106 protein-coding genes and 18 pseudogenes (2 of these 124 running past the window's edge) are annotated in these 115343 nt (G+C 53.3%); 63 read left to right on the plus strand and 61 right to left on the minus strand.

Annotation, left to right across the window (positions count from 1 at the left end):
* The 3 genes and pseudogenes from JMJ16_RS10515 to JMJ16_RS10525 form a co-directional block, all read left to right on the plus strand.
* Positions 1-382, plus strand: partial view of a PAS domain S-box protein gene (locus JMJ16_RS10515; protein WP_201381016.1) — the 3' portion only. The gene continues 2180 nt to the left of window position 1, outside the view; only the last 382 of its 2562 coding nucleotides appear in the window; the start codon falls outside the window, past its left edge; its stop codon occupies positions 380-382.
* A gap of 99 nt (positions 383-481) precedes the next feature.
* Positions 482-1192 (plus strand): annotated as a pseudogene (locus tag JMJ16_RS10520) (IS6 family transposase).
* Between the two features lie 367 nt (positions 1193-1559).
* Complete coding sequence (locus JMJ16_RS10525) at positions 1560-1901, plus strand: hypothetical protein (protein WP_201381018.1); 342 nt, start codon at positions 1560-1562, stop codon at positions 1899-1901.
* A gap of 382 nt (positions 1902-2283) precedes the next feature.
* On the opposite strand, the gene JMJ16_RS10530 is transcribed toward JMJ16_RS10525, so the two are convergent.
* Complete coding sequence (locus tag JMJ16_RS10530; protein ID WP_201381020.1) at positions 2284-2598, minus strand: hypothetical protein; 315 nt, start codon at positions 2596-2598, stop codon at positions 2284-2286.
* A 214-nt stretch (positions 2599-2812) separates the two neighbouring features.
* Positions 2813-3799, minus strand: a complete 987-nt coding sequence (locus JMJ16_RS10535) for a DUF1259 domain-containing protein (RefSeq protein WP_201381022.1) — start codon at positions 3797-3799, stop codon at positions 2813-2815.
* A 201-nt stretch (positions 3800-4000) separates the two neighbouring features.
* On the opposite strand from JMJ16_RS10535, the pseudogene JMJ16_RS10545 reads away from it, so the two are divergent.
* The 11 genes and pseudogenes from JMJ16_RS10545 to JMJ16_RS10595 all read left to right on the plus strand — a co-directional run bounded on the left by JMJ16_RS10545 (position 4001) and on the right by JMJ16_RS10595 (position 13663).
* Positions 4001-5203 (plus strand): annotated as a pseudogene (locus tag JMJ16_RS10545) (chromate transporter).
* Between the two features lie 11 nt (positions 5204-5214).
* Positions 5215-5664, plus strand: a complete 450-nt coding sequence (locus tag JMJ16_RS10550) for a Chromate resistance protein ChrB (RefSeq protein ID WP_201381027.1) — start codon at positions 5215-5217, stop codon at positions 5662-5664.
* On the plus strand, positions 5661-6080 hold the full coding sequence (locus JMJ16_RS10555) for a chromate resistance protein ChrB domain-containing protein (RefSeq protein ID WP_201381029.1): 420 nt from the start codon (positions 5661-5663) through the stop codon (positions 6078-6080). The genes JMJ16_RS10550 and JMJ16_RS10555 overlap by 4 nt, the downstream gene beginning before the upstream one ends.
* A gap of 44 nt (positions 6081-6124) precedes the next feature.
* Positions 6125-6490 carry a hypothetical protein gene (locus JMJ16_RS10560; RefSeq protein ID WP_201381031.1) on the plus strand — a complete coding sequence of 122 codons (366 nt, stop codon included), beginning with the start codon at positions 6125-6127 and terminating at the stop codon, positions 6488-6490.
* Between the two features lie 28 nt (positions 6491-6518).
* Positions 6519-6734, plus strand: coding sequence for a hypothetical protein (locus JMJ16_RS10565; RefSeq protein WP_201381033.1), 216 nt, complete (start codon positions 6519-6521; stop codon positions 6732-6734).
* On the plus strand, positions 6731-7813 hold the full coding sequence (locus JMJ16_RS10570) for a YncE family protein (protein ID WP_201381035.1): 1083 nt from the start codon (positions 6731-6733) through the stop codon (positions 7811-7813). Before JMJ16_RS10565 ends, JMJ16_RS10570 begins: the two co-directional genes overlap by 4 nt.
* A gap of 169 nt (positions 7814-7982) precedes the next feature.
* Positions 7983-8678, plus strand: a complete 696-nt coding sequence (locus JMJ16_RS10575) for a hypothetical protein (protein ID WP_201381037.1) — start codon at positions 7983-7985, stop codon at positions 8676-8678.
* Between the two features lie 130 nt (positions 8679-8808).
* On the plus strand, positions 8809-9735 hold the full coding sequence (locus JMJ16_RS10580) for a phosphotransferase family protein (RefSeq protein ID WP_201381039.1): 927 nt from the start codon (positions 8809-8811) through the stop codon (positions 9733-9735).
* 128 nt (positions 9736-9863) lie between these two features.
* Entirely contained in the window at positions 9864-10922 is a 1059-nt protein-coding gene (locus tag JMJ16_RS10585) for a Cj0069 family protein (RefSeq protein WP_201381041.1), read from the plus strand.
* A gap of 30 nt (positions 10923-10952) precedes the next feature.
* Positions 10953-11621 (plus strand): annotated as a pseudogene (locus JMJ16_RS10590) (IS6 family transposase).
* 578 nt (positions 11622-12199) lie between these two features.
* On the plus strand, positions 12200-13663 hold the full coding sequence (locus tag JMJ16_RS10595) for a hypothetical protein (protein WP_201381043.1): 1464 nt from the start codon (positions 12200-12202) through the stop codon (positions 13661-13663).
* Positions 13664-14095: 432 nt separating this feature from the next.
* On the opposite strand, the gene JMJ16_RS10600 is transcribed toward JMJ16_RS10595, so the two are convergent.
* The 7 genes from JMJ16_RS10600 to JMJ16_RS53975 all read right to left on the minus strand — a co-directional run bounded on the left by JMJ16_RS10600 (position 14096) and on the right by JMJ16_RS53975 (position 21027).
* Entirely contained in the window at positions 14096-15280 is a 1185-nt protein-coding gene (locus JMJ16_RS10600) for an IS256 family transposase (RefSeq protein WP_201377957.1), read from the minus strand.
* A 1002-nt stretch (positions 15281-16282) separates the two neighbouring features.
* The gene (locus tag JMJ16_RS10605; protein WP_201381045.1) at positions 16283-16669 is read right to left on the minus strand and encodes a hypothetical protein; all 387 of its coding nucleotides are present in this window, start codon (positions 16667-16669) and stop codon (positions 16283-16285) included.
* 642 nt (positions 16670-17311) lie between these two features.
* Positions 17312-17803 (minus strand): hypothetical protein, encoded by a 492-nt coding sequence (locus JMJ16_RS10610; protein ID WP_201381047.1) that lies wholly within the window; start codon positions 17801-17803, stop codon positions 17312-17314.
* Between the two features lie 888 nt (positions 17804-18691).
* Positions 18692-19441, minus strand: a complete 750-nt coding sequence (locus JMJ16_RS10615; protein WP_201381049.1) for a hypothetical protein — start codon at positions 19439-19441, stop codon at positions 18692-18694.
* Positions 19441-19980 (minus strand): RNA polymerase sigma factor, encoded by a 540-nt coding sequence (locus tag JMJ16_RS10620; protein WP_201381051.1) that lies wholly within the window; start codon positions 19978-19980, stop codon positions 19441-19443. Before JMJ16_RS10620 ends, JMJ16_RS10615 begins: the two co-directional genes overlap by 1 nt.
* 206 nt (positions 19981-20186) lie before the next feature.
* Positions 20187-20621, minus strand: a complete 435-nt coding sequence (locus JMJ16_RS10625) for a transposase (RefSeq protein WP_236601559.1) — start codon at positions 20619-20621, stop codon at positions 20187-20189.
* Positions 20566-21027 (minus strand): hypothetical protein, encoded by a 462-nt coding sequence (locus tag JMJ16_RS53975; protein WP_236601587.1) that lies wholly within the window; start codon positions 21025-21027, stop codon positions 20566-20568. Before JMJ16_RS53975 ends, JMJ16_RS10625 begins: the two co-directional genes overlap by 56 nt.
* 303 nt (positions 21028-21330) lie before the next feature.
* Here JMJ16_RS53975 and JMJ16_RS10630 point away from each other — a divergent pair, with 303 nt between their 5' ends.
* Positions 21331-21723 carry a hypothetical protein gene (locus JMJ16_RS10630; protein WP_201381054.1) on the plus strand — a complete coding sequence of 131 codons (393 nt, stop codon included), beginning with the start codon at positions 21331-21333 and terminating at the stop codon, positions 21721-21723.
* 246 nt (positions 21724-21969) lie between these two features.
* Here the strand turns inward: JMJ16_RS10630 and JMJ16_RS10635 are convergent, their stop codons facing one another.
* Positions 21970-22635: an ABATE domain-containing protein gene (locus JMJ16_RS10635; RefSeq protein ID WP_201381061.1), complete on the minus strand. Its 666-nt coding sequence runs from the start codon at positions 22633-22635 to the stop codon at positions 21970-21972.
* Positions 22636-22897: 262 nt separating this feature from the next.
* Here JMJ16_RS10635 and JMJ16_RS10640 point away from each other — a divergent pair, with 262 nt between their 5' ends.
* Positions 22898-25243: an MFS transporter gene (locus tag JMJ16_RS10640; RefSeq protein ID WP_201381063.1), complete on the plus strand. Its 2346-nt coding sequence runs from the start codon at positions 22898-22900 to the stop codon at positions 25241-25243.
* 277 nt (positions 25244-25520) lie between these two features.
* On the opposite strand, the pseudogene JMJ16_RS10645 reads toward JMJ16_RS10640, so the two are convergent.
* From JMJ16_RS10645 to JMJ16_RS10665, 6 genes and pseudogenes are all read right to left on the minus strand, one after another.
* A pseudogene (locus JMJ16_RS10645) lies at positions 25521-26146 on the minus strand (IS6 family transposase); the annotation flags it as partial.
* Positions 26147-26183: 37 nt separating this feature from the next.
* Positions 26184-27191, minus strand: coding sequence for a transposase (locus JMJ16_RS10650; protein WP_255553175.1), 1008 nt, complete (start codon positions 27189-27191; stop codon positions 26184-26186).
* Positions 27192-27237: 46 nt separating this feature from the next.
* Positions 27238-27540 (minus strand): annotated as a pseudogene (locus JMJ16_RS55940) (transposase); the annotation flags it as partial.
* A gap of 36 nt (positions 27541-27576) precedes the next feature.
* On the minus strand, positions 27577-27747 hold the full coding sequence (locus JMJ16_RS10655) for a hypothetical protein (protein WP_201381065.1): 171 nt from the start codon (positions 27745-27747) through the stop codon (positions 27577-27579).
* A gap of 65 nt (positions 27748-27812) precedes the next feature.
* Positions 27813-28527 (minus strand): annotated as a pseudogene (locus JMJ16_RS10660) (IS6 family transposase).
* A gap of 91 nt (positions 28528-28618) precedes the next feature.
* A complete protein-coding gene (locus JMJ16_RS10665) occupies positions 28619-29752 on the minus strand; it encodes an AI-2E family transporter (protein WP_201381067.1) in 1134 nt (377 codons plus the stop codon).
* A 288-nt stretch (positions 29753-30040) separates the two neighbouring features.
* Here JMJ16_RS10665 and JMJ16_RS10670 point away from each other — a divergent pair.
* Positions 30041-30818 (plus strand): annotated as a pseudogene (locus tag JMJ16_RS10670) (IS6 family transposase).
* 300 nt (positions 30819-31118) lie between these two features.
* On the opposite strand, the gene JMJ16_RS10675 reads toward JMJ16_RS10670, so the two are convergent.
* Complete coding sequence (locus tag JMJ16_RS10675) at positions 31119-31304, minus strand: zinc-binding dehydrogenase (protein ID WP_236601382.1); 186 nt, start codon at positions 31302-31304, stop codon at positions 31119-31121.
* A gap of 959 nt (positions 31305-32263) precedes the next feature.
* A pseudogene (locus tag JMJ16_RS10680) lies at positions 32264-33082 on the minus strand (IS6 family transposase).
* Positions 33083-33701: 619 nt separating this feature from the next.
* Here JMJ16_RS10680 and JMJ16_RS10685 point away from each other — a divergent pair.
* From JMJ16_RS10685 to JMJ16_RS10775, 18 genes and pseudogenes are all read left to right on the plus strand, one after another.
* Positions 33702-34487 (plus strand): DUF4386 domain-containing protein, encoded by a 786-nt coding sequence (locus JMJ16_RS10685; protein WP_236601383.1) that lies wholly within the window; start codon positions 33702-33704, stop codon positions 34485-34487.
* Between the two features lie 316 nt (positions 34488-34803).
* Positions 34804-35426 (plus strand): annotated as a pseudogene (locus JMJ16_RS10690) (DUF4386 domain-containing protein).
* A gap of 261 nt (positions 35427-35687) precedes the next feature.
* Positions 35688-36446, plus strand: a complete 759-nt coding sequence (locus JMJ16_RS10700) for a DUF4386 domain-containing protein (protein WP_201381070.1) — start codon at positions 35688-35690, stop codon at positions 36444-36446.
* A gap of 167 nt (positions 36447-36613) precedes the next feature.
* Positions 36614-37363 carry a DUF4386 domain-containing protein gene (locus tag JMJ16_RS10705; RefSeq protein ID WP_201381072.1) on the plus strand — a complete coding sequence of 250 codons (750 nt, stop codon included), beginning with the start codon at positions 36614-36616 and terminating at the stop codon, positions 37361-37363.
* A gap of 218 nt (positions 37364-37581) precedes the next feature.
* Positions 37582-37696: pseudogene (locus JMJ16_RS56905) on the plus strand (NAD(P)-dependent alcohol dehydrogenase); the annotation flags it as partial.
* A gap of 104 nt (positions 37697-37800) precedes the next feature.
* Positions 37801-38466 (plus strand): annotated as a pseudogene (locus JMJ16_RS10710) (IS6 family transposase).
* Between the two features lie 249 nt (positions 38467-38715).
* Complete coding sequence (locus tag JMJ16_RS10715) at positions 38716-39609, plus strand: hypothetical protein (RefSeq protein WP_201381073.1); 894 nt, start codon at positions 38716-38718, stop codon at positions 39607-39609.
* Between the two features lie 14 nt (positions 39610-39623).
* The gene (locus JMJ16_RS10720) at positions 39624-40259 is read left to right on the plus strand and encodes a hypothetical protein (RefSeq protein WP_201381075.1); all 636 of its coding nucleotides are present in this window, start codon (positions 39624-39626) and stop codon (positions 40257-40259) included.
* 859 nt (positions 40260-41118) lie between these two features.
* Complete coding sequence (locus tag JMJ16_RS10725) at positions 41119-41478, plus strand: hypothetical protein (RefSeq protein ID WP_201381077.1); 360 nt, start codon at positions 41119-41121, stop codon at positions 41476-41478.
* Positions 41479-41778: 300 nt separating this feature from the next.
* Entirely contained in the window at positions 41779-43305 is a 1527-nt protein-coding gene (locus tag JMJ16_RS10730; protein ID WP_236601384.1) for an integrase core domain-containing protein, read from the plus strand.
* Between the two features lie 318 nt (positions 43306-43623).
* The gene (locus tag JMJ16_RS10735) at positions 43624-43773 is read left to right on the plus strand and encodes a hypothetical protein (protein ID WP_201381079.1); all 150 of its coding nucleotides are present in this window, start codon (positions 43624-43626) and stop codon (positions 43771-43773) included.
* 87 nt (positions 43774-43860) lie between these two features.
* Positions 43861-44057: pseudogene (locus tag JMJ16_RS56910) on the plus strand (epoxide hydrolase); the annotation flags it as partial.
* Between the two features lie 198 nt (positions 44058-44255).
* Positions 44256-45011: pseudogene (locus tag JMJ16_RS53985) on the plus strand (SDR family NAD(P)-dependent oxidoreductase).
* 439 nt (positions 45012-45450) lie between these two features.
* Positions 45451-46293, plus strand: a complete 843-nt coding sequence (locus JMJ16_RS10755; protein WP_201381084.1) for an alpha/beta fold hydrolase — start codon at positions 45451-45453, stop codon at positions 46291-46293.
* Positions 46294-46552: 259 nt separating this feature from the next.
* The gene (locus tag JMJ16_RS10760; protein WP_201381086.1) at positions 46553-47068 is read left to right on the plus strand and encodes an MFS transporter; all 516 of its coding nucleotides are present in this window, start codon (positions 46553-46555) and stop codon (positions 47066-47068) included.
* Positions 47069-47273: 205 nt separating this feature from the next.
* Positions 47274-48503 (plus strand): ISAs1 family transposase, encoded by a 1230-nt coding sequence (locus tag JMJ16_RS10765; RefSeq protein WP_201377602.1) that lies wholly within the window; start codon positions 47274-47276, stop codon positions 48501-48503.
* A 211-nt stretch (positions 48504-48714) separates the two neighbouring features.
* Positions 48715-49176 carry a GNAT family N-acetyltransferase gene (locus JMJ16_RS10770; protein ID WP_255553209.1) on the plus strand — a complete coding sequence of 154 codons (462 nt, stop codon included), beginning with the start codon at positions 48715-48717 and terminating at the stop codon, positions 49174-49176.
* Between the two features lie 250 nt (positions 49177-49426).
* Positions 49427-50377, plus strand: coding sequence for a phosphotransferase family protein (locus tag JMJ16_RS10775; protein ID WP_201381089.1), 951 nt, complete (start codon positions 49427-49429; stop codon positions 50375-50377).
* Positions 50378-50775: 398 nt separating this feature from the next.
* On the opposite strand, the gene JMJ16_RS10780 is transcribed toward JMJ16_RS10775, so the two are convergent.
* Positions 50776-51666: a sigma-70 family RNA polymerase sigma factor gene (locus JMJ16_RS10780; RefSeq protein ID WP_236601385.1), complete on the minus strand. Its 891-nt coding sequence runs from the start codon at positions 51664-51666 to the stop codon at positions 50776-50778.
* Positions 51667-51992: 326 nt separating this feature from the next.
* On the opposite strand from JMJ16_RS10780, the gene JMJ16_RS10785 reads away from it, so the two are divergent.
* Entirely contained in the window at positions 51993-52349 is a 357-nt protein-coding gene (locus JMJ16_RS10785) for a YciI family protein (RefSeq protein WP_201381093.1), read from the plus strand.
* A gap of 116 nt (positions 52350-52465) precedes the next feature.
* Here JMJ16_RS10785 and JMJ16_RS10790 read toward each other — a convergent pair.
* The 3 genes and pseudogenes from JMJ16_RS10790 to JMJ16_RS10800 form a co-directional block, all read right to left on the minus strand.
* Positions 52466-52657 (minus strand): annotated as a pseudogene (locus JMJ16_RS10790) (hypothetical protein); the annotation flags it as partial.
* A gap of 216 nt (positions 52658-52873) precedes the next feature.
* Positions 52874-53992 (minus strand): integrase core domain-containing protein, encoded by a 1119-nt coding sequence (locus JMJ16_RS10795; protein WP_201381097.1) that lies wholly within the window; start codon positions 53990-53992, stop codon positions 52874-52876.
* 556 nt (positions 53993-54548) lie between these two features.
* A complete protein-coding gene (locus JMJ16_RS10800; RefSeq protein ID WP_201381098.1) occupies positions 54549-55319 on the minus strand; it encodes an IS6 family transposase in 771 nt (256 codons plus the stop codon).
* A gap of 546 nt (positions 55320-55865) precedes the next feature.
* On the opposite strand from JMJ16_RS10800, the gene JMJ16_RS10805 reads away from it, so the two are divergent.
* The 3 genes and pseudogenes from JMJ16_RS10805 (at position 55866) to JMJ16_RS10815 (ending at position 58684) form a co-directional block, all read left to right on the plus strand.
* Positions 55866-56459 (plus strand): hypothetical protein, encoded by a 594-nt coding sequence (locus tag JMJ16_RS10805; RefSeq protein WP_201381100.1) that lies wholly within the window; start codon positions 55866-55868, stop codon positions 56457-56459.
* 211 nt (positions 56460-56670) lie between these two features.
* Positions 56671-56901: pseudogene (locus tag JMJ16_RS10810) on the plus strand (DDE-type integrase/transposase/recombinase); the annotation flags it as partial.
* Positions 56902-57940: 1039 nt separating this feature from the next.
* Entirely contained in the window at positions 57941-58684 is a 744-nt protein-coding gene (locus JMJ16_RS10815; RefSeq protein ID WP_236601386.1) for a hypothetical protein, read from the plus strand.
* On the opposite strand, the gene JMJ16_RS10820 is transcribed toward JMJ16_RS10815, so the two are convergent.
* A complete protein-coding gene (locus JMJ16_RS10820) occupies positions 58681-59817 on the minus strand; it encodes an ISAs1 family transposase (protein ID WP_201380589.1) in 1137 nt (378 codons plus the stop codon). The two genes, JMJ16_RS10815 and JMJ16_RS10820, sit on opposite strands and share 4 nt — an antisense overlap.
* A gap of 75 nt (positions 59818-59892) precedes the next feature.
* Here JMJ16_RS10820 and JMJ16_RS10825 point away from each other — a divergent pair, with 75 nt between their 5' ends.
* Positions 59893-60516, plus strand: a complete 624-nt coding sequence (locus tag JMJ16_RS10825) for a transposase (RefSeq protein WP_236601387.1) — start codon at positions 59893-59895, stop codon at positions 60514-60516.
* A gap of 733 nt (positions 60517-61249) precedes the next feature.
* Here JMJ16_RS10825 and JMJ16_RS10830 read toward each other — a convergent pair.
* Positions 61250-61651: a response regulator gene (locus tag JMJ16_RS10830; RefSeq protein ID WP_201381102.1), complete on the minus strand. Its 402-nt coding sequence runs from the start codon at positions 61649-61651 to the stop codon at positions 61250-61252.
* A 744-nt stretch (positions 61652-62395) separates the two neighbouring features.
* On the opposite strand from JMJ16_RS10830, the gene JMJ16_RS10835 reads away from it, so the two are divergent.
* Entirely contained in the window at positions 62396-62539 is a 144-nt protein-coding gene (locus JMJ16_RS10835) for a hypothetical protein (protein ID WP_201381104.1), read from the plus strand.
* A gap of 82 nt (positions 62540-62621) precedes the next feature.
* On the opposite strand, the gene JMJ16_RS10840 is transcribed toward JMJ16_RS10835, so the two are convergent.
* The 4 genes from JMJ16_RS10840 to JMJ16_RS10850 all read right to left on the minus strand — a co-directional run bounded on the left by JMJ16_RS10840 (position 62622) and on the right by JMJ16_RS10850 (position 69130).
* Positions 62622-62837, minus strand: coding sequence for a hypothetical protein (locus JMJ16_RS10840; RefSeq protein ID WP_201381106.1), 216 nt, complete (start codon positions 62835-62837; stop codon positions 62622-62624).
* 1283 nt (positions 62838-64120) lie between these two features.
* The gene (locus JMJ16_RS53990) at positions 64121-64639 is read right to left on the minus strand and encodes a transposase (RefSeq protein ID WP_236601388.1); all 519 of its coding nucleotides are present in this window, start codon (positions 64637-64639) and stop codon (positions 64121-64123) included.
* A gap of 113 nt (positions 64640-64752) precedes the next feature.
* Positions 64753-65085, minus strand: a complete 333-nt coding sequence (locus JMJ16_RS53995; protein WP_236601389.1) for a helix-turn-helix domain-containing protein — start codon at positions 65083-65085, stop codon at positions 64753-64755.
* 367 nt (positions 65086-65452) lie between these two features.
* Positions 65453-69130 (minus strand): NB-ARC domain-containing protein, encoded by a 3678-nt coding sequence (locus JMJ16_RS10850; RefSeq protein ID WP_201381108.1) that lies wholly within the window; start codon positions 69128-69130, stop codon positions 65453-65455.
* A 177-nt stretch (positions 69131-69307) separates the two neighbouring features.
* Between JMJ16_RS10850 and JMJ16_RS10855 the strand changes: the two genes are divergently transcribed.
* From JMJ16_RS10855 to JMJ16_RS10900, 9 genes and pseudogenes are all read left to right on the plus strand, one after another.
* Positions 69308-69496, plus strand: a complete 189-nt coding sequence (locus JMJ16_RS10855; protein WP_201381110.1) for a hypothetical protein — start codon at positions 69308-69310, stop codon at positions 69494-69496.
* Positions 69493-69642: a hypothetical protein gene (locus JMJ16_RS10860; protein WP_201381112.1), complete on the plus strand. Its 150-nt coding sequence runs from the start codon at positions 69493-69495 to the stop codon at positions 69640-69642. Before JMJ16_RS10855 ends, JMJ16_RS10860 begins: the two co-directional genes overlap by 4 nt.
* A 170-nt stretch (positions 69643-69812) precedes the next feature.
* Positions 69813-70568: an SDR family oxidoreductase gene (locus tag JMJ16_RS10865; protein WP_201381114.1), complete on the plus strand. Its 756-nt coding sequence runs from the start codon at positions 69813-69815 to the stop codon at positions 70566-70568.
* Between the two features lie 495 nt (positions 70569-71063).
* A complete protein-coding gene (locus JMJ16_RS10870) occupies positions 71064-72620 on the plus strand; it encodes an ATP-binding protein (RefSeq protein ID WP_374228945.1) in 1557 nt (518 codons plus the stop codon).
* 9 nt (positions 72621-72629) lie between these two features.
* Positions 72630-73025, plus strand: a complete 396-nt coding sequence (locus JMJ16_RS10875) for a response regulator (RefSeq protein WP_201381116.1) — start codon at positions 72630-72632, stop codon at positions 73023-73025.
* 99 nt (positions 73026-73124) lie between these two features.
* Positions 73125-73358, plus strand: coding sequence for a hypothetical protein (locus tag JMJ16_RS10880; RefSeq protein WP_201381118.1), 234 nt, complete (start codon positions 73125-73127; stop codon positions 73356-73358).
* Between the two features lie 88 nt (positions 73359-73446).
* Positions 73447-74221 (plus strand): annotated as a pseudogene (locus JMJ16_RS56915) (SDR family NAD(P)-dependent oxidoreductase).
* A gap of 105 nt (positions 74222-74326) precedes the next feature.
* Positions 74327-74509 carry a transposase gene (locus JMJ16_RS56920; protein WP_201381129.1) on the plus strand — a complete coding sequence of 61 codons (183 nt, stop codon included), beginning with the start codon at positions 74327-74329 and terminating at the stop codon, positions 74507-74509.
* A gap of 214 nt (positions 74510-74723) precedes the next feature.
* The gene (locus tag JMJ16_RS10900; protein WP_201381131.1) at positions 74724-77291 is read left to right on the plus strand and encodes a PAS domain-containing sensor histidine kinase; all 2568 of its coding nucleotides are present in this window, start codon (positions 74724-74726) and stop codon (positions 77289-77291) included.
* A gap of 114 nt (positions 77292-77405) precedes the next feature.
* Here JMJ16_RS10900 and JMJ16_RS10905 read toward each other — a convergent pair whose 3' ends face one another.
* The 3 genes and pseudogenes from JMJ16_RS10905 to JMJ16_RS10915 all read right to left on the minus strand — a co-directional run bounded on the left by JMJ16_RS10905 (position 77406) and on the right by JMJ16_RS10915 (position 80130).
* Positions 77406-78356: an IS630 family transposase gene (locus JMJ16_RS10905; RefSeq protein ID WP_305068085.1), complete on the minus strand. Its 951-nt coding sequence runs from the start codon at positions 78354-78356 to the stop codon at positions 77406-77408.
* A 438-nt stretch (positions 78357-78794) separates the two neighbouring features.
* Positions 78795-79118, minus strand: a pseudogene (locus JMJ16_RS10910) (transposase); the annotation flags it as partial.
* A 121-nt stretch (positions 79119-79239) separates the two neighbouring features.
* Positions 79240-80130 (minus strand): SDR family oxidoreductase, encoded by an 891-nt coding sequence (locus JMJ16_RS10915; RefSeq protein ID WP_201381133.1) that lies wholly within the window; start codon positions 80128-80130, stop codon positions 79240-79242.
* Positions 80131-80276: 146 nt separating this feature from the next.
* Between JMJ16_RS10915 and JMJ16_RS10920 the strand changes: the two genes are divergently transcribed.
* The 3 genes from JMJ16_RS10920 to JMJ16_RS10925 all read left to right on the plus strand — a co-directional run bounded on the left by JMJ16_RS10920 (position 80277) and on the right by JMJ16_RS10925 (position 82398).
* Positions 80277-80729 (plus strand): MerR family transcriptional regulator, encoded by a 453-nt coding sequence (locus tag JMJ16_RS10920; protein ID WP_201381135.1) that lies wholly within the window; start codon positions 80277-80279, stop codon positions 80727-80729.
* A 668-nt stretch (positions 80730-81397) separates the two neighbouring features.
* Positions 81398-81550 carry a hypothetical protein gene (locus JMJ16_RS54005; RefSeq protein ID WP_236601391.1) on the plus strand — a complete coding sequence of 51 codons (153 nt, stop codon included), beginning with the start codon at positions 81398-81400 and terminating at the stop codon, positions 81548-81550.
* 8 nt (positions 81551-81558) lie between these two features.
* Entirely contained in the window at positions 81559-82398 is an 840-nt protein-coding gene (locus JMJ16_RS10925; RefSeq protein ID WP_236601392.1) for an IS3 family transposase, read from the plus strand.
* Positions 82399-82491: 93 nt separating this feature from the next.
* Here JMJ16_RS10925 and JMJ16_RS10930 read toward each other — a convergent pair whose 3' ends face one another.
* From JMJ16_RS10930 to JMJ16_RS10940, 3 genes are all read right to left on the minus strand, one after another.
* Positions 82492-83298 (minus strand): sensor histidine kinase KdpD, encoded by an 807-nt coding sequence (locus tag JMJ16_RS10930; protein WP_201381139.1) that lies wholly within the window; start codon positions 83296-83298, stop codon positions 82492-82494.
* On the minus strand, positions 83268-84722 hold the full coding sequence (locus JMJ16_RS10935) for a PAS domain S-box protein (RefSeq protein ID WP_201381140.1): 1455 nt from the start codon (positions 84720-84722) through the stop codon (positions 83268-83270). Before JMJ16_RS10935 ends, JMJ16_RS10930 begins: the two co-directional genes overlap by 31 nt.
* Positions 84723-84924: 202 nt before the next feature.
* Complete coding sequence (locus JMJ16_RS10940) at positions 84925-85221, minus strand: hypothetical protein (protein ID WP_201381142.1); 297 nt, start codon at positions 85219-85221, stop codon at positions 84925-84927.
* A 245-nt stretch (positions 85222-85466) separates the two neighbouring features.
* On the opposite strand from JMJ16_RS10940, the gene JMJ16_RS10945 reads away from it, so the two are divergent.
* Positions 85467-85991: a hypothetical protein gene (locus tag JMJ16_RS10945; protein WP_201381144.1), complete on the plus strand. Its 525-nt coding sequence runs from the start codon at positions 85467-85469 to the stop codon at positions 85989-85991.
* A gap of 460 nt (positions 85992-86451) precedes the next feature.
* Here JMJ16_RS10945 and JMJ16_RS10950 read toward each other — a convergent pair whose 3' ends face one another.
* Positions 86452-86625 (minus strand): diguanylate cyclase, encoded by a 174-nt coding sequence (locus JMJ16_RS10950; RefSeq protein WP_201381152.1) that lies wholly within the window; start codon positions 86623-86625, stop codon positions 86452-86454.
* 183 nt (positions 86626-86808) lie between these two features.
* Positions 86809-87657: an FRG domain-containing protein gene (locus JMJ16_RS10955; protein ID WP_201381153.1), complete on the minus strand. Its 849-nt coding sequence runs from the start codon at positions 87655-87657 to the stop codon at positions 86809-86811.
* Positions 87658-87898: 241 nt separating this feature from the next.
* Between JMJ16_RS10955 and JMJ16_RS10960 the strand changes: the two genes are divergently transcribed.
* Together JMJ16_RS10960 and JMJ16_RS10965 are read left to right on the plus strand one after the other, a co-directional pair.
* Positions 87899-88105: a hypothetical protein gene (locus JMJ16_RS10960; protein ID WP_201381155.1), complete on the plus strand. Its 207-nt coding sequence runs from the start codon at positions 87899-87901 to the stop codon at positions 88103-88105.
* Between the two features lie 365 nt (positions 88106-88470).
* The gene (locus JMJ16_RS10965) at positions 88471-88920 is read left to right on the plus strand and encodes a hypothetical protein (RefSeq protein WP_236601393.1); all 450 of its coding nucleotides are present in this window, start codon (positions 88471-88473) and stop codon (positions 88918-88920) included.
* A gap of 134 nt (positions 88921-89054) precedes the next feature.
* On the opposite strand, the gene JMJ16_RS10970 is transcribed toward JMJ16_RS10965, so the two are convergent.
* The 6 genes from JMJ16_RS10970 to JMJ16_RS10990 form a co-directional block, all read right to left on the minus strand.
* The gene (locus JMJ16_RS10970) at positions 89055-90014 is read right to left on the minus strand and encodes an IS4 family transposase (RefSeq protein WP_236601394.1); all 960 of its coding nucleotides are present in this window, start codon (positions 90012-90014) and stop codon (positions 89055-89057) included.
* Positions 89935-90372, minus strand: coding sequence for a transposase DNA-binding-containing protein (locus tag JMJ16_RS54010; RefSeq protein WP_236601395.1), 438 nt, complete (start codon positions 90370-90372; stop codon positions 89935-89937). The genes JMJ16_RS10970 and JMJ16_RS54010 overlap by 80 nt, the downstream gene beginning before the upstream one ends.
* A 208-nt stretch (positions 90373-90580) precedes the next feature.
* Positions 90581-91447: an alpha/beta hydrolase gene (locus JMJ16_RS10975; RefSeq protein ID WP_201381157.1), complete on the minus strand. Its 867-nt coding sequence runs from the start codon at positions 91445-91447 to the stop codon at positions 90581-90583.
* A gap of 417 nt (positions 91448-91864) precedes the next feature.
* Entirely contained in the window at positions 91865-93100 is a 1236-nt protein-coding gene (locus JMJ16_RS10980; protein ID WP_236601396.1) for an oxalate decarboxylase family bicupin, read from the minus strand.
* A gap of 67 nt (positions 93101-93167) precedes the next feature.
* Positions 93168-93590, minus strand: a complete 423-nt coding sequence (locus JMJ16_RS10985) for an ester cyclase (RefSeq protein WP_201381159.1) — start codon at positions 93588-93590, stop codon at positions 93168-93170.
* 225 nt (positions 93591-93815) lie between these two features.
* Complete coding sequence (locus tag JMJ16_RS10990; RefSeq protein WP_201381161.1) at positions 93816-96695, minus strand: LuxR C-terminal-related transcriptional regulator; 2880 nt, start codon at positions 96693-96695, stop codon at positions 93816-93818.
* Positions 96696-96929: 234 nt separating this feature from the next.
* Here JMJ16_RS10990 and JMJ16_RS10995 point away from each other — a divergent pair, with 234 nt between their 5' ends.
* Together JMJ16_RS10995 and JMJ16_RS11000 are read left to right on the plus strand one after the other, a co-directional pair.
* A complete protein-coding gene (locus JMJ16_RS10995) occupies positions 96930-97349 on the plus strand; it encodes a hypothetical protein (protein WP_201381163.1) in 420 nt (139 codons plus the stop codon).
* A gap of 38 nt (positions 97350-97387) precedes the next feature.
* Positions 97388-98155 carry an IS6 family transposase gene (locus JMJ16_RS11000; RefSeq protein WP_201381165.1) on the plus strand — a complete coding sequence of 256 codons (768 nt, stop codon included), beginning with the start codon at positions 97388-97390 and terminating at the stop codon, positions 98153-98155.
* 216 nt (positions 98156-98371) lie between these two features.
* On the opposite strand, the gene JMJ16_RS11005 is transcribed toward JMJ16_RS11000, so the two are convergent.
* The 8 genes from JMJ16_RS11005 to JMJ16_RS11035 form a co-directional block, all read right to left on the minus strand.
* Complete coding sequence (locus JMJ16_RS11005; RefSeq protein WP_201381167.1) at positions 98372-99055, minus strand: recombinase family protein; 684 nt, start codon at positions 99053-99055, stop codon at positions 98372-98374.
* Between the two features lie 126 nt (positions 99056-99181).
* Positions 99182-99478 carry a recombinase family protein gene (locus JMJ16_RS11010; protein WP_201382817.1) on the minus strand — a complete coding sequence of 99 codons (297 nt, stop codon included), beginning with the start codon at positions 99476-99478 and terminating at the stop codon, positions 99182-99184.
* A 131-nt stretch (positions 99479-99609) separates the two neighbouring features.
* Positions 99610-99915 carry a DUF5372 family protein gene (locus JMJ16_RS56925; protein ID WP_201382819.1) on the minus strand — a complete coding sequence of 102 codons (306 nt, stop codon included), beginning with the start codon at positions 99913-99915 and terminating at the stop codon, positions 99610-99612.
* Positions 99916-100383: 468 nt separating this feature from the next.
* Positions 100384-100827 (minus strand): VOC family protein, encoded by a 444-nt coding sequence (locus JMJ16_RS11020; protein ID WP_201381169.1) that lies wholly within the window; start codon positions 100825-100827, stop codon positions 100384-100386.
* Between the two features lie 129 nt (positions 100828-100956).
* A complete protein-coding gene (locus JMJ16_RS11025; protein ID WP_236601397.1) occupies positions 100957-101619 on the minus strand; it encodes a helix-turn-helix domain-containing protein in 663 nt (220 codons plus the stop codon).
* Positions 101620-102186: 567 nt separating this feature from the next.
* The gene (locus JMJ16_RS54015) at positions 102187-102441 is read right to left on the minus strand and encodes a hypothetical protein (protein ID WP_236601398.1); all 255 of its coding nucleotides are present in this window, start codon (positions 102439-102441) and stop codon (positions 102187-102189) included.
* Complete coding sequence (locus JMJ16_RS54020; protein WP_236601399.1) at positions 102438-102971, minus strand: transposase; 534 nt, start codon at positions 102969-102971, stop codon at positions 102438-102440. The genes JMJ16_RS54015 and JMJ16_RS54020 overlap by 4 nt, the downstream gene beginning before the upstream one ends.
* A gap of 145 nt (positions 102972-103116) precedes the next feature.
* Positions 103117-103524 carry a helix-turn-helix domain-containing protein gene (locus tag JMJ16_RS11035; RefSeq protein ID WP_201381173.1) on the minus strand — a complete coding sequence of 136 codons (408 nt, stop codon included), beginning with the start codon at positions 103522-103524 and terminating at the stop codon, positions 103117-103119.
* A gap of 170 nt (positions 103525-103694) precedes the next feature.
* Between JMJ16_RS11035 and JMJ16_RS11040 the strand changes: the two genes are divergently transcribed.
* Together JMJ16_RS11040 and JMJ16_RS11045 are read left to right on the plus strand one after the other, a co-directional pair.
* On the plus strand, positions 103695-104093 hold the full coding sequence (locus tag JMJ16_RS11040; RefSeq protein WP_201381175.1) for a hypothetical protein: 399 nt from the start codon (positions 103695-103697) through the stop codon (positions 104091-104093).
* A gap of 310 nt (positions 104094-104403) precedes the next feature.
* Positions 104404-104955 carry a hypothetical protein gene (locus tag JMJ16_RS11045; RefSeq protein ID WP_201381176.1) on the plus strand — a complete coding sequence of 184 codons (552 nt, stop codon included), beginning with the start codon at positions 104404-104406 and terminating at the stop codon, positions 104953-104955.
* 40 nt (positions 104956-104995) lie between these two features.
* On the opposite strand, the gene JMJ16_RS11050 is transcribed toward JMJ16_RS11045, so the two are convergent.
* Positions 104996-105706 carry an IS6 family transposase gene (locus JMJ16_RS11050; protein ID WP_201382821.1) on the minus strand — a complete coding sequence of 237 codons (711 nt, stop codon included), beginning with the start codon at positions 105704-105706 and terminating at the stop codon, positions 104996-104998.
* Positions 105707-105795: 89 nt separating this feature from the next.
* Here JMJ16_RS11050 and JMJ16_RS11055 point away from each other — a divergent pair, with 89 nt between their 5' ends.
* Positions 105796-106359, plus strand: coding sequence for an aminoglycoside phosphotransferase family protein (locus tag JMJ16_RS11055; protein WP_201381178.1), 564 nt, complete (start codon positions 105796-105798; stop codon positions 106357-106359).
* 933 nt (positions 106360-107292) lie between these two features.
* The gene (locus tag JMJ16_RS11060; protein ID WP_201381180.1) at positions 107293-107451 is read left to right on the plus strand and encodes a DUF4113 domain-containing protein; all 159 of its coding nucleotides are present in this window, start codon (positions 107293-107295) and stop codon (positions 107449-107451) included.
* Between the two features lie 38 nt (positions 107452-107489).
* On the opposite strand, the gene JMJ16_RS11065 is transcribed toward JMJ16_RS11060, so the two are convergent.
* From JMJ16_RS11065 to JMJ16_RS11110, 10 genes are all read right to left on the minus strand, one after another.
* Complete coding sequence (locus JMJ16_RS11065) at positions 107490-107723, minus strand: hypothetical protein (protein WP_201381182.1); 234 nt, start codon at positions 107721-107723, stop codon at positions 107490-107492.
* Positions 107724-107811: 88 nt separating this feature from the next.
* Entirely contained in the window at positions 107812-108708 is an 897-nt protein-coding gene (locus JMJ16_RS11070; protein WP_201381183.1) for an ABC transporter ATP-binding protein, read from the minus strand.
* 28 nt (positions 108709-108736) lie between these two features.
* Positions 108737-109588 (minus strand): hypothetical protein, encoded by an 852-nt coding sequence (locus JMJ16_RS11075; protein WP_201381185.1) that lies wholly within the window; start codon positions 109586-109588, stop codon positions 108737-108739.
* Positions 109589-109640: 52 nt separating this feature from the next.
* The gene (locus JMJ16_RS11080) at positions 109641-110474 is read right to left on the minus strand and encodes a hypothetical protein (RefSeq protein WP_201381187.1); all 834 of its coding nucleotides are present in this window, start codon (positions 110472-110474) and stop codon (positions 109641-109643) included.
* A complete protein-coding gene (locus JMJ16_RS11085; protein WP_201381189.1) occupies positions 110467-111048 on the minus strand; it encodes an RNA polymerase sigma factor in 582 nt (193 codons plus the stop codon). The genes JMJ16_RS11080 and JMJ16_RS11085 overlap by 8 nt, the downstream gene beginning before the upstream one ends.
* A gap of 428 nt (positions 111049-111476) precedes the next feature.
* Positions 111477-112085: a hypothetical protein gene (locus JMJ16_RS11090; protein WP_236601400.1), complete on the minus strand. Its 609-nt coding sequence runs from the start codon at positions 112083-112085 to the stop codon at positions 111477-111479.
* Positions 111995-112507 carry an IS1 family transposase gene (locus JMJ16_RS11095; RefSeq protein ID WP_201381191.1) on the minus strand — a complete coding sequence of 171 codons (513 nt, stop codon included), beginning with the start codon at positions 112505-112507 and terminating at the stop codon, positions 111995-111997. The genes JMJ16_RS11090 and JMJ16_RS11095 overlap by 91 nt, the downstream gene beginning before the upstream one ends.
* Before the next feature lie 311 nt (positions 112508-112818).
* Complete coding sequence (locus JMJ16_RS11100) at positions 112819-113556, minus strand: SDR family NAD(P)-dependent oxidoreductase (RefSeq protein ID WP_201381192.1); 738 nt, start codon at positions 113554-113556, stop codon at positions 112819-112821.
* 307 nt (positions 113557-113863) lie between these two features.
* Positions 113864-114472 (minus strand): SDR family NAD(P)-dependent oxidoreductase, encoded by a 609-nt coding sequence (locus tag JMJ16_RS11105; RefSeq protein ID WP_201381193.1) that lies wholly within the window; start codon positions 114470-114472, stop codon positions 113864-113866.
* Positions 114469-114918 carry a MerR family transcriptional regulator gene (locus JMJ16_RS11110; RefSeq protein ID WP_236601401.1) on the minus strand — a complete coding sequence of 150 codons (450 nt, stop codon included), beginning with the start codon at positions 114916-114918 and terminating at the stop codon, positions 114469-114471. Before JMJ16_RS11110 ends, JMJ16_RS11105 begins: the two co-directional genes overlap by 4 nt.
* A gap of 153 nt (positions 114919-115071) precedes the next feature.
* On the opposite strand from JMJ16_RS11110, the pseudogene JMJ16_RS11115 reads away from it, so the two are divergent.
* A pseudogene (locus tag JMJ16_RS11115) lies at positions 115072-115343 on the plus strand (IS6 family transposase); its annotated part runs 49 nt beyond the window's last position; the annotation flags it as partial.

Below are 115343 nucleotides of genomic sequence, written 5' to 3' on the forward strand. Positions count from 1 at the left end.
TGTGGTGCGAGGTGCCGTCCCACGCTCACTGGTCGGGGACAAAGACCGGCTCGGGCAGATCTTCACCAACCTGCTCAGCAATGCCATCAAGTATTCTCCCGGCGCAGAGACGGTCGAGATGGACCTGAGTACCTCCGAAGAGACGGTCACGGTCCGTGTCCGTGATCATGGCCTGGGCCTCCCACGAGAGCAGCGCGACAAAATCTTTGAACGGTTCTATCGGGCCACTGGTCCCAGGCAGAAAGCGATTCCCGGCCTGGGCATGGGACTCTACATTGTGCAGGAGATCGTCAAACGCCATGGGGGAACCATTACCGTGGACAGTGAGGTCGGAAAAGGATCGACCTTTACGGTGACCCTTCCCAGGAAGAGGGATGCCTGAGCAGTGAAAGAACACGACGCGCGTCATCGGGGTGGCTGTGTTGCAAAAAGAAAGCTGATCTGTCAGAATGATGGGAAAAAGAACACAAGAGCGTCTACCATGGCAGAACAGCAGCCCTTCAAATGGCGTCACTTTGAGGCGGAGATTATTTTGCTTTGCGTCCGCTGGTATTTACGATACGCGTTAAGCTATCGGGATCTGGAGGAGATGATGCGAGAGCGGGGCCTCCAAGTGGACCACACCACGATCTATCGGTGGGTGCAGCGCTACGCTCCCGAACTGGAGAAGCGCTGTCGGCCTCATCTCAAACCCAGCAATGATTCCTGGCGGGTAGATGAGACGTAGGTGAAGGTCAAAGGTATTTGGATGTACCTGTACCGCGCGGTGGATTCTCAGGGAAAGACGCTGGAGTTCCATCTGAGTGTTACCCGCGATGCACCAGCCGCCAAGAGCTTTTTCGCGAAAGCGCTCGGAGCCTCCCATACGGGAACTCCCCGCGTCATCACCGTTGACAAGAACGCGGCCTCTCCCAAAGCCTTCAACGAATTGAAAGCAGCGGGGATCCTTGCAGGTCCTTGTGAACTGCGGCAGAGCAAGTATCTCAACAACCTGATTGAACAAGATCACCGGTTCATCAAACGGCTGGTGAAACCGGGATTGGGCTTCTTTTCTTTTGAAACGGCGTGGCATACCTTACAGGGATACGAGAGTATGCATATGATTCGCAAGGGACAGATGCATGGGGTGGAAAAAGGGAACATTCCTGGACAGATTTCCTTCATTGCCAGCTTGTTTGGACTGGTTGCCTAAGCGCAACAAGAAATGAGACTCACGCCCATCGTCTTCCCTCGTAAATCTTTGCAACACAGCCGGAGCCTATGTACCATCCCTTCCGATCTCATGAGGCAGTTTCTGCTGAGAGCCGATACACAGGAAGCATGGTTTCGTGAGAACCGTGCTCGCATCAATATCGCTTTTCTCAAGCAGCGGCACTAACACACCGAATCTGACAACACGGAGCAGATGTGACGTCTTCTCTCTAGCCGATCAGCACAGGCGCAATCATCGGAGGCTTTTCGCCACACATCAGAGGCAGAGGTCTTCGCCAGCGCCTGCCAGGTTTGATGACCAGAGCAGAAGAGAGGCGGATGCTGAGTCTCGCAAGAGCGTGGCGAGCATGCCTGCCGAGGGCGTTGCAACGCTGGAGGAGGAAGCATATCGGCTGCAGCTGGAGGAACGTCGCATCGAGGGGTTGTGGAGCGAACTTGACCTTCAGCGGCAATCATTGGCCTATAAGCAGGCGGTTGCGTGTCAGGTGCTTCAGTGGATCTATCCTGATCTTGACGAGGAAATGGTGCTGGCCATGACACAACAGATCCCACTCAAGGGGGAAGAGCAGGAGCAAAGACGTCCGCGGCGAGTGATGGAGGCTCGTGCTCGGCCACGTGATGGCGCAGCGGAGCTTCCTGCCGAGAATATTGTGCCGTTGTTTCGGGGGAGAGGAGCAGGAGGAGCGTGATTGGTCCCAGGGAGCTAGACCAGGGCAGAAGCGTGGTTCTCTACTACTGATGTTACCCCGCGATACACGAACCCCAATCCCAAACGTGGTCAATTCGCACCAAATGAACCAACATTTGTCGGTTTGCAGTCCTACTCGAATTACGCCTTTACAACGGCTTTTCGCAAGATTCGTGTTACTGTGTTGAACTAAGCTATTTTTGCTATTAACCAGACAATCCTCCGTCAAGTTAGGTGATAGATGAGCTTTTTCATTGATCTTCCGAGCGCACATTTAAAACAGAATCAGCCAAGTAAGCTCATCTATCACCTAACTTGACAGAGAACCAACCAGACGACCCTTTTGTCCTGTCGGCAAAGGTATAGTCCAGATTCACGGTCTGTCAGTGCGCGATATTTTCCACTTTTGCCAGAGCCATCGTATCCATATCGCCCATCGACATGCCAGGCATCGCTCCCTCAGACTTCGGCAGAATCATGAATTCATGCGCGGTGTGTCCATGGTTCGTCACGACAAAGTGATAGGGTGTGCCAGGAGTGAAACGTGTGATCGATGATGCAATCGTAAAGTCGGTCTCTGTGATCTGGACGCGTTGCGGTTCCGAAGAAGATGAGGTGCTTCCAACACGCCCGACGTACACGGCCAGGATAAGTACGAACAAGAAAGCACCACCAAGAAAGAGTATGCGCTGTTTCATTTTTTCCTTCCTTTCCTTTCATGCACCAGATCATGAGCCATTTCCTCCTCTGGCATCTTGGCGTCACCAGCGTCTGTCAGGAACAGCAGACACCAAGCAATCGCGCCTGGAGTCCTATCTGATTGACCCACCGCAAGCCGTCTTAAGCGGGCTCCACGATGCGTGGAAAAAAGCGCTGGGGGCGCGTGGAGGGCGTGCCCCACGCGCCCGATCCCTAGCGAGCTTGTGCACTCCTGGTCTGATCAAGAGCTGCCCGCAACCCCTGGGCGAGTTTGGAAGCATCATCGTTGCCCCAGAAATGCAGGTAGAATAGGCGCGGATTTTCGGTGAGCATATGATTATGAAGTGCCGTGACCTCGATTCCATATTCCCGTAGGGCCTTTATGACAGGATTGACCTCCCGCGCGAGCAAGACAAAATCGCCCGTAATGGCTGCCTTTCCCGCCCCTGTCGGCTGGAAGTTGATCGCTGTCGCTGTACCCATCGCAGGTGGAATGTCCATGCCGTCGGCGGTAATCTTTTCTGCACGTGGGATACTATACTGATAGACGCCACTCGTGGCCTTCCCGTGGGACTTCAGTGTGGCATCGAGCTGCTTGGTATCGAGATCGATTGGTTGCGGTTGACCCGAGGAGGCCGCAGTGGTCAAGGGGGTTTTGGTCTGCGCCAGTGCCCCATGGATACCTCTCGCGAGCTTGACCGGGTCTCCTTGCCCGCCAATGTGCAGATACATGATGCGCGGCGTTTCCCCGAACAGGTGATTGTGCAAGGCCGTCTGCTCGATCCCCTCCTGCTGGAGCTTGGTAATGACCCCATTCACCTCATCTTCTGTGAGCACCAGGTCTCCCATCACCATCGCGCGTGATCCCATGGGAAGAAACTCCACATGCGTTCCCAGGGCAAAGGGCGCTTTCAGCGAGACATCGCTGAGTATGACGTCAAGGTCCGTCCGTGGGAAACTATACTTATAGACGCCACCCGGCTGCTTTGCGCCAGCCTTGCCCATCGCCTGGTCAACCTGTTTCCAATCGATCTGCGGAGATGGTCCGCCTGAGGCACTAACGAGAGGTACCTGACTCGTTGCTCCTGTACAAGCATTCAGGAGCAACAGAACAACGATACTACTGATGGTCAGTATGGTCGGTATAGTCAGCATGCTGGTCATTGACCGAGGTCGTTGATGTGTTCGTTGTGTGACCATGATTCACTCTTCCTCTCTTCGACATCAAAAATCCCTTCCAGGTGAACCCGTGGGCGAGAGAGCTGCTTCCATCCTTGCCTTTTCGACTTTCCCGCCATATAATGTAACCGTGGTTATTATACACCCTAACGAAAGTTATGTGTCACCATCTTTGGCTCCTTCTTGAGCGGAAAGAGCACGAAGCATGCAGGGAGAGACTCCATGAGGACACCGCAGGTGCGCGCTCAGTCGCAAGAGCTCGTCCCATATTCGCTCGGGCACTTGGTTCGCTATTTTTTGACGTTGGGAACCCTTGGCTTTGGGGGTCCTGTCGCTCTGGTTGGGTATATGCATCGAGACCTGGTCGAACAACGCAGGTGGATCACGGAAGCTGATTACAAGGAAGGCCTGGCGTTGGCTCAGCTTGCTCCTGGTCCCCTGGCTGCCCAACTCGCGATCTATCTTGGCTATGCCCATTACCGCCTGGTGGGAGCGACCCTGGCCGGACTGGCGTTTGTGTTCCCTTCCTTTGTCATGGTTGTGACCCTGGGGTGAGCCTACACGCTCTATGGCGGCCTCCCCTGGATGCAAGCCGTCTTCTATGGGGTGGGAGCAAGCGTGATCGGGATTATTGCCCTGTCCGCCTACAAACTGAGCACTAAAACCATTGGACGTGACTGGCTCTTGTGGACGATCTTTCTGATCACTGCGCTCGTGACAATCATCACGCAGACCGAGCAGGTCCTCCTCTTTCTGGCAGCAGGCGTGGTGGCCTGGTTGGTGAAAGCGCCTCCCAAGCACTGGTGGAGAAAGCATCGAGACGTGACACCGGTCGCGAGTGTTACCTCCGTTCCGCTTGCCGCGCTCATAGCGGTCGTAGGTACCACTGGAGGAACGCTCTGGACGCTCTTTACCTATTTTGCTGCGGCTGGTGCCTTTGTCTTTGGCAGTGGGCTGGCGATTATTCCTTTCCTGTATGGAGGCGTGGTCCAGGGCCATCGTTGGCTGACGGATCGCCAATTTGTGGATGCGGTTGCGGTCGCTATGATCACGCCAGGGCCAGTGGTGATTACCGTGGCCTTCATTGGCTATCTGGTTGCCGGGTTCCCAGGAGCGAGTGTTGCCGCGCTCGGGACGTTTTTGCCCTGCTATCTGCTCACGATTGTTCCGATCCGTTTATTCAGGAAATATGGGAAACGACCCGATGTTGCGGCGTTCATCACTGGGGTGACGGCGGCGGCAGTTGGAGCCATTACCGGTGCCGTCGTGGTGTTGGGACGGCGTACCATCATTGACCTGCCCACCATCTTGCTTGCGCTGATCACCCTGGGCCTGCTTTGGAAATGGAAAAAGGTCCCTGAACCGGTGATTGTGCTCTGCGCTGGCATCGTTGGATTGATCCTGTACACCGTTCTTCATCGCTAGGAGGCACGTTCATGGAGTCACCGCACACACGGACATGGGTACTACTTGTCTACAAGGTTCCACGTGAACCAACCTCTAATCGTGCCTATGTCTGGCGGAAACTGAAACGGCTGGGAGCCTTGCTCGTGCATGATGCCGTGTGGGTCTTGCCCGCCACCCCGTGGACGCAGGAGCAGATGCAATGGCTAGCGGTGGAGATTCTTGAAATGGGAGGGGATGCGCACGTGTGGGTATCACATGAGTTGCTGATAGGACAAGAGGACGCCTTGATCCAGCAGTTTCAGCAACGAGTGGATACGGTGTACCAGGAGATCTTGGAAGCGCTCAAGCAAGAAGGCGCCGATTTGATTGCCCTGTCACGTAAATATCAGCAAGTGAAGCAGCAAGACTACTTTCAGTCGGAACAAGGAGTGTTGGTTCGCACACAACTCCTTGCTGCACGAGGAGGACGAGACGTATGAAGTGGGTAACTTGGGAACAGGTGGGTGTTGACCGTATGGCCTGTGCCTGGCTGATCCAAAATTACATCGATGTGCAAGCCGAGTTTGTGTTTGTGCCTGTGGGGAAAACGCCGCTTCCCGAAGGAGCGGAACCGTTCGATATTCCAGGTGTGCGTCTATCGCATCATCGGGGGCATTGTACATTTTACACCATGCTCAGAGAATATGAGCTTGCTGATCCTGTACTGCACCGCATTGCGCGCATCATCGATGAGGCTGATGTAGTCCAGGAGGTGATGGTAGAGCCTGTTGCTCCGGGGCTGGATCTCATTACACGTGGGATCCGCCTGATCAGCCCCGATGATCACGTTGCCCTGGAACGAGGAAGGCTCATTTACGATGCGCTCTACGCCCAACTTGCAACAGAGCTGGCATAGCGGGGACGCTTGCTAAAAAAAACATATAGAGGAGGAATGTGCCAATGTCGCTTGTCTTTCCTCTCTCACAGATTGCCCTCACCGCAGCCATCACGGCAGTGGCCTCGCTGCTGCTGCTGTTTGGAGCACGTCAGTACTTCAAGGTGAGATCACCCGGTGAGATGCTGCTCATTGCCCTGGTGGCTGGTTTCTCTGTCCTGGCATGGCGCTCGGCTGGTAACACCCCGGCCTTGAATGCTGATCCCATTCCAGCTGTCAGCCCCAATGATGTGCTATGTCCCATGATCACATATATCTTTCTTGGCCTGTACGCAGCATTTCGTCATCCAGGAGAGCATGACGTTCGTTTTGAGCAGGTGCGAGCGGTGCTTACCCTGGTGTCCTTTGCCGTGAATGTGATCACGATCTAACCTGCATGGGAGAGGGGAGAACGCGATCATGAAATGGATGACGCGCCAACACGAACTGGATGCGCTATCCTGGCCCATCAAAAAGCTGGCGGATCAGGAGAACGTATGGATGATGTTACTCCTCTGTGCGATGTTTCGGCAGATCCAAGAGGAGGAGGCGTCCGCTGTCTCTCATACCACGAAGAGTGGCTCTCCTGACGGTATAGGATACGCACCGCAGAGAGCAAGGGAAGGCAAGGCATGACATCACACAATATACTTCCCCTCCACAAGCCAAACAGAGGATCCTGGCGACCTGGCCGTGTCCTCATAGGAGTCATTGGACTGATTGTCCTCCTCCTGACGCTTGGTCTTGTGGGGTGGTATGTCCTGGCTCCCCAACGTGCTGCTGATCTCGCGGGAAGATTGCAGACGCTTACAGATATCCCACTGAGTGGAGGGGCCTCTCGTTTTGACTACCAGACGCTGGACCCCAAAACAGGCTTGCTGTTCATCTCCCACCCGGGAGCAAGTCGCGTGAGCGTTTTCAAGGTGCCATCCAACACATGGGTCACGGATATTCCCGCCCTTGCCGGAGTACATGGGGTGCTCGCCATTCCAGCACTAGGGCGCGTCTACGCCTCAGTGACGGATGATAATCAGGTTGCGGTGATCGATGAGCAGACGCTTCGGGTGATCACCAGAATTCCCGGCGGGGACTACCCAGATGGCATGGCATATGATCCCATCCAGCAGCGCCTTTTCGTCTCAGATGAGGCGGGCCAGACGGAGACCGTGATTGACACACGCACAGAGCAACGGATCGCGACCATCCCCCTGGGGGGAGAGGCAGGCAATACACAGTACGATGCCAGCACCCAACGAATCTTCGTGGCAGTGCAGACGCTGAATCAACTCATTGCCATCTATCCTACCACCGAACAGGTGGTTGCCCAGTATACACTCCCGGGGTGTCAGCATAGTCACAGTCTGCTCCTCGATGAGGCTGCGCGTCTCGCCTTCGTCACCTGTGATGGCAATAACGTCCTGCTTGTGCTCGATATGCTGCACCATATGCAGGTGCTCTCAATGCAAGCCGTGGGGGAGACTCCGGATGTGCTGGCGTTCGAGCAGGACCGACGGCTGCTCTATGTCGCTTGTGAGAGTGGCGTCTTGTCTCTTTTTCAAGAACAAGGGCGAGGGGTGCACAAGTGGGGAGATCAGTTTATTGCCCCCGAGGCCCACAGCATCGCTGTTGACCAGCACACCCATCGCCTCTATTTCCCTTTGGAAGATCTGGGAGGCAGACCGGTGCTACGAGTGGCATTGTTCACCCAACGATGAGGAGCATGGATAAAGGTGATGGATGATGACCATTCTGGAACGTGTGCATGTTCTCATCTGGCTGCTTGGAGAAGGTCGGTTGTCAGACGGCCCTGAGCAACACTCCTCCCCGAAGGCAATACCCCAATGAGTGGGAACGAATGAGACACTCGAAAGTGAGAAAACGTTCATGTTTGTAGCGGTTCTGGTAGAAAGTCTGCTTGATCCTGTCTTTCTGATACTAGGAGGTCTTCTTGTTCTGGCCACATTGGCCCTCATGCTTGTCGTGCGCACGTTGGAGATTCGCTACACAGGAGGAAAGCACCGGCGAGCAACGTACATCGTCTTGATCATAGGGCTCTGCAGCCTGGTGCTTGTGTGGGGAGGCGTGAGGCTTGTTCATAGCACCATGCCACCTGCTTCAGTGCAGACAGTGTCCCATCTGACTGATGGGGCGACTCCAGATCTGACGTCCACTGATGTGGCGACTCCACTCCCGTACCAGGCGCCGACTCCGTTTCCGACTCTGACGGCGCCAGCACTTGACGTATTAAACACGTTGTGTGGGGCCATCAATCGCCAGGATACCACAGCCATCTTACAGCACTATGCCCCCTCGTTGCAGCAAAAAGTGCTCACGAACAGAACGGCCCTCCCAAAGGGGCAACAAATGAAGTTTCTCCACTGTCAGTTGGGAGATGCGGCAGACCAACTCCCTGTGGGGATTTTGCTCTTACAAACGGAGGATGGGAATGGCTATGCCGATGGGTATGAACGACCGTATCGGTTTGTCATGAGCCTCTCGGAGGGAGCGTGGAAGGTCACCACCATCCAGTTTTGCATGTCTGACGGGTGCATCCCTTTTGTCGGACGAATTACCCAATAGAGGGCAACATACATAGGTATGCTGCTCTAGCAGAGTACGGCAATCCGTACATCTTCGCCATTCGTATTGCCAGGACCGGGAAGGCCCTGGCGTCTCACCTCTCTCTATTTTGAAGAAAGAAGGCGTTCGTATGTTGAAAGACGTGTATCTACAACCTGACGCACCCGACCCTGTCCTCTCCCAGGAGGTGGTCCTCTCTCTGGTGCGTCGTCATCTTCCACAAGTCCAGGCGGTGACCGGCGTGGATGAATCGGGCGGCGAAGCGCGCACCTATGCTCTTGATGAGACAGTCATCGTGAAAGTGCAGCGCCCGCAGCAACTTCGCCCGAGCACGAGCCTTGCGAAAGAGGTCTTTTTTTTGCGCCACATGGAAGCCTTTTCGGATATCTCGGTCCCGCGTGTCCTCGGCTATGGGCGCGAGAGCGCGTTCCTGGAATATACCGTGATGACCCGTATGCCTGGCGTGGCCATGAGGCATGTCCCATTCACCGAAGATGAGCACGCGGCCGTCCTCTTTCAACTGGGAATGACCTTGCGGCGAATTCATGCCTTGCCTCAGGCACCATTCGCCGAGAGCACGCTCTTTCCCGGTGATCGGGCGTTTTCGACTGTCCAGCAACGCTTCCGCGAGTATTTCATTGAGGTGGCGGAGCATCTTCAGTCCAGGGGTTCCTCCTGGCCCTTAAGGGTATCCTTGCCTGAGATCAGTGAACGTATCATTGCTTCGTTGCCTGAGAACGAGGAGCGTGTCGCCTTGCATTCCAATCCCTACAGCGAGCACACCTTTGTAGATCCCCAGACGCATACCTATACGGGACTGATTGATTTTGGTGACGCCTACCTCAGTCATCCTGCTTTTGATCTCCGCCGCTGGAATCGTCCAACCGAACGCGAGGCCTTGTTGCGTGGCTATACAGCAGAAGCTCCAGTCAGTGAGGCGTTCATGGCGACCTGGAAAGCGGTGATGATGCTGGGAGATGTCATCGTTATGGCCTACTCTCCGGAGCGAGCAGTGCAAGCCGCAGATGATCTTCAGCAGTTGCTTGCAACCCTCTAGCTGATGGGCCGCATGCATACTCTCTGTGACAGAGGCACAATCTGGCGTCACATCGCTGCAATCGTCATGTCTCACATGAGCGTTAGCAACAGTATTGTTTTCATTATTAAGAAAGAGAAGGAATTATTATGACCTTGAAGAGAAATAATCCACGCGTCGCGATTCTTTGGCACGGCGACCACGAAGCGCGCGATACTGCGACAACTGAAAATAATAGGTTCCAAAAGATGTTTGCAGAATTTGAACGCCACCATGTTTCCGCTGAGCCTGCCGTGTACAATGATGCATTTGTTGATGAGGTATGGCGTCAACTCCGTGACGTCGATGGCGTTCTTGTATGGGTGAACCCCATTCAAGACGAAACGAATCGGACGATGCTTGATGCTATGCTCAGAGAGGTTGCCTCACGTGGCGTCTTTGTCAGTACACATCCCGATATCATCTTGAAAATGGGGACAAAAGAGGTGCTCTTTCAAACACGTGAAATGGGCTGGGGAGGCGATATTCATCTCTATAAAACCAGAGAGGACCTCCGTCAGCAATTACCAGCTCGCCTTGCCGATGGTTCATCGCGTGTCTTAAAACAACATCGCGGGAATAATGGGATTGGCGTCTGGAGGGTGGAATCGGTTGATGGGAGTAGCGCACACGAGCCAGACCCGGTTGTGCGCGTTCTGCACGCACTTCGCAACAGTACAGAGGAAACAATGCTCCTAAGCGAATTCTTCAACCAGTGCGAAGCCTATTTTGCTGAAGCTGGGCAAATGATTGACCAGCCCTTTCACTCTCCCGTTCCTCATGGTATGGTCCGTTGCTACATGTCCCAGAATGAGGTGGTTGGCTTCGGGCATCAATATGTCACGGCTTTACTCCGACCAGAGAGCGGTTCGGAACCCCTCCAGCCACAACCGAGACTCTACTATGCTGAATCGCAACCAGCGTTCCAGGCCTTGAGAAGCAAGATGGAAGCCGAGTGGATTCCACAGTTACAAAAGCTCCTCGCTATTGAAACGGAATCGCTCCCGATTATTTGGGATGCGGACTTTCTCTTTGGACCAAAGACCGCAGCTGGTGAAGAGACCTATGTCTTGTGCGAAATAAATGTCAGCTCTGTGTACCCTTTTCCAGATGCTGCTCTGCCAAAACTGGTCAAATCAGCAGTCGCAAGGGTATTGTCAACTTGCTGAGTGGCTACAATTTCTGGTAGACTCAGAGTCATGAAAACACAGACACCCGCATCCCCCTATAAAGGCTTTCGCTTTCCAGTTGAGATTATCGGCCATTGCATCTGGTTGGATTTCCGCTTCTCGCTTCCGTTTCCGTGATGTTGAAGAGATGATGGCCGAGCGTGGGGTCGTGTTGACCTACGAAACCATCCGGCAGTGGTGTTTGAAATGTGGCCAGACGTCTGCTCATGAACTGAAACGTCGTCGTCCAAAAACGGGAGACAAGTGGCACCTGGATGAAGTGTACCGGCATCGATCAATGGCCAGACCCATTCCGTATGGAGAGCTGTTGACCAGTATGGAAACGTCCTGGATATCCTGGTCCAGAGCCGACGCAACACACATGCGGCCCAAAAGTCCTTCCGCAAGCTCCTGAAAGGGTTGCAATATATCCCACGCGTGATCATCACCGACAAGCTGGCCAGCTACGCCGCCGCAAAGCGGGAAATCATGTCGAGTGTCGAGCATCGCCAACACAAGGGTTTGAACAATCGAGCGGAGCGTTCACATCAGCCGACGCGGCAACGTGAGCGAATCATGCGACGATTCACATCACCTGGACAAGCCCAACGATTTCTCTCTGCTTTTGGGCCGATCTTGGATCACTTTCGGACGAAACGGCACTGTTTCACTGCCAGGGATCACCGCGCCCTCATGTAGGATCGTTTTCTGGTTTGGAACGAGGTGGCCAGAGGAAAGACGGCTGCCTAACGGCGATTCATTCCTTTCAATCCTCCGCTTCTCTCCTCTCCCTTTTCTCTTCTCTTCAAAAAAGCTCTTCTGTTTTCTCACCAAGTTGACAATACCTCATTAGAGGTAAACATCTCTAATGATAAGCCTTTTATGTATGTACACTGAGTGCATTTGTATTGATAAATGCGGGCTTCTCCCAGTGTTAAGCGATAGTCATTCTAGCCAGCAAAAACCACTGACTTTTATAAATATGCTTTAGTGAAGCTTCAATTCGTATACGCTTTCTTCGTTTGTAACGTATCTTCATGTAAGGAAGTCTTTCCAGTCGCGAGAAACAGTATCTCCATTCTCTCAAGGTGGACTGCTCGTTTCTTGCACATACTCCTCTTTTTTTTTTGCTTCTAGCGGTGATGGGAAAACATCATCTCCTTCACCACCCTTACGGTGAGCGCTGTATGAGCAAAGGACATGCTCTTTACGGAGCACGCCCTGACACCTACATCGCAACCTAGTTGTCATGAGAGAATCATTCATAAGGAGGATACATGATTTCTACTCCGTTACGCCGGTCCATCCGGGGGCTGGTAGCATGTTTTCTGGCCCTGCTCAGTATCTTTGTATTTTCCTCGACACCTGGCGTTGCCGCAAGCGGTTTCGCCTTCACGACCTTTGAGCTTTCGAGTACCCCGGGCCTCACCTGCCCTGGCAGTGGGGGGAGTTGTACTAATAACGCGGCTGAACCGCAGATTCGGGCAGATATGGCGGGACACTTCTATGCTTCCTCGGAAAATGGACTGGGTGCGGGCACTGAGGCCTGGCGCTCGACTGATAGTGGGCGTCATTATACGGCCCTCGTCTCACCCAACGCCGCGTCACAAGGCGCTCCCGTTGCGCCCGGTGGTGGTGATACGGATCTCGCTACCGCGCCAGTCAAGAATGCATCAGGCGTCTACACTGTCTATGTCGCCAGCTTAAATCTGGCTAATATTGACGTAAGTACCTCTATGGATGCTGGCAAAACATGGAAGCTGAACCCAACCAGCGCGACGGTTCCTGGTGATGACCGCGAGTGGATTGCGGCAGATCAGGCCTCGAAAGTCTGCATCTCGTATCATGATGTGGCAACCTTCAACATTGACGTCAATTGTAGCTACGATGCAGGAACGACCTTTACTCAGTTGGGAGAGGCGTTTGATCCCACCCACGCTTTCCTTGCCCAGAACAACGAGATCGGAAATCTGGTTATTGATCCACGTAATCATATCATCTATCAGACCTTTAGCGGCATCGCGAATGCGGGCGAGGTGCCTTGCAGTCAAGCTGGCTCCTGCGGCTATCATGTGGTGTGGGTGGCCGTTTCGACGGACGGGGGCAAAACCTTCACGGATCACGTGGTCTACAATAATCCTGATACAACGGTGAGTTATGGGCACCAGTTTGTGAACATGAGTGTTGACCGTGCGGGAAATGTGTATTCTGTGTACAGCAATAACCACAACGTCTCCTATAGTTTCTCGACGAATCATGCGACGACGTGGTCGGTACCCATCAAGGTAAATGCGGCGCCATCCAATACGGCCATTATGCCTTGGAGCGTTGCCAATCAGGCTGGCCATATTGATATTGTCTGGTATGGAACGTCGTATTCTGATGGTACGACCCCACCTGATACCTATCCAATGAGTGCGGCATGGTATGTGTACTTCGCCCAGAATCTGAAGGCGACAACCGCTGGCAGCAGTTTCAGCCAGATTCAGGCGACACCAATCATTCACTATGGTGGCGTCTGTGAGGGCGGGATCAGTTGTACGGGGAATCGGGACCTCTACGATGATTTCGGGGTAGCGGTGAATCCTCTCACAGGCATGGCTTCGATTGTCTACAGCGATGACCAGTACACCAATGACCCCAACAATCCGCCCCAGAGTGGATGCACGCCATCGTCCTCCAATTCATCCAGCTGTAACCACACCTCTATCGCGACCCAGACGTCTGGAACAGGCATCTAACAACAGGTTGTGCTCATGGAAGAGTGTATCACCCAGGCTTACAAACCTGGGTGATACGCTCTTCCAACATATACAAGAACGCTCCCAAAAGGAATTGCCAAGCAGATGAGTTTGACCCACAAGGGTCTATCTTCTTCAGAAAAGTCTCCCATTGGCAACGCCAATGGGAGACTTTTCTGAAGAAAGGAGACGTTTCGAGATGAGAGGAGATCTTTCAGCGATGCCATAACGAATGTTGTGTACTGATGAAAGGCCAGTAACCCTCACGGCGCAAGAGCCTCAGAGCTAGCGAGCACAATGGCTTCACATCCCATCATTCATTGAGAAGCATGCGAGAAAACGCTCCTGGCTGTCCTCAAGAGACAAAAAAGGCCACCTTCTCCCTCCTCGGCCACAGCAGCCGAGCGTTGATCTGCTCAATGCTCTTACGGCTTAGCTCACCGTGACCTTGTGAAAACGAATGTCCTGCATCACAGCCCACACCAGACGCACACAACTGGTTTCGCTCGTAAAGGCGTCAATCTGATCGGTTCTCTGCCGCACATTGCTAAAGAAGCCTTCAATCGCGTTGGTGCTCTGGATATGCCGATGCATCCCGACTGGAAAGTCATAAAAGGTGAGTAAGTGCTCCTCATCCTCACACAAACTGCGCACCGCTTGGGGATAGCGCTCGGCATATTTGGCTTTGAAGGCGACAAGATTGGCCAGAGCATCCTCCTTCTTCTCTGGCTTCCAGATCCCCACCAGATCGGCTTGCACCAGCTCGCGCTCTCGACGAGGAATGGCACTGAGCACATTGCGCTGCTTGTGAACCAGGCAGCGTTGGCGTGCAGTCGCTGTAAAGAGCTGGTCAAGCGCTCCCAGGAGTCCTTCATGCCCATCCGTGACAAAGAGGTCCACCTCAGTGGCTCCACGACTGCGCATGTCCTGTAAGATGCCCAGCCACCCCTCACGGCTTTCTTCGGCGCAGGCTTGCAGCGCTAAGACCTCCTTGTTTCCCTCCCCATCGACGCCCAAAATCGTCAAAATGATGCTCGCATCGCACTTGGAGCCATGACGAATGCTGAAATGAATCCCATCGAGGTACACAATGCGATAGTGCGTTTGTAACGGACGGGTGCGCCACGCCTCAAATTGTTCACTCAGGCTTTCATTCAAGCGACTCACGCTACTGGCGCTGGGAGCGACCCCCAGCAACGTGTTGGCGACCTTGCCAATTTTGTGGGTGCTGCTTCCGCTGACAAACATCTCGGTTAAGGCCTCTGCTACCTCAGGCTCATAGCGGCTGTAGCGCTCAAACGCCTGCGTATGAAACTGGCCCTCTCGATCTCGTGGAACGCTCAGATCTTCAATACGGCCACTTGTGGGCACCAGGTCGCGGGTGTAGGAGCCATTGCGATAGCCTCGACGCTGGCTGGTGCTTTCTCCCCATTCTGCGCCCAAGAACAGACGGAGTTCTTCTTGCATGATTTCTTCCATCACCACGCGGGTTGCTCCACGAATCAACTCACGCAGATGCTGATGAAAGCTCTCTTGGCTGGGAACATCCGATGGGGAGATACGTACGCTTGTCGTTGGTGACTCTGGTGTGTTATGGTGTTTTTTGTGCACAGGCATAGTCTTCCTCCTTGTCCTTTGTGCAGGACTGAGTAAAAACATTCTATGCCTGTAGTATCACCTTTTCTTTCCTCCTTGGGAAGCCTTCCCCCTTTACACAACATTCGTTATGGCATCCTTTCAGCAGCTGATAGTCTCTTTTGCAAGCGTTCCACTCTTGAGATTGATCTACCTTTTCTTCACCGGTTCCATTTTTATAACTCGTTCGAAAATAGACGCTTTTCACAGCAAGACACGAGCAGAAAAGAGGAGAACCTGATAAAGAGTATCAGGTTCTCCTCTTTTTCCCCTTCTATGGTCACTTATAATATAACGGCATCAAGCCCGCAGTATGATATGGCTTCTCTCACTTTCAAGCCTCTTCCAAATTGGGTCAATGCCATCCAATGGTCATGGAGAGCGTAACCAATGTGCTCTTGTAGACTACTCTTCTCATGGAGACAAAACCAACAGGAGAAGGTGCCGCGAAATAACGTAAGCACAGAAGCAAGCACAGAGCTTGGCGAGAGCGTTCAGAGAATGGATGCCTCGCCGCGTGGAGCGAGAGGGACGATCTGCGTTCTTCTTGGCGGGCACCTGTCAATAATGCACATTGATTTCGACCACAAACGTCGTTTTGAAGGCGACAGCTTACCTGCTGCGGGGACGCTTCACCAGAGGTGAGATGGAGAGAAGTTCAGGAGGACAAAAACAGATGATGAGACAACCGGGATTACAGCATCAGAACAATCTGCAGCCAGACCCAGTGCTGTCTGTCGCAGTGCTGTCTGTCTGGCTATCTAATTTCTGCATTGATTTCTCCTTTTAAATCTCCCCAATATCATGGCCATACTCAAAGTTGGCCTCGTCTACATACCCTCGAATATCGCGCTCTGTGTACTCTAAGCCCTCGCCTTTGACGTAGCTGATAGCAGCGTCGCGCATTGTTGCGCGGGCCTGGTCCTCGTCCAGTTCGCGCTCCGCGCAGTGATAGCCAACCGTGGCCGCGCTGTCTGCCTGGTGCTATGTCTTGCTTTTAAGGTCGCTTATACGCAAACTGTAGCGTCTCAGCTTGAGGGCTGTCAGTGCCAATGTAAAATTTTTATCGTCCAGTCGTATTAACTCGATGGGGCTTAGCTCTGTTTGGGCGTTGAAGAGGTTCCCCGCCAGGGAGACGAGCACCCCATAGCCGCCTGAAAGGTCCATTTCTTTTAGCATCGCGTCGAAATCAATGCCGGTCGAGCTCACATACTCCTGTGCCTTCTCCCATGTAGTCTGATCGGATGTTAGCAGGTATAAGGCCGCTGTATACTCCTGATCGAGGTTTTCTCCGTATATTTTGCCGATCTGTCCCATGACTGTAAGCAGGCGTTCTTTATGTGCTGCTGATTTAAAAAAGATGTTTGTCATGGTTGTTTCCCTTTCTGTTATCATAGTAACAAGAGTTGTCTTGCTCTTTTCCGATCACACCAGGGCGGGCTTTGTACTACCTTTGCCCGTTTCTGGTGCTTCTCAATGTGAATGCATCTACAATACCATTCTATGCCCTCCCTTTAATCTGACTTGCCTGCCTGTTCTCTTGCCCTAGTCCTGATCGTTGCTCCAGATGTCTTCCCTCTTGGATCGTGTGTGGCCGCGGCCGAGCCTGGCCCAGGGCCAGAGACACGGGCGCGCCGGTAGCAACGGCGAACGTGTGGGATCGTTTTGGAGCACAAGACCGGCGCGCCCAGCAATGCTCTCTGCACTGGCATCAATGAGGATCGTTCTCGAGGCTTGTCCCTGCCGCTGCCAGCATGAAGGAGAGTGTGTTGGCCTGGTGCGTGCCAGGACGATAGATGGTGGTTCTCTTTTTCCTATGTTTTTCCCATGTTTGTTCTACGCAGCGCCTGCCCTCCACGTGTGCTGCTCCCGTGTTTTTCCTCCAATGTCGTGCCAAATTACGATTGCACAAAAGGGGAGCCGTTTCCGCTCAAAATGGGCATGTTACATCCCTCTTTTGGTGCATTTTTGGGGAAGTGGTTGCGTTCCTTCCGATACCCGTGAGGGCGATTGTCATGCATTGGCAGGTGAGAGGGTGTGGAGAAGGGTCTGGGGATGAATGAGCGAGGTGGAGATGGCGACCTGGAGGAGAGCGAGGGCTTCTGCTCTCTCCTCCGGATGAGGAACCAGGCGGTAGCGCCCTGGTTGAACTTTCACGGCCTGAAGGTGATGGCGATACCGATTGGCGGTCATGCGTGAGACCTGGAGCAGGCCTGCGAGTTCGATGTGTGTGTGTCCATGGGGGTGCGCGTCGTACAGGCGGGGGGCACGCTGTTGTTTCTCATAGGTATGGGCCGGAAGTGGCCTGCGTTCTGAGGTGGGGAAGGGGAGAGGGCGCGCATGGTGCTCGATACAGGCGAGGAACGCTGCCCCTGGCCGGAACCACTCGGAAAAGCGCCTGAGATGGTCCTGCCTGATGGTGAAGGTGGCGCTCGGTGTCGCGCGTGCCGTCCATGACGCCCAGGAGCTGGAGCTGCTCCCCGTACTCTTCGCGCAATGGGGCACGCCGGGTCCGGAGATGGACAGCGCGTGCCAATCTTGATGGAGTGAGCTTCGAGATGGTGCAAGAAAGAGCTCAGAGCCTCGATCGGTGCGGGTGGTGGCACGCTCTCGGGAAGCCTACGCTGATGGGTGTCTCCTCGTCTTCTCGATGATCTGGCTTCAAGTGTCCCCTCTGCTGTGACAGGTGAACGCATTTTTCGGCGTGTGAGAGGCTCCAGCAGCTACTGAAAGCCTGTTTTTCTTCTCCAGGTCTGTGTGCTGGCCTAGGTGTGGCAGATCGCGTTTCCCTGGTTGTGTTTTTTCCATGTTTTTCCTGTGTTTGCGCGGAGCCCGGATCGGTGATCTTCCTGCGTTTTTTCTGCAAAATCGCGATGGCAAAGAAAGGTGCGCTTTTGTGCTCAAAAAGAGGTGCCACTGCTCCCTTTTGGTGGCTACGTTTCTGTGTGTGGTCCCGCCCTCATCTTCCTCTCCCACCGGCACGCGGAGCCCCATGTTTGAAAGCCGATATTCACCTTCTCTTTTTCCGTGTGCTTGTGTTCTTCTAGTCATGAAAATAGTGTGATGTCAGGATGCATGTGCGGAGCGCCTGCGTGTTGCCCTGGAGCCAGAGGACTTTGCCCAACTCTTTCGTCTGGATGGGCAAACAAGTTTTTTTCGATCGCCCCGTGGTGCACATGCACGTACGCTGGATCCGGTACGCGTCAGAGGTGTCTGGTGTGGAGGAACAAGGGTGATCGTATCAAAAAACGCTGTGCATACATAGATTGGGATGTGTTTTGTTGAAGCGGCCTTCCTCCTCCTGGGCCATAGCCGCTACTGGCGTACGCGGCTACTCCTGCAGAGCGGAGAGTAGCCGTGTACCATGTGCCCTTTAGGATAGCCAGTAGCGGGCTACCTCACCGCAAAGTAGAGGCGGTAGGCGAGTTGATCATTCCAGTACAACTCGATCTTTCCAGAGAGGGCGACTGGGTAGCTGAGGCTAATATACCCATGCTTGTTCTGGTTGGCCTCAATAGGGGTTTCCACTGACTTATCCAGAATAGTATTGGTATACACCTTGACGACTATCTTTCCCGTATCATTCTTGGTTGAGATGTTATCGGTCACATAGAAGACGGCTCCACGGGCGAAGACCTGATGCTTATCCAGGGCGATCTGGCTATTAGGATCGATACGCGATGTGGTGGTAGCGGCAGTAATAATGCTCGCGCCAGGACCGACCTCGGAGGGGCCGGGATCAGGAATATGCGTGGCGATGGCGGTTGGTAGAGGAGCTTTCGAGCCAACCATTGTTGACTGATGCTTTGGTCCGAAGAGGGCTATGGCGCCTCCAACAATTGCGACGACAATGAGCACAGCGGCGATAGTGCTTATTGTACGTGTCAGGCGGTTCCATCTCACCTTCTGTGGTGCAATATCCATGATCGTTTTCCTCTGATATTGTATGTGTGACTCCTTGAAGGAGTTCTTTCTGTTTTCATGTTGAGCTTGCTGTAAGCGTGCCTCCAGGCGTTCCTGGACACGCCACAGCGATTCTCTGTTGGCGTGGGCATAGGGACGATAGCTGCGCTGTACGTCTTCGAGCAGGCTGTGCTCGCCGGGTTCCCACGTTGCAAAGAGGTCCTGTTCGTTGTCGGACATTACCTGCTCCTTCCTGTCTCTTTTCCACTATAGGCGCCACGCAAGACTTTGAGCGCACGATGCAGGATCATGCGGACAGCGGCCTCGCTCTTGGCGACAATCTGTGCAATTTCACCGTAGCTCAGCTCATGACCGAAGCGTAATTGCAGAACCTCGCGCTGAGGCTCCGGCAGCTCTTGCATAAGCGTATAGAGCTGCATGTACTCCTCGCGGCGCAGGGCGACCTGCTCTGGCTGTCGCTCATCGTGCTCATAGAGCATCTCCTCGACGTTCGCCAGGGGAACGCTGGGATGTCTGGTGAAGTGGCGAAAGTGGTCAGCCACCTTGTGGTGCGCCACGGACCAGATATAGGCGCGCACTAAATGCTCGTCCTCTTGTAGGGCCGGACCTTTCTCGACGAGTGCCAGAAATACCTCCAGTAACAAGTCTTCGGCATCCTCGCGCGAACCGACCTGGCGCATCAGGTAGGCGAACATGGCGGGCGCGTAGCGCTGATAGAGCGCGATTGACTGTTCTTGTGCCCGGGCTGATTGATGCATGCATTACTCCACATTTGAGATCTCGCCAGTATATTCGCAAATAACGTTGTTTTGTAACAACTTGCTACTTATGTATGCGGCTACTGGGGGTATGCCTAGCGGACGTGGCCCATTGGGCATGATACAATATGGCCGAGATATACTCATGCTAGCATTTACTTTTATCTATTTAGACAGGAAAGACTATGACGCTTTGTGCTAATGGTTTAGACAGCAAGATCGGCTAATTTGAGAGCGGGCCTCCCTAAAAGGGTGTTGATCATCATAGCGATACTATGAGCGGTGACCTTGGCTGCTATTCTGGTGATCAGTCCCCACCTGCTTTTGGCATAGTGCTTGGACAAGTGCAATTGTTCTTGCAGCTGGGCATTGACCGTTTCGCACATCAATCGCAAGCGGTGAAGCTCTTTTTGAGCCACCGAAGGTCGCTTGGGGGGCTGGTTGACTTTGGTCGGAGCCAACAGGGCAAGAGAGCGATACTGCTTCAGATAGCTCTCAAGAGCCGCATCATTGTAGGCTCCATCCCCCAGCAGCCGCTGGAGATGATGGGCAAACGAATCAAGGAGTTCCACCACAGGCTGATTGTCATAGTGGCTGGCTCCAGTGAGTACGAAGCCCAGAATGAGACCCGTGAAGCTCACCACGGTGTGCAATTTGCAACCAAAGTACGCGCATGGCTTTGCTGCTGCAAATCCCATAGTCGGCATGACCAACAAAATCGCTCGTCCGTTTGCTTCGCTTGTAGCTCACGCAGGGAACTGGAGCCGAATCGATGGCTGCCGTCTCGCAGTCGTGAAACTCTTCTTGTACCAGCTGCAAGCTCACACGAACAGCCAGAATGATCGACCACAAGCAGCGCTTGCGACGATGGTAGCGACTGCGTTCGTTGAGTCCAGGAAAGAACGTTCGTAGGCTCGCTTGATGCAGTCGAAAGAAGTGATCTTCTCGTGGGTCGCCAATGAGCTCCTGATACAGAGCGATGGAGATCACTTCGCTGTCGGAAAGACGTGGAGCCGGACCAGGCCGTAGTAAAGCTTGCTGGATCACGCTCGACCCTTTCATTATGTCGTCAACTAAGGAGGAGGCGATCTCCACCGCAAAAAGATGGTGTCCACGGACACAAAGGGCCTGCAAGAGGATGTGTTTTCTGGAAGCGCCTACGATGGAAGGTGGATAAGGAAGGTGGATAAGACACGTCCCAGACAGGAAAAGACACGTCTGGGACGGCTTATGGAGCGAGTGTGAAGCGTGAGGGGTGTGGTGTGTCTCCCACACGACGAGAGAGCAGCAGAGAACGTTCCTGGTAGAGCCAGGAATTGTCTGGAGCAGGTGACGGAGCGAGGAGCTGAGATGACCCCCAAGCACCAGGAAATCATCGATACGACCTTGCAGGCGATGTATGCGCGTGAGCGACAGTGCCATCGTGTGCTCAGTCTTCCTCCTGAGGAGCCGTTCCGCAGGAGGAGTATTGAGCAGCTGCGTGCCAGTCTGCTGGGCCAGAAATTGTGCTGGATCGCGGAGTATGTCGAAGGCTACCCCGCAGCGGTTCAGCCTGAGCGACGAGAGCAGGAGTGGGGATGGCGCACGGTTGAGATCATTGGGGGTATGCGCAGGGAGGTCTTCCAGGTGTGCTCAGTTGTGTATGGTTCACTGGATGGAAAGACCTGGTCCTTTCCAAAGGGATGCCAGCACACGGGAGTAGGAGGTTTTGTAAGTGTTGTTTTTCCACTGGAGCGGTGCTGACTTTTCACTGGACCAGTGAAATTTGCAGTAGACCGGGGAGAAAAGCCGCGCTTTTCCTCCCCGGTCCAGCCAAACGCCACAAACCCATCAACAAGTAGTGAATGCTCCTCATGAAACTGCTCCTAGCAACATGGCAAGCGATAATGAATGTTCCTGGTACGTCAATTGTGGCAAACGCTGAAACACGATGATGCTCCTTGCAACGTCTTCTGTAGAAACCAGCTCCAGCCGTATAACGCCCTTGAGCTACTGCATGCTCTCATGCTCTTTGACTTGCTTGTATCGTCGAGCTGAGCGAGCACGATCCATACATTTCAGACAACACCACTGGCGGGTGGCGCTACGGGTTCGGTCATAAAAGAAGAGGTGACAGCGCGGATTGTGACACGTACGCAAGCGGCTCCTGGTTCCCTCGGTGAGCAGCCAGATGGCAGAACGAACGATCGGCAGTAATACCCGTGCCTGTGGCTGAGCATCAGGGTGATCTCTCAGCCGAAAGGTTCCGGGTTCGGTCTGTTCCAGAACTTGCGACCCCATTTTGAGGATGTCATTGAGGGGGGCAAGATTCTCCTCATGGATTTCACGCTCTGCCATCACGTCCTCAAAGAGGTGGCGTAAGGCAGTACGGAGCACTTTGAACGCATCAAGCACTCCCGGGTCTGCGATCAGCCCTTCCTGGTTTCCTTGTTCCGACTCAAGGGGAGGGGAGTGAAGCTGCGCTTGATGCCACCAGTGCGCAAAAGCATCAGGTGACATGAGTAGATCTTGACGCGTTCCCTTCACAAGCCTCTCGGTATTCACCGCATCAAGGGCCAATGCATCGCCAACAAACAGATCGCCAACAAACGGCGGAAAGGGATCATCGTTCTGCTTTCCTGGATGAACCAGACCACCTTGCTCCAATCTTTCCATCGCTTTTCTCCTTTGTGTCTACTCTCTTTATTATCCAATACTATTTCCATCTTGACAAGGATTTTTTTTGCGGCTATACTTCGCTCATCCATAGCTAAATAATTTTAGCTATGGATAAAGACAGGGATTTTCTCTGCATCTTTCAAGAGAGCGTTCCATACGACTCAGATCATGGGCGTGGGATGTATCTGTGTGATCGAATCATGCGATCAATGAGACGTGCCGACGCCCAGAGACAACGCACACAAAGGAATCTATTTTTATGAGGATACAACTCAATCCACGAATCCTCTTTCTCGCCATCGCAACGTTTGCTGTGGGAACCGATGCTTATGTGATTGCAGGAATCCTCCCTGAAATCGCTCACGATCTGCGTGTGCCGGTTGACCAGGCAGGGCTGATGGTGACACTTTTTGCGCTGGCCTACGCTGTGGGATCGCCGCTTCTTGCCGTTCTCACCGCGCGTGTTGCTCGCCGCTGGTTACTTATTGCGGTGCTTTTGGGACTGTGTGTCGCAAATATTCTGTCAGCGTTGGCTCCTACCTTCGGGTGGATGTTGATAACCAGGGTGCTGGCTGCCGGATGTGCAGCCCTGTGCTCGCCTACCGCCCTGGCAATCGCGGCGACGCTGGCTCCTGCGCAACAGCGAGGAAAAGCCCTGGCTTCCGTCAATTTCGGTTTGACCGTGGCAACCGTGCTGGGTGTTCCCCTGGGGACCGTGATTAGCGGTCACTTCGGCTGGGTCTGGGCTTTTGGCTTCGTGGCCGCACTTGCGGGGGCAGCCGCGCTCGCTCTTACCTTCAGCCTGCCTGCCGTTCCCACTCCCCCGGTGGCGAGTTTACGAGCCCGCTTTTCACCTCTTGGGCAAAAGCGTATTCTTCTCGGGCTCGCCCTCACCTTCTTCTGGGCTGTGGGCGCTTTTACTATCTATACCTATATCACGCCGCTCTTGCGCGAAAATGTCCATTTGAACGATGTCAGTGGTCTTTTGCTCATCTATGGTCTGGCAAGCATGGCTGGTAACGGTCTGGGAGGATATGGGGCTGATCGCTGGGGAACGTTTCGTTCCATCCTGGCCAGCCTGATTGTGCTTGCCGTGGTCTATCTGACGCTGCCTCTCACGACTCATTTCCTTGCCGGTGCTCTCATTGCGTTGGTGGTGTGGGGAATTGCAGGCTGGTCGCTCTATCCGGCCCAACAACATCGTTTGCTTGCTCTCGCGCCAGAACATTCGAGTGTCATTCTGGCGCTGAACGGATCGATCCTCTACCTGGGTGTTGCGGCGGGATCGGGTCTAGGCGGTCTTGTTCTCGCGTACGCTCCGATTTCAATGTTAGGTATTGCGGGGGGAATTGCCGCGCTCCTGGCACTGGGAACCCTCCTTCTCAGTACCACGCGCATGTTCACACCACATGCTCCCAGACACAAACCTGAGCAAGAAGCGCCAGTTCCCAGCAACGATCCCGTCATGATGGAACCTGTCATATCAATGCAGGAACCGGTCGCCTTACCACCAGCACCAATCAAGCACGAGAAAGGGATGGCAGGGTGGTTGCTTGCTCCACTCCTGGGAGCGTTGCTCTGCCTATTGCTTGGTGGCCTGGTTGGCTGGCAAATGGGGAAGCAGCAGAACACCGCCGCTCCAGGGCAGGGCGGTGCTTCCACCTATAAAAACAGTGGTATACCCCGTGAACAGCTAATCGCTCAGGGGCGCCAGGCGGTGGTACAGATTAATGTGCAAACGGCCCAGGGCGCTGGTCTTGGCTCCGGGGTCATCATTGACCAGAACGGGGACATCGTCACCAATGACCACGTGGTCGCTCATGGACGAAAGTATCAGGTGGTCCTGTTTGATGGCTCCGCCTTGCCCGCTCAGGTGATCGGAACCGATCCGCTTGATGACCTGGCGGTGGTCAAGATCACTCCGCCGAAACGGCTGTATGTGATGCCCATTGGCGATTCCTCACAACTGCAGGTCGGAGATGAGATGCTGGCCATTGGGAATCCGCTGGGCATTACCCAGACGGTCACCAGTGGCATTGTCAGTGCGCTGGGACGAACGGTGCCGGAAGGCAAAGGCGGTGCGGTCATCATCGATGCTATTCAGACGGATGCCGCGATTAACCTGGGGAATAGCGGGGGCGCGCTGGTCAACGCGCAAGGCCAGCTGGTGGGTATCCCAACCATGGTCGCGGTTGATCCCGAGTTTAAGACACCTGCCAATGGGGTTGGCTTTGCCATTCCTTCGAATCGCGTCAAATTTATTGTGCCTCAGCTCATTCATACCGGCAAAGTGACGCATAGTGGGCGGCCTGCCATAGGAGCAACCGTTACCTCGGTTGATGCACTGGTTGCCGCCCAGGCCGGACTTGCCGTTGACTATGGCACGCTGCTCGTTTCCGTTCAGCCCAATGGGCCAACTGCCCAGGCTGGTTTAAGACCAGGCGATGTGATTGTAAGAGTTACCAATACGCCTGTCGCTAACCAGGCAGATCTCACCGATGCGCTGGTTCCTTACAATCCTGGTGACGCGGTAACCATCGGCGTTGTACGCGGCACGCAAACACTCCAAGCCAGGCTCAAACTGGGCGAGTTGAAGGTTCCTTAACGTATAATAGCGGCACTCGATTGTAGATCGTAGCGAGAACATATGAATGAGGGACTTGTTGCTATGAACAGACGCTCTCATTCATATGTTCTTTTTGTTGCTGTGGTAAACAGCCCTGTAACTGTTTGAGGGAACTCTAGAAACCTCATCATGACCCTATGGCTCTTCCGCGAAGTTGATGAAAAAGAGACACGCCCACCTTGCTCACTTCTGCTGGCTGTGTTGCAAAGATTCACGAGGGAAGACGATGGGTGTGCAGTCTCGTTTCTTGTCGTGCTTAGGCGATGAGTCCAAACAGGCTGGCAATGAAGGAAATCTGTCCAATGAGGTTCCCTTTTTTATCCCGTGAATCTGTCCCTTACGAATCATGTGCATACTCTCATAGCCCTGTAATGTGTTCCATGCTGTTTGAAACGAAAAGAAGCCCAATCCCGGTTTCACCAGCCGTTTGATGAAGCGGTGGTCTTGTTCGACCTCGTTGTTGAGATACTTGCTCTGTCGGAGTTCACACGAAGCGGCAAGCTTCCCTGCTGCTTTCATTTCCTTGAGGGCTTTGGGATAGGCTGCGTTTTTATCGACCGTAATGACACGCGGAGTCACGGTGTGGGAAGCATGGAGCGCTTTTGCGAAAAAACGTTTGGCTGCCTGGGCATCGCGGGTAGCACTCAACAGGAACTCCAGGGTGCTTCCCTGGCTATTGACTGCGCGGTAGAGATACATCCACTCCCCTTTGACTTTTACGTAGGTCTCATCGACGCGCCACGAGTCGGTCATCCTTTTGAGATGAGACCGACAGCGCTTCTCAAGCTCAGGAGCATAGCGTTGAACCCAACGGTAAATGGTGGTGTGATCTACGCAGAGTCCTCGTTCTCGCATGAGTTCTTCGAGGTCGCGGTAACTGAGGTAGACTTTATCCAAATTTTCAAACAACAAGATCTGGCTATGCTGCAAAAGTGAGCGTGTCCACGAGGTGATCAAAAAGCACCCGTGGAATTTGAACGGTGTCGCCTTCATCTGACGACACCGAAAAAAAGGTGGAGGGCCACAGATGCTGGCGGACAAAGGCAAGTGTATCGGAAAAGGTGGGCAAGGCTTTGGTGTACCAAGCCGTCTGACGAATGGGAAAGGGGTGCTTCCCCAACAACTGCTGCGCAAAAATGGTCACGAGCGAAAAGAGGCCCAGGAGAGCAGGTGTGGTGCGCATAATCGCCAGATCCGACCATTGGCGTTGGGTCTCCACGCCCAAATGAGCACGCACCTCGTGAAACGTCACTTCCAGCGTCCAACGCAAGACAAACCACTCGACGATCTGGACTGCCAGTGCCTCTTGATCCGTGCACAGCAAAGCCATCGGCTCGTATTGGCCTTGGGGATCGCGAATGAGCACCCAGCGGATGGCAACTGGAGGCACGGGAGATTGATACCACAGAGCCGTGCCCGTGGCAAGCTCCATCTCTCGCTTGGTTCCTCCATACCAGCAAAGAGTGTGTTTCTTCCATTGTGTGGTGGAAGCGGTGAGGCGGGCGGAAAGCTTGGGCTGGGCTTTGCCTTTGAGAGCATTCCTCCCTCGTTTCCCGGCTTCACGCGCGGCAGCGGGCTTGTACAAGCATGCATCCAGACGCAAGCGTGTGAGGATGCTCGCGCTGGGCAAGCGACTCACGTTCAGCAGGAACGAGAGCACAGCATATGTGCCATCAGCCACGATCACCAGGCGTCGTGCAGGCAGCCAGCGAGTGACTTGCAGGATCATCTGCCAGGCCCAATCCGTAATGGTTTTGTGTCGCATGTTGCGTTCTTCGTGATAGCGCTCCGATGGAGCCAGCGCGGTCAAAAAGGGCAAGGCCCAGACCCGCTGTGCCCAGGGAATTGGCGTGAGCAGCAGTATCGAGATCCAGCGCAACCCATTTGTTGCGCACAAAGAACTCTTTGCTCGAACGAACGGGATCACGAGAGACCCCGCGTGCCGCAATCTTGCGACCTCGTCGGCGCTCGATAGTTTCGTCGATCCCCAGGATCACTGGCTCAGTTGCGGCAACAAACAGAGACACCAGCAGCACCAGCAGGCGGCGACTGAGTTCTCGCGAGGACCAGGTGGCACGACTAAGCACACGGTGATAGTTCTGGAAGTGCTTTTCCTCGGCACATCCCATCACGCGCAAGATGGCGGTAACCGTTCGCTCACCAGGAGCCAAAATCGCCCCAATCAGCAGCACTTTGGCCCATTCCCAAATCCTTTCGCTAAAAGCGGTTTCAAAGTGGCGCAACACGTGTATAATCCTTTTAGGCAGCGTCTGCATCTCGCTTTTTTCCTTGGTAAGAATTTTGAGAGAAGCTTACTCTGCCTTTCGTTTTTTGTCTAGTAATTGGATAAAGTCTACCTCAGGTTGAAGAGTATAGTTCCACTCGCCATGGAAAGGATCACGAACGAGATGGAGCGCGGCCATCTCCTCATCCGAGACCTTGATGACGGTAGGATAGCTCTGGGTATCTTTGACGGCAGTCACAGTGGTTGTGTTGCAAGAATGCTGAAGAAAACAAGATGAGCAGAGAATGCCTCCCCTTGTTCTGTTTAGGCAACCTCTCCAAAGAGCCTGGTATCCAAGGCAACCAGACCTTTCACATCTCCTGTGTTTACCCCTTGTAGCTGTCCTTTCCGCATCATGTTCATCATCTCGAATCCTTGCAGTGTTCGCCAGGCCGTCTCGACCGAGAAGAAACCCATCCCCGGCTTCACCAACCGTTTGATACGCGCGATGGTCTTGTTCAATCAGATTATTGAGAGACTTGATCTGCCGTAATTCACAGTATTGAGGAAGGGACCCTTCTGCTTTCAACGCAGCGAATGCTTTGGGGTAGGCGGCGTTTTTGTCCACGTTGATGACGCGTGATTCTCTGCAATGAGAGGCGGCGAGCGTTTTCAGCAAGAAGCGCTTGGCAGCTTCCCCATCTCTGGTCGAACTCCTCAGTACGAAGTCGAGTGTATTGCCCTGCGAGTCAACGGCTCGATAGAGAGAGATCCATTCCTTCTTGACTTTGATGTACGTTTCATCGATCCGCCAGGAGTCATTGGAAGGCTTGAGGTGTGGTTGGCATCGCTTGTTCAGCTCTGGGGCATAACGTTGGACCCAACGATAGATCGTCGTGTGATCGACCGAAAGCCCTCGCTCAGCCATCATTTCTTCCAAGTCCCGGTAGCTCAAAGCAGAGCGGAGGTAGCAGCGTACGCACAGGAGAATAATGTCGGATTGGAAGTGACGCCATTTGAATGCATGCTGATCTGTCATAACGGGGCTCTCTTTTGCTCTTTTCACTCAAATTTAGCAGATCCACTTACTTCTTGCAACATAACCACATTTATAGTGTATGCACTCTCCATCACGGTGTTTGTCCGACAGTTTTGGATTCATCTGCTTTCTCTTCAGGGAAAAGCTCAATATGTTGTTTGCGCCATTGTGTCCAGAAAGCCTGTACAAGCGCCTGGATTAATCCTGCCGTTGGGGCGGCAAAGAAGGCACCAGCAATGCCAAAGAGATCGCTGCCAATAATCAAAGCAAGAATAGTCACAATGGGACTTAAGCCAATGGACCCTCCCAGGATGCGGGGTGCTAACAGATTATTCTCAAGCAATTGTAAGAGCAACATCAATCCTACTGCCAGGACAACGATAAGCCAGCCTTTGGATATGGCAAGCAGGAGAATAGCAAAACTGGTAATGTAGATGCCAATGACGGGTATGAATTCCATAACAAAGGCGACGGTTGCTAGCAAGAATGGGTAGGGGGCACCAATCAACGCCAGTCCTACCCCTGTTAATGTACTAATTACCAAGGCAAGCAGAATATTACCTCGAATATAGCCACCGACAACATGGCTGACAATATCGATCAGGCTACTCACGCGCGCGCGATGTGTCGTAGGAGTGTTATTTCGCAACCATTTGACGGTTCGAGGTCCACTAAACAAGAGATAGATACTTAGCAAGGCCACGAGAATCGTATTAAACGCGAGTGACAATAGATTACTTACGACGGGTACAACGTTACGGGCTGCGCCTTGCAATTGGGAGACAAGCTGCTGGCTTGAAGAGGTAATTTGTTGACGTGTAAGGCCAAATTGTTGCAGGCCATCAATAAGACCTTGCAATTGATTTTTTCTCGGGCCATGGATGTATGACTCTAGCAGTTGTGTTAACGAGGTCAATTGATCCACAATAGTATTTGCTACGGAGTATAACAGGAGCATTAATGCGCTGAGAACAAGGACGTAGACAATAGCTATCGCTACTGGTCGGGGCAAGATGCGTTGTAGAAATTTTACTAATGGGTAGAGCGCATAGGCGAAGAGGGCAGCTATGGCGAAAATGATGAGCGCGCGCGAGATTTGCCCAAGGACCCACAAGAGGATTCCTGCGAGCACGACCCAGATAAGCAATGTTGCCGAGATGACAAGCCAGTTTCTCCATTTTTGCTGTGCTCTATTTGGAGGAGGTATATTGATGCTTGTTGACATGAAAGTGTATCCTTCATTATTGCCTTGCTGCGGAATAAGAACCAGCACAGTATATTGCCTTAGTATTAATTGTATCTGTGATATATGTGAGATAGAAGTAAGAATGCGCTGTGTTTATGTATCCAAATATTGCCCAAGAAATGCATTGCTGCTGGTTGTGAGAGGGCAGTGAGAAAATCCTTTACAGGTGAGGTAAGTTCAAGGGTCGTGTTGCAAAAAAATTGGTTGTGTTGCAAGAAGTAAGCCGATCTGCTACAGTTGAGAGAAAAGAGCAAAAGAGAATCAGACATGACCGAGCAGAACCCGTTTAAATGGCGTCATTTCCAGGTTGATATTATTCTGTTGTGTGTCCGCTGGTACCTCCGCTCTGCTTTGAGCTACCGTGATCGGGAAGAGATGATGCTGGAACGGGGACTGCGTGTAGATCACACAACGATCTACCGCTGGGTGCAGCGCTATGCTCCTGATCTCGAAAAGCGGTGTCGACCTCACCTCAAAGCCACCAATGACTCCTGGAGCGTGGATGAAACCTCCGTCAAGATCAAAGGAACATGGATGTATCTCTACTGGGCGGTCAATTCACAGGGCAGACACTGGAGTTCTCTTGAGTCCGACACGCGATGCCGAGGCGGCCACACGTTTCTTCCACAAAGCGCTGCATATCACCGCTGATTCAGCTCCTCAAACTCATCCGATTGAGGAACAGGCGACCGGACCCACGGTGGTGACGCCCCCCACCACTCTACCCTCTCGGGTGATCAACGTCGACAAGAACGCAGCCTACCCCAAGGTTACTGCAGAACTCAAAGACATCGGGGCACTTGCCACCTCTGTCGAAATGAGGCAGGTCAACTATCGCAATACCCTCGTTGAGCAAGACCACCGTTTTATCAAGCGCTTGGTCAAGCCAGGGATGGGCTTCTTTTCCTTTGAGACAGCGTGGCAAACCTTACAGGGCGACGAGACGATGCATATGCTTCGCAAGGGGCAGGTACACAGTGTGGGGAAAGGAGACATCAAAAAGCAAGTCACCTTTATCGCCCGTCTGTTTGGGGTGGCGGTCTAAGCCTAGCAAGAGAAAAGAGCTTCTCGCTCATTTGGTCTTTGAGTGTTTTTGCAACACAACCCAGGATGCCACCGCTACCACCCCGACGTATGACTCGCGTCCTTGCGCCCAGCACTCATCACCTGAACACTGCAATGGAGTCCTTCCTGTTCTCCCTCACACCCCGCTGAACAATCGGATGAATGGCAGTGGGTCTTGTTTTGACCATCAGATCACCATCATGGAGGATCAGCACATTGCTAACGTCTCCGGACAATCCATCGCCGACTTTCAATGGTGGGACTTCGTCGGCTGCGAAAGCTACTCCACCACCTGGATGACAACTTTGCCACGCATATGACCACTCAAACAATGCTCATATGCCTGACGCGTTTCAGCTAATGGATAGATGCTATTCACAATAGGTTTCATATGACCTTCATCAACGAACTCGGCAATGCGTGCTAGTTGCTCATGGTTAGAGCGAACAATAAACGGTATTGTCAACTTATTGAAAGAATGGAAGAGCTTGTAAAAAAGAAGGACGAGGGAAAGAAAAGAGGGAGAAGAAGAGGAGTAGACGATGCAGTGCTATACCGCAGTTGTTGTTTCGGTTACCTCATTCCAGATCTGGAATCGGGTCTGTAAAATGGCACGGTATTCCTCTTTCCAGAGCTGGGAAACCGCTCAACATCTTCAGATGGCAAAGATAGACTGACTTCAATGCGGCGTCCACCTGGCCCAGCCTCTCATGAGTGGCATGATGTGCTGGATGTTTCTCGAAGTAATCTCTATGTCTATGAGCATGCCCTGATTTCCACTTTCACCTCTTTTTCTCGTAATCTATTACCACTTACGAATGCTCGACGCGATTGCCCTCAGCCCAACATGTTCAATGCGATCATTCAACGCAATTACCCAAACTATCCGATAAATCTTAGCCAGTGAGCTCAGTGGGAGTTCGTGAAGCGCTCCCTATGCTACTCGCGATAATGGGGTTCATGATAATCAGGTTGGGGAGCTTGTCTGCCTCTATCTCCACCAGCCACCTACCAGATTCGAAAGAATAGTATGGGAAGTTGTAAAGAGCACACAGTCCAGGCTCTGGCGACTCATGTGTCCATTCCATGAGGATGGGGAGCCGCTTCACAAGTCGAAGAGAAATGTGACGGGCTTCCCGATTGATCCATGCGTTTAAAGATCATGGGCAGGTGCCGGTTGGTTCCTGAGTAGATAGATACACCAGATACCGATTGCAGTACCGAGTGTCTCGGAAATAGCGAGCAGGAAGGCATGTAAAGTCCTTGAAATCCTAGACATCAAAACAGAGTAATAGAAGGAACAGCGAGTAAACCGTGCTCCTGAGCGAATTGATCGGGTGAAAGATACTCCAAGCTCTCATGGGATGTGTCAGAACTGAGAAGACAGTAGGCGACATGGCGTGCTGATGCCAGCGTTGCTCTGTTTTAGGCTGTCAGAACCATGGCTTTCAAGGCATCCAATTGATGGCAGAACAGACGACGTTGGTCGGCAAGAGAAACGTGCTGTTTCATGGTTGTCCGAAACCGGAAGAATTGGCGTGTCTCGTCAAATGCCCTGCAGAAGCGTAATGCCGACGCGAAGCTTCCAAAGCCACGCATGGGAGAGTACCGCTGTTTGATGCCACGATGATCTTGTTCCAGGCGGTTATTCAGGTAGGGGTTACAGCGATGGAGAACCTCACAGCCGAGCGTCTCACGGATCGCTCGTGGAGAGGAGTCATGCCCGTCGGTTGTCACACGCTCTGGCACATGACCAACTGTCTCAAGCGCCTGCTTGAAAAATCGTTTGGCGGCATCCATATCCCGTTTCTCGCTCAGCATGGAGTCAACGAGATTGCCATCTCGATCGATGGCGCGAGAGAGGGAACACCACTTCCCGTGGACTTTGACGTAGGTTTCGTCGATGTACCACGATGTTCCCGCTTGCCCGCATCTCCTCACACGGAGCTGATCCGCCAACACTGGTGCAAAACGAGCTTCCCAATCGCGAACCGCCTCATGGGTACACACCAAACCACGTTCGAGAAATAGCTCAGCGACATCACGCAAACGCAGCTTCTACCGCAGCCTCCAGAGGACAACGAGCAGAATGATCTCGGTGGGATATTCCAAAAAGTTAAAAGGAGTGCCGGTACGCTCGTTGAAGATGCGTCGGCAGGCCGAACAGCGAAATGTTGGGTATCCAAGGGCGGTTTTCTTCTGCTGTTCCTTTGTGGCAGAAGAGAGACAGTAAGAACAGTTCACGGCTCACTCCTCCTGAAGATGTGCTGGGTGATCGCTAGTATCCTACAGGAGAGGTCTCTCCATCAGGACTTGTTCTCAGTTCTGACGCATCCACATCGTCTCTTTCGTTCAAAGGGCAGAGCACATGTAAGCTGCCATGAGCTACAAAGGAACCAGTTTCGCCTTTCTCCTCACTTGTCTTGAATTCATTATAATGGAAATTTGTAACTTTTTATGTATTTGACAAATTATAGAAAATTATGTTATACTCTAAAGAAGAGGAAAGAGTACGTGCAATGCTCTTCCTTCCAACAGAAGCAGCTTCGGTATTTCCCTTCTTCTGCATTCCCCAGTCATGCCACTCACATCCCCTCAGTCGATTTGACGAGGAGCAAGAGATGCGACAACGATGGCCTGATCTGTCAGTCACCACACGCACCCCTTACTTACCCTTCCCTCCAACAGAAAGAAGGACGACCATGGAAACCCGTTTCTATCAAACCCAGGAGATTACTCTTCCAGCTCATGTATGAGGAAGACACCACATGTGGTGAGCCTTCTCGCCGAAGACTCTCGTCGTATTGGAAATAGTGCTGGACAGGAAACGTGTCCTGTCAGCGTAAGAACAAGGAGCATTGTGATGACAATGACCACTGTAAAGACCACACGAGCAGGCCCGCTTCAAGCAGACCGTGAAGCATTTCAGATGAATCCCCATAGAAAGACCGCGCTTGTCGCGGGCGTGCTTTACCTGCTTACCTTTGTCTCGATCCCGACCCTCTTTATCTACAGCCAGGTAAAGAGTGCGAACTACATCCTCGGCGCTGGCCCGGACACTGCCGCCATCATCGGCGGTATCCTGGAGATCATCGTGGCTCTCGCCGGCATCGGCACCGCCGTCGTGCTGTTCCCGGTGCTCAAGAAGCAGAACGAAGCGACCGCGCTGGGCCTGGTTGCCGCCCGCATTCTGGAATCCGGCACCATCTTCGTCGGCGTGGTGTTCCTTATGTCGATCGTGACCTTGCGGCAGGCGGGAGCTGGAGCAGGGGCATTGGTCACCAGCCATACGCTTGCCACCCTGTATGACCGCATCTTCCTCCTCGGACAAAGCTTCATGCCGGCCATATGCGACCTGTTGCTGGGCTTCCTGCTGTACCAGTCGCGCCTGGTGCCTCGCGGCCTTGCCCTGATCGGAATCGTCGGAGCGCCCATCCTCCTCGCAGGCTACATCGCTGTGCTGTTCGGTCTTCTCGGGCTACATGCCCCCTTAGCTGGGTTGTCCGCACTTCCGGTCGCGCTCTTTGAGTTTTCGCTGGGCGTCTGGCTGGTCGTCAAAGGCTTTCAGCCCTCCCCGATCCTCTCCAGCGATACGCAAGATGCCAGCGCGGCTACCGCCACCAATCCTTCCGCTTCTCGTCGGGCATAGCTCGCCTTGTCATCTCAGTGATCGATTGTGATCACTGAGTGAGAAGACACCGCATGTGATGAGCCTTCTCGCAGCAGACTCGCGTTGTATTGGAAATGGTGCCGTCCAGGAAAAGTGACCCGGCAGTGTAAGAAAGATGAGCATTGTTATGACACAGGCCAATGTAAAGACCACACGAGCAGACCCGTTTCAAGGAGACCGTGAAGCGTTTCAGGGAGCGAGTGGAGACACCATGAACTCACCCAAGCGTCTCGCGAGAATCGCTGGCGTCCTCTACCTGCTCGTCGGCATCTTCGGCGGCTTCGCCCTGGGCTTTATGTACCCCAGGATGTACGTCGCAGGCGACGCGGCGACGACGGCCGGAAATGTCATTGCCAATTCCGGACTTGTCCGTATCGGTATCGTCGCCGACCTGTTCCAGGCGACAGTTACCGTCTTCCTCGCGTTGACCCTCTACCGGCTACTCCAGCACGTGAACAAGAGCGTGGCGAGCGCAATGGTCATCATCGTCGCACTCGGGCTGGTATCACATGCCTCAATGCGGTCTTCGAGTTTGAGGGCTTGCGGGTCGCAACTGGTGCAGTCAACCTGGCCACCTTCGGCACCGCGGGCTCGAATGGCCTGGTGCTGCTCCTGCTCGACACCCAGCACTATGGGGTCTTCATCGCGCAGATCTTCTATGGCCTATGGCTGGTGCCGCTGGGGTACCTGGCCTACAGGTCAGGGTGGTTCCCCAAGACGTTGGGCATCGTGCTGGTCGTGGGGGGTGCCTGCTACCTCGTGGACCTGCTCGCGGCGTTCCTGATCCCCGACTTTGGCAACGCGATTCATGGCTTCGCCACCATCCCGTCAGCAATCGCGGAGATCTGGACGGTCTTCTACCTGCTCGTGATCGGCGTGAAGACCGCGAAGCCAGACGACCTGCATCGGGTGCCCTAGCGGCAACCGATTGAGACTCTGATAACCGACACAGTGTGCGATCAGGCCGCGTTGCACGGCTTGCTCAAGAAAGTGCGGGATGGAGACATTCCACTGGTTTCGGTCATGTGCGTGAAACCGGACCTGGCAGAGGCAAAAGCCCGTCAAACAGGTGCATGAACGTGCTGATCAAAGCAAACTTGGAGGAAACACATGAAAGCACAATCTGGAGCTCGGATCGAGCCACGTGACCCACAGCAACGGACAAGAGATTCTCAAGTGATGGAACGGACTCGAGGAGCGTCGCCGCGCCAGCTAGCAAGAATTGCCGGTGCCCTGTACCTGATCAACATCGTACTAGGTGCCTTCGCCATCAGCATCGTTCCGGCCATAGTGGTCGTGTCCGGCGATGCGGCAGCCACGGCCCACAACATCCAGACGCACGAACTGCTTTACCGGCTCGGCCTCGTGGCGCACCTCGTAGTCACCGTGACCAACGTCCCCCTGGCGGTCATTTTCTACTACCTGTTCAAGGTGGTGAACCGAAGGCTTGCCCTGCTGGACGCGTTCTTCATCCTGGTCGCGACCGCCATTGAGGCCAGCGGCCTCCTTAACCAGTTCGCGCCGCTGGTGCTTCTGGGCAGCGGATCCTATGCGAACGCACTTCCGGCGGCACAGCTGCAGGCGCTGGCGTACCTGCCTAACGCCCTGTCGGGGATCGACTACAGCATCCATACGGTGTTCTTTGGCTTCGATGCCCTCTGCGTCGCATACCTGGTGCTCAGGTCGACGTTCCTCCCCAGAGCCATCGGCGTCCTGATGGCGATCGACGGCCTGGCCTACCTGGTCTATGGCTTCGCAGACCTCCTGGCACCGGGGTTTGCAGCCCAACTGGTCCCCTGGATCCAGCTGCCCGCGCTCTTTGGTGAAGGATCGCTCTGCCTGTGGCTTCTCTTGGTCGGCGTGGACGTCGAGCGATGGAAGGAGTGGGCCAGCGCGGCAATGCGAATGCGGTCCACGGAAATGGGAGCACTGGAATGAAAGTTGTGGTCTGTTGGCAGATACGACCCACCCGAAATCGTAGAGGTCGTAGAGCTGGCTAGCCAAGCCTGTTGGTGGCGAAGGAGCCGGACGCGCTACGACGCGTTTAGACGGTGAGGATCGGACCTCAGCTCGCTCGCGGGTCGGCCCCGCCGAAGGAGAACACCATGAACTCACCCAAGCGCCTCGCGAGAATCGCTGGCGTCCTCTACCTAGTCGTCGGCATCTTTGGCGCCTTTGCCGAAGACTTTGTGGATCTCAAGATGTACGCTGCTGGCAACGCAGCGGCTACGGCTGGGAATGTGGTCGCGAACGCCGGACTTGTGCGTCTGGGCGTCGTCGCCGACCTGTTCCAGGCGACGGTCTGGGTCTTCCTCGCGATGACCCTCTCCCTGCTGCTCAAGCACGTGAACAAGAGCGCGGCGAGCGCCATGGTCGTCTTGGTCGCAATCGGGACCGGCATCGTCTGTCTCAACGCGATCTTCGAGTTTGAGGGCTTGCGGGCCGCAACTGGTGCAGTCAACCTGGTCGCCTTGGGCACCGCGGGGTCGAATGCCCTGGTGCTGCTCTTGCTCGACACCCAGCATTATGGGACCCTCATCGCGCAGATCTTCTTTGGCCTGTGGTTGGTGCCGCTGGGATATCTCGCCTACAAGTCATCAGGGATGTTCCCCAAGTGGCTGGGCGTCCTGCTCATCGTGGGGGGCGTGTGCTCCCTCGTGGACCTGCTCACGCTGTTGCTGGTCCCCGCCTTCGCTCAAAAGATCACTCCCGATCTTCCCGGGACTCATCACACCTTCGTCGGCGTCATCCTGCCAACAATCGCGGAGATCTCGATGCTCGTCTACCTGCTCGTGATCGGCGTGAAGACCGTCAAGCCAGCCGTCAGACGGGCTGCCCTGGCGGCAATCAATTGAGACTCTGAGTTGCACCGGGTTTGATGGAGGGAACACCTCATGTGGTGATCCTTCTCGCAGAATACTCACGTCGTATTAGAAATGGTGCTGCACAGGAAAAGTGACCTGGCAGCGAGGGAAACAGGAGCATTGTTATGGCACAGACCAATATAAAGGCCCCACAAGCAGAACAGATTCAAGGAGACCATGAAGCGTTTCCGGTCGCCAGTGCAAACACGATGAAAGCCATTGTCTACACACTACGGATCACCTGATGTTCTTCAGCTCAAAGAGGTTGCAAAACCGACTCTCAAGGACGATGAAGTCTTGATAAAAGTGTATGCGGCGGCTGTGTTGCAAAAAGAAAGCTGATCTGTCAGAATGGTGGGAAAAAGAACACAAGAGCGTCTACCATGGAAGAATAGCAGCCCTTCAAATGGCGTCACTTTGAGGCGGAGATTATTTTGCTTTGCGTCCGCTGGTATTTACGATACGCGTTAAGCTATCGGGATCTGGAGGAGATGATGCGGGAGCGGGGTCTCCAGGTGGACCACACCACGATCTATCGGTGGGTGCAGCGCTACGCTCCCGAACTGGAGAAGCGCTGTCGGCCTCATCTCAAACCCAGCAATGATTCCTGGCGGGTCGATGAGACGTAGGTGAAGGTCAAAGGTATTTGGATGTACCTGTACCGCGCGGTGGATTCTCAGGGAAAGACGCTGGAGTTCCATCTGAGTGTTACCCGCGATGCACCAGCCGCCAAGAGCTTTTTCGCGAAAGCGCTCGGAGCCTCCTATACGGGAACTCCCCGCGTCATCACCGTTGACAAAAACACGGCCTCTCCCAAAGCCTTCAACGAATTGAAAGCAGCGGGGACCCTTGCAGGTCCTTGTGAACTGCGGCAGAGCAAGTATCTCAACAACCTGATTGAACAAGATCACCGGTTCATCAAACGGCTGGTGAAACCGGGATTGGGCTTCTTTTCTTTTGAAACGGCATGGCATACCTTACAGGGATACGAGAGGATGCATATGATTCGCAAGGGACAGATGCATGGGGTGGAAAAAGGGAACATTCCTGGACAGATTTCCTTCATTGCCAGCCTGTTTGGACTGGTTGCCTAAGCGCAACAAGAAATGAGACTTCACGCCCATCGTCTTCCCTCGTAAATCTTTGCAACACAGCCGTAAAAGATCCATGCTCTTGTCGCGAAAAAACCATAGGCTTGCCACATGAAAACATTGATCCTACCGGAAATCAGAAAAATGAGCCAAGGAAACTCAGCATTTCTGAAAGTCCTCTTTTCCTCTTCTCGTTGGGAAACAAATAAATGTTTCCTATGTATGTATCCATTACAAGACAGGAGAAATGGTATGAGTGACCCAATTGATGTGACTGTAACTGATGGAAGTACTGCTATCGTAGGTCGTGGCTTTGGAGATGATGGCAGTGGAGATTTCTCTCAGAGTGTAACCAGTGGCTCCGGCGTTGGCGTCCGCGGAATAGCTGACGTTGGGAGCGGCGTGCAGGGAGACAGCCAGGATGGGACTGGAGTGTATGGCTCTAGTTACTCCCTCTACGGTGTGGTTGGCTCTAGTCGCGTTGGAACTGGCGTTTCCGGCTTTGGTGGGACAGCAGGAGATGGCGTCTTTGGGACAACACAGGCGGCTGGAATGAGTGGCGTCGCTGGTATCCATGCTGGAAATGGTCATGGTGTGTATGGACGAGCCGATGGAGACGGATTTGCGGGGTGGTTTGAGGGAAATGTCACCGTCACTGGAGACATTGTTTCAAAAAGGCATGTTACTGTCACTGGAAATGTTACCGTCGCTGGAGACGTTGTTTTAAGCAGTGGTCATGGTGATTGTGCAGAAGAGTTCGACATCGCATCAACTGAACACACTGAGCCTGGGATGGTAGTAGTTCTGGATCAACAGGGTGCACTTCAACCAAGCTACAAGGCTTACGATAAGACCGTTGCAGGAGTCATCTCCGGAGCTGGCGATTACAAGCCCGGTTTGATCCTGGATAAAAAGGAGCCTTCAGAGAGCAGGATGCCAGTTGCTTTGATAGGAAAAGTGTATTGTAAGGTCGATGCACAGTATGCTTCCATCGAAGTGGGTGATCTGTTGACGACCTCTCCCACCATTGGCCACGCGATGAAAGCAGATGATCCTTTTAAGGCGTTCGGGGCAGTGATTGGAAAAGCACTACGGCCTCTCCAAGCAGGTCAGGGAATGATCCCCATTCTGATCGCGTTGCAGTAAGAGGAGATATCACGATGGGAAGTTTTCGTGACGCAGCCAAAGTAAAAGTACCGCCAAATGATCCGGTAGACATGGCAACTTTAGCACAACAAATGAAACTGAGCCGCCCAGTTTCTCTCCGCACGTTGATCACTGACCTGAACGCATCACCTCCTGACTCTGTCCTATTCAATTCCGGGCAATTGGGGCCATCTACAACGACAGGGCAAGCATTCGTTGGATTTACCATTGCTGGGGGTGTGAGCTATCAAGGAAGCGTACATGAAAGCGGGTTTATCGGGCATAAGTATACCTTTGCTATGGCTGTTTATAACTACCGAGATGCATCGGGAAAGGTCTTCGTTTTCCTGAAGCATGGCACCATTGGGGGAACGGTGGATGCTTTTGATTCGCGAGATGATTCCTGGTCAGAGAGCAATTTCGATCCGCTTATTTCCCAACAATGGGATAGCATCAAGACGAGTGGTTGGTACGCAAACCTGTATGTTGATACCGATGCAGGGCAAGTACTCCAATTAGTGGCAGATGTTTTGCTTGTAGCTATTAGTGCAGTAGTTGTTCTCTTCCTTGCATATCCCTCCACAAGTTGCCATAAAGCCATGGATGAGGAAGGAAATGCGATGCTTCGATGTGACGGCGGAGAAAATTAAGGGAGATGCGGTGAGCTGAATTCCTCGCCAAAATGGGGATGTATGTACCATAAGGTTGCATTTGTGCATGTAACACCTGCTGTACATTGAGTATATTGATAGAATGTAGATCATTTCATGTCGTGAAGTGATTTACATTCTTGGCTTCGGCCTGGATGTGCCATTTCATCCCAAGCTCAGCCTCAGTTCGTGGGCAAAGCCTGCTTTCTCGTTCAAATGGCACGTCCAGGTCTATTCTCTTTACTGACACATTCTCCTGACCCAGTGGTAAACTTTTTGATTAGCATTTTGGACCAGCCCAGCGAAAGTTGGTAAAGGTTTTTGACTAGCATTTCAAGGGGAGGTGGCTGCAAATATGAGTGTGGAAAACAGCTGCAGGTGCATGTCTTTCGTGAGTGGGTGGAGGTGGGAGAATGAGATGCAGCTCTTGATTTGGTGGGACTGAAAGATTCGGGGTATGTTGCGGACGACGACGAGGAGGATGGACTGAGGTGGGTAATTCCGACAGGCCCGGGCGACTATCGGCTGTCGGAGCGGAATGAGAGACCTGTGTTCTAGTGGGGACGAGGGGCGTAGGCCAGGCGCCGTGTGCGCGATCGTGTCCTGCAGGGAGAGGATTGTATTCCTGTGGAGGTATCGAGATGCTTGTCTGCGTTCTGTTTTTATCGCAGGAGCGCAGCGCGAGAGTGTGAAGGTGGGTGTGGGAGGGCTCGCTTGCTGTATAGAGGAGGAGCAGGAGTCGGAGACATTGATGGGGAAGGAAGAGCTGATGCTGTTGATAGATGGCAATTTCGCCTTCCTCGAGCTCTGATGCACAGGCCCAGGCAAGGTAGAAGTGTGCCTGGTGGAGCGAGCGAGCATGGGTGATCTGCGTGAGCAGGTGCGGCAGAAGCGAGGGGCGCCTCACAGAGCAGCGCGTCTTCTCTTCGCTGGCCTGTTCGATAAGCGTCGTTTCAATGGCTGTCTTCTCCAGATGGTGGAGACAGGACTTGCAGGAGATGTGTTGCGGCTTGCCATGAAGGGAGAGACACCAGCCACGCGAGGAGATGTCCCCTTGTGGATCTGCATCCGGTTTCCCATTGCGGCAAAGCGTGCGGCCATGCCTGGCAACATGGGTGGTGAACTGTGTGGGCGACCACGTCTTGTGTGTGGTGTCCCAGTGATGTTTGATGAGAAGGTGCATATTTTTGAATGCCTGTGTTTTGATGTGTCGCTCTGAACGAGAAACGTGTATATTTATCACTAGTATACCATACGAATTTCAAGAGCAAAGGGGGAAGAAAGGACGTTTCAGAGGGGCTTACGTTTTAGAAGGGCTTTAGGAAGGAGGAGCTGATCTTCGATGTTCAGTAACAGCCATCGACTTCCTTCTCGAATGTGCTCCCCTGTTTTCCTGGAGATCCCGCTCTTCCTGTCAATCAGGGTGAAATTTCACCGCTTTCAGTAGTATCATACAGGTGTCTGCCCACTAGGCAACACGCGAGCCTTGAAAAACGGGGTATTCAGAGGTGCGGCTCTGATGAGAAAGGAAGAACATGTGACTGCCGATCCCGATGGGAGTGTCCCAGCCCAGCTTCATGATGAGATGCTCTTCGGCTGGGATCCGACACCAGGCATTGTCTCTGTCTGGGCGACACGGACAGGAAAAGCGCTTGTCTGGCAACGGCAAGGGGGAGAGGTCATCTGTAGCAACGCGTCCTTTCGCCCCTGGCTCTTTGCCAGAACGTTGGAGGATCTCCCGCCGCTGCACGCGCACCCTCCGGCGACTGTGCTGGCTACTTGGGACATCTGTTCGGGAAATCAGCCTGTTATGAACAATGAAATGAGCTTTCTTGCCAAGCACGTGAGATGCGTGTACAATCAACACTGCCCATTCTGTGTATGCACTCCAACCATATGCCATTTTTACAAAGAAGAGGTTCTATTTGTGTGGTGGGTATTTTCCTCGGTCAAGCGATGCCTGTCTTTCAACTTCCAAACATTTCTCGAACGCGTTCTCTGTTGGGTCAAACCATCGGCAACCTCCCTTGTGCCCGGTACGCTTGCCGATCTGACTAAAGGGAAATTGGAACTGCTGGCGGAAAATGCGCTCTTACGGCAGCAACTGATCATTCTCCGTCGACAGGTCAAGCGACCGACCTATCGGAAGACGGATCGGCTTCTTTTCGTGCTCCTTGCCAGGATGGTCCGAACCTGGAAACAGGCGCTTTTCCTTGTCCAGCCAGAGACGCTCCTGCGCTGGCATCGTGAACTCTTCCGTCTGTTCTGGAAGCGCAAAACGAAGGCATGCGCGAGAACGTCGAAGCTCTCACCTGAGACGATCTGCTTGATCAAGGAAATGGCAGCGAAGAATCGACTTTGGGGAGCGGAGCGTATTCGGGGAGAACTGCTCAAGTTGGATATTCGCGTGAGCAAACGAACCATCCAGAAATATATGAGGCCCGTTCGCCGGAGACGACCGAATGGGCAGAGTTGGAAAACGTTCTTGCGCAATCACGCGGCAGGCGTGTGGGCCTGTGATTTCTTACAGGTGACTGATCTCTTCTTCCGCCCACTTTTTGCTTTTTTCATCATCGAACTCCAGTCGCGCCAGGTGATCCATGTGAACGTGACGCGATCGCCGACCGATCCCTGGGTCGCGCAACAACTGCGCGAAGCGACTCCGTATGGGCAAACACCCAAGTATCTGATCAGGGATAATGATCGCAAATTCGGGCCGAATTTTGCTCGTGTGGCCGCAACGAGTGGGATCAAGGTGCTTCGCACACCATACCGAACGCCGCGTGCCAATGCTGTGTGTGAACGCTTTCTGGGAAGTGTGAGGCGAGAATGCTTGGATCATTCCCTGATCTTCCATGAGAAGCAACTCCATCGGCTCCTCAATGCCTATACGGTCTACTTCAACCAGGCTCGACCCCATCAAGGGCTGGGGCAACGCATTCCGGTGCCATCGGTTCCGTCTGCTTCTCTTCTGAAGCCCCCAAACCGGGTGATCGCCATTCCCATGTTGGGTGGGTTACACCATGACTACCGGAGGGCCGCCTAAATAGCCAAAAGCCAGAGAAAAGAGAAGATGCACGAATGTGTTTCTGTGCAGTCTGACCCTTTGCTTCATTGAGCAAAGAGAACACGTCCTCTTGCCTCATCGCAGAGGTCTGGCGTGCTGACGATGGAGTGTATCCACTTGAGATAAACCCTTTCCGTGCTTTTTCTGCCCCTCGTTTCTTGGCATGAGTCAGAGATTTTGGAACGGATACGCTAAATAGCCAGCACAGCTCTCCCCAGAGGCCATGACAGGATGTTGTATATACACTATGCTAGGGGCCTGACAGGATGTTGTATATACACTATAATGGAGACCAGGATGATGAGCACTGAAACTGAGACAGCTGATGCCGGTGTAGTTGGCGAGATCACTCGCCATTGCCTGCTCACACGCACGCGCCGCATCTCGCGCATCATCACCAATCTGTATGATCAGGCCCTTCGGGCTTACGGCGTCAATGCTCCGTAGTTCTCGTTGCTTGTGAAGCTTGGAGGAGCCAGTCGCGCGGAGATCGGACGTGCCAACTACCAGGAGCGTAAGATCCCCTTTTTGAAGGCCGTCAACGTCTCCATCCCGGCGGCCATCACGGTCTTTCCAGGCGAGATTTACCAGGCGCCCGCAGCTGGGCGGAGCAGGCCTACCACAACCTCATCTACTTCCACCAAGCTGACAAGGGTGGGCACTTCGCGGCCTGGGAGCAGCCGGAACTCTTCTGCGAAGAAGTCCGCGCGGGCTTCAGATCCCTGCATTAAGCGGAGAGGGGGACAGCGGCACACAGTGTGCCCGTCGTCCTACACTACTGGAAGACCCAAGGAGACATGCAGGAACAGAACGATGATTAATACGAATGAGGTCTCAAAATTGAGAACCAGTATGCATTCTATCGTCTTTCAGCGTCTCGCCTAAAGACAGCTTGAAAAGCAAAAAAGAACAGAATGGAGCAGAAGAACATGATGACAAAGACACTGAGCGGGAAAGTAGCCCTGGTCACTGGTGGATCGCGTGGGATCGGGGCAGCAACGGCGCGTGCACTCGCCGAGTCAGGCGCGGATGTTGCGATCAGCTATACCGATACGAAGTCGGCCACGAAGGCAGAGGTCGTTGCCAGTGAGATCAGAGAGCAGGGGGGACGTACACTCGCCTTTCGAGCAGATCAGGCTGATTCGGTTCAGGCCACTGCCTTGATTGAGCAGGTGGTCGAGCAATTTGGGACCTTGATATTCTGGTCAATAACGCTGGGATACTCTTATTTGGGAGTGTAAACGATCCAGAGAGAGATGAGGCGAGCTTTGCTCGATTGATGGCGGTGAATCTGGCTGGAGTGGCAACGGCGGTGCGCGCGGCGTCACAGGTCATGAGCGAAGGGGGACGCATTATCTCGGTCGGTTCCTGGTTCGCCTCGCGGGTGGGAACCCCTGGCCTGGCTGACTATAGTGCGACGAAGGCGGCTCTTCTGGGTATACCAAGGGTGGGCGCGGGATCTCGGGCCACGAGGAATTATCGTCAATGTGGTGCAACCTGGTGCGATCGACACTGATATGAACCCGGCTGATGGTCCTTTCTCACGCAGTGTGATACCAACCATCGCCCTTGGTCGCTACGGTCGGCCCGAGGAGATCGCGGCAGCCATCGTCTTTCTCGCCAGTCCAGCGGCGTCCTACATCACTGGTACATCGCTGACAATCGATGGAGGACTGCTGGCGTAATCGAGGCTGCGGGGGAATATTCTCGGGAAAATGACTCTCATTCGCCCTTTGTTCTGATCCAGGGATCTTTCCAGGGAAAACTCCGGGGAAAATGACGCCGGCTAGAAGTGCCACTGTAGTGAGTTTCTCGAGTTTCTCAACGAGCGTCACATCACATTTGAGCAGGCTGCCCATGACCGACAAGTGGCCACCAGTGATCACAATGCTCGCGAGACGCCTAAATTTGCCGAAAGTATTGCACGTGCTGCACGTGCTCATAGTTAGCGAGAAAGAAAGAAGGGGAAATCATGTCGTTCTCAGATCACCTGTCCCCACGGGAGGCTACGCGTGCATTTACTCCTGAGCTAATGGCCCTTAAGCGTCATTTTGACGACCAGATACGACGTACAAGAGAAGTAGTAACATTGAACATCCTCTGAACTAGTATAGGAGAACCGCCATGACACGTTCGTTGAACACATCCATCCAGACGAAGTTTTGCACCATCGACGGGTTGTCGATCCGCTTCGCGGAGAGCGAGGAGCGGGACCAGCACGCTCTCTTGCTCTGTCCATGGCCGGAGAGCGTCTTTGCATTCGAGCCGATATGGGAGCAGCTCGCCGAACACACCCATCTGGTAGCAGTCGACTTGCCGGGGTTCGGTCATTCGGAGCGTCGCGACGCGCTGCTGTCGCCGCGTGCAATGGGGGGATTCGTACTTCGTCTCGCCGATGCGTTCGGGCTCGAGCAGCCACACGCGGTCGGTCCCGACATTGGCACTTCGGCGTTGCTCTTCGCTGCAGCCTTGTATCCAGGGCGTTTGCGTAGTCTCGTCGTCGGCAGCGGAGGCGCGGCATTTCCGCTCCAGTTGGGGAGCGTGCTGAAGGACTGGGTCGAGGCACCCGACCTCGAGAGGTACCGCAGCATAGACCCGAGGCAGGCCGTCACCACGGCTCTCAGTCGCATCGAGCGGTACACTCTTCCCGACGCGGTGCGTGAGGACTACCTCTCCGCCTACGAAAACGACCGCCTCGTCGAGTCGATGCGTTACGTGCGCACCTACCCGATAGATCTGCCGATCCTGCGCGATCTGCTCCCGCAAATACAGACGCCGGTGCAGATCATCAGCGGCACCCGCGACCATGTGGTGCCATTGGCCAACGGTGAGTTTCTCCACGCTCGGCTGCCCAAGAGCAAGCTCGACAGTATCGACGTTGGGCACTACACCTGGGAAGACAGCGCCGACGAGTACGCCGCGCTCGTCACCAGATGGTGGGACGGAGGCTACGCGACCGCTGGATAGGGTTCCAGTAGGCCTGTCGGTGTCTTTTTGACGGTACGTGCAATCTTCCCATCAAAAAGACACCGACAGGCCCATTGCTGGCGCTACACAGCAATGGGCGAGCGCCAGGTCATCGCCATCCTGGTTTGAACCTCACAGAGATGGGCCCATGCCTTTCTCATACACAAAACGACCCTGACCGCAGAGCCGCCGGCGCTCAACCGGCTGATGCAAGCGAGTTGGATCAGCGCACGTCAGAGAAAATCATCTGGAGAAGTCCATGAAACAACGACCCCCATCCAAATGGCTGGCCTTGTTCGCCGCCTGTTTTGGGCTGCTGATGCTCTATATCGATCTCTTTATTGTCAATATTGCCCTGCCGACCATTGGGCAGGATTTTCATACCCCGCTGAGCACGGTCTCCTGGACCATTTCCGGCTATGTGCTCATGATTGGCGTGCTGCTGATGGGGATCGGTCGCCTCGGCGATCTGTGGGAACAGCGAGCGGTCTATTTGGCAGGGCTGATGATTTTCAGTGGAGCCTCTCTGGCCTGTGGCCTGGCATCGACGATTGAAGCCTTGATTGTCTTTCGCATCATCCAAGGTATTGGCGCAGCGATTATGACGCCCGGCACGCTCGCGATCATCATCCGCGCCTTCCCTCCGCATGAGCATGGTCTGGCGATTGGCCTCTATGGAGGTGGTATTGCCAACTTCATGGAAATTGTAGAGCTTATAGAAGAGAAACAGACCTCAAAGTGGGGATTGCGCCCTTTTTCTTGCCTTAGTTGCTAGAGAATTCTGGCTGATGTGGCATCGACGTGGTGAAAGCTCATCAACAAAAATTTTTAAGTTGACAATACCTGCCTGGCTCATCGAACCTCACGAACAAAATCTTCTGTGTGCACATCAGGGCTTTCCAATTCTCACAAAGGAGGTGAAAAAGAAGAGTTTTCCTTGTAGAATACAAAACCAAATCACATCTCAAGGAAAACTCTGCATGGACTATACCACATTCATGCTCGCAAAACGAGCCGAACACGACCCAGAAACGCTTCCCGTCAATTCGTTGTACCAGAGCTTGCGAGCCCTCTCAGATACGAGACGAAAACAAGGAAAACGATACGAATTGGCCTTGGTTCTTTCTCTGCTTGTGCTTGCCAAACTAGCAGGGCAAAAGACCCTGAGTGCAGCAACCGAGTGGGTTCGTCATCATCGAGTGCCTTTAGCACAGCGCTTTGGGCTCTCCCGCCAGCAGATGCCATGCCAGATGACCTATTGCAATGTCCTTGCCAGAGTAGACAGCAAGCATCTCGATGAGCTTCTTTCTGCCTTTTTCACCCGTTGGGAAGCCCAGGCCCGGTGTGGAGAGGAACCCAGTCGCCTGCTGACGCCAGGCATCCAAGCCAAACATGCTCAGGTCGCTGTTGATGGCAAAGCCCTGCGGGCCACAAGCAAAGAGGCTCACCCGGTTCATCAACTCAGTTGCTATGAGGTGCAGACTGGCACCGTGCTTTGGCATTGCAATGTGCAAGACAAGGAAAATGAGATCAGTGCCCTCAAGCCCTTATTTGCACCTTCATGGGTGCGTGGGCGCATTCTCACCCTTGATGCTATGCATACTCAACGGCAACTGTGCGCGCAGGTCCTTCGTTTGAGTGGAGACTACATCTTGATTGCCAAGGACAATCAGCCAACGCTGCGAGAGGATATTGTTGCCTTCTTTGAGGATCCTTCTCCTGATCGACGGCGCTGGAAGCAGGCAGAAACCTGGAACAAAGGGCATGGGCGCTTGGAACATCGCCAAATTCTTTGTAGCCCTGATCTTAACGACTGGTTTAGCAAAGATTGGGAGGGCATCGAGCAAGTCTTTCGGCTGGAAAGAACCACGCGCATTCTCAAGTCGGGAAAGATCCGTCACGAGGTGGTCTATGGGTTGAGCAGTCTCTCGATATACCAAGCGCCTCCCACATGCATGCTTGAACTTATCAGAGCCCATTGGGCCGTTGAAAATTGCCTCCATCATCGACGTGATGTGACCTTAGGCGAAGATGGTTGTCAAACGCGTACAGGAGTGGTTCCCAGTCTGCTGGCCCAGCTCAATAGCACCGTCTTGAGTCTCATGGATCGCGTGGGGGTCCGCAATGTCGCTCGCCAGATGCGCTACTTTGATGCCCATATTGATCAAGCTCTTGATCTCGTTCTTACTGGACAATGTGTGGTTTATTAGAATTGGAAAGCCCTGGTGTGCACATAGACCCTCTTTAATAAATCAAAAGGACAGTATATAATATTCGCATGTTTCTATCGAAAAATACACTTGAGGATAGTACAATCATCATGGGCTTAAATATCCACCTGCACACCTTTCCGACCTTAGAAACAGAACGCCTGATCTTACGGCAACTCGCAGCAACGGATGCACAGGATTCCTTCCTCTTCTGTCCGATGAAGAGACTATGCGCTACTACGATCCAGCCCCGATGACACAGCTAGAACAAGCGGAAAAGAGTATTGAACGTCATCGAAGGCGCTTTGCTCAACATGAAGCACTACGCTGGGGCATCATATTGAAGGGAGAGAACAGGGTCATCGGCAACTGTGGATATTCATGGGATGCCGATAATCGAAGTGCAGCCCTGAGCTATATTCTCTCAAAACACTACTGGAATAAAGGGATCATGACAGAGGCCTTGACCGCGATTATTCAGTTTGGCTTCGAACACATCCATTTGCATCGCATTGAAGCTCAGGTTGCGTATCCCCATCTCGCCTCCACACGCCTGCTCGAAAAGCTCGGCTTTCAGGAAGAGGGACGCCTCCGCGATAGTCAATATGCGAACAACCAGTTCGTTGATGAAAGAATATTTGGGCTCATCAATACCAATAACGTGGACGGATAAAATCTCCCTTGATAGCCTGGACAATTAACCAAAAGTATGAACCATAAAGCGTGCAAGAAGAAAGACGCAACATCGCTGTGATCATTACATAGATTGGTTTCTTGATTCAGGATAGATCCCAATGGGTGAAAGAGAGGAAAGCAGTGAATTGAATTTTCCCCTAAAAAAAGCGTATGCTTCCTTACAAAGGGGGAATTTCATGTAAGTTACTCATATGCTCTCTCAAGAGCAGGCCCAAAGCCTTCTTCGCATGATTCAACTGGATGGGCCAGTTCGGGTCACGTTCATCAGAGCCTACAATCATGTGTATCAGCTTGACTGCCAGGATCAAACGCTTTTTCTCAAGATCCATACCAAAGACTGGTATCCTCCTGAAGACGCGGAAACAGGCTATTCTGTTGCGCACGAGGCGAGCGCGTGGTCAACCTTGGCGTCATATGGATTGGCAAGCCCTGAAGTCGTGCTGGCTTGTCAGAACCAGGAGAATCCTCTAGGACGTTCGTTTCTACTCACTCGTCGGGTTCCTGGAACGAACCTGACCACGTTATTGGACCAGGGACAAGACATCAAAGAGATGCTCTCTGCTGTTGGAGATTACCTCCGGCGTATGCATAGCATTCCATTTGCGTATGCAGGCTATCTTCTTGGGGAAGGGCCAACGGCACCTCCTGACCCGGAGAGCTGGCAGCATCCTATCTGGACGGTTGAGCAGCTCCAGAAGCAGACCAATGCATGGGTAGAAGCAAAACTTCAGGGGTGTTCAGCACAATTACTTCAACAAATAGAACGTCAAGTGCAACAGATACCAGAGATTTTGACATCAGCATATGTTCCACCACATTTTACACATGGAGATTGTGGTCCAGATCAAATGTTTATGATTCGTCAGAACGGTCATTGGCAGGTCTCAGCTCTCTTAGACATGGAGGTAGCTTCTGCAGGTGATACAGGTGCTGATCTTGTCAGTTTCTGCACACGTTTAGCACAACGCTTCCCAGCTACATCTTCCTGGTGGCTCCCATTCTTTGAGGGTTACGGTAGCATCCCTGATTTTGAGGGATTCCGGCTTCGCTTGCTCTCTGGTTGGTATCCTTATGAGCCAAGCATCTGGCCCGGAACAGGTGAGGTTGCATTTTGGCACCTGCTTCGAGCCAACAATTGGGAGACGCTTTTTTCTCATGCGCATCTTGCTCTCAGTTGATACATTCAAAGTTTGCCTCTGAAAAGTGTATTACTGTATTTAAGACAAACCCATTTTTTACTCTTATCCTCTCTACGACTTCAGTAAATTCTGTGTCAACGCTGCGTAACGTACTGCTTCAACTACCTCAAACTGTCACAGAAGACGAACGCATCCTGACAGAAGATGTCAGGATAGTGGTGGTAGACTAGTGGTCTGACCACCAAAATTTAACAAGTTCAAAAGCCAACGTTCAAAGCCATCGTGCTAACGCTAACACGATGGCTTCTCCTTCCCAGCGTGGTTTCACGTCACCTCGGCGCAGAGCCGGAGTGAACAGATGTCGAACCTGGGTAAGCGAGAGCTTTCATCACTCACCCAAATTGAGACGCACGCCAGATTCTCGCCCTTTCAGCAGTCTAGGGAGCACGCTCGATGCCTGAGTCCAGGAGCACGAGATCGAGATGGCGAAGGTGCTCGGGGTCGGCGACCATAGTGATCTCGACGATCTTGCCGCTCGTGATCGTGAGCTGGAAGACGAGGACATGTTGCCCACGCCGGGCCACAGCTCCCACGGCTTCGTTCACCAGCGCTGGTTGTACTCCCCTGACGCGCCCGGAGAACTGCCGGGCCACGGCTCTTGCACCGCGAACTTCGCCTGGCGCGCCCCCGGACACGGCGGCATGGTCGGCCCGCAGGACCACATCCGGATCCAGCAGCGCGAGCAGCGCGTAGAAGTCCCCCTCGCGCGAAGCCTTGAGGAAGGCTTCGACCACTGCTCGGCTTCCTGGATCATCCGCTTCTTTTCCTCTCCCGGTCTCCCGCATTCGGCTGCGTGCACGGCTCGCCAGCTTCCTTGCCGCGGTCTCTGAGCGCCCGACGATAGGGGCAATCTCGTTGAAAGGCACGTCAAAGAGATCGTGCAGCACGAAAGCCAAGCGCTCGGCGGGCGAAAGTGTGTCCAGGACGATCAGCAGCGCCTGGCTGACCGAGTCAGCCAGCAGCGCTTCTTGCTCAGGGTCGATCCTGTCCTGACCTTCTCTGCCAGATTCTGGCACAACCAATCCTACGGGCTCCTCACGGCGCGATTTGCGCGAGCGCAGCATATCTAGGCAGATCCGCGCAACCACAGTGGTCAACCATCCGCCCAGATTCCCGATCCCAGTCGTGTCGGAACGGCTGAGGTGGAGCCAACCCTCTTGCACAGCGTCCTCTGCTTCGGAGAGTGAGCCAAGCATACGGTAGGCCACCACCCGCAGGCGGGGACGCTCTGCCTCAAATTGTGTGGCCAGCCAGTCGTGTTTGTCCATTCCTCTTCTTCCCTTTCGCTCATCGGTCACACTTCTTTGGTGTGTTCCGTCAATAAAGTGACGGAAGAAATTCACGCAATGTGACCGGGAAATAGGCTCCCATGGAACGCGAGTGAGCGATACCAGCTCGATCGAAGTGGCGATGACCATTGTAGAATCTGGCGTCGGTCACCTTTCTTCCTCGTCTTCCGTCAAAGGAGTAACCAGAGCAATTCCCCGATGACATCGGGAGACCAGCTCGCGCGTGGAAGATCGAGTGGGCAATCTGGTCAATCAAGATCGAAACCGGGGCCATGAACGTCCAGGTTTGAGGAAAAGGAGAAATTATGAAGTACATGCTACTGCTTTACGGAAACACGTCTCAACCGCCAAACTATACCCCTGAAGAAGCGCGAGCCGCAATGCAAGGCTGGTTTGATCTGGTAGCGGAAATGAAAGCGGCCCAGGTGTATCTTTCGAATGATGGACTTTCCCCGGTCACCGACGCGACGACAGTGCGTGTCCGTAATGGCGAGACGGTGACCACCGATGGTCCATTTGCCGAAACGCCTGAGCAATTGGGCGGATACTTTCTGCTCGACTGCAAGAACCTCGATGAAGCGGTTGGGTGGGCAGCGAAAATTCCCTATGCGATGTTCGGCTCAGTTGAGATCCGCCCGGTGATTACCTACACCCAGGGGTGACAAGAGAAGCAATGCTCATCAGATGGGGAGGTGGCGGCTCGCCCGCCATTTCCCTGTCTGATGCCGATCTCCTCTCCATTTCTTTGCGCGAAATCGTAGGCAGGCATTTCCAAGAGCTACATAGAGGCTGTCTCCTCCAACTCCGCCTCAAGAACAGGATAGAGCCGTTTGAGCTTGATCCGCGCGTCCTGGGTGGTAAAGCGCCAGTTGACTTTGACCTGCTGTGCATTGCGTTCCGCTTCCCAGGCAGCCACCTCGAGCCTTAGCGTCTCTTCCTTGCCGATGCGCCGATCCAGTGTGCTGGCTATTTAGCATATCCGTTCCAAAATCTCTGACTCATGCCAAGAAACGAGAGGCAGAAAAAGCACGGAAAGGGTTTATCTCAAGTGGATACACTCCATCGTCAGCACGCCAGACCTCTGCGATGAGGCAAGAGGACGTGTTCTCTTTGCTCAATGAAGCAAAGGGTCAGACTGCACAGAAACACATTCGTACATCTTCTCTTTTCTCTGGCTTTTGGCTATTTAGGCGGCCCTCCGGTAGTCATGGTGTAACCCACCCAACATGGGAATGGCGATCACCCGGCTTGGGGGCTTCAGAAGAGAAGCAGACGGAACCGATGGCACCGGAATGCGTTGCCCCAGCCCTTGATGGGGTCGAGCCTGGTTGAAGTAGACCGTATAGGCATTGAGGAGCCGATGGAGTTGCTTCTCATGGAAGATCAGGGAATGATCCAAGCATTCTCGCCTCACACTTCCCAGAAAGCGTTCACACACAGCATTGGCACGCGGCGTTCGGTATGGTGTGCGAAGCACCTTGATCCCACTCGTTGCGGCCACGCGAGCAAAATTCGGCCCGAATTTGCGATCATTATCCCTGATCAGATACTTGGGTGTTTGCCCATACGGAGTCGCTTCGCGCAGTTGTTGCGCGACCCAGGGATCGGTCGGCGATCGCGTCACGTTCACATGGATCACCTGGCGCGACTGGAGTTCGATGATGAAAAAAGCAAAAAGTGGGCGGAAGAAGAGATCAGTCACCTGTAAGAAATCACAGGCCCACACGCCTGCCGCGTGATTGCGCAAGAACGTTTTCCAACTCTGCCCATTCGGTCGTCTCCGGCGAATGGGCCTCATATATTTCTGGATGGTTCGTTTGCTCACGCGAATATCCAACTTGAGCAGTTCTCCCCGAATACGCTCCGCTCCCCAAAGTCGATTCTTCGCTGCCATTTCCTTGATCAAGCAGATCGTCTCAGGTGAGAGCTTCGACGTTCTCGCGCATGCCTTCGTTTTGCGCTTCCAGAACAGACGGAAGAGTTCACGATGCCAGCGCAGGAGCGTCTCTGGCTGGACAAGGAAAAGCGCCTGTTTCCAGGTTCGGACCATCCTGGCAAGGAGCACGAAAAGAAGCCGATCCGTCTTCCGATAGGTCGGTCGCTTGACCTGTCGACGGAGAATGATCAGTTGCTGCCGTAAGAGCGCATTTTCCGCCAGCAGTTCCAATTTCCCTTTAGTCAGATCGGCAAGCGTACCGGGCACAAGGGAGGTTGCCGATGGTTTGACCCAACAGAGAACGCGTTCGAGAAATGTTTGGAAGTTGAAAGACAGGCATCGCTTGACCGAGGAAAATACCCACCACACAAATAGAACCTCTTCTTTGTAAAAATGGCATATGGTTGGAGTGCATACACAGAATGGGCAGTGTTGATTGTACACGCATCTCACGTGCTTGGCAAGAAAGCTCATTCCATTGTCCATAACAGGCTGATTTCCCGAACAGATGTCCCAAGTAGCCAGCACAAAGACCCATCATCGTAGAGATGTCTTTTTTGCTGTGTGCCTAGGATACATGTATTTCTGTTAGCAATCGTATTATAATGGAATACACAACCCACGATAAGTCCAACCTTATGTAAAGGACCCCATAGACATTCGCTCTATGGGGTTCTTCCTTGGAAGGAAACAGACATGGAGGATGTGTAGGCATGCCTGATGGCCTCTACCATTTCACTGATGTCACATAGGAGCACTCCTACATATGTTGGCAAACAACATATGCAATCTTCCAGTTTCTAGAGGAGACGGAGAACGCTGAGGTGGGGATCGTTTCTCTGGTTTGCCTCTCTCACTCAATCTGGTAGTGTTGCAAAAACGAGGAAGAAAAAAATTTGAACGTGAGCGACCCTCTTCACTGTTCTTAGGCCACCGCTCCAAAGAGTTTGGCGATCAGTGCGACTTGCCCTCCCACATCCCCTTTTCCCACGCCTTGGCATTGTCCTTTCCTCAGCATATGCATCATTTCGTATCCTCGTAAGGTTCGCCACGCTGTCTCGAACGAGAGAAAGCCCATTCCAGGTTTCGTCAAGCGTTTGATGAACCGATGGTCCTGTTCGATGAGATTGTTGAGGTATTTCACCTGCCTCAATTCCACGTGTCCAGGCAGGACTCCAGCGGCTTTCAGGTCGACAATGGCCTTAGGATATGCCGCGTTTTTATCGACGTTGATGACACGAGGAACTGACGTGGTGATGGAGTCAGCCGAAGCTATGCGCTCCTTACGCGGAAGTGTTTGAGGTGGTGAATCCGTAGTGGCATGCAGCGCTTTGAGAAAGACGCGTTTGGCCGCCTTGGCATCGCGGGTTGGACTCAAAAGAAACTCGAGCGTGTTCCCCCCAGAATCCACCGCCCGGTACAGATACATCCAGATTTTCTTCACTTTGATGTACGTTTCATCCACTCTCCAGGAGTCATTGCACGCTTTCAGATGAGGCCGACAACGCTTTTCCAGCTCCGGGGCATAGCGCTGCACCCAGCGATAGATGGTGGTGTGATCGACGCAGCGTCTGCGTTCGACCATCATCTCTTCCAGATCGCGATAGCTGAGCGAGTATCGTAAGTACCAGCGCACGCACAGGAGAATAATCTCGGCCTGGAAATGACGCCATGTGAACGGATTCTGCTCGGTCATGGGGTCCTCATTTGCTTTTTTCGCTTCACTTTAGCAGATCAGCTTCCTTCTTGCAACACAACCGAGGGATCTGCTGATAGTGCGAAAGAGGCATCTGTTCCTTAACTCCTTCTGCTTCCACCCCCTCTGATTGTGCTCTCTTCTCTCAGCTTTTCTCTCGCCAATCTCAGCCGTTTTGAGGAGGGGACCCCGCCTGGGGAGGCGATGACAGAAAGCTGCACACAACGAGATATATCTATGACTGAAGTGGCTCTCGAACGTCCTTCATTGCTGTTATGCTTTCTGTGAAGAAGTGACATTCCCCCCTCTTGTCAACAAGCAAATGCTGTGGCCAAGAGGGCTTCTGAAGCCGTTTCGCACTCTACCAACTGTATGCTGCTGCAATCTCGTTGCGCAATCCGTGGTTCAGCGCGTTCAAGTACATACCCAATTAGGGGGAAGTATGTCCCCCTATAATTGAAATATAGAGGTTATCTAAACTTCTCCGGGATAGCACTATGCGTCCCGTTTCATGTTCCCTCACACGACCACACGAAAGGAGCAGATATGTCCTATCTTTTACATTACATACGACGAACCATTATGTTTGCTCGTCAACATCGTAGGCAGCTGTACATGCGGCGAACCATCATGTTTGCTCGTCAACATCATAGGCAACTGCAGGGAATGCTCCTCATCGTTGCTCTCCTGGCCAGCATGATCCTGCTTGCCCACTCCCTCGCTATCACCCAGCAAACGGCAACGCACTATGCACCCTCGTTCCATCCATCTATCGGCTATCCACATGGTGCTAGTTCCCCCGCTGCCGTTCCGCATAACTCGACCCCCCAGGTCGCCTCCTCGGATGGCGCTAGCTCCCCTGCTGCCGTTCCGCAGAACTCGACCCCCCAGGTCGCCTCCTCGCATGGTGCTAGCTCCCCCGCTGCCGTTCCGCAGAACTCGACCCCCCAGGTCGCCTACCCGCATGGCGCTGGCCTCCTCAATATGACCTATCCTGGGCGGACTCGCTCCTATCATCGTCTATCCTGGCGACAGCCCATCCATCGCCTATCCTGGCGACAGCCCATCCATCGCCTATCCTGGCGACAGCTCATCCATCGTCTATCCTGGCGACAGCTCATCCATCGTTTATCCATCTAGCGGCCCTTCCGCTCAGCTGAAATAGCAACCTGTCAGGTAGTGTTGCAAAAAAATTTGAGCTGAGAAAATGGAGCGGGCAATGACGGCACAAGAATCATTGCCGCCGAGAAAAGGTGCGTGTTCTGCATCTTTTCCTGGTGAGAGATGTTCGAGTGCGCTTCAATTTGCTGAGTTTTAAATTTTTTGCAACACTACCCTTGCAGGTCCTTGTGAACTGCGGCAGAGCAAGTATCTCAACAACCTGATTGAACAAGATCACCGGTTCATCAAACGGCTGGTGAAACCGGGATTGGGCTTCTTGTCTTTTGAAACGGCATGGCATACCTTACAGGGATACGAGAGGATGCATATGATTCGCAAGGGACAGATGCATGGGGTAGAAAAAGGGAACATTCCTGGACAGATTTCCTTCATTGCCAGCCTGTTTGGACTGGTTGCCTAAGCGCAACAAGAAATGAGACTCACGCCCATCGTCTTCCCTCGTAAATCTTTGCAACACAGCCCGGCGCGTTCCTGTTCTGTGGGTTCCCTCTCTCTCGGCAAGGTTTGGCTCTCCTTTCACTCACGGTGTGCCTCTCTCTCTTTTGCGCTACAAGGAAGGGCATCTATGGCATGTGCTCTGCATAAAGAGACTCTCGTGCATGAATGAGCACGTTTCAAGAGGGGAGAGGTTGAAGAAGTCAGGCTCTATGAGCATTGGTGGAAGGGATGTGCTGGAGGTGCTTGATTGATGCTGATGTGCTATACAAGTGTTTTGAAGTGTTTGATACTACAGATCAAACTCCACACCTATGTCGGGTTTGATCCATGTTTTAGTCGAAAGAGTGAGTCCTTGTGACTTGCTCTTTTTTTGGGGGCTGGGCAGCAGGCGGGAATGCGAGAGCGCGTCTGTTGTGGGAAAAGGAAGAGCGTATGGAAGCGCAGCCGTAGCCGCAGCTGAGTGCGTTGGGGAGTTTGAGCCAAGGGCCGAGAGAGGAACGGTATGCGGGGGCGATCTGCAGCCCTATGATACGTGCCTGTGGTGGGCAGCCGATCCGTGCACCACCTTGTCAGAAATGGCAAGGCGGTGATGCGCGGTGCTCCGGATGTGGTCTATGCCGGGCGCCTGGTGCTGGTGGGGGAGTGCAGAAGAGAAGGGTGGATGGGGATGGGGGTGAGGTGAGTGAGAGGCGAGAAGAATGAAAGGGTGACAGGGAAAAGAGGGCAGTGGCGCCCCTATAGTGAGCGTGAACATGCGCATATTCTTGCAATCGCGATTTTGCCCTTCTTCCACCAGCTCCTTTGGAATGAGCCAGGTCTCTCTGGAAGAAGCGAGGCAGGGCCTGTTCTCTTGCCCAGGTGTATAGCTTTCCGTCATCGTCTCCCGAGCGAGGTCGCGACTTCGTGTCCATCTCAGCCAGGAGAGGAAACCAAGGCGTGGAGCATGGAGTAGAATCCAGGAGAAGACGGTTTCGACACACCTTTGGTGGAGGAATGGAAGTATGGAAGAAGAATGGATGCGCGATCGCGCTCTCTTGCGAGACCTCCTGACCCGCTATCCTCTCTGGACGCAGCAGCAATACGCCCAGGTGGTGGGTCGTTCAATCAGTTGGGTGAAGAAATGGCGCAAACGCTTGCGAGAGGCCGAGGCGCATGATGTGCAGGTGCTCATGTCTCGCTCACGCGCTCATTCTGCCCCCTACCCCTCATGGGACCCACGCGTGGAGGAGCGCATCGTCGAGATGCGCCTCTCGCCCCCGGAGAACCTCAAACGGGTTCCGGGACCTCGCGCCCTGCTGTACTACTTAGCGCGTGATGCCGAGCTGCAAGCCTTGCAGGTGCCCTTGCCGCGCTCGACTCGCACCGTGTGGAAGATGTTGCACAAACACGGCTGTATTCTGGAGCGCCCCAAGCCCAAGAAGCAGCCTCTGAAGCCAAGGGAGCCTCTCGAAGAGATCCAGATGGATTTTAAGGATGTGAGTACTGTTCCAAGCAGTGAAAGCCAGGAAGGCAAGCGGCAACATATCGTGGAGGTCTGTCACTTTCTGGATGTGGGGACCTCAGTCCTTCTGGGTGCTCACGCACGGGAAGATTTCCATGCGCAAACGGCCATGCAGGCAGTGATCGGTTTCTTGCGAGCATATGGCCGACCGCCGATGATGACCTTTGACCGCGATCCCAGGTGGGTCGGAAGCAGCAGTGGACGCGATTTTCCTTCGGCCCTCCGCCAGGGCAATCGCATCTAGTTAACCCCATCCAGAACGCGCAAAAGATACTGATTGTCCCATCCGGATTTGAGACGTTTGGCATGGATGCCAACACGGGAAGAGCGTTCCTGACGCAACAAATTCAAGCTGATATGGCGGAGTACCGCGAGATTTTCGTCGGCATGACCGAGCCTGACGCGCGATTCATCTTCCCGAAAGGCGATATCGAGGACCCAATGCAGGCTGTTTTCAATGCCCCAGTGGCTTCTGACCGCAGTGGCAAAGGTGTTGACTGACGAAAAACTGAGCAAGAAGTAGCGCGTTTCTTTTGTGGTCTTCTGTTCCATGCGCCGTTGCGCCCGAACGACCCCAATGCCTCGCAAGCCTTTCCACTGGTGTTGCGGGTCGAGATACGCCAGGATTTCCGGATCACTCAGGGTCCACTGTTCGCGAATTTCCAATCGACCGTGACCTTTCTCCACCTGTCGATCCAACTCCCAGTACGGGCTGGCAAAGCCGTCTTTTTCCGCGAGAGCAAACGTCGCTTTCACCTCGTCAAAGAGGTTCCCGTGATTGTCTTTGAGAGCCAGGGCGTAGTCACCGTCTTGCTCAATAATCCGCTCGGCAATCTTCGTTTGCGTCCCCATCGCATCAATGGTCACAATGCAGCCTTTGAGCGCCAGTTGCTCTAAGAGCAGCGGGATGGCGGTAATCTCGTTGGACTTCCCTTCCGTCGCGAGTTGAGCCAACACCAGACGATTTTCGACCGCCCAGGCACTGACCAGATGCAGCGCTTTTTTGCCTCCTGCCTGATCATGCGAGCGGCGCAGCGTTTTGCCATCAATCGCGATCACTCCGTTGACTGTTTGGCTGATCCCTTGCACCCATCGGATGAAGCTGGCTTCAAACTGTTTGGGATCAATGAGCGCAAACACACGCCCGAACGTATCGTGAGACGGGATCCCATTGGGCAAGTCGAGCAAATCCGTAAAAAAGGCCTTTTTGGCGTTCCCAAATTCCTCGATCTCAACCCAGCCTTCTGCTCCACATAAGACTCCACAGATCGCCAGGATGATGATATCCCGTAATCGATGCAGTTTGGTTCGCTCCACCCGAGGGTCTTCTACTTGCGCAAACAGACGTTCAAGATCTCGTCGGCCATTCTCCTCCATCTCATAGCCTCCCGCTTTTTTGGCTTATTTTATCACCTCCTCTTCCTTTCCTTTATTGTTGCTGAGCTTATTTAGATGCGATTGCCCTGGGCCCTCCGCCGCTTGTTGCTCTGTTTGGGGATCCACCCCAACGTCTGTCCACCTCATCGCCCAGACAAAAATGCCTTTGTTGAAAGGTATCATCGGACGTATGCTCAGGAATGCCTCCAGATCCAGTGTCCAGGCACCCTGCAAGAGGTTCGAGAGGTCACCGAGACCTTCATGCAGCATTACAATTGGGAACGCCCCCACCAGGGGCGCGCTTGTCGCAACGTTCCCCCACGGGTCGCCTTCCCAACCCTACCGCCATTGCCCCCACTTCCGCAAATGGTGGACCCCGATGCCTGGCTGCGAACCCTTGAGGGGCAAATCTTTGTGCGAAAGGTCGGAGCAGATGGCTGTGTGAACGTGAATCTGGTCCCCTACTATGTGGGTCAACAGGTCGCGGGCCAGTACATGGCCTTACAGGTCGTGGCAAGTGAACGGACCTTTGCCATCTGGCATGGAAGCACGATGCTCAAAATGGTGCCCATCAAGCACCTGCAAGGGCAACCGATGCCGCTGGAGGACTATTTCGCCCTGATGGTGCAGGAAGCGTTGGCCGAGGAGCGTCGCCTCTCAGCCAGCCAACGGCATCTCCAGCAACTGGCTCTCTGGTGAAGCCGAGCTTGGCCGATGAACACCATGGAGACGTTTCCGATCTGTTCAGCTCTGCGGCTGTACGGCTGGGGCTGTGTGTCCAGCAGCATCTCTTTCGCACCACTTCCATCTACTTCTACTCCCTTTCCGCCCACTTCCACTCCCTCTCAACCTCGACCATCCCCCCCTTTTTCCGCTTTTCATGAGCAGGGGCGTCTCATTTTCGCCTCTGTTGCTCCTCTTCTCTGAGCGGCTTCGATGAGACTACGTGGTTGGGGAGACGATGACGGAAAGCTATACACCAGGCTCTGATGGTGGCTCCAGGTGTCTTCCCTCTTGGATCGTGTGTGGCCGCGGCCGAGCCTGGCCCAGGGCCAGAGACATGCAGAAGAGACACGGGCGTGCCGGTCTTGTGCTCCAAACGATCCCACACGTTCACCGTTGCTCCCGGCGCGGCCAGCACTTCTTAGTAAATGAGGCGAAATCCGCAACACTTTTGAGGCGAACGTGAAAGAATCAGCGCGAATGGTAGGAATTCAGCATGGAGCATCTGGAGAAACCGCTTCTCATCTGAGGCATCAGCAGAAAATTCTGTACATAACTTGGGGTTCGAGGGGCAATCATTCAAAGAGAAACGTCCTCGGCATTCACGGAATGCCGAGGACGTTTCTCTTGTCAAATCACTCTTGCGCATAGACCCACATCACTGGAGCAGCAATCAAGCGTGGAAGCAAGACTCAAAGGCTACGGGCGTTTACGCGAGCAATTCCTGCACCAAGCGAAGCAAACGATCTAATTCAAAAGGCTTCTCAACGACGATGAGGTCTTTGCGCTCTCTGGCTCGTTTGGGAAGATTGGCGCTCATCAGCAAAATAGGCGTCTGCTCAATCCCTTTGGTTGCTCGAAGCGCCTCAACACATTCTAGCCCATCCATGCCGGGCAAGAGATAATCGAGAAGAATGACATTGGGAAGAAGCGTGCGCGTAATCTTGAGGGCAGCAAACCCATCACCAACAAGAATGGCCTGGCAGGGAAACTCGTCTTTGAAGGACTGGACAAGAATCTCACCAATGTCAGGATCGTCCTCGATGATGAGGATGGTCTTGACAGGTGGAGGGTCCTCCTCCTGTGTGGATGGAGCATCAGGTGCTTGCATCGAATTGGGAGTCCTTTCCATTGCGGTCGCCGGGTGCGTACTTCTCTCACGAATGGAACAGGTTTTTCGTTTCACACTCATGCCTCTTTTTCCCACCTCTGCCACATTGCTGTTCACGCATTCTCTCCTCAGTTATTCACAACATTTTACGCTGATGCCTCAGGTGAGAAGCGGTTCTCTAGATGCTGCATAGCGAATTCCTACCATTCGCGCTGATTCTTTCACGTTCACCTCAAAAGTGTTGCGGATTCCTCCGAAAATAGGCTTCTAATGCTGAGATAAAGTCTCAGGTGCAGCCTACTTTCATCCGCTTTCATGTCGCAGCGCGATATCACGCTTTGGCCTTATTTACTAGCAAGCTCTCTTACTAGCAAGCTCTCTGCACTGGCATCAATGAGGATCGTTCACGAGGCTTGTCCCTGCCGCTGCCAGGATGAAGGAGCGTGTGTTGGTCTGGGAGGCGCCAGGACGATGGATGGTGGTTTTCTTTTTCCCATGTTTTTCCCCTGGTTGTTCTACGCAGCGCCTGCTCTCCTCCTGCCCTCCACGTGTGCGGCTCCCGTGTTTTTCCTAGAAAGTTGTGCCAAATTACGATTGCACAAAAGGGGAGCCGTTTACGCTCAAAATGGGCATGTTCCATGCCTGTTTTGGGGCATTTTTGGGGAATGGTTGCGTTCCTTGCGCTACCGGTGAGGGAGATCATCAGGCATTGGCAGGTGAGAGGGAGTGGAGAAGGGTCTGGGGATGAATGAGAGCGGTGGAGATGGCGACCTGGAGGAGAGCGAGGGCTTCGGCTCTCTCCTCGGGACGGGGAACCAGGCGGTAGCGCCCTGGTTGAACTTTCACGGCCTGAAGGTGATGGCGGTAGCGATTGGCGGTCATGCGTGAGACCTGGAGCAGGCCTGCGAGTTCGATGTCTGTGAGTCCATCGGGGTGCGCGTCGTACAGGCGGCGGGCACGCTATTGTTTCTCATCGGTATGGGCCGGAAGTAACCTGCGTTCTGATGGGGGAAGAGGAGAGGGCGCGCATGGTGCTCGATACAGGCGGATTAACGCTGCCCCTGGCCGGAACCACTCGGAAAAGCGCCTGAGATGGTCCTGCCTGATGGTGAAGGCGGCGCTCGGTGTCGCGCGTGCCGTCCATGACGCCCAGGAGCTGGAGCTGCTCTGCGTACTCTTCGCGCAATGGGGCACGCCTGGTCCGCAGATGGACAGCGCGTGCCAATCTTGATGGAGTGAGCTTCACGATGGTGCAAGAAAGAGATCAGAGCCTCGATCGGTGCGGGTGGTGGCACGCTCTCGGGAAGCCTACGCTGATGGGTGTCTCCTTGTCTTCTCGATGATCTGGCTTCACGTGTCCCCTCTGCTGTGACAGGTGAACGCATTTTTCGGCGTGTGACAGGCTCCAGCAGCTACTGAAAGCCTGTTTTTCTTCTCCAGGTCTGTGTGCTGGCCTAGGTGTGGCAGATCTCGTTTCCCTGGTTGTGTTTTTCCCATGTTTTTCCTGTGTCTGCGCGGAGCTCGGATCGGTGATCTTCCTGCGTTTTTTCTGCCAAATCGCGATGGCAAAGAAAGGTGCGCTTTTGTGCTCAAAAAGAGGTGCCACTGCTGCCTTTTGGTGGCTGCGTTTCGGTGTGGTCCCGCCCTCATCTGCCTCTCCTGCCGCCGCGCGGAGCCCCATGTTTGAAAGCCGATATTCGCCTTCTCTTTTTCCGTGTGCTTGTATTCTTATATTCTTTATTCTTATCGTCATGAAAATAGTGTGATGTCAGGATGCATGTGCGGAGCGCCTGCGTGTTGCCCTGGAGCCAGAGGACTTTGCCCAACTCTTTCGTCTGGATGGGCAAACAAGTTTTTTCGATCGCCCCGTGGTGCACATGCACGTACGCTGGATCCGGTACGCGTCAGAGGTGTCTGGTGTGGAGGAACAAGGGTGATCGTATCAAAAAACGCTGTGCATAAATAGATTGGGATGTGTTGTGTTGAAGCGGCCTTCCTCCTCCTGGGCCATAGCCGCTACTGGCGTACGCGGCTACTCCTGCAGAGCGGAGAGTAGCCGTGTACCATGTGCCCTTTAGGATAGCCAGTAGCGGGCTACCTCACCGCGCTGGGGAAGTGGTAGTTGTCATTTATCAGGTAAAATTGATGGCTTCTCAGAAAACGTGCCACGCAGCTAAGCGCGTTTAGAGGATGAGCTTTCTCAGATAATTTGGCGCGGCATCATTTCTTGTTCTTTTGTTGCTCTCCACTTCCCTCATTACTCAGATTCTCCGACATCTTTGCCACGATATCTGAGAAAGCCGCCAAGAAAGGCTGTGTTGCAAAAAAGAAAGAAATCCTGTAAGCTCAACGGTATTCAAGAGATCGGGAGATGGTAGGGCTGGCTTCCCATTGCTACGCCAACAAGTGTTGCATGCGCTCTAGCGTTTGAAGACCGTGATGATTCCTTATTGACCTCCGTAGAGAAAACTAAAGTCGGTAGCCAGCGTGGGCATAACATTGGGAAAGAGGAGATTTTCGATGTCTGAGCCGTTCTTTGGCACGAAGCAATTGCAGGCGGAGATCTTGCAGGTTAAGACCGCAAACATTTTTCAGTTCGACACGCTTGAGAAGATTCCACACGCCTTCTTGTGGATTTAATTCAGGCGCATAAGCAGGCAAGCGTTCCAGATGAATGCGTTGGGCATCATCTCTCGACGTGAAGTTTTTCATGGCCTTACAGCGATGAATGGAAGCTCCGTCCCAGATGACGAGGATCTTTCCCGGTATCTCACGCAAGAGTAACTGTAAGAAGCGCACGACATCCGGCCCCTTGTACGAATGGTCTTGTATTTGCATGAAGATCCTGCCCTCCGGAGTGATGCCACCGATAGCCGAAAGATGCTCATAGGATAACGGGACTTGCAAAATAGGGGGCTGTCCACGCGGTGAATAGGTGCGTACTACCATTGGTAGCAGGTAAAAAGCTGACTCATCGACGAAAACCATGGTCCATCCTTCCGTTTTGACCTTTTTTTTCATGCATCAAAATGCAGATCTTTCCACGTGCGAATCGCATCTTCATCGCGTTGTGTGGCCTTCTTGATGGGTTTTTGTTGGCTCTACTTGAGATGACGTAGCAGTAGGCTACAATGGGCTGGGTGATACTTGACCCCGAACTGTTGTTGGATCATCTGGGCCACTCGCGCCGTTGTCCAGACCTGGCCACGAAAACCGAATGCTTCGGCTCCCTGTTCTAATAATGCCGGGAATTGGGCTTGCTGCTCCTTGCTCCATTTGGGTATTGCTCCTGGAGGTGACTTGTGTTTGAGAGCTTCTACTCCCTGCTCTCTGGCCTTCTTAAACCACTGGCTGACTGCATCCTCTGTTACTCCAAGTGCCTCGGCAATGTCTTTCTGCTTCCAGCCTTTTTTATGCAGTTTCCAAGCCTGCATTCGTCTCTCTTCACGCCAATTTTTCGGAGGTATCGATTTCTTGCTCATACCTCCTTCTCTCGGATCACGTGACTTTTTTCTTTAGTTCTCTCTCCTGAGATCATTAATTGAGAAACTGTATACAATTCTCATGAGATGATGTCAGCCCTCATCAGAACATTGTCAAGAATATTGTCAGCAAAAAAAGATCCAGAAGGGCGGGAGTCTTACAAGCGGCTTCACTAAGCCAGCGGGATACCCGCTTCATTCCAAAGTTTACATGGGGAAAAATGGTGGTACCCCAAAAAAGAGATGAAGAAATTGTCATCACGTTGCATGAACCGCTCGAACACCATCATGCAAAGTGATGGCAGATGAGGAAGTAACACTACCTCCAAATGCTTATTTCCTCAAAGGCTCCCAACGCCTGCAACGATGCCTTTTGCGCCTGGGAGAGACCCCGAATACCCGTAATATTGAGCCGCTCGTAGGGTCGGTCCCGCTGGAGTGTTCGCAGATCCTCGCCGCTCTGCAGATCCCACAGCCGAATGGTTCCGTCATCCCCACAACTGGCAAGCCTGCTGCCGTCGGGACAGACTTTGAGAGCTTGTACCATCCCCTGATGCCCCTCTCGCACCCGCAGGCACTGCCCACTTTCAACCTCCCACCAGCGCACCCTGCCATCGCTGTCTCCGCTGATCAGCACCTTCCCACTTAGGCTCCACACCACGGATGAGACCATGTCAGAATGCCCTGCTAATATGTGCACACGTTCGCCACTCTGCATCTTCCACACGAAGAGTTGTCCACCCTCTCTGCCTCCACCACCAGAGGCGAGCCATCTGCCATCAGGACTCCAAGCCACGCTCATGACGACCCCCTCATGTCCCACCAGCCGTTGCTGCTGCATACCATCACTGGCATTCCACACATACACTGAGCCGTCATAGCCTCCGCCCACAAGCATGCTTCCATCGGGACTCCACGCCACGCGACGAATGCGTGTCGCCTGCGTATGTGCCATCCAACGACGGATGCGGGTGGTTATCTCCCACACCTGCACTCCATGCAAATAGCTCCCACCTGCGAGCAGGCACCCATCAGGACTCCATGCTACCCCCTGAAAGACGGTGCCAACCGCGTCGGGGTCGCGCAGCTCGTGTAGACGAACATGTGTGAATGAGTCCCACAGCATAATGAAGTCTCGTCCTCCGCTGGCCAGGAGCCGCCCATCGGGACTCCATGCCACCCCTTGTCCTTGCACCATGTCCCGATGTTCCTGCACCACGCTCTGCGGTGCTCCACTGTTTACATCCCACAATGTCACCTGCATATCAGCTCCATAACTGGCAAGCTGTGTGCCATCAGGACTCCAGTCGAGATCGAGCAGGGCGTCCGTATAGCCTCCCATGATGCGCAGCGACTTTCCACTCTCCACGTCCCACACACGCAGCGTGCCATCGTAACTGCCGCTCAAGAGCGTACGGCTGTCAGGTGTGAAGGCCAAGCTGGTCACCACACCAGTATGTCCCTGCAGCACTCTGCTCGCTTTGCCTGTCTGGATGTCCCAGAACCGAATCGCAGCATCATAGCCGCAGCTGGCTAACGTGCGTCCATCGGGACTCCACGCCACTCGCAGCACCCGGTCCGTAGGTCCTGTGAACGTCTGGAGGCAGGTGCCCGTGATCAGGTCCCACCGCTTGACGGTGCCATCATGGCTCGCGCTGGCGAGCTGGGTCCCATCGGGGGAGAAGGCCAATCCTGTCACGCGGCTCGTATGTGCCATCAAGACCCTGGCACGCATCTCAGGCTCCGGCATCTCAGGCTGCCACAACCAGATGCTCCCATCGAAGCAGCCAATGGCAAGCAGTCGTCCATTGGGACTCCACTCCAGCCAGAAGACCCCACTGCTATACTGCAATGCTTTGAGAGGAGTGCCTAGCTTCGGGTCCCAGAGATGAACGAGCCCATCGACTCCTCCACTGGCGAGCACATCTCCGTTTGGAGAAAAGGCGAGCCAGACAAAGCTCTCAGCAGGCCAGCTTTCCCAGAGCAACGCGCCACTGCCGATCTCCCACAGCTTGATGCCGCCAGTCGAGCTTGCGCTGGCGAGTGTGCGTTCATCTGGGCTGAGCGCGATCGTCCAGGCCATCTCCGTGTGAGCGCGCCAGGCATGGTACAGCCTTAGTCCGTCACTGTCCCACACCCGTATTTCCCCGCGGCCACCAGCAGCAGCCCAGTACGCACCAGTCTTGCTCTTAGTGACCGCTAAGAGCGCATCAAGAGGCTCGGTGAAGATGCTTTCCTGAAGCACGGCGTGGGACAAGGTGCTATCCTGCAAGTCGGTCCCTTGCAGAAATATGTCGCGCAGGGCTAGATGCGAGAGATCCAGCCTCCGCAGGTGCCCGCGCAGCACGCGCAGCAGTATCACTAGATTCGCCGGTCCATACCCCTGGGTCGCCTGGTCCCGATTTCGCACTTTGTCGAGCAAGCAGAGCAGGCGCCCCTCGACCTCGGATGGTGCCTGAGAGGTGCTCTGTAACCGGGTGAGCAGAGGAACCACGAGCAACTGCTCCTGAGTCTGCCGCACGTATTCCTTGACTTGAGCCAGACAGAGTCCATGCTCCAGTAGGCGAACCAACTGCCCCTGCTCGATCTCACGGCTTCCTTCCTCAATGAGCCGCGCTGTCGCGTACTCCAGCACCACCGATTGCAGCGTAAAGCTGCCAGCACGGTGTCCTTGCTCAATCAGGCTGCGGCGGCGCAGTCCCTCCACCGCTTCGAGGACCTGCGCCCTCGGCATCGGAGTGTTCAAGATGGCGAGGAGGGTGTGCAGGTTCACCGGTTCGCGCAGAATCGCCAACCACAGCAGCACTGTCTGCTCCAGAGCCGAGAGACGCATGAACTGTTCGTCGAGGAGCTGGCGTATGCCCCCAAAGACAGTCTCGCCCTGCTGGAGGAATGGAACAATCTCCCCACCGAACAATTCCACAATCGTGTGCGCCACGATCTGTAACGCCAGTGGATTGCCCTGGTACACCTCGACCAACTGCGCCCGTTCGTCCGAGGGACTTACGACATATTTCTCCTCCAGCAACTCAGCCCCTGCCTCTGTATCCAGTCCTGCCAGCCGCACAGTTCGCACGGGTGAACGGCGACCTTCTAGGGGCACCAGATCAACTGGTTTCTCTCGACTGGTCAGCAGCAGACAACTCTGATGTGCGGTCTCGCCTCCTTGACGAAGAAGGTGAGCATAGTCGTCAAAGCCTGTACGTATGCGACCTGTGCCGGTGCCTTCCTCTAAAATCGTCTCCACGTTGTCCAGTACTAAGAGGACGCGCTGCCTGCGCAGCTGCTGCATCAGCAAGTGTAGGTGTCTCTCGAAGGAGATGGGCACTTCGGAGAGGACCTGGGGGACAAGTATCTGGAGGCAGTCTTTCACAATCTCCTCACAGGACGGAGCATCGCGCAACGACCGCCAGATAACTGCCTCAAACTGCGATGCGACCTGATGCATGACTCTGGTTGTGAGTGCTGATTTGCCGATACCACCCATGCCTAGCACACTGATCACCCTGCAGTGGTCCTGGAGAATCCAGCGCGAGAGCAATGCCTGTTCCTCCTCACGCCCATAAAAGGTAGGGATATCGAGCGCATCACCCCAATCCACTTTGGGACCACTTGCAACAGGAGAGGGAGTGATTAGGTTCTGATGATGGACTTGTTCGACAGGAGTTGCTACCAGGGGTACAACCTGCTGACCAAGGAGCGATTGCAGCCATCGCTCATCTAGGAGTACCTTCTGATGAGCCGAGCGCCACAAGGCTCGGATCTGCTCCTCCTCACTTCCCACTTGAAACCCTTGTTGCTCAACTAGCAACGTGATAAAGGCCTTGAGGTGGTCGGCCTTGGGATAACTCTCACCAGCCTCCCAGGCACCGACGGTATGTCGGGAGACGCCGAGAATAGTTCCCAGCCCTGCCTGTGTCAGTCCGGTTGCCGTTCGCTGGGCCAACATCTGCTGACCGAAGGCGTGGTCTTGCTCTCGATACGACGATTTCGTCATAGATTCTTTCCTTCCCCCACGACGCAACCAGGGACGACCATGGAAGGTGAGATGGCAACCGATGGATAGTGCTTTTCTCAGCGATTCCTCTCTACTGGTGTCTGTCGGGCGTCCTCTTAAGGACGAGTCTTTCACTTCACTCGAATACTATTTATCTTTACAACAAAGCAAGGTGAGATGGCAAGTGAGATGGCAAGTGAGATGGTCGGTGATGAACAGTGCTTTCTTCTGCGCAAGCTTTTATACTTGCAGCAGAAAAGACAAAATGTTTCAGAGCGTGCTGGTCAAAGAGGTTCTGAGAACGAGGGAATCAGCACTCCTAAGCAGTTGTCGCTGGTGCTCTTGAAAGGAGATACCAGAGCATGAGTACATTCACCACAAAAGATGGCTCCAATCACTATTACGCAGCGTTGTGGTCTTCTGGGTGCTCGTTGATCGACGACTTCACAGAGAAATGCTGGTGTGAGTGCGTCCAGGACGGATCGGCTGCAACCCCCTTTCGTCCATCCTGAAATGAGGAAGAGGTCGTGGCGAGCTGTGTGAAGAGCTCATGCATTGAGTTGCACGGGAAAGGAACGTGCGATGGAAGAGGCCACGTCTCTCAGCCTCTCCAACAACAAGCACGTCTGTATGTTTGTACATAAGAACGCCCACAGTGAGGGCTTATGAGTAGGAGGTTCATATGAAGATTGTCGTTATTGGCGGGAGCGGGCTGATTGGAAAAAAGCTTGTGAAGCAGCTTCGTGAGCGTGATCATCAGGTCGTGGCGGCATCACCGAGCACAGGTGTCAACACCATTACGGGTGAGGGGGTAGCGCAAGCGCTTGTCGGCGCTCAGGTGGTCGTCGACGTGGCGAACGCGCCTGTGTGGGAAGACAAGGCCGTTTTGGAATTCTTCGAGACGTCAAGTCGCCATCTCCTGGCGGCAGAAGCGACTGCTGGGGTGGGACATCACGTTGCCCTCTCGGTCGTCGGCGCTGACCGTCTTCCCCAGAGTGGGTACTTACATGCGAAGGTGGCCCAGGAATATCTGATCAAGGCTTCGCAGGTTCCCTATACCATCCTTCGTGCAACGCAGTTCTTCGAGTTCGTTGGTGGCATCGCCCAGGAGGCCAGCGATGGACAAATGGTTCGCTTGTCGCCGGCCTTTCTCCAGCCGATCTTGTCGGATGATGTTGTGGCTGCACTGGCCGATGTCACACTCGGGGCGCCTATCAACGGCACGCTTGAGGTGGCTGGTCCCGAACAGATACGTCTCGACGAACTCATTCGCCGCTTCTTGAGCGCAAAAAAAGACACGCGTGAGGTGATCACAGACGTCAATGCACGCTATTTTGGAGCAGTGTTGAGCGATCACTCCCTCACTGCGGGCAAGAACGCTCGGATCGCCCCGACGCGTTTCGAGGATTGGCTCAGCCGCTCTCTCCCTCAAAGGTAAAGCAGTAAGGCAGGATCGACACCCAACCTCAACAAACCTCACCAACATTGTATACACATATGTGATTCCTCTCTTCGACGAAAACAAGCAGAAGAAGGACTTTCTCAAGCTCAACGAGCGGGGGGGGGGTGGCTTCTTTCGTCCAAAGAAAGCAAATCACATATGTACATAGGGTGGGGTCTTCCGCGAAGTTGATGAAATGGGGATGAGGAGCCATGAGAGGATTTTTGGCCGTTTTTGCAAACTTGTCTGTTTTTGCTGAAGCAGCTTCTCAAGCATACTCAAAGGCTCTCCATTTGTCAACAAGCAAACGGTGTTTTCTCTGAATCATCAACTTCGCGGAAGACCCATAGGGTGGTGATGAGGTTTTAGCCCAATACCTCCGGCAGATCGCCAATGAACTGTCTGTGTTCGTGAGGAAGAGTGTTCGCGTCTTCTCACATCTCTCACTTCTGTTTTGAGATATCAGAGCAGGGAAGCGATTTCCTTCCAGGGATGGGACCACATGAAAGGAATAGCTACTGCATGATGTTGAATGGAAAACGGACCAGGCACCTCACGCTTCCACTCTGGAAGGCACTCATCAAGCATATTGCTGCACAGAAGCGAACTGAGCAACAGCTCAAAGTTAGCGAGGAGAACTTTCGCGTCCTTGCTGAGACCATGCCTCAACTCGTGTGGACAGCCCAACCCAACGGCTTGCACGAGTACACGAACCAGCACTGGCGTGACTACACTGGGTTCACGCCTGAACACAGACAGCGATGGGACTATCTCCAGTTCCTCCACCCCGATGATCGTGCAAGGAACCAGGTGCTCTGGCAGCATGCTCTGGACATGGGAGAACTGTTTGCGTGCGAAGGACGTCTCAGAAATGGCCAGACCGGAGAATATCGCTGGTTCTTGACTCGGGGGGTACCGATACGTGATGATGCAGGTCAGGTCGTCAGGTGGTGTGGTACCTGTACTGACATTGATGACCAGAAGCGGACAGAGGAAGGCTTGCTCCAGAGCCAGGAACGCGTCAACCTTCTGATGAATTCCAGCATTATCGGGATCAATATCATCGAAGGGGAGCAGATTGTGGACGCCAATGACACCTTTCTGCGCATGACTGGCTATACTCGCGAAGACTTGCGTGAAGGGCGCATGAACGTGAGACGCATGACAGCTCCAGAGTATCTGGCTCGCACCCTGCAAGCCCATCAGGAACTTGCCACCCGGCAGTCGGTGACGCCCTATGAGAAAGAGTACATATGCAAAGATGGTAGTCGCCTTCCCGTGCTTGTGGGTGGGGTCCTCTTAGGGCATCACCCCTACCAAAGTATCGCCTTTGTGTTGGATAACTCGGCCCACAAGGAACTGGAGCAGCGTAAAGATCACTTTCTGGGGATGGCCAGCCATGAACTCAAGACACCCATCACGTCCTTAAAGCTGCAAACGCAACTGTTGCGAAAACAACTGGCAAAGCAAGACCTTCACAACGCAGAGAGAGCGCTTTCCCGGATGGAGTCCCAACTCAATACCGTCATCCGATTGGTTGGAGAGTTGCTCGACCTCTCCAAAATTCAGGCGGGTAAGCTGGAGTATGCCCAGGAAACGGTGAACCTGGGCGACGTGCTTCAGGAGGTCGTTGAGATTGTGCAACAGACGCAGACAACCCATACCATCGTCGTGGACCGCGCTGGGCATCCCCCCTTTCTGGTCGGGGATAAGGCCCGACTTGGGCAAGTACTCCTGAACCTGATCAGCAACGCGATCAAATACTCCCCGGGAGCCGACAGGGTAGAGGTTGACATCAAAACCTCCGAAGAGGCCGTGACGCTGAACGTGCGTGATCATGGCATCGGCATTCCACGAGAGCAGCGCGAGAAAATTTTTGAGCGTTTCTATCGAGCGGTTGCTCCACATCAGCGTGCCTTTCCCGGCTTAGGAATGGGCCTGTATATTGTCTCGGAGATCGTCAAGCACCATAGGGGAACCATCACAGTAGAGAGTGAACGAGGCAAAGGATCAACCTTTCACGTGACACTTCCCCGGAAAAGTCCATGAGGAACGCGTATGTCAAATCTCCAATACGTCGGGAGTGAGAGACCTCTCGTCCAGTGTATTCTCATTGTTGAAGATGATCCCATCCTTGGGGATCTCTTGTTGGAAGCGCTCCAATGGGAGGCGACCTATCAGGGGATTCTTGCCCCAAGTGGCGAGATGGCTCTCTCCATACTGGAAACAATCACGCCCGCGCTGTTTCTGCTCGATTATCATCTCCCTGGGATGAATGGGCTGGAACTCGCTGATCAACTGCAGCATCGAGAAGGAGGCGATCAGAGACCCATTCTCCTCATGAGTGCCAGTTTGCCACAAGAAAACGGTGCGTTAGATGATCTCATAACGCTCCAGAAGCCCTTTGACTTGGATAAACTCCTGCAATTGATCGCGGAGCTTCTTGCATCCTAAGGATACTGGTTCTTGAGGATGAGAAGAGACATTGAATGGTAATAGATGTGGAAAGAGCAATTGGATCGTTGAAGCACAAGGCAGGGGAAGATCAAAGACATGGAACTGCAATATGGCTATTCTCAAACTACTGGGTCTGTGGAAAGCGATCATCAAGAAGTGCAGCGCTTGCAACAAGCGCAGTTGGAATATGGCATCTATGCATGCATTCCCGGAACCCAGCACACCTATGAAGAGGTGATCCAATTGCTTGTCGGGCTCGATGTATGCCGGCAATATGAAGAACGTAGACAAAAGATAAGTCGAGCCCACATTCCGCACCCAATTTTTTGAATTCAGGCTACAAGCCAAGTTATATTGCAGAGATGCTCTTTACCTCTGCTTCCTGAAGCCGCTTGAAAAGTAAAAGGAGTGAACAATCATGAAGTCTCTACAACACTACAATCAGGCTCGTTTTGATGGAAAAGGGATCATCATTACCGGTGGAGGTTCAGGCATTGGGCTAGCTACAGCCCAGCTTTTTGCGCAACAAGGAGGGCATGTGCTCGTTGTCGGCCGTCGTCCTAATCTTCTGAAAGATGCCGCAAGAAGCCACGAGCAGATTGCAAGTATGGTTGCTGATGTGAGTCGTGAGGAAGATGCCACGGCCGTGGTGAAGTATGCTCTCAATCTGTGGGGGCAACTTGATGTGCTCGTGAATAATGCTGCGATGTTTGCGTTAGCCTCGCTTGAAACCGTGACTTCTGCTCAGGCTATCTCCATTTTTTCAAACAAATGTGTTAGGCCCTACATGGCTGAGCAAAGCTGCGCTGGGCGCCTTGACAGAGAGTAAGGGAGCCATTGTCAACATTTCAAGCACCTATGGTCATCGACCTACGGCGCAAGGCACCTATTATGCGGCGAGTAAGGCTGCTCTTGAGCAGTTAACCCGTTGTTGGGCACTCGAACTTGCCTCTCGTGGTATTCGGGTCAACGCCGTCGCTCCTGGTCCGACAGAGACGCCAATCCTCCAACAAGCTGGGCTTTCAGCCTCAACGATTGAAACGATTGAGCAGGACGAGAGCACATCAATCCCTCTGGGGCGTAGAGGCACCCCAGAGGAAGTGGCATCCTGGATTGTCTCGCTGGCAGACCCGGTAGCAACATGGCTGACTGGGCAAGTCATCACGGTTGACGGAGGACTCGAACTGATCTAAAGGGAGAAGTTATGCGTCACCCACCATCAGGGAGGAAAACAGCACCAACCCTTTGGCGTATTTCTGATGCCTTGTGGTCTCCTATTCAGCGCATTCTGTTCAAGAATGATTCACCCAAATTGGACAGGGCGAAAACATATTGATCAACGCGTCGCTTTGGAGGCTATCATTTTTCGACCTCGTCGTGGCTGTCAGTGGAATTATTTGCCCAAAGAGTATCCAGATGATAGGTCCGTTCACCGAACCTTTCAGCGGCGGATTCATCTTGAAATTTCCGAGCACATCTAGGCTGCCCCACAGAGAGATATTGAACATATAATTCCACAGATGAGGTTTATACGACTCATTGAAGATGCCAATACGTACTTAATAAAGAGAGAACGCTTACGGAGAGGGAAAAGTGGAGAAAGCGAATGCGTTCTTCTAAACATCTTGAAGGAAGAGCAAGGATGCATCTTCACCACCAGGGATGGGGACACATGAAAGGGACATATACCGCGCTATGTCGAATGCAAGGCAAACCAAACGTTTCACGCCTACCCCGAGTGAGACGCTCATGACCATTCTTGACACGCTTCCTGATGCAGTTTTTTTTCTCGATGAGACCGAGGCCATTGTGTACATGAACGCACAAGCACAGACTATCATCGAAGCAACCCCGCAAGACGTACTTGGGAAGTCGTTTTGGCGCTCTGTTCCACAATTGGTATGTACCTCACTCTATCAGGCCATGCTCAAGATGAAACAGACCCAGACACCGACCGAAGTGCAATATATTTCTCCCGTGACCCAGGCATGGTTGCACGTATATCTCTCTCCGACTATCGGAGGCCTCACGTTGCAGTTCCATACAATGGATATATTTGCCCGCCACCAGGAAATGGTTCCTCAGCGCGAGTCCCTCTACATGGAGGTCCTCGAAAACATGCATGCTGGGATTATACTGCTGACCCCCGAGGGAATCATATTGGATCTCAATGAGGTCCTTTTAGCCGATGCACACATCCGACGCGAGGAGGTCGTTGGCAGGCCCTTAATCGAAAGTCCCTGGTGGTCCTCTTCTCCTGACCGTCAGCAATTACACGCCGCCATTGCGCAAGCTAGCACAGGCAAAACCATGCATTTCGAGGTCCTCGTTCACCCCAGAGAAGGCATGGACCTTCATTTGGAAATCGCGATTACCCCCCGCTTGGATATGGAACACCATATCGAGTACCTCGTCCTCGCTGGCATCGACATTACTGCGCGCAAGCACGCCGAAGCAGAAATCCATGCCCTCATCGATACTATCCCTCAACTCGTTTGGACCGGGCAACCAGACGGATATGTCGATGCATATAATCAAAGCTGGTGTGATTATACTGGCCTGAGTGCCGATGAGGCCCGAGGGGATGAGTGGATACAATGTACCCATCCAGATGACCGGCAACGCGTCCTCTCCGTGTGGCAACGCGCTCTCCAATCCGGCGGGGTATACGAAACCGAACAGCGCCTGCGCCAGGGCACGACGGGAGCCTATCGTTGGTTTCTGATGCAAGTTGTGCCGCACAAAGATGTACATGGCACAATCCTCAAATATATTGGCATCTGCACTGACATTGAGGAGCGAAAACGGGCAGAGCAACAGCTCAAAACGAGCGAGGAAAACTGGCGAGTGTTGGCCGAAACGGTACCACAACTGGTGTGGATGGCCCGCGCCAATGGGGTGTATGAGTACGCGAACCAGCGCTGGCGTGACTATACCGGGTTCACGTTAGAACACACACACAACGACAAATGGCTATCTCTCCAGTTCATCCATCCCGATGATCAGGAAAGCACTCAAACGCTCTGGCGGCACGCCATGGAGACGGGAGACATGTTTGAGCACGAAGAGCGCCTCAAACATGCTCAGACCGGGGAATATCGCTGGTTCCTTACGCGCGCTATACCGGTACGCGATGAAGCAGGCCAGATCGTCATGTGGTTTGGAACTGCCACTGACATCGAGGAGCAGAAACGGATCGAGGAAGCCCTACGCCAGAGCCAGGAACACATCCGTGCCCTCATCGGCTCCAATATTATTGGGATTATCTTTGTTGAAGGGGAGGAGGACGTCCTGGTGGAAGCCAATGACGCCTGGCTTCACATGACCGGCTATACCCGAGAGGACTTGAATAGCAGAACACTGACCAGGATGAAAGTCATCTCCCCAGAACAAACACCTCTCTTCGAGCGCGCGACCCAGGAGGTCGTCACATGCGGGCAGCACACACCCTTTGAAACCGAACTGGTGTGTAAAGATGGAAGTCGTCTGCCAATATTGCAGGGGGGCGTTCTCTTCCAGGAACAGCCGCGCCAGATGATCGGCTTTGCTCTGGATAACTCAGCGCGCAAGGAACTCGAACAACGCAAAGATGCCTTCATCAGTATGGCTAGCCATGAACTGAGGAACCCACTCACTGCCTTGAAACTACAGACCACCTTGCTCCACCGACAACTATCCAGGCAAGGCATGCTTGATCAGGCCCCGGCTCTTTCCAGCATGGAGACTCAGATCAAGAAAGTCACCCGACTGGTGGAAGAGTTGCTCGATGTCTCCAAGATCCAGGCAGGCAGGGTAGAGTACCGGCAGGAGATGGTGGATCTCGACGCATTGTTGCGGGAGATAGTCGACACAATGCAGCAGATCAAGACGACCCATCGCATCCTGATACATGGCATCGTAGGAATCAGTTTCATTGGGGATCAAGATCGACTCGGTCAGGTCTTTACCAATCTGCTCAGCAATGCCATCAAGTATTCTCCCGGCGCAGAGACCGTCGAAGTGGAGCTCTCTGCCTCTGACGAAGCGATCACGATCCGGGTACTGGATCATGGCCTGGGCATTCCGCGTGAGTTGTGCGACAAGATCTTTGATCGGTTCTATCGGGTCGCTGGCCCTCAGCAGAAGGCAATTCCTGGCTTGGGCATGGGATTGTACATTGTTGCGGAGATCGTCAAGCACCATGGAGGAACTATTGCCGTGGAGAGCAACGTCGGAAAAGGATCGGCCTTTACGGTCACCCTTCCCACGAGGAAAGAAGCCTGACCGTGGCAAGCATACGACACACATTCTGCGCTTGACTTCTCCTGAAAATAGAATCGCATGTCGCTGGGGAGGGGGTGCCTCCTGGCTCACGCAACCTCCCTACTGCTACATTCCTCAAAGGCGGTAACAAAAGAGACGATGCAGGTGGCGCCGCGTTCTGGGAGGCCGACCCCAGATCCAGGGTTTGGCTCGGTGGTTGAGTTGGGCCGTAGCGACCTGCATCGCTCGCTCGATCTCATGAGCATTGGCAAAACTCTGGCCTGCGAAGGCATCACGTCGGAAGAGGCGCCACCACCCTTCTTGCAGATTGAGCCAACACGCTCCTTTGGGAAGAAAGAGGTGCTGGATGCGTGGATGGTCAGCAAGCCAGGTGCGAGTTTCCAGGCTGTTATGACTGCTCAGATGATCCGTGATAATGAAGATCTCCCCCGTTGGATTGTCTGCTTCGATGTCCTTGAGCAACTCGATGGAGTTCTTGGAATGACGCGTAGCCGCACATCTGGTCAATTCTTTGCCATCGCGGACCCGCAGGGCTCCATAGATCCACACCTTGTCATCACCACGACTGTATTCCAGGGGAGCTTTGATGCGATGCCCATCAGGCGACCACCCAGGGGCTGGCGCGAAGGTGCGCGGGGTTACCGGTCCGAGCTCATCGGCGCAGATGGTCGTCGATCCCGCTGGCGGTTGGGTGGAGTGGGTGACGACCGCAGTCCTTTTGGGACACGCGTCTTTGTCATCGCTGGTTCCCCAACTGTGAGTATGGCGCCAGCGCTTGCCTTCGCGGAGGTACATACGTCGGATCTGGCTCCGTTCGACCTGGATACCCGCGGCATGGGCAGAGTCGGTGAGGGCATTCAGGCTCCATTGGGCCGACCCTTCCTCATCTTGGGCATCCAGGGTTCCATCCGCATATCTTTCCAATTTCCCAGGGGGTGGTTGCTTCGCCAGGGCGAGAATCCGGCTGCGCTCCTGCTCAGTCAAACGCGGTTTGCGTCCTGCTCCTTCCCGCATCCCCAGGCCGTTGACCCCTTGCGCATTAAAGCGGTTCAGGTGGATGCACACGGTCCTGGGATGGCATCAGAGCGTGGTGGCGATCTCTTGCGGCGCCTTGCTTGCCCAACTCTCGACCACCATGTGGGCATGAAATTTCCAATCGGCTGGGGCATGAAGGCTCCTGGCGAGTTTGCGCACCTGGCGTTCTTCCTGCTTATCTTGTGCCGCTCGGGCTTGCACACGTTTGGGCATAGCTCTGCTCCTTTCTTGGTGACTTGCGTTCTTCTCTTTTAGCGTAGCACCAATGAGGAATAGAGCAGTAGCGGTTGCCTGCATCACCTTGAATCCAGGTTGCTCCAGGCAATGGATCTCTCGCCCTGACGCTTTTTTGGACCATGTAAAAATACCACCAGAGAATGGCAGGCAGCACAAAGAGCTCCAACGGTTCTCCACGCTGACCCCTGATCTGCTTCGCTTGGTTGATTGGCTCCAAACTACCCACTGCATTATTGCCCCATCCACTGACTGCCACTCCCACCCGATCCCTTGCACTTCATCATATTCCATGAGTCCAGCTCGCCAGAGTGCCTTAAAGAAGCCTTTCTGCTCCCATTCTTGAAAGCGATCGTTAACTGTGGAACTCGCTCCCAACTCCCGTGGTAAAGCATTCCATTGTATCCCCGTGCGTAAGACGTACATGATGGCTGCAAAAGCTTTGCGATTTTTCATCCGAGGTCTTCCTCCCTTGGCATGCGAGGGAACTGGCGGGATCAGTGACTTGACTTTCTCCCACCATGCTTCGCTTCCCTCCCATGGGTGCGTCCTTGCCATTAATTGCTTCCTCTTGTATCTTCCCAAAATGTGCATCAGAAGAGCCTCATGGCAAGAGGGACTCATCGCCACGCATCCGTGAAGCGCTTGCAACCCGTTTCGCTCCCAATCCCATCTCTGATTATCTTTCTGAAACGGGTTGGGAAAGCTCGTTTTGTTGGATCAACTCCTCAGAGACGTTCCAGAGCCGTTGGCGTACCTCCGCATCATAAGAATGCGTAGAAGAAGGGATCTGCTTGCAGTCGGAGAAGTACTTCCCACTCACCCTTTCAACCTCAGGTGAGGTCGCTAGGTAGAGCGTCGTCTGCGCCCCTTTCTCTTCAGATATACCAGTCAGGAAGTAGAGGACCTCCCCAAAGACATGTATAAGACCCTTTGTGCCGCCGTTGAAACCAGAGTGAACTCGACCAGGATGAAGCGCGTTAACTGTGACGTCTGCGTCCTTGAGCCGATCAGCCAATTCGTAGGTAAAGTAGATCTGTGCGAGCTTGGCCTGGTTATAGGCTTTCACGAAGTTATATTTTTGTGCCCCTTGCAGATCGGCAAAATCAATTTTTCCATGAGGATGCGCGTCTGAACTGACGTTGATGATGCGAGCCGGAGCGCTCGCTTTAAGCACATCCAGCAACAGCTCTGTCAGCAGAAAAGAGGCCAGGTAATTGACCGTAAAGGTCTGCTCCAACCCATCAGGTGTCGCTTTGCGCTCTCCATAAATACCTCCAGCATTATGGATCAGAACGTGAAGTTGAGCATATTTCTGTTTGAACTCGCTGGCCACGCGACGTACCTGCGAGAGATCTGAAAGGTCCGCGACGAGCAGCTCGACCTGGTCGTTCGAGCTTTCCTTTATGATCTCTGCCCGCACAGCTTCTCCTTTCGCACGATTGCGGCAGACCATCACCACGGTCGCGCCCATTTTGGCCAGTTCTCTGGCTGTGACTTTGCCAATGCCTGAACTACTGCCTGTCACCAGGCAAACTTTTCCTTGCATGCTCTTGTTATTCATGGTCATGGTTCCTATCTCCTGCTTGTTTGAAATGACGTGGAAGCCTCTCGGGCAAGCCCTGTTCCCTCTTCAAAGGCACTTGCCTCTTCCATGCTCAGAGTGTAAACTATAGAGCCGTGTCTATAGTCAAGTCGTTTTAGGAGAAGATTCCCATGCGCATCAAAGAATTAGAAGAAAAGACCGGTTTGACACGTCATACGATACGTTTTTATGAGAAACAAGGGTTCCTCAGGAAGCACGCTATCCGCCGCGAGGGAAACAATTATCGGGATTATTCCGAGGAGACGGTTCCTTATCTCCTGATGCTCAAAGCAGGTCAGGCAGCAGGGTTTACATTAGCAGAGCTCAAAGAACTCATCAGCGCAGATGAGGCGAATGAACTTTCTCTCCAAAGAAAAGTTGAGCTTCTTCGCTCGAAGATGAAGGAGATCGACAGAAAAAAAGCCGAATTAGACCAGATACAGGCGTACCTCGCATATAAGTTGACGTTGATCGATCCCGAAGCAAATGGAACTACTTGTGGCAATATTGGCACCATTCCCGAAATGCTGACAGGCCCTTTTTCCACCGTGTGGAATGTATGCTTGTGTAAATCAGCGAAATAAATGAGGGAAGAATTGAGGGAATGAGTGAGGGAAGCAAGGATGTTTGAGCGGAAAAAGAGTGAAAAAGATGGAGAAAGAGCGAGGAAAGGAGAGGAATCCCTCACGGAGCCTGCCAAAAAGAGGATCCTGGAGCGTGCAAAATAGGAGCAAAGTGAGCGATGGGTGTGCGAGGCAGGAGAGGGTCATTGGCGGAAGAACAGCGCAGGAGATGCTGAGTGGAATGGGTGTGTTGGGTTTGGTGAAGAGGCGTCTGGAGCGTATTGGCACCAGGACCTTAAAGAGTGTGCAAAAAAAACTCAAAGAAAGGGAAGAAGAGGATCGGCCTCTTTTTTTGCGGAGTAATTGGGGGGAAATCTGAAGAAGAACATGAGGGGTATGGAGGGGGAAGGGAAAGAGCAGAGAAAAGAGGGAACAAGAAGCAGCCTGGAGTGAACCCAAGGAGCCAGACCAAGAGTTGAGGAAGGCAGTGGTAGAGTGAGAAGAGAAGTCAAAAAAGGAGCCAACAGATGAGCGGAAGGGTTCACTCACGAGAATTGAAACTCAAGGTAGTGCGCCAATTAACAGCTGGTGAACGGCGTCCAGCCCAAGTCTGTCGAGAGTAGAATCTTGCGCCCAGTGTCATCTCGCGCTGGCAAAAAGAATACCAGTTGCATGGAGAAGCCGCCTTTGTGAGCAGGGGAGAAACTGAGCCATCTGCAGAGGAGAAAATTGCCGAATTGGAGCGCTTTTGTGGGCAGTTGGCGATGGAGAATGCCTTATTAAAAAAAGCCTTGGGCAAGCTCCCGTTGAGCAACGGCATGCCGTTGTTGAGCATGCTTTAGAGGAGCAGATGCCCTTCTCTCTTCGTCAGCTCTGCCAACTGATGCAGATCAATCGCGCATGGTACTCTGCCAAGCACCACAAGCCGGATGAAAGCTGGAAACAGGAAGAGCAGGTGGCATTGCGTGATGAGATCGAACAGATTGTCTTGGATTTTCCAGGCTATGGGTATCGTCGTGTGACGAAGGCATTACAGCGAGCAGGTCGGCATATCAACCATAAGCGGATCTTGCGTATCATGCGGGAAGAGTCCCTGTTGTGTCACTTAAAGCGGCATTTTGTGCGCACGACTGACTCGCATCATCCTTACCCGGTGTATCCCAACCTGGTCAATGGATACACGCCAGGCGCTCCCGATGTGATCTGGGTGGCGGACTTAACCTCCATCCGGCTCAGGAGCGAGTTTGTGTACCTGGCTTGCATTGTGGATGCCTCCTCTCAGCGGTGTGTCGGGTGGAACCTCTCACGCCGGATGGATGCCTTGTTGGTGCTTGGGGCCTTGGAAAACGCGCTGGCAACACGAGAGGTGAAACCAGGGCTGATCCATCATTCGGATCGTGGTGTGCAGTATGCTTGCACTGCCTCTGTGGAAAGGCTCCAGAGTGTGGGGATTCAGGTCAGTATGTCGGCTAAGGGCAACGCCTATGACAACGCCAAGGCGGAGAGCTTCTTCAAGACCTTAAAGCAGGAGGAGGTGTATCTCAAAGCCTATCAGACCTTTGAGGAGGCACACAGCAACATCGGCCAATTCCTTGACGATGTCTACAATACCAAGCGCTTGCATTCGAGCCTGGGATATCTGCCTCCCGCTGAATTTGAAGCAGCATATTATCAGCAGATGTTGCCTTGACTTACCTTCTGGTCTGCTATCAAGGGTTCGCTCCAGTAAATTGATCGCGCTCCCTTTCGGAAAAAAGGATCGTTCTTTCAAGACGTTGTTTGCCTACGTGATGATGGGCAACCTAAACCAGAACGTCGAGCCTTCTCCTGGCGCACTTTCCACGCCGACTTCGCCTTGATGTTGGGCAATGAGTGTCTGACAGATGTAGAGGCCCAGACCTAATCCTTTCCCCAAAACATCCGATTGAATAGGAGTGCTTTTGGCCTGGTGATAGCGCTGCCAGATCGCCTTCTGCGCTTCTGTTGTGAGACCTGGTCCCTGATCACGCACCCAGACGCGTACATGGTTCTCCTGAAGCGTCACGCCAATGACGACAGGCAGGCTTGGGCTCGAATAACGCAGGGCATTGGTCACATAGTTCGTGAGCACTTGGCGAATACGATCCTGATCGGCCAGCACTGTGATGGTGGCCTGTTCTGGAAGTTCGAGGTGCAACGTGCGCTCGGGAACCATCAGCCGCAGATCCGCAATCGTTGTCTTGACGATGCTGATCACATCACTGCGTTGCATCTCCAGTTGCAGAGTGTTTGTCTGAATCCGAGAAATATCCAGCAGGTCATTAATTAAACGGGTTTGGATATCGACCTGTCGAACTGCAGCCACAAGACGGTCCGAGAGCGTCTCAAGGAAGCTACACATCTCGGGTTCCAGTACGACACTGGCGGAGAGCAGACGTTGTTCCTTGCGTTGCAAAAGTTGAAACATCCCTTTAAGTGCAGTCAGTGGGGTTTTCAATTCATGGCCTGTCATACTCAAAAAGAACTGTGTTTGCCGTTCCCACTCCTTCTGGGCGGTGAGATCCAGGACAAATGCGAGAATCAATGAAGAGGAGGGATGTTCCGGGTGCATAAGGGTTCCCCCAGCCATGACGGGAACCTGCCTGCCTCCTTTTGTGTGATAAATCTTCTCATACGGCAGATACGTGCCGGTTGCGAACAGTTCTTCTCTGGCTTGCTTATCTCTCGCCCAGTACTCGCGGGAGTCACATCCTTCATGTGAAAGCCCGCCGTGGTCACATCCTCGCGCGTTGCGCCGATCAGCGAGAGGAAGTTGTCATTGGCCTCAAGAATGTTTCCCTCCTGATCGTGTACAATGATGCCGAGCAGATTCGCATCCACAAAATGGCGGAAGCATACTTCGCTTTCACGGAGATCCGCTTCTGCGCTTTTGCGCTCCGTGATATCCTGCATGGCGATTGAGAGACCAGCTAAGGCTGGGTAGGCATGGATTGCGGCCCATCTCTGTGCTTGCTGGAAGAAATACTCAAAATGGATTGGCTGTTGCGTCTCCATCGCGGTACGAAGATTGCGTTCAAAAGGGGTGCCGAGCAGTTCTGGCCTGATGTCCCACAAACGCTGGGCCAGCAACGCTTCTTCATTGAGGCCAATCAACTCTTGCGCTCGCTGATTCATATAGGTAAATCGCCATTCTCTATCGACATGAGCGAAGGTGTCCGTAATACTTTTGAGGATGGCTGTGACCCGCTCCTGCGTCTCCTTGAGTTCGGTAATATCCATGGCCGAACCGATCAAGCGACCGGACTGGTTGGGGACATCAGCGAGGTATTGTAATTGGCTGGTCATCCAGCGCAGGCTCCCATCAGGTCGGAGGACCTGGAACTGCTGTGAGCAGGTGAAATTCGCGGTGTGCGTCTGGGTGATGGCATTCTCAATCCGTGCGCGATCTTCAGGATGGACCAGAGCCAGAAAGGCGCCAAAGGTGACGGGAGCATCAGGCTGTAATCCATACAGTCGTTTCCATTGCTCGGTCGCCATGAAGTGCCGGGTGCTCAGATTATATTGCCACAAACCCACAGCAGATGTCTCCATTGCCAGGTGGATTTGGGCCTCATTCATCTGTTCCACTGTAATATCCATCCCACTCACCACGAGTTCGCACACCGTTCCCGCAACAGTGCAGACGGGAAACATGCGCAAGGACATGAGACGATAGATCCTGTCTTGGCGGCAAATGTGGCATTTGCTCTCAAGTGATTGGCCAGGATGAATGACGTGGGCAAGGAGTGCTTCCATACGGGGTCGATCGGCGGAATACACCGCCTCAAGCCATCCGCGTCCAGAAGCATCATGCTCTGTCTGGCCGGTAAAGGAGAGCCAACTGGAGGTAATGTCGTGCATCTTGCCTGTTGGCGTGAGTATCCAAAAGAGATCTGCGGTTCCCTGCATCACTGCCAGAAAGCGATCGGTGGGCACTGTTGATCGCTGCAGCAATGGCGTTTTCTCCTCAGGATCTGGAGTATGAGAGAGAGTCATAGTTTTTTGCTCCTGAGATGGACCCCCCTTTCAAAGCATGTGCTTCTCTGGTCTGATGCTTCTGAGTCCCTGGCAAGATGATTCCCTTTGACGATCTTAACAATGTTAGCAAACTCCGTCTTTTATCCACTTCTCAGTATAGTGATGCTCCAAAGTCAAGAGAAAGGCGTAGTCTTTGCTTGGGGTGTTCTCGCGCATCTGTTTACGCATCCTCGGCAAGCAAAGGGAGCTGCAACATCAAGAGTTGTCCTTTCCGCTTGTGTCGCGTGCGCGATCTATACGGTTTCGCGCGCAAGATGACATACCACTCCACCTGAGCCGCCTCCCAGAGGTCGAGTTGTGCACTCTGATACGGATGCTGAAAGAGTCTTGGATTCCCCACTCTCGCCAGGCTTCGCTCATCCGGTTGCCACTCCACGGAGTAGCGAGAAAGATGGGAGAAATCCTCACCCTTGCCGCGAGCAGAAGACGATTGAGGGAGAATGAGACATGCTCGCACGTCTCCACGTTTCGTCAGCGTGCATTCACCTGGAGGTCTTGCGCATTGGGGAAATGCAGCTTCCGTGAGGAGTTGTCAGGGAAGAGCGTCATTGTGTGGTGAACATCCGCGTTCCCCATAGGTGACCAGTGTTGTCCTCGCTCATCGAGCGGGTGTTTGCCAGCGGCAGAGGTTGGTTGCTATGAAGCCAGTAAAACCATGGCATATTATCTGGCAATCACGCCAATAATCGGTCAGATGACAGCATGGTCGAGTCGTTGCAGATGGATTGGCAGCTTTCTGATCCGAAAGAGGTGATGCTGTTGTTGGTGCGCCAGGCACGAGATCGGGAAAGGCAAGAAGCCCCCCTGCTTACCCTCTTGGAAGAATTGGAATGCAGTGGAGCTGTTGATCCTGTGGCGTATTTTCATCAGTTGGTGCGTCAAGATCGCTTGCAGCAAGGCATGTCTGAGGCCCTGGTTTCCTATGAGCGACTGCCATACTCTCATCTGGTGGGCATTCAAACCCCTGCAGCGAGAAGAGAACGCTGGCGTCGTGCGGTGTGGACCATTATGATGCATAATCGGGCCTGTGTTCGAAGTGAGGATCGCTGGTTCATTCACTACTGGGCGGTTTTAGCGCTTGCTGGTGGAGATCCCCTTGGTGTGGGTCGATATCTTGAGGAGCGATCTGAAGGGCTACGACGCCATCATGATCTCGTCGATATCTTGAGGAGCGATCTGAAGGGCTACGACGCCATCATGATCTCTATGAGGTTCACCCTACTATGAATCAGAAGGCCGTGTCTATCATCGATGCCCTTCATCGATGCCCTTCAGATTCCAGAAGATCCCATTCCTCCTGACGGAGAGACATTTTGGGCGCAAATTGATGAGCAGCGAGCTCTTTGAGTTCAACCGTGCCAGGATGCCTCTCTATTCTCCATATGGTGTATCCTGGTGTATTCCCGGCTCAAACGCACTTTTGATGACGGGAGCTGGGTTACTTCTGAGTTGGATCTTTTGAAGCTTTTCAAAGCTTTTCTCTCCACCTCTCCAGCTACCTGATATGAGTATAGAAAGGAAAAAAGAGACGGTAATCATCCAAATGTCGGAATATCTCACACTATGGCAATGAGGTGTATATTTGCCTGATATGGCTTTACTGGTCTGTTTAGGTCTCTCGTCCTTCTACAGGAGAAATATCTCTGATCTCTCCTGTAGAAGGACGAGAGAGGAGACGAAATGGCCGTCAGAGCATTTGATCAGGCAGGGTTGTCCGCGCGCCGGCCACGCAGACACCATCGCGCCCGGCCAACTTGGCCTGATACATCGCCTGATCCGCCTGGTCAATCAAGTGATTCGGTTGGGTCCCATGGACCCCATACGCAGCCACACCGATACTCGTGGTGACGCTGACCTCCATTGGCTGTTTGGGCTTGCATGGTAGTTAAGCTTATCCATTTTCAATCATGCGCCATTTTATGCTTACAAAAAACGCGTCGCTCCAGAAGCGGTTCCCGAAGGGCACGCACGGCTAGTAGGTTTGACCATATATAGGTATCATCTGGAGTGCGACCCTGGAGGCGCGCCTCGCAATGAAGCTTGGTTATAGAGTACTGGTCCGAGGTCCATAATACCTTCGCAACCAGCGGCAAAGCCCATCGAGGCCCGGATAGAGAATTCGTTCATTGATATTTGCCTGGTCCAGTTTATCACGAAGTTCCCATTTGATCTTGGCTGGAAGCACAATTTTATAACACAGCTCGGCATGCTCTTCGAGCCATTCATCGAGGATCGTTGTCGAACTCGTCATCACCGATAATAAAGAAAACTGGTTGATCACACGAGCATGCAATGAGGGTGGCTCAAAGAACATGATGAAATCACTCGCCTGCATACCACGGGTGCGAGAAACACGAAACTCATCTAAATTGGCTGCCACTTGCGTAAGCATATCCACCGTGAAGACGTCTGAAATACTTGCGCGAAGAATTGTTTGCAGCTGATCAGGAAGGAGCTTATGAGCTTTTGTGTAATCGACGCACCAGATGACCCCATCGACGGGAGGATGTTCATATTGCACATCCTCGGTCGCAAAATGCAACGCAATATAGGGGGAATAGGTCCAATCGAGCAATCGTGAGGGCAATCCATGGTGCCGTCCCATGATTAACCAGTTCCATATGCTGTTGCCAGTGGAACTCAGGACAAGACCAGGATTGGTGGAAACAACCATATCATACGCATATTTACGAAAGTTTTTGAGGAGTTGCGGCTCAAGCGTCTCATATGGGCCCCCCATTCGTTGGAGTGTCGTCAGGAGCCGAAATTTGGCGTTTGTAAGGCCACGAAAGGCGAGATGCGAGCGGTGACGTTCCAACCCTTGATCCCAGGAGTTTGCATAGAGCTCTTGTTGCACATCAAGCCAATCGCGGCACACACGCTCTTCAACCATTTCTCTGCCTTTCCACTTGCCTTCTTATACAGAGGGTGTTTCTTCACTTCTTTTGCTATCACGTTCGACCAAAGAGATGTTGTTTCAGGGAGGTGTTCTCGGAGAAGAGCGGATTTCATGTGGGAATGCGCCCTTCTCATCGTTTCGATGACGTCTATCCCTTGGCAATTTCTCCATACTAAACAAGAATGGAGCCGATTTCCACACAAAGCTTCGTTAGCCGCAAAGGAGCAAAGCGTGAATGGTTGCCAGTGGCATGGCGAGAGGAAACTTGAGGGGAGGACGCGCGATCCTAGCAATTCACCACTCGGTGCTCGCGACTCAAGCCGAACAGGGGGGTTCACAGCTTTGGAAAAATGCCTCCCGTCCGTTGCATGTACTCTCGATAGGCATCCCCAAATTGATCCATCATCATAGCCAGGCCAACTGGCTACCAGCCTGGCTGTGACGATGGCTCCCTTTCTCCACAATCGCTGCACACCCCCCTGGATAAGTTCGTGGAAAAGTGGGTTGCGTCGGGCCCTCTGGTTCAGGTATGCTTCGTAGGAACGAGCGTTCTTCCCTCTCTTGTGCCCGGCGTCGGCCCCTCTCTTTCTTCTTCGTCCTTGTTGTGCTTTGCGTATCAAAGGAGGGAACCACTATGCCTGCACCTCTCGAGGAGAAGGAGTCACGTCTGGCTCCACGCAGCCTTGTCGTGCGCCGCCGTCCGATGTCGTCACCAGGAAAAGCGCCAGCGGTCCAGACAGCGCGTGCTTCTCAGTTCGCCAAACCACGGGCGCAGCGCCTGAATCCAGCGAAGAGGTCCCGGAATTCTTGCGGGAGGCCGCGCCACAGCCAAAGATGTCCCGAGGAGGGAGCTGGCTCCTGCCTCTTGGGCTGGGGATGGTGTGTGCGCTGCTGCTCGCCCTCGCCGGGTCTGTGGTGGTCACCTGGAGTAGCACGTTCATGGACGATGTGCGCTATGGCTATCCGCGAACGACGCACGTCGACCACATCGTCGGCCATGAACTGGATCCACGCGTGCCAACTCACTTTACGGCTCTGAACCTCAGAGGCCAGGTGGTCATCTTTGAGGTGCCCGGCGGTGATCCAGAACACGCCCGACTCCTGCAAGGCCCTCATCTTGTTGGGACTGGCGCGGATCTGGCCCCGGTTCTGCTGACCTTCTCAGGCGATGCAACGCATCCTGATCTGGTGGTGACGGTCAATGGGTTGCAGGTGCTGTTTCACAACACAGGAACGAGCTATGCGCCAATGCGGTAGAGAAACGAGGACAATCGGCACCACACCAGCAGGGTATTGTACCTCACGGTCATCGTGGAGTGTGATGCCTTCGAAACGCACGTTTCCAGTTTCCTCTGTATCCCCATGCCTCAAGGCCTGATTCTTACCCACATCTACAAATGGAGGTGAAGAGCGAGATGCGCGCCCTCAAGAAGCGTTTGCAAGGAGAGCCAGCCTTTCCAGATGGTTCGCCATCCAGGAGGACCATCACGACGACGCGCCAGATAACCACCGAGCCGTGCCACTTCCGTCCAGAAGGTGCCCAGTGTCATGGTGGCAGGCGAGTGACCAGAGCGCTGGGCCAACACCGCAAGCATTAGAGGCTCAATCACCTCAGAAGCTGGGCGTTGTGGCGCTTCACGAGCGTAGGCACGCACCTGCAACAAGCGCACGGCAAGTGGAGACAACACCCCCAACAAGCGCATCAGAGCGTCAACCGTTTGCAATTGTCGTTCCTCGATGCGACACCCGCTTTTGAGGCATTGGTGATACTCCTCGACCAGCCAGCGTTGCCGATACCAGTCCACACGCTCCCGTGCTTGTTCGAGCGTCGTGGTGGGAACCGAGGTCAACAAGATCCATTCCAACGGTTTTTCACCTTCCGGAGCCAGTTCTTCCCAGACGCGGATGACCCAGACGGTCAAGGGGTCGTTGCTCGCTTGCGGCTCATGGCGTGGGGGCAAGAGGGTCATGTGTCCGAAGGCAAGCTGAACCTGGGTCGAACGCGCTTTGTGTCCATGCCGAGCTGGCACCTCCAGCGGACGGCTCTGCTGACTTGGAAAGGCGCGGGCGCGATCCAGAGAAGACGTGATCTCTTCCTCGTCCGCTTCCGTGCGCCGATTCTGAGCCGCTCGCACCAGAAAGTGCGTCTGGTTCGCTTGGCATGCGAGGAAAAACGGGAACATATCCGCGCCTCGATCCCCAACATGGACCCAAGTGCTTCCTGGCTTAGGCTTCCCAATGGCACCTACCTGGCGCATCCAGACATCGGTTTCACGCTCTTTGCGTTTGAGCCGTTGATGGCGTTGTTCCCCTTTGGGTGCTGCAATGCGCACAAAGGGTTCTTGAGCCATACAGCCAAGCACTTCCTTGGTAGGGGGACGCACAGCAAGCACTGTTTGCACGCGCGAAACCACGCCCACGTTCATTGCCAATTTGCCCCGTCCCACTGATCTTGTGGCGATGCGACAGATCGATATCGGTGGTATCTTGTACCAGCAACATCACTGCAGAGGATGCAGCTTGTTCCCTCGTCTGTTGAACATGCGGCTGCATCAAGGCAGCAAAGGTCACGTCTGGCTCGTTGAGCAAACGATACAAGGCTTTTGCCCCTTTCCAGTCGTGCATTTGAGCAGGCAGCGAACCCAGAGGGTTCTCCGCCAGGTTGCTGGCTGCCTGGATGGTGCGTCTCGTTCGGCGGCTATCGTGCAATTGGACGTTCCCAAAGGTGTGCTCGGCCCAACTCTTGGCGTCTCATACTTCTTGCGTCTTCATCCTTGATTCTATCACTTCCTAAATGTGGGTAAGAATCAGACATTTATGCATGGGGTATCTGACGCCGGAGTCCATGACTACTAAAGGTCGGCTTCTGCTAGTTGGCTTGTAGTGTTCATGCTTTGAGCAAGACGAGCAAATCGGTTCATGATTTCCCACAGTTGAGTCCTATTCGCTGAGAAATTGTGACAGTGAGCAGAAGCGGGCAAAATAAACGCCGTCCGCGAACAAGCATTGGGAAATACGACAATTCATCCCCTGGATCCTTCACTGAGTCTTCTTCCCCAAAAACCAAAAGCAGCGGAACCGTGATGTTTCTTGCCAGTTGAACTTGTTTCCCAGGTGTGAGCATGCCCTGCATCAATTGAAGAGGAACCGGTACGTTATAGGCATCATCAGCCGCAATTACTTCAGTCGGAGGTGGAAACGAACCGTGAAAGAAAGGGTAGAGGAATGGGCGTGGGACAGAGATATAACCCTCATCCACCATCCCCAACACCATATCCAGGTTAATGCCAATATCCCTGATTTGGCCGATATTGTTTCCCAGCAGCATCAGCGCATCGGCGCTGGCAAATGTACTCTGCGCCAGGTGTGAGATGTAAGCGCCCATGCTGTGTCCACACAGAATTGTGGTACTTTCTTGCTTTACCCGCCGTATTACCAGGTCTATGGCTTGAGCCATCATTTGCGGTGTTAGCTGACCCCCACTGATGGCAACGTTGCTCTCGCCTGTCCCTAACATATCGAGCGTTACCACAACATGTCCACGCTGGGCCAAGTAGAGCGCACAACTATAGGCATCGCGCTCGTATCCAGGGACAATAAGATCCCAGTAGCGACGGGTATAAGACCCACCGTGCACCAGGACAACGAGTATCCCGGCATGTTCCAATGACGATGCGGGAGCAAAGGTTGTTGCCACAACTCTTGCCTCTCCACTTAAATCATCAACCTGACCGGACAGGTCGATGTCATTTGTCGTGATATCAATTGTCTGAATATTCAACATCAGGAACAACTCCTTTTCTCATCATGGCTGTAAATTTGGAAATGAAACTGGTGGAATCTGTACAATTATTCTGGCGATGAGCTTTCTCAAAAACCCTGCTTTCTTGCACTCACTGGTCGAGTAATATGCAGGATCACTTGGGTGAAGCCAGCACTTTCCAGGGCCTCATTGTTCAGAGAACGTGTGGAACTCGGCATACGAGGCAGAATTCACTATTTCGACCGCAGACAGTTAGATTCTCATGCTGAGGTCAATAGGCAAAAACTTTTCCTTTCAATGGTCGCATTCCGTTGCTCCCTTGTTAGTCAAACAATTGTGGCGAGCAACAAATCTTGCTTCAATTAGGGCTCAGCCAGGTCGGCACCAGTCCGACCTGGCTGAGTCGAGAACACTATCCGAATCCGCATTTATGCTGAATTACATAATGATCGGCTTCGTCTTCTGTAGTGCATCCATCACCTGTTGAGGTACGTTGAGATCACCTTGCACCAATGCTGGTGGCGTCACTGCCATCCACTGATTGAGAGAAAAATCAGCATAGCGATCCGTTTTGAATATCTCCAGAAAGCGTAACGTTGCCTTGCCTATATTCTCGACATAGTGTCCCATATTCGCCTCCACATACCCAACATCCCCGGCCTGGTAGTCGAACGTAGCAGCGGTGCCAGCACCAGCAAAGACTGTCATGCGTCCATTGCCTGCGATATAGTACTGCCATTCATCTGCATTTGGATGCCAGTGCATCTCGCGCAAACCACCAGGCTCAACCTCCACTAATGCGGCCGCAATCGTCCTTGAGACGCCGAATTTGGTTGAATCAACGACCCTTACTTGGCCATGCGCTTTGCCCCGTGTTGGTGGCTGAGCCAGCATATGATACGTGAAGCTCTGTGGAGACGTCCCGTAGGGATCAGAGACCGGAGTTGCTGATGTGGGAACCTGGCCAGGGTAAATCCAGCGGGTGGATGGTGGAGCAAGATTCGCAAAATTGCTTTCCGGCACGCCAAAGTTTTTCGCCAGCACGTCTTTCGGCGTATGCGCGAACCAGTCGCTGAGCATGAAGGTTGAACCCGCAGAGAAACTACCGTCGTCAAATACCAGTAAGAATTCACAACCGCCCTGGAGTCCCTGAATCGAATGCGGAAAGCCAGCAGGGAAGTACCAGAGATCACCGACGCCAACGTTATCGACGAAGTTACGCCCCTGAGGGTCCAGGCAAGTGACCTGCGCTTTCCCATTCAGCATATAGGCCCATTCAGCCTGCACATGCCAGTGTAATTCGCGAACGGCACCCTCTTTGAGGCGCATCGTCACCCCTGCCACTGATGTTGAGACGGGCAGTTCCGTTACCGTTACCTGACGGGCCCAGCCGCCATTGGCAAGCCGGTTATGAGCATTGCCAAACGAAAACTTGAGGTTTGGCATAATGCCTGCATCAGTCGTAGGAGGAGCTAGCGTATCAGGGTTCATCTCATCGAGCGCTATATTCCGGGGGCCAGGATCTGTGGCACCAAGATTGCCCTCAATCGGCTCGGGAACTGACTCATCAGTCGGCGTCGATGTAGCATGAGCAACAGCGGGGACAGCGGTGACGCTGGCGACAGCGCCAGCAGCTGCCAGTGTTTGAAGAATTTTGCGTCTCGTCGTATCCATACTATCCTCTCTGCTTGATATCTATTAAATCTTCTAGAGACTTCTCGCCAAGCGGTTCTATCACATCCTACGCCTGGAGTGATACAATTCCCAGCTGTTGTAAAATATGTATTTCATCGGGGAGTCCCCAACGTTCGACGACCATGCCGTCGAGCACGCGTAGGACATTGATCTCTGTGTAAGAAATGCGTTTTCCAGTCGCAGGTATCCCCATGAACTCCCCTGTGTGCAGAAGCGACCACGCTGTCACATCAACGACTTTGTCTTCTTCCGCTATCTGATCCAAAATGGTAACATGCATCTGAGAGAAGGCTTGATGAAATGCTGGAAGCTTGAGCCCTTCGATATCAGGTGTCTGACCTGCAAGAGGGCGGTGATTGACGAATGAAGGGGCCAGAACCCTTTCCAGGGCCAGTTCATCTCCTTCGTTATATGCCTTAATAGCCTCATAAAAACCACGAGCGACCGCTTTATTGGCCTCCGTTAACATACTACGCTCCTTCTTGTTTGCTGCAGGTACGTCTCTTCTGTGCTTGCTTTTGAGAAAGCTCTTCCTCTTCTGAGTGTATTCGTGCGCAAGTCGTTTCGCATCTGTAAAACAACTGTAATTTTCTCAACATGTGGAAGGTAGATACGTAGGTAGAATAACGTACGGGGCATCTCACGCTGGTAGTATGTGGCGCGGAATGGAGGTACTGAGCGGAGACGGTTGGTACTAGATTAATTTTCTTTCTACAGCGTAGCGAGTTGCAGCGCTACGGGTGGAAACATGAATTTTGGGGTAAATCTTAATGAGATGAGCATTGACAGTACGAGGACTTATACAAAGGCGCTCAGCAATCTCTTTATCGGTGAGGCCTTTAGCAAGCAAACGAAGTATTTCCACTTGCCGTTGCGTTAATTGATCAGGATACATAGCCAGGTGGTATGAGGTACCGGGGGCAGACAAGGGAATGGAAGCGGTCTTTTGCTGAAGAGAGGTTTCGAGAGAAGAGGCCAGGAGGGCCTGTTTTGGAGTCATCGCGCGTCCTTGAGCCCATATCCTTGTCAAGGTCTCCTCGTTCATTTTAGCGCGGAGTTGCATTTTTACATCGTCAACGCGCCGCTGGTCCGCGTCTGAAATCAATCCCCAGCTTATTTCGCGCAATGTCTCTCCAGCACCTAGAAGGATGGCCGCCCACGTTTCTTGACCAATGATGGTCGCAATTGCGCCAACTTCTTCAAGACTTGTGGCAATTAAGAGATTTTCACCCAATTCAAGAGCTGTCAGAGATTTTTCTTTATAGATATGCAGCGCGGTTTCATATTCTTTCACGTGACAGACGATCTGCCCTAGAAAATCCAGTGCCTGGGCAATCGCGCGACGATCTCCCACCTCTTTTATGAGGGCAAGAGATTGCTCAAGTAATGTTCGGGCCCGCACGTAGTTATCTTGCGCCTGCGCCTCTCTCGCCACAAGTGCATATGCTTCAGCAAGATGCCAACGATCTCCCATTTCCTGAAGAATAGGAAAACTTTCTTCATAGTACGTCTTTACATTTTCGTCGTGTCCTTGCAGAAGCTCGCAAAATCCCATTGCATTCAGTGCGATAGCATACCCATGTCTCTCTCCAACTTCTCGGTAGAGCTTTAAGGATGCTTGTAAATGTTCTTTCATGGCTGCTGTGTGAAGCTGAAAAAAGGCTAATAGAGCAGCTGCGTAGTACGCTTTTGCTCTCACTGCTGCCGAGACCATTTCATCCTGGCATCGCTTCAATAGCTGCTCGATCTGCTGGTATCCCTCAGAGACATAGCCACGATACGACCAAAATCTCCATAGTGCTGCGGCGAGCTCAAGTGCGTTTTCGATTTCATTGCGTTCTACCAGCCAGGTGAAAACCGCACGGAAATTGTTCTGCTCCTGCTCGAGTATATCCAGCCCCTGTAGCTGTGCCGCGCCAATAAGCTGTGGCTCTATTTCTTTCGCAAGCTGGAGAAAATACGCAGTATATGCCTGTACTATAGCGTTCGTTTCCTCTTCAACATCGATACACTTTTGTCCATACGCGCGGATCACCTGCAGCATTCTAAAATGAGAGAGATCTGTTGGGCCCTCTGAAGGAGAAATCACGAGCCGATGATTCGTCAGTACAGCAAGCTCTTGCAATATATGGTGACGTTTCTCGCCAAGTCTCTCATAGAGATCTTCTAAGGCTTCCAACGTCGCTCCTCCAGAAAATATAGCCAGTCGCCGGAATAGACGCTGTTCCTGGGGCAGAAGAAGAGAATAGCTCCGATCAATTGTTTTGCTCCATGTACGCTGGTGTTCTGGAATATCTTGCTCTTCATTAACCAAAATATGTAATGGGTGTTGCTCTAAGTATTTCAGCAACATCCTGGGGGGGAAGAGTTGCATACCCGTTGTCGCAGCAAGTTCTATCGCCAAGGGAAGCCCGCCAAGATGAGCACAAATCTGCACGATGGGGCTCACGTTCTCTGCAGTAAGCTGAAACTGCGGGAGGTGTGTGCGTGTGCATGCAAGGAAGAGAGCAACAGCAGGGTTATGCGCAAGGGCTTCGGGGTCATACTTCTGTGCGGAGTTTGGGAGATCGAGCGGAGAGAGAGGAAATTGCTGTTCCCCACGCACGTTCAAACCTGCGCGGCTTGTCACTAGGATGGTAATTCCAGGACAGGCATCGAGAAGTCGAGGGAAGAATGAGGCTGCTGGACGGAGATGCTCAAAGGTATCAAGTAACAACAGCATCTGTGTCTTATGAAGAAAAGAACAGAGCGTTTCTAAATCAGAACTTGAAGGGACCTCGGTGATACCTAGTGCGTGAAGTATTGCTGATAGAACGAGGTTATGATCGAAGAGACTGTCAAGAAAAATGGGACAAACACCATCTGGAAAGGAAGACTGTAAAGCAGAGGCCACCTGCAAAGCGAACTGCGTTTTGCCAACTCCCACTGTTCCTACGATAGTAAACAGGCGGCTGCCTCTCAATGTAAACAATTCAAGGAAACGCTCAATATCACGTTGACGACCAATGAGCTTCTTCAATGGTCTCAGTATTTGCTTTGTACTTGTCTTATCGTTCGAATAGGGAATGTTCAGGCTAGGCGATAAACTGGCTTGAGGAAAAGAGACCTGGAGCGGGGAAAGCTCCTCAATAATGGCGCGACGAATGCCAGCAGCCACATCCGCAAGAGCTGCATCTCTATCTTGCCAATTCGTCATAGGAATAGCATTTGCAGGCAGTGGATGAAGACACGCAAAAGGTGCATCCTCCCAGTCCACAGGACGCACGACAATGGGAATGACGAACGTATCTCCTGCTTGCTGCCGCTCCAGCGCTCGTTTCATCTCAATACCACCATGGTAATTGGAGGCAAAAAAATCGGCACTCACGAGCAACAAAATGATGGAAGCTGTTTCCAGGTGGATATCAAACTCCTTGGTCCAATCCATCCCTGGAGTGATGAGCCGCTCATGCCACAATGAAATGAGTCCCTGCTGTCGGAAGACGCTAAGAGGTGTTTCCAGCAAGTGTAGCCAATTTTCATCTTCGCGCACATACGAGCAAAACACCTTAATGGGTATATCGTGGGCAGTCATCACATCTCGCATTTCCTCTATTCCCGCATCATTTACTATCAACGTAAGTATAGCACATGGATTGATGGTACTGGACAAAAACGGGGTAATTTCATATTCTTTTTTGTGTAACGTTTTTGTAACGTTGCTGCGCTATACTCAGGACAGTTCGGAGAACGATCATTCTGCTATGGAGAGCACTGTTGCGAAGGAGAGCTGCTCCTCCCCTGTGGGAAGTTCGGGAAAGGGAAATGCATGAGCAAACGTATGGCCTTCTGGCTGGCGTGGAGTGTATGGCTGCTGTGCCTGGGCATGGTGATTGCTACGCTGTTTTCGCAGATCAGACAAGAGCCTGCTGGTTGGTTTGGGGAGCTGTTTGATACCCTGGTTTTGCTCGCCTTTGCTACTGTTGGTGCGCTGATTGCCTCGCACCGTCCGGAGCACCCAATTGGCTGGCTCTTCTGTGCCAGTACGCTTTTGTGGACACTGGGCGTTGTGCTGGTAGAATATACTGTATCCGATTTCCTGGCAAATCCAGCGGTGAGCCCGCTGGAAGCATTAGCGGGCGCTATTGGTTTGTGGGCCAGGGCAATGGGCTGGTATATGATGCTCACCTATTTGCTCCTGCTTTTTCCCAATGGACATCTTCCGGCTGTGTTGCAAGAAGTAAGCTGATCTGCTAAAGTGAAGCGAAAAAAGCAAATGAGGACCCCATGACCGAGCAGAACCCGTTCAAATGGCGTCATTTCCAGGCAGAGATTATTCTCCTGTGTGTGCGCTGGTACCTGCAGCACGCACTCAGCTACCGCGACCTGGAAGAGATGATGTTCGAACGGGATCTGCATATCGATCACACCACGATCTTCCGTTGGGTTCAGCAGTATGCTCCGGAGATTGAAAAACGCTGTCGTCCACATCTGAAAGCCTGCAACGACTCCTGGAAAGTGGACGAGACGTACATCAAAGTGAAGAACATCTGGATGTATCTGTACCGGGCCGTGGATTCTGAGGGGAACACGCTCGAGTTTCTTTTGAGTCCAACCCGCGATGCCGAGGCGGCCAAACGCTTTTTTTGCAAAGCGCTCCATGTCACGATGACTTCACCACCTCAAACGCTTTCGAGCAAGGAGCGCGTAGCTTCGGCTGCCCCCACCATGTTTGTTCCTCGTGTGATCAACGTCGATAAAAATGCGGCATACCCCAAGGCCATTGTCGACCTGAAAGCAGCTGGAGTCCTGCCTGAACAAGTGGAATTGAGGCAAGTGAAATACCTCAACAATTTGGTCGAACAAGACCATCGCTTTATCAAACGGTTGACGAAGCCTGGGATGGGTTTCTTCTCGTTCGAGACAGCGAGGCGAACCCTCCAGGGCTTCGAGATCATGAACATGATACGCAAAGGGCAAGTGCAAGGGGTGGCCAAGGGGAACATTCCTGGGCAGGTCACTTTCATCGCCAGCCTGTTTGGAGTAGCCGTCTAAGCTGAACAGAAGCAAGCCTTCATGCCTTATCATTTCCTCCCAGCATTTTTGCAACACAGCCGCGTTCCGACCCTGTCGGGTGCACTGTCCTTCTCGCTGTCCCTTGCGAGGGTGAGCAGATCAACCCTCTCACGTTGCTCCGCAGGGACCTAGCGCGCCCCCAGCTCCGCTTCATATTGTGCACGCTCCACTTGCAGGTGGCGCAGGCGACGTGCTTCATCCGCGCTGGATGACCTTCTCTTGCACAGCCAGGGTCAAGGCCAGCGCCTCAGGAGTCACGCGCTCCAGGAGCGCCGCACCAATCGCGCTGTCAAGATCTCGCCCAGGTATGCGTTGACAGGGAGCGCGCCCCTGAGCAATGCTTTGGCTCTGACAGAGATAGTCTGGTATGATGCGCTGGCCTCCGCGCTGATGATAGCGCACCATCATCCGCTCACCGCAGCACCCATAGAGGAGAAGCCCCTGCAAGAGCGCTGGCCCCTCCCGCGGTGGTGAGAAGCGTTGGGGGAATACGCTTGACTGTTCAACGCAAGTTGCGACGCGTTCTCTCTCGAAGTCTTCCCACCTAATGTACCCTACATGAGCGTCGCGCACAAGGACCTTCCAGTCGGCACGAGGAACGTCCTGAATATGGAGCTTGCCATCGTCAGTTTTGGTAGTGCGGGTGCGCCCATAGACGTAGGCTCCTGCATAGGCTGGATGATGGAGGAGACGTAGCACATCATGGTGCTCAATCTCTGCCCAGGCGAGTTCTCCGCGATGCGCCCCACGACGCAGACGGCGCGGGAAAAGCAAATGCTGTTGGCGAAAGTGGCGGACCGTCGTAAAAGCTGACCCAGTGTGTGCAAAACTGCGAAAGACCTCGCGAATGCTCGCCTGCACGTGGCAGGTCCGGATCAAGCACCACAGCGTCTGTTTCGGTGTAGGTAAACCCGATGGGTAAGGTCAGTTTGAGGGCTCCTCGCCTCGCTTTGTTGAGAATGCTGCCTTGCAGGAGAGCGCGCAGCACAAAGAGTTCTGCTTCACTCATCGTCCCGCTTCTCGTCCGAGCAAGAGGCGGTCATTAAAGGTAGAGGGGTCGTAGAGACCCTCTTCATCCAAGATCAAGGTGTGGGTGAGCGCGCAGATTTCCAACAGATGATGCCAATCACTGGAGTTGCGCGCGAGCCGAGAGACCTCCAGCCCTAAGACCAACCCGACCTGTCCGAGCCCGACTTCAGCCACCAGGCGCTGGAAGCCCAGGCGGTCAACTGTTGAGGCGCCTGAATACCCCAGACCTTGGTCGATCACCATGATGCGCTCCTCGATCCAACCAAGTGCCAGCGCACGTTCGCGGAGCGCATACTGGCGAGCAGTACTTTCGGTATTCTCAAAGACGCGGTTTTAGCGTACTTTGCCGCACATACAGACATGCCAGGCGGCTCAGATGGTAAGCGGTGACCTGCTGCATCATCTTACTGATCCTCCTTCTGGTGTGCCGGGAGAACGTTGAGCATCTGGTTGAGAGGTCCTATGTCTTCAAAACGAAGCACTGTTTTCCCAGCTGCAATAACCAGAAAGGGATCAGGAGGAGCAAGACTCGTCCAGGCCAGGGGCAACGAGCGGATCTGATGGGTCTGCGGATCAGCAAAGAAGACGCGCTCCTCTCCCCAGGCTCGGCTTTGCGAGAGCAGGGGAAAGCTATGGCCACTGAGGGGATGGAAGGGATGGGTAATGGTAAAGCAATGTTCACCATTCGTGTTATTAGGTGTAGTTGACAGTTCGTTTAAATGGCCTCGTCGAGGGTCATGTCCATCGGCTCAAACTCATCAAACGTCAGGGCTATGGCCGAGCCTCCTTCCCCCTCCTCCGCCAACGGCTTCTCTACCAAGCAGTGTAGAAATTCTTCAGTTTTTCTTCTTTCCTCTCAGCAAAAAGCCATCTCTAAACAAGCAGACGGTATTCATCAAAGTTGACGGAGTTCCATATCTTCGCCCGAATTCAAAAATGACTCATAAACCTGACCGAAAAAGTCGCACGCCAAAACTCCCGAAATTTCTTCCACAAATCCACGTTTCACACCTTAATCTGGCGAGAAAATGCGTCAACACCTTGTTTTTGGTCCCAAAATTGGGTATGCTTTCCCGAACTAGACGAACAATCAGCAGAGTCTGCTAAGCGGGTGATAAGCGAAGTTCGGGTATGGCACACCAGGTCATACCCGAACTTCGCTTATCACGTTAGTATCCCTATGCTTCTAGAAGATCTTTTATGATAATCTTCTTCATTTTAAGCATTGCTTGCATGGCTCTACCAGCTTTCTCAGGGTCCTTGTTTTGAAGTGCTTCGCTTAAGGCGTCAGGCACGATTTGCCAGGACAAACCATATTTATCTTTCAGCCAGCCACATTGCCCTTCTTCTCCGCCTGTGGAAAGCTTCTCCCACAACTCATTTACCTCTTCCTGAGTCTGACACTTCACGAAAAACGAGATGGCCTCAGTGAAAGCAAATTGCGGGCCACCATTTAACGCCAAGAAATCTTGCCCTTCAAGCTGAAACATCACTGACATAACCGTTCCGTCCGGGCCAGGCGTGATGCTCACTACTTTGGCATCTTTAAAAAGAGACGTATAAAAATGCGCAGCCTCTTCCGCTTGATTGTCGAACCATAAGAATGGGGTGATTTTTTGCATAGCATCTCCTTCGAATAATTGTCTGTCCTGCGTTTTCTTTCCAGAAAAGCTTCCTGGAACTGAGCAAAGATGACCGTCATCTCTGTCGTCCTTCCGTAGAATACCCTAACCGGAGGATGGAGTCTTGTATCAAATGGCAAGTTTCTCTGATTTACACCTACGGGTAATTTGTGCAGGAGTCTGTCCGATCCATTGTTTCAGTGATCTGGTTAGATGCGGCTGGTCGAAATAGCCAGCCTCGTGAACAGTATCAAGGATAGATGTGCCCTGCAATAGGAGCGCCTCCGCCCGCTTAGCACGTTCGGCCTGGCGAATCTGGCTTTGGGTCAATCCGGTTGCTTGTAAAAAACGATGCCGTATTGTACGGGATGACATCTCTTGCGGGCGGTCTTGTAGCACCGCATTCACAAGTGGATCACGAGCCAGCACATCCTTACGCACAAGCCTATCTATAAACGTATCTACATTTTCGTAATTCGGAAACTGCCACGTCGAGCCATGCAGCCAGAAAGATCGTCCAGAGGCTTCTGGAAGGCTGGTCTGGGCCTCCAGGAGTTTCCTTGTGGGAAGATGGGGCATAAATGTGCCAAGTTGAAACTTGACCCAAATAATCTCAGCTCCTTCTGTGTAAGATACAATGCCAGATGTCGTCAAAGGTCCAGCGACTATGACCTGGGTCTTGCCATTGTATTTTACGAAGACCATGTGCCAATGCGTCTCTGCGGGACGGAGAGAAGAACCATTACCCTCCGTTCGCCCATGCGTAATGGTTTCTACATAAGGTGAGTCCAATAGTCTTTCCTCATAAATAAAGCCCATGCTTCTGCTCCTCATCTCTCTGAACTTACATTACCTATCAGAATGAAGTAACGCCTTCTTATTTGAGTGAAAGCAGCTACACATTCCTCGGCATTGAGAACCTTCAAGAAAATACCAGGTGTATGGTGCCATTAATGTATATTTCCAAAACGCCATGAGCATTATGGAAAAGCAGGGAAGAAAAGGAAACCAGGCTCAAAACTCGGAAGATGAATTCGCCTGTCAGTGTCTTTCTGACGTTTCGCCTCACGATTGCGGTGCAGCTGAAGGGCTCGGGGATCAAGCCGGAGGAGTGCGTCCCTGAGCCCTATTGTATTGTTTTCCGACCTCGACTCTCGCAAGAGTACTTGAGATTGCAAAAAACAAGCATTCAAGTAAAAAGCAAACGTATAGGCACAAGAGCATGAGCGCGAAAAACGAGGAAAAGGTCAACCAGGGAGGGAGAAAATCAGGCGAGCAAGCGATGGAGAGGAAGCGAGCAAGCAGAAAAGCGGACAGCATCACCCTCGACGAAGCAACTCCCGCAAGCAACTACACAGATTATCGAGCTTGGAGGTGTCGCCGTCGCAGGTTCATCAAGCGTTGTCGTTCCTCTGAACGGGCACGCTCTTCCATCAAGGCAATGTAGTCATCCAGTGGCATCCGTTGGCCTTGCAGCCCTTTGATAGGAAGTTGCTTGATGATGCTCTCATGCTGCAGGACTTCGAAGCAACGCGAAGCCGCATTGACATTCAAGGTGATTAACTGCCCAGCCAGTGCTTGCTTGATGGAATAGTCGGCCCCATCAACGCTCACGCGGCCGTCTGATTTGACGCGTCGCGCGTAGGTCCGCCCGTGGACTGCTTGCAACCAGGCATCCGGGTCGACGACGGCTGGAAGCGCGGGTAAGGTGGGCAAAACAGGATGCGCCTGGCTGGGAGGACGATTGCGACAACTGTGCCCTGATGAGGGCGCTGGGTGTTGTAGAAATGCTCAAAGGCCTCGGTGAGGCTGCGAACCTCTTCGAGCGTCCCAGGACGATGCACGAACAGACATTCTTCCTTGTAGGTCCGATGATAGCGCTCCACATAGCAGTTGAGTTCTGGATGGCGGGGAGGCAAGACGTTGGGCTGCACACCGACACACAAGAGAAATTGGCACAGGGCGGAGGGAAAATCGCGCGCCGTTGCACTGCCCACCCAACGGGGATCGCGGTCAACGGTCAAGATGCTGGGACACCCATAGCGACGCAAGAAGGAGACAACCGCTTGGAACGCCGTTTCTGCGTGGAAGTCTTCATGGACCTGTGCGTCAAGCAAGATGGAGGTGCCTGCGTCGACCCGCATTGCAGGCTTCGATCACATGCTGTCGCGCGGGCATCAGGATCATGCAGATCGGCAGGAACGGTGGAAACATCTTTAAAGTCGAGTTGCACTTCTTCCCGCGTGAGCTCTTGGCAGACGCGGAGAGCGCTGACGGGGAGGATCGCGCTCAATAGCTCCCGCAGCATCCAGGATACGCCAGATGGTACGTGTCGAACGAGGCAAGCGGACTGCTTTTGCCTGCAAGGCGCGCATCTCGTTGCAGATAATACAGGATTGCCAATGGCCCAGGCGTGCGCTGGAACAGCTCCGGGGGAGACTGGCGGATCGAAAGCACCCGCTCTTTGACCTCGGTGTCAATGCGAGGCGGGTGATGATGAGGAGCACGAGAGCGGGAAAAGAAGATGGAAGCATCAAGCGTTCTCTGGGCTTTGGCCTCTCGAAACCGCTGTCGCCAGGTACACACCATGCTCTGAGAGCAGCCGACCGCATCAGCAGACTGTTGGAGGGTCCACTCAGGATGCTGCTGTAGCAGGTGGAAGAGGTGAGCACGCTTTCCAACATATTCGACTTCCATAGCATTGCCTTTCTCAGAAGTGGAGGGCAGAGGAAACGATCACCTATCCTGGAGTATACATGACGAAAAGGAAGGGAATCGAGCAAACGAGCAGGCTCTCTTTTGCTGATTGCTTGCTTGATTGAAGCAAACAAGTAAGCGAAATTACACTGTTTGTTTGCTTTTAGCAAGTGAGCAGCCAATACATTCACAGATTACTTGCTTTCACGATCTTAAGTACTCTCACAAGAGTCGAGGTCGGAAAACAATACACCTATCGTTCCCGGCTTGGTGGCCACGAGTACACACAATTCCCTTCTTCTTTTGAGAAGGGGTGGTCGTGTGAGCACATCCCATTTAACCAGGTTGAAGAGTGCCTGAGCATCCTGGGGACGACGCTGGACGACTGGACCTTCCAATCCGAGCCTCTGTGGCTTCCATCGAGGAGTGATGATGGGCTGTGCCTCGCCTTTTTGGAATTGATCAAGGCGCACGAGGGCTACAAGGTTTTTGTGAACCTTGAGCCTCAACTCCATCGAGAGCAGTTCGAGCCGATCGCCGATGTGTTTTTTGTCCCTGTCTACGCGTAGGTGATGGAGTATCAGGGAAGCGCAGCGCGGTCTCCGCAGAGCTGTGACGCGCTGCGCTTCCCCTCCTCAGAAGAAAAATGAGCCAGTGTGAGGTTGGGACTGCGAGAGGAAGCGCTTCCGGAAGGACATACGATAGAAGAAGAAGGATGAGACCTTTCTCAGACAAGAAAAGACACGTCTGGGACGGCTTGTAGAGTGAGTGTGAAGCGTAGGTGTGTGATGTGTCTCCCACACGACGAGAGAGCAGCAGAGAACGTTCCTGGTAGAGCCAGGAATAGCCTGGAGCTGGTGATGGCGCAAGGAGCTCTCGATGACCCCAAAGCACCAAGAAATCATAGATGCGACATTGCAGGCGATGTATGCGCGTGAGCGGCGGTACCATCATGTGCTCAGTCTTCCTCCTGAGGAGCCGTTTCGCACGCGGAGCATTGAAGAACTGCGTGCCAGTTTGCTGGGCCAGAAATTGTGCTGGATTGCGGAGTACGTGGAGGGTTACCCCGCTGCGGTTCAACCAGAGCGACGAGAGGAGTCACGAGGATGGAAGACAGTTGAGATCATTGGAGGCATACGTGGGGAGGTCTTCCAGGTGTGCTCGGTCGTCTATGGTTCACCGGATCGAAAGACCTGGTTCTTTCCAAAGGGATGCCAGCACACGGGAGTAGGGGGGATATTACACGCGGCGCTTCTGCAATTTTACCGCGAGCATTTGCCGCCAGACCAACTGGTGAGCGTCGCCGCGGCGGTAATCACTGTCTCAGAAGCCTCAAGAAGCTTCAAATGTAAGCAGCTTGGGTCGGGAAGCAGGGTCGGCTTTGCCATCGAGCGTCAGGTTCCTTCCATGGTTGTGTTGCAAGAAATTTAAAGAAAAGAAGATGAGTAAGAAATATCCCTTTCTGCTTTGTTTAAGCGACCACCCCAAACAATTGAGTGACGAATGTTGCTTGGGCTTCTGCATCCCCTTTGTCTACCCCTTGCAACTGTCCTTTCCTGATCATGTTCATCGTTTCGTACCCTTGAAGGGTTCGCCTTGCCGTCTCGAACGAGAAAAAGCCCATCCCGGGCTTGGCTAGGCGTTTAATAAAACGATGGTCTTGTTCAACCAAATTGTTAAGATATTTGACTTGTCTCAACTCACAGCTTTCGGGGAGATGTCCTCTTGCTTTGAGCTCGTTGAATGCTTTGGGATAGGCCGCGTTTTTGTCCACATTGATCACTCGTGGTTCAGCAGTATGAGGGGCGGCAAGGGTTTTCAGAAAGAAACGCTTGGCGGCTTCTCCGTCTCTGGTTGGGCTGAGTACGAAGTCGAGTGTCTTTCCCTGCGCATCAACCGCTCGATACAGATAGACCCATTCTTTTTTCACTTTGATGTAGGTCTCATCAACCCGCCAGGAGTCCGATGTGGTTTTCAAATAGGGACGACATCGCCGCTCCAATTCTGGCGCATAATGCTGAACCCAGCGGTAGATGGTCGTGTGATCAACGTGTAAGCCTCGCTCCATCATCATCTCTTCGAGGTCTCGATAGCTCAGCGAATAGCGCACATACCAGCGAACACAGAGCAAAATGATCTCAGACTGGAAGTGGCGCCATTTAAAGGGATTTTGACTTTGGATACGCATAAAGGAGACCTCTTTCGCTTTTTCCCTCCACTCTAGCAGATCAGCTTCCTTTTTTGCAACACAACCGAAGAAGCGAACTAAGGATGGCCTTGTCTTTACTTCTTCCCTTGCTGTGCCTGTTTATGCGTCAACTCTGGCGACCGGTACCCAGGGAGCACACCTTCCCGACCGTTGAGCAATTGGGGCAAGACCTGACGCAGCTCCGAGCGTCCTATGCTGGCGGCTATGGCCCGTTTCCGCCGCGCCTGGTCGACGAGGCGATGGATCTCTTCGCGACATTAAGCGCCTCGGCGGAAGTGTCCATGCTGCTGCACGGCGATCTGCACCACTATAATATCTTACGTTCAGGTGATACATGGTTGGCTATTGATCCTAAGGGGGTGGTTGGTGATCCTGGGTATGAGGTGGCGGCCTCGTTCTTTAACCCTCTGCCTCGTATCCTTCTCGTGCCCAACCTGGAGCAGATGCTTGCCCGGCGCGTTGCTCAACTGAGCGAGGAACTGGGAATGGAACGAGCGCGCATACGCGGATGGGGATTGGCACAAAGTGTGCGCAACGCGTGGAGTATGGTGGCGCATAACCAGTTGAGCATGAACCCACAGGGAGTACTTCGATGTGCAGAAATTCTTTCGCGTCTCACCGTTTGATGCTGGGCGCTCTCCCGTTACGCCCCTGTTTCCGAGCGTCCGATCCTGCATGGTTTGTAGTGCATGCATCACTGCCCGTGCCGTGAACCGCGCAACGGCAGAAATATCAGGAGTGTTGTTCAAAGAGAGATGTCTCATCAAACGAAGGTTTTTTGCTACTCAGCCCTTTCCCTCATAACGAAAAAAAGAAGGACCTCTTTTCCACTTCCTCTTGCCGTGAATTTACCAACGTCGTGTGCTGAAATCCGCTTGCAGAGCCGTATTCCCAAACTCGAACCTGTGGATTCCAATCCTTCGCATCAAAATTCCACCCTTGAGTGCAAAAAACGTCAGCCCTTAAGTGAATTTACCAATACAGTCGCGTATCCTTTCATTGGGACATGCTATATATTGTCTTCACAGCCATTCTCAGGCAACAGCTTAGTATATATGCTCGCATCTCTACTCTTTATGCTCTGGGAGAGCTTGATCCTGTTAGGATGGATCACAGCGCCAATTGGTGGAATAGCTGGTGGGCTGTTCTTCTACCTCCAACGGGTACTGACTTCTTCTCAAGGAGAGAACAGCTTGTTACAGGAATAGCAAAAGGGCATATGGAGCAAATTGAAGCGTTGTTGACTGGGTCGTCAGAGTATCGGGAGCCAAGCATGAATGGACCAGGCATCCTTATGGCATGAAAACACAAATTTGGTAGATATGATGGGCTTGCTGCTCTTTGTTGTCGTTCTTGCTACTCCCATCCAAGATCGAGAGGGGGCCACGCTCGTGTGAATCAAAGGGACAGGACACTGGATCCGCTTGGCTCGCGTTTGGGCAGACGATACATACGCTAGTGAACGCTTTGAAGCTTTGCCTGGAGATGGCGCACGAACGAGAGTCTGAGACAAAACCCAATCTGCGAGCCAAGCGTGCACCGAGCGGCAAGAGCGGGTGATGACGCTAGTGGATGAGGTCAATGCGCAATGGGGGCGCGGCCCAGTCCGCTTTAGGGTACAGGGGACGCAACGAACGTGGTCCATGCGGCAGTCGAGGCGGTTGCAGCGCTGTACGACGTGTTGGAATGAGTTACTGACGATAGGTGGGGAGACATGATGAGCGTGGAGGGAGCAAGAGGTGGCAGTAGCCGACGCCTAGGAGGTGATGTCCTGCGCGCCGGCGAAGGACATCACCTCGGCATCATGGAGAGCGAGAGCCAGTTGGGTATCGGCATACTGGTGGGTGGAGTGGTGCTGAAGACTCATAACGAGCGGAGAGACAAAGCCGGCGTTGACTCCCATGGTACCATTGCGTCCGCCCCATTCCCTGATGGCAATCAGTGATTTGTCACCGAGGAGGGGGTTAGCAAATGCAAGGATATTGGTCATAGGATTCCTTTCTGCTCTGCCGCGTTCCATCTCCGGATCACTGTACCTACACAGACGACACCTCATCCTTCTCAGTGTCAGTGGAGAACTACTTGATTGCTACGGATTCCTCTGCAGTTGCCTGCTGCGTGACGAAGAGATAGGCTTCTTCGAGCGTTGGTTCAACGGGTATGGCATTCGGATGGGGGCTGACTGCGGAGATCAGGCGCATCTCGACTGTTCTCCCACGTCGCAAGGCAAGGCTTGTGCGATAGTGCAAGCGCAGCCTCTCGTAGTCGGCAGCATCAAGGGTGAGACTCCAGACGCTTTCGGTCGCATCATTTAAGAGAGCATTGGTGGTGCCCGACCAGATGAGATGACCCTGCTGGAGGAGTACCATCTCGTTTGCCATGACTTCTATATCGCTGATGATGTGGGTAGAGAGCAGAATAAGTCGCTCATCAGAAAGCGAACTGATGATTTCGCGAAAATGCACCCGTTCGGCGGGATCGAGTCCGACAGTAGGTTCGTCGAGAACAAGCAGGTGGGGATCATTGAGCAGAGCCTGGGCGATACCAATTCTCCGTACCATGCCACCAGAGTAGGTGCGCAAACGTCGATTGGCATCCTCTCTTAGATTGACTTGCTCTAACACCGCTTCGATGCGGCGCCTCAGATGCTGACCAGACAGTCCTTTGAGTTCACCAATGTAGGTCAGGAACTCGCGAGCGGTAAGCTGCGGGTAAATGCCGAAGTCCTGGGGAAGATAGCCCAGCTCACGGCGTAGGAGCTGAGGTCGTTTCTGGATGTCCTGCCCCTTCCAATGGACTTTTCCGCAGTTGGGTGTGAGCAGGGTGGCCAGAATACGCAGCAAGGTGGTTTTGCCTGATCCATTCGGGCCGACTAACCCCACGATCCCACTATCCAGTCTCAGAGAGACGTTTTTGAGCGCCCAGCGCTGCTTTTCGTATTGTTTGCTGAGTCGATCGATGAATAATGTCGACAAGAATTTCCCCTTTCTCTTCCAGGGTTCATTACATTTTTCCCTGGCGCTGACGATGAACGACAGAGAGTGTGCAGATGAGCAGAAAGATGCTTAAGCTGAGAAAGAATACGCGGTTGATGAGCAAATTGAGCGTCAGATGCTCAGGGATGACCACGGTTTGATAGAGGTGAACCATCTGTTGCACAATGGTGGAAGTAACTCCCTGATCTTCTCGTTGTACTAAAAACTTGACGGAAGAGTCGATGAAATCGCCGTCACCAATGAAGTGGTTTGCGGTATAGAGTAGATCGTGAGGCATATAGAAGGAAATGGTGAGCATTTTGGGAACCTGGACGAGATAAGGGACCATCCAGATGATTACGACCAGAACCGAGATGAGTGCGCGATGCCCGCGTGTCCATGTAAGCCCAAAGAGTGTCAGTGATGCTGCGAACAACACTGGTACAAGAACAAGCAGGAGCCAGGCTTGTATATAGACATTTGGCCCAAGTACAGGACTATAATACTGTTGCCCACAAAGTATATATGAGTTGCCGACGAACGTTAGCCAGGCTACTCCGGCATAAACCAGTAACGAGAAAAGACCAGCTAGGTACTTTCCAAGCACATAAGACCCCGTCGCCAGGGGCGTGCTCAGGACGATGCCATCCAGACGACGCTCGCTGTCACGCTGGATCTGATTTCCGGTCGTCAAGGCAAGCAGGAGCGTGAGCAAACCGAGAGCTAAGCAGAGATTTCCCCACCATTGATCGTTCACCTGGTTCACCAGCATAGAAATTCCCATTCCCACCAATGCTATAATCAGGGTGAGTAACCATGCCATCGCCCCACGCCAAGAGAGCAGCAATTCAAACCGGAAGACCGTCCATAGATTTTTCATGATGTTTTCTCCATTGTAGAGTAAAGATGAGTGCCTCGGAAGCTCAGGTTCTTTAACTGTAGTGCAGTAAGTATTGTTGCCAGTTTGAGCCGCGCAGGAACAGCAGCAGCAGCAGCAGCAGTCCGATCAGCGCGCATAGCCCACAGAATGCAAGATGTGTTGTATTCTGGCTCACGAGAGAAACATGATCCAGAGCAGGAGATTGAGACATGTACGCTGCCGTGACGAGAAGCAGCCAGGGGACTCCTGCAATCAGGAGGGCGGGGAGCGTTCCCCAGCGCAATGCCACAGGAAGCGAGATGCCAGTTAGGAGCAACAGCGGGCCGAGCCATGTGAGCAACAACGCGACGAAGGGCGCGAAGTTGAGCAGGGCAAGAGCAACAGTTGCAATCATTCCGAGTAGAATGTCGAATCCGACAATTGCCAGAGCAAGTGCAGCAGTGATCTCGATGATGTTGGTCGCGCAACTGGCTTCGACTTCGTGAGTGCGCAGCGCAAGTGTCCGTAGAGCATGGATGATGCCTACAAGAGGGGCGAATGGCAGCAGGATGATGAGCAGATTGGCGATATCTTGCCCACGAAGGAAGGGTGCGATGAGAAAACACATTGCAAACAGCAGAACGCCGAGGATCCAGAACACAGGACCTAACAGAACCATCTGCCAGCGAGCAATGCGCAAGATCTGCCAGGGCGAGGAGTGCCAGTGCAAGGTCGTTCGCATTCTAGCGGTCTCTTCGCGCAAAAGGCGGTCCATGATGTTCTGTGTTGCCTGAGCAGATGGGTGTGGCACTGGCTGCGCAGCATAGAAGTGGGCAATGTGTTGCAATGTCTCTGGTAACGAGTCATTCTCGCGCGGCTTCTCTAGCTGATGAGGAGAATTATCCATACTGTTGACCTCTTCTTTCCGGGACGTCACGGTGCACTGGCTGTTTGAGATGCAGACGTAACTGCCGCAGAGCATGAAAGGTACGACTTTTGACCGTCCCTTCGGGGATGCCAAGCATGATTGCTAGCTCTTTAACACTGAGTTGCTCTCCGTAGCGGAGACTGAGTATTTCTCGCTGTTCAAAGCTAAGATATCCAAGGGCTTGTCGCAATTCGTGCTGCTGCTCCCAGCGTTCCAGCCAGATGGCAGGATCAGATTCGCTAGCTTCTCTCTCAGGAATGGGCGCCCGTAGGTCGACGTGTCGCTTATAGGCACTCGCATGATCGTTGAGGGCCAGCCGCCGAGCGATGGTATAGAGCCAGGGACGGAAGGGCCGTGGATACTGATACGCTGATGCGTCGCGTACCAGGCTGACGAAGGCTTCCTGCACAAGATCTTCCGCGCTTTGTACATCTCCTCCCAGTAGGTGATAGAGGTGGGCAAGCAGAGGAGCATGATAACGCTGCACAAGTGCCTCTAATGCGGCGGCGCTCCCCTTTTGCCATGCGCGAAAAAGGTCTTCGTCGGAAGGCATATCATGGATCCATCCTTTCTTCTCTGTGAGAGGACACATGCTTATATGAGTATGGGTGCATATCGTGTGTATTCGTTGCGATGAAACCATGCTCCTTCCGATTCGCCATTGGCCAGAGCGCAGGTTTTACCACAATGAGAGCTTCAAAGCATAAGTCAACCATCATAAGAGCCGATGTCCTATAGGGGACTTAAGTTCCATCCTCTCAAGCATCCTCTGTTCTATATACAAGATAAAGCGGAAATGGTTCATTTGCAAATAAATTACGGTATTGTCAATTTGGTAGATAGCTGAACAATATGCTAGAATAGCTGTATGAAAACACACACCACTCCTCCCTACGACAAGGCTACCGCTTTCCGCCGGTTGTGTTGCAAGAATGAAGGTGTGATGATAATGCTCTGTCAACTAAGATTTGGGTAGTGACTCTATTGAGAAGTGGTGTAGAGAGAAGTGGTCAAGAACGCGATCCAGGACCAGGGATGGTCGGTGAGTCCCAAGGCCATGGCAGGAGTGCGTGGCTGATAGCGTCGCGACTCCGCAGGCATTGGGAGACGTAATGCGCGATGAGGGCGTATCCAGTTGTGTTCAAAAAGCTGCAGGTGGACCAGGGCATCCCAGGTAGCGTCCCGTTTGGCAAAGGCATGGGTCTTGCGGGTGAGGGCATTGAGCCGATCGCGGAGCATGCCGTTGACCCGCTCAATATGGACGGTTCCGGGTTGGGAGATCACCTCGCCCAAGGCGGCACGGATCTCAACGGAGAGCAGTTTCCCATGCTCATCGCGATGCTTGATGGTCTGCGTCAAGCACACATGTGGAGGGACGACCAGTGGGGGCCGACCGCGCTGGCCCGAACGTAGAGGCTGACGATAGGCTCGAGTGAGGATCGCGGCATACCCCCGCCAGCCATCGCTGCACCAGTTCAACGGATGGCCCTGCGTGCATGCTACGGTGAGGGTGACCGCTCGCTCGACGAGATCGTCGCCGATGCGTCCTGTGGCACAGGCGGCGATGAAGCGGCTAGGGCGATCTTGCACGAGGCATCCCCAGCGTTCACCGGCATCAGCTTCGTCGGGGACTCCGTTTTTTTGCGCACGAAGGACCAAAACTCGTCGATTTCTACCGTTGTGAGGTGCAGATCCTGCGTGAGAATGGCCGTCAAGGCCTCCGCATGCTCGCCTGCTCGCCGCAGCCATTGGCCAATCGTCTCGTACTTGTGTCCAGTAATCTCTTCCGCCGCCCGCAGACTTCCTCGGCGCATCACGACCAGGAGCGCTTGAGCCACCTCGGCTACTGGCGTATGCAGGCCATACATCGGTGTGCCTTCCGTTTCGCCAAAGAAGCGGCCGCATCCACGACACTGATAGCGCTGTCGTCCTTTGCTACTGCCATTGCGAGTGACGTGTGGCTGCGCACACGCAGGATTGGGGCATGCTGGCAGAGATGGGGTTGCTGTCATGGTCAGTCCTCCTGACCTCTATTTTACCACTTCTTTCAAGAGTCACTACCGAAATTTTGACTCGGCTGCTCGTTTCTGTTCTGCCTTTGACGAATGAAGGAACTCTCTCTGCCCTCGCTCCACCATGGAAGAACCATCCTCACGCTCAGAACAGCGACGAGCTTTCCTTGATCGGCTGACAGCCTTGAAGACATCGGTACAAGCAGCCTCCTAGCAAGAGACCGCAATATCCTTAGCATTCGATTTCCACGATGAGCTTCTGTGTTCTCAGTTCTGACAGAACCTTTTTGCAACACAACCCACAGATGTGCTCACGCGCTGCCTCCAAGGGACCTGCCTCCGTCGAGAAGCAGCACCTGCCCAGTGATAAAGCGAGTCGCGGGATCAGCAAAGAAGGCAACGGCCTGAGCGACGTCCTCAGCTTCAGGCATTTGCCCGCCGGGATAGCTGGCTGCGAGCTGCGCCAGGTTCTCTTGAGACCGTCCTGCCAGCAGCGGTGTCATGACCGGCCCCGGCGCGACCACGTTGACCGCTATTTGCCGGCTGGTGAGCTCAAGCGCCATGGTGCGCGTCAGGCCAACCACGGCTGCTTTGGAGGCGACGTAATGGGCATGGTAGCGCGACCCAAGATAGGCGCGTGAGCCGATATTGATGATTCTCCCGCCCTCCGACATGCGGGTGAGAGCAGCCTGGGACACGCTGAAGAGGCCAACGACGTTCACCTCGTACATGCGGCGCATATCTTCTGGAGCGATGCCTTCGAGCGTCTTTTCATCTTCCACCCCAGCGCTATTGACGAGCACATGAACTGAGCCGAGAGAGGCGAAGGCATTGACAATGGCTTCGCGCTGGGTGATGTCGCATTCCACCGCGGCCCCTTGGAATCCCCCCTTTTCGATCAAGGCTACTGTTTCCCTGGCCGAGTCTCGATTGCGGTCGAGAGCTACTATATTCACATCTGGTCCGGCAAGCCGCTGAGCGCAGGCACGTCCAATGCCACTGCCCGCTCCGGTCACAACGATGATCCGTTTGCCTGATTTCTGTGTCATTGTTCTTTCCCTCTTCTCTCATTGAGCATCAAGAGCTATCACACGCACATGTATTTCTGAATTCTTTTGACTCTATCCGCCCGGATGAATACAACTGTAAAGGCGCCGGCTGCACATCCGGCATTACTCTTACATGGCCCATACTGACGTTGCGCCCCTGTTCAGGAGATTAGAAATGAGAGGTATCCTGGTCTTCCTGATCGATCCACCCAAGCGCTAGCAGATCTTTTGACGACAAGTGTTGTTGCAGTTCGGTAAGTGTCCCACCCGGATTCACTGCATTGACGGTAATGCCTCTGTCTCCAAATTATTGGGTCAGGCCGACAGCAAACAAGGCATTCGCTGTTTTCGACTGCCCACACGCTTTCCATTTGTCATAGGGGCAATTCTGATACTGGAGATCCTCGAAGTGAATGTCAGAACGATGATGGGCGCTGGATGAGAGCACCACGACACGAGGTGGTGCTGCAGCGAGGAGGGCAGGAAGGACCAGGCACGTTAACAGATAATGCCCCAGATAGTTCGTTCTCAATTGCAGTCCAAAGCCATCCAAGGCCACGCCCTGGGGGGTAGCCATGGCTCCTGCGTTATTCACGAGGACATGCAAGGTGGCCCACCGAGCAAGAAACTGCGATGCTGCCTGGCGGATCGAGGCAAGCAAACCGAGATCCACTTCCAGAATATGTGCCTCTTGATTAGTCGTGGTTTCGCGCAACTGCTGAGCAGCGTGCTCTCCTTTTGCGAGGACGCATACAGAGAGTATCACTTCAGCATGCGCTGAGAGCAATGCACGGGTGGTCTCAATACCTAAACCCGATGAGGCATCAGCGACCAGCACCGTTTTCCCGCTCAGGTCATGTCCAGCAACCACATCAGTATCTGTCGCCTGGGCTATGAATGGAGAAGCGATGGTCATCGTATTCCCTCCTCTTCTTCTGTCGTCGTCGCAGGAAAAGAGATGGCAGGAGACGAGGCAGCCAGGATCTCTTCCCGCTCTTTGTAACAGACGATTTCTTCGGTTAACGCCTCCATATGCTGCACCAGCTGTTGTATCTGTTGTGCTAGAAGGCGCTGGTGGTCTTCCAGGATGAGACGACGTTCCGTGGTCGTCTGTGGACCCTGGCGGCGCAACTGAGCAAAGTAGCTGATTTGCGTGAGAGGCATACCGGTCTCACGTAAGCGTATGATCAAATTGATCCAATCGAGATCTGCCTGCCTGTACTGACGCTGGCCGTTTGCCGCTCGTCTCACCGGCCCAATCAGCCTGATACGCTCATAGTAACGCAGAGCATCTATGGAGAGGCCCGTCCGTTGAGCTACTTGTCGAATCGTACATACTGCTTCCATATCAGAACTATACATGCTGGAGTGGACTCCAGGTCAAGAGGAAAGCAACGTTTTCCAGAAATCCCAGACAACTCTCTCTCCTCCACTATTTTACTGATGCTCTAAGCGAAGTTCCGCTAGAGTGTGATCGACTGATCGGCACAGAAACATTTTGGGGAGGCGTGCCCGATGAACTGCCCGTCTTGCCTGTCTGTAACGACGAGAGAACAAAACAGGAAAACCACACTTAGCTACCGGATATTCCGTTGCCGAGGGTGCCACCATATCTTCAATGAGCGCACTAACACGCCTTTCAACTTTCTGGACTATCCAACCGATCTCGTTCTGCTTGTCGTGCTCTGGCGGCTGCGCTATACACTGAGTCTGCGGGATCTCGCTGAGATGTTCCTTGAGCGCGGTTGGGTCTTCACTCATGAGGTGATCCGCGACTGGGAAGCTCG

The sequence above is a fragment of the Ktedonobacter sp. SOSP1-52 genome (genome assembly GCF_016587395.1).

What these genes read in the sequence shown, in the direction of transcription:
- JMJ16_RS10525 (WP_201381018.1), top strand. Translation starts at nt 1,560, where the DNA reads ATGCCTGCCGAGGGCGTTGCAACGCTGGAGGAGGAAGCATATCGGCTG.
- JMJ16_RS10530 (WP_201381020.1), bottom strand. Translation starts at nt 2,598, where the DNA reads ATGAAACAGCGCATACTCTTTCTTGGTGGTGCTTTCTTGTTCGTACTT.
- JMJ16_RS10535 (WP_201381022.1), bottom strand. Translation starts at nt 3,799, where the DNA reads ATGGTCACACAACGAACACATCAACGACCTCGGTCAATGACCAGCATG.
- JMJ16_RS10550 (WP_201381027.1), top strand. Translation starts at nt 5,215, where the DNA reads ATGGAGTCACCGCACACACGGACATGGGTACTACTTGTCTACAAGGTT.
- JMJ16_RS10555 (WP_201381029.1), top strand. Translation starts at nt 5,661, where the DNA reads ATGAAGTGGGTAACTTGGGAACAGGTGGGTGTTGACCGTATGGCCTGT.
- JMJ16_RS10560 (WP_201381031.1), top strand. Translation starts at nt 6,125, where the DNA reads ATGTCGCTTGTCTTTCCTCTCTCACAGATTGCCCTCACCGCAGCCATC.
- JMJ16_RS10565 (WP_201381033.1), top strand. Translation starts at nt 6,519, where the DNA reads ATGAAATGGATGACGCGCCAACACGAACTGGATGCGCTATCCTGGCCC.
- JMJ16_RS10570 (WP_201381035.1), top strand. Translation starts at nt 6,731, where the DNA reads ATGACATCACACAATATACTTCCCCTCCACAAGCCAAACAGAGGATCC.
- JMJ16_RS10575 (WP_201381037.1), top strand. Translation starts at nt 7,983, where the DNA reads ATGTTTGTAGCGGTTCTGGTAGAAAGTCTGCTTGATCCTGTCTTTCTG.
- JMJ16_RS10580 (WP_201381039.1), top strand. Translation starts at nt 8,809, where the DNA reads ATGTTGAAAGACGTGTATCTACAACCTGACGCACCCGACCCTGTCCTC.
- JMJ16_RS10585 (WP_201381041.1), top strand. Translation starts at nt 9,864, where the DNA reads ATGACCTTGAAGAGAAATAATCCACGCGTCGCGATTCTTTGGCACGGC.
- JMJ16_RS10595 (WP_201381043.1), top strand. Translation starts at nt 12,200, where the DNA reads ATGATTTCTACTCCGTTACGCCGGTCCATCCGGGGGCTGGTAGCATGT.
- JMJ16_RS10600 (WP_201377957.1), bottom strand. Translation starts at nt 15,280, where the DNA reads ATGCCTGTGCACAAAAAACACCATAACACACCAGAGTCACCAACGACA.
- JMJ16_RS10605 (WP_201381045.1), bottom strand. Translation starts at nt 16,669, where the DNA reads ATGACAAACATCTTTTTTAAATCAGCAGCACATAAAGAACGCCTGCTT.
- JMJ16_RS10615 (WP_201381049.1), bottom strand. Translation starts at nt 19,441, where the DNA reads ATGTCCGACAACGAACAGGACCTCTTTGCAACGTGGGAACCCGGCGAG.
- JMJ16_RS10620 (WP_201381051.1), bottom strand. Translation starts at nt 19,980, where the DNA reads ATGCATCAATCAGCCCGGGCACAAGAACAGTCAATCGCGCTCTATCAG.
- JMJ16_RS10630 (WP_201381054.1), top strand. Translation starts at nt 21,331, where the DNA reads ATGACCCCCAAGCACCAGGAAATCATCGATACGACCTTGCAGGCGATG.
- JMJ16_RS10635 (WP_201381061.1), bottom strand. Translation starts at nt 22,635, where the DNA reads ATGGAAAGATTGGAGCAAGGTGGTCTGGTTCATCCAGGAAAGCAGAAC.
- JMJ16_RS10640 (WP_201381063.1), top strand. Translation starts at nt 22,898, where the DNA reads ATGAGGATACAACTCAATCCACGAATCCTCTTTCTCGCCATCGCAACG.
- JMJ16_RS10665 (WP_201381067.1), bottom strand. Translation starts at nt 29,752, where the DNA reads ATGTCAACAAGCATCAATATACCTCCTCCAAATAGAGCACAGCAAAAA.
- JMJ16_RS10685 (WP_236601383.1), top strand. Translation starts at nt 33,702, where the DNA reads ATGACAATGACCACTGTAAAGACCACACGAGCAGGCCCGCTTCAAGCA.
- JMJ16_RS10700 (WP_201381070.1), top strand. Translation starts at nt 35,688, where the DNA reads ATGGAACGGACTCGAGGAGCGTCGCCGCGCCAGCTAGCAAGAATTGCC.
- JMJ16_RS10705 (WP_201381072.1), top strand. Translation starts at nt 36,614, where the DNA reads ATGAACTCACCCAAGCGCCTCGCGAGAATCGCTGGCGTCCTCTACCTA.
- JMJ16_RS10715 (WP_201381073.1), top strand. Translation starts at nt 38,716, where the DNA reads ATGAGTGACCCAATTGATGTGACTGTAACTGATGGAAGTACTGCTATC.
- JMJ16_RS10720 (WP_201381075.1), top strand. Translation starts at nt 39,624, where the DNA reads ATGGGAAGTTTTCGTGACGCAGCCAAAGTAAAAGTACCGCCAAATGAT.
- JMJ16_RS10725 (WP_201381077.1), top strand. Translation starts at nt 41,119, where the DNA reads ATGGGTGATCTGCGTGAGCAGGTGCGGCAGAAGCGAGGGGCGCCTCAC.
- JMJ16_RS10730 (WP_236601384.1), top strand. Translation starts at nt 41,779, where the DNA reads ATGAGAAAGGAAGAACATGTGACTGCCGATCCCGATGGGAGTGTCCCA.
- JMJ16_RS10735 (WP_201381079.1), top strand. Translation starts at nt 43,624, where the DNA reads ATGATGAGCACTGAAACTGAGACAGCTGATGCCGGTGTAGTTGGCGAG.
- JMJ16_RS10755 (WP_201381084.1), top strand. Translation starts at nt 45,451, where the DNA reads ATGACACGTTCGTTGAACACATCCATCCAGACGAAGTTTTGCACCATC.
- JMJ16_RS10760 (WP_201381086.1), top strand. Translation starts at nt 46,553, where the DNA reads ATGAAACAACGACCCCCATCCAAATGGCTGGCCTTGTTCGCCGCCTGT.
- JMJ16_RS10765 (WP_201377602.1), top strand. Translation starts at nt 47,274, where the DNA reads ATGGACTATACCACATTCATGCTCGCAAAACGAGCCGAACACGACCCA.
- JMJ16_RS10775 (WP_201381089.1), top strand. Translation starts at nt 49,427, where the DNA reads ATGATTCAACTGGATGGGCCAGTTCGGGTCACGTTCATCAGAGCCTAC.
- JMJ16_RS10780 (WP_236601385.1), bottom strand. Translation starts at nt 51,666, where the DNA reads ATGGACAAACACGACTGGCTGGCCACACAATTTGAGGCAGAGCGTCCC.
- JMJ16_RS10785 (WP_201381093.1), top strand. Translation starts at nt 51,993, where the DNA reads ATGAAGTACATGCTACTGCTTTACGGAAACACGTCTCAACCGCCAAAC.
- JMJ16_RS10800 (WP_201381098.1), bottom strand. Translation starts at nt 55,319, where the DNA reads ATGACCGAGCAGAATCCGTTCACATGGCGTCATTTCCAGGCCGAGATT.
- JMJ16_RS10805 (WP_201381100.1), top strand. Translation starts at nt 55,866, where the DNA reads ATGTCCTATCTTTTACATTACATACGACGAACCATTATGTTTGCTCGT.
- JMJ16_RS10815 (WP_236601386.1), top strand. Translation starts at nt 57,941, where the DNA reads ATGGAAGAAGAATGGATGCGCGATCGCGCTCTCTTGCGAGACCTCCTG.
- JMJ16_RS10820 (WP_201380589.1), bottom strand. Translation starts at nt 59,817, where the DNA reads ATGGAGGAGAATGGCCGACGAGATCTTGAACGTCTGTTTGCGCAAGTA.
- JMJ16_RS10825 (WP_236601387.1), top strand. Translation starts at nt 59,893, where the DNA reads ATGCGATTGCCCTGGGCCCTCCGCCGCTTGTTGCTCTGTTTGGGGATC.
- JMJ16_RS10830 (WP_201381102.1), bottom strand. Translation starts at nt 61,651, where the DNA reads ATGCAAGCACCTGATGCTCCATCCACACAGGAGGAGGACCCTCCACCT.
- JMJ16_RS10835 (WP_201381104.1), top strand. Translation starts at nt 62,396, where the DNA reads ATGAATGAGAGCGGTGGAGATGGCGACCTGGAGGAGAGCGAGGGCTTC.
- JMJ16_RS53990 (WP_236601388.1), bottom strand. Translation starts at nt 64,639, where the DNA reads ATGGTTTTCGTCGATGAGTCAGCTTTTTACCTGCTACCAATGGTAGTA.
- JMJ16_RS53995 (WP_236601389.1), bottom strand. Translation starts at nt 65,085, where the DNA reads ATGCAGGCTTGGAAACTGCATAAAAAAGGCTGGAAGCAGAAAGACATT.
- JMJ16_RS10850 (WP_201381108.1), bottom strand. Translation starts at nt 69,130, where the DNA reads ATGACGAAATCGTCGTATCGAGAGCAAGACCACGCCTTCGGTCAGCAG.
- JMJ16_RS10855 (WP_201381110.1), top strand. Translation starts at nt 69,308, where the DNA reads ATGGCAAGTGAGATGGCAAGTGAGATGGTCGGTGATGAACAGTGCTTT.
- JMJ16_RS10860 (WP_201381112.1), top strand. Translation starts at nt 69,493, where the DNA reads ATGAGTACATTCACCACAAAAGATGGCTCCAATCACTATTACGCAGCG.
- JMJ16_RS10865 (WP_201381114.1), top strand. Translation starts at nt 69,813, where the DNA reads ATGAAGATTGTCGTTATTGGCGGGAGCGGGCTGATTGGAAAAAAGCTT.
- JMJ16_RS10870 (WP_374228945.1), top strand. Translation starts at nt 71,064, where the DNA reads ATGGGACCACATGAAAGGAATAGCTACTGCATGATGTTGAATGGAAAA.
- JMJ16_RS10875 (WP_201381116.1), top strand. Translation starts at nt 72,630, where the DNA reads ATGTCAAATCTCCAATACGTCGGGAGTGAGAGACCTCTCGTCCAGTGT.
- JMJ16_RS10880 (WP_201381118.1), top strand. Translation starts at nt 73,125, where the DNA reads ATGGAACTGCAATATGGCTATTCTCAAACTACTGGGTCTGTGGAAAGC.
- JMJ16_RS56920 (WP_201381129.1), top strand. Translation starts at nt 74,327, where the DNA reads ATGATTCACCCAAATTGGACAGGGCGAAAACATATTGATCAACGCGTC.
- JMJ16_RS10900 (WP_201381131.1), top strand. Translation starts at nt 74,724, where the DNA reads ATGTCGAATGCAAGGCAAACCAAACGTTTCACGCCTACCCCGAGTGAG.
- JMJ16_RS10915 (WP_201381133.1), bottom strand. Translation starts at nt 80,130, where the DNA reads ATGACCATGAATAACAAGAGCATGCAAGGAAAAGTTTGCCTGGTGACA.
- JMJ16_RS10920 (WP_201381135.1), top strand. Translation starts at nt 80,277, where the DNA reads ATGCGCATCAAAGAATTAGAAGAAAAGACCGGTTTGACACGTCATACG.
- JMJ16_RS10925 (WP_236601392.1), top strand. Translation starts at nt 81,559, where the DNA reads ATGCCCTTCTCTCTTCGTCAGCTCTGCCAACTGATGCAGATCAATCGC.
- JMJ16_RS10930 (WP_201381139.1), bottom strand. Translation starts at nt 83,298, where the DNA reads ATGCACCCGGAACATCCCTCCTCTTCATTGATTCTCGCATTTGTCCTG.
- JMJ16_RS10935 (WP_201381140.1), bottom strand. Translation starts at nt 84,722, where the DNA reads ATGACTCTCTCTCATACTCCAGATCCTGAGGAGAAAACGCCATTGCTG.
- JMJ16_RS10945 (WP_201381144.1), top strand. Translation starts at nt 85,467, where the DNA reads ATGGTCGAGTCGTTGCAGATGGATTGGCAGCTTTCTGATCCGAAAGAG.
- JMJ16_RS10950 (WP_201381152.1), bottom strand. Translation starts at nt 86,625, where the DNA reads ATGGAGGTCAGCGTCACCACGAGTATCGGTGTGGCTGCGTATGGGGTC.
- JMJ16_RS10955 (WP_201381153.1), bottom strand. Translation starts at nt 87,657, where the DNA reads ATGGTTGAAGAGCGTGTGTGCCGCGATTGGCTTGATGTGCAACAAGAG.
- JMJ16_RS10960 (WP_201381155.1), top strand. Translation starts at nt 87,899, where the DNA reads ATGGTTGCCAGTGGCATGGCGAGAGGAAACTTGAGGGGAGGACGCGCG.
- JMJ16_RS10970 (WP_236601394.1), bottom strand. Translation starts at nt 90,014, where the DNA reads ATGGCTCAAGAACCCTTTGTGCGCATTGCAGCACCCAAAGGGGAACAA.
- JMJ16_RS10975 (WP_201381157.1), bottom strand. Translation starts at nt 91,447, where the DNA reads ATGTTGAATATTCAGACAATTGATATCACGACAAATGACATCGACCTG.
- JMJ16_RS10980 (WP_236601396.1), bottom strand. Translation starts at nt 93,100, where the DNA reads ATGGATACGACGAGACGCAAAATTCTTCAAACACTGGCAGCTGCTGGC.
- JMJ16_RS10985 (WP_201381159.1), bottom strand. Translation starts at nt 93,590, where the DNA reads ATGTTAACGGAGGCCAATAAAGCGGTCGCTCGTGGTTTTTATGAGGCT.
- JMJ16_RS10990 (WP_201381161.1), bottom strand. Translation starts at nt 96,695, where the DNA reads ATGACTGCCCACGATATACCCATTAAGGTGTTTTGCTCGTATGTGCGC.
- JMJ16_RS10995 (WP_201381163.1), top strand. Translation starts at nt 96,930, where the DNA reads ATGAGCAAACGTATGGCCTTCTGGCTGGCGTGGAGTGTATGGCTGCTG.
- JMJ16_RS11000 (WP_201381165.1), top strand. Translation starts at nt 97,388, where the DNA reads ATGACCGAGCAGAACCCGTTCAAATGGCGTCATTTCCAGGCAGAGATT.
- JMJ16_RS11020 (WP_201381169.1), bottom strand. Translation starts at nt 100,827, where the DNA reads ATGCAAAAAATCACCCCATTCTTATGGTTCGACAATCAAGCGGAAGAG.
- JMJ16_RS54020 (WP_236601399.1), bottom strand. Translation starts at nt 102,971, where the DNA reads ATGCGGGTCGACGCAGGCACCTCCATCTTGCTTGACGCACAGGTCCAT.
- JMJ16_RS11035 (WP_201381173.1), bottom strand. Translation starts at nt 103,524, where the DNA reads ATGGAAGTCGAATATGTTGGAAAGCGTGCTCACCTCTTCCACCTGCTA.
- JMJ16_RS11045 (WP_201381176.1), top strand. Translation starts at nt 104,404, where the DNA reads ATGACCCCAAAGCACCAAGAAATCATAGATGCGACATTGCAGGCGATG.
- JMJ16_RS11055 (WP_201381178.1), top strand. Translation starts at nt 105,796, where the DNA reads ATGGCCTTGTCTTTACTTCTTCCCTTGCTGTGCCTGTTTATGCGTCAA.
- JMJ16_RS11060 (WP_201381180.1), top strand. Translation starts at nt 107,293, where the DNA reads ATGACGCTAGTGGATGAGGTCAATGCGCAATGGGGGCGCGGCCCAGTC.
- JMJ16_RS11065 (WP_201381182.1), bottom strand. Translation starts at nt 107,723, where the DNA reads ATGACCAATATCCTTGCATTTGCTAACCCCCTCCTCGGTGACAAATCA.
- JMJ16_RS11075 (WP_201381185.1), bottom strand. Translation starts at nt 109,588, where the DNA reads ATGAAAAATCTATGGACGGTCTTCCGGTTTGAATTGCTGCTCTCTTGG.
- JMJ16_RS11080 (WP_201381187.1), bottom strand. Translation starts at nt 110,474, where the DNA reads ATGGATAATTCTCCTCATCAGCTAGAGAAGCCGCGCGAGAATGACTCG.
- JMJ16_RS11085 (WP_201381189.1), bottom strand. Translation starts at nt 111,048, where the DNA reads ATGCCTTCCGACGAAGACCTTTTTCGCGCATGGCAAAAGGGGAGCGCC.
- JMJ16_RS11095 (WP_201381191.1), bottom strand. Translation starts at nt 112,507, where the DNA reads ATGACAGCAACCCCATCTCTGCCAGCATGCCCCAATCCTGCGTGTGCG.
- JMJ16_RS11100 (WP_201381192.1), bottom strand. Translation starts at nt 113,556, where the DNA reads ATGACACAGAAATCAGGCAAACGGATCATCGTTGTGACCGGAGCGGGC.
- JMJ16_RS11105 (WP_201381193.1), bottom strand. Translation starts at nt 114,472, where the DNA reads ATGACCATCGCTTCTCCATTCATAGCCCAGGCGACAGATACTGATGTG.
- JMJ16_RS11110 (WP_236601401.1), bottom strand. Translation starts at nt 114,918, where the DNA reads ATGTATAGTTCTGATATGGAAGCAGTATGTACGATTCGACAAGTAGCT.